The organism is Methylobacterium amylolyticum (assembly GCF_030700245.1).
Lineage (GTDB): Bacteria > Pseudomonadota > Alphaproteobacteria > Rhizobiales > Beijerinckiaceae > Methylobacterium.
Window position 1 is genome coordinate 1 of record NZ_JAUYZI010000015.1, and the last position, 109,182, is coordinate 109,182.

104 protein-coding genes and 1 tRNA gene (1 of these 105 only partly in view) are annotated in these 109,182 nt (G+C 72.4%); 55 read left to right on the top strand and 50 right to left on the bottom strand.

Annotation, left to right across the window (positions count from 1 at the left end):
- Nucleotides 1–50 precede the first annotated feature (50 nt).
- Nucleotides 51–1,094 (bottom strand): IS110 family RNA-guided transposase, encoded by a 1,044-nt coding sequence (locus tag Q8W71_RS12470; protein WP_305524651.1) that lies wholly within the window; start codon nucleotides 1,092–1,094, stop codon nucleotides 51–53.
- Nucleotides 1,095–1,635: 541 nt separating this feature from the next.
- On the opposite strand from Q8W71_RS12470, the gene Q8W71_RS12475 reads away from it, so the two are divergent.
- On the top strand, nucleotides 1,636–1,887 hold the full coding sequence (locus Q8W71_RS12475) for a hypothetical protein (RefSeq protein ID WP_305525698.1): 252 nt from the start codon (nucleotides 1,636–1,638) through the stop codon (nucleotides 1,885–1,887).
- 155 nt (nucleotides 1,888–2,042) lie between these two features.
- On the opposite strand, the gene Q8W71_RS12480 is transcribed toward Q8W71_RS12475, so the two are convergent.
- Both Q8W71_RS12480 and Q8W71_RS12485 read right to left on the bottom strand, forming a co-directional pair.
- Nucleotides 2,043–2,957, bottom strand: coding sequence for a manganese catalase family protein (locus tag Q8W71_RS12480; protein WP_305525699.1), 915 nt, complete (start codon nucleotides 2,955–2,957; stop codon nucleotides 2,043–2,045).
- 115 nt (nucleotides 2,958–3,072) lie between these two features.
- Nucleotides 3,073–4,503 (bottom strand): mannose-1-phosphate guanylyltransferase/mannose-6-phosphate isomerase, encoded by a 1,431-nt coding sequence (locus Q8W71_RS12485; protein WP_305525700.1) that lies wholly within the window; start codon nucleotides 4,501–4,503, stop codon nucleotides 3,073–3,075.
- 223 nt (nucleotides 4,504–4,726) lie between these two features.
- Here Q8W71_RS12485 and selA point away from each other — a divergent pair, with 223 nt between their 5' ends.
- From selA to Q8W71_RS12500, 3 genes are all read left to right on the top strand, one after another.
- Nucleotides 4,727–6,154, top strand: coding sequence for an L-seryl-tRNA(Sec) selenium transferase (gene selA, locus Q8W71_RS12490; RefSeq protein ID WP_305525701.1), 1,428 nt, complete (start codon nucleotides 4,727–4,729; stop codon nucleotides 6,152–6,154).
- A 175-nt stretch (nucleotides 6,155–6,329) separates the two neighbouring features.
- Nucleotides 6,330–6,800, top strand: coding sequence for a MarR family winged helix-turn-helix transcriptional regulator (locus Q8W71_RS12495; protein WP_305525702.1), 471 nt, complete (start codon nucleotides 6,330–6,332; stop codon nucleotides 6,798–6,800).
- Between the two features lie 282 nt (nucleotides 6,801–7,082).
- Nucleotides 7,083–8,975, top strand: a complete 1,893-nt coding sequence (locus tag Q8W71_RS12500; RefSeq protein ID WP_305525703.1) for an autotransporter domain-containing protein — start codon at nucleotides 7,083–7,085, stop codon at nucleotides 8,973–8,975.
- A gap of 45 nt (nucleotides 8,976–9,020) precedes the next feature.
- Here Q8W71_RS12500 and Q8W71_RS12505 read toward each other — a convergent pair whose 3' ends face one another.
- Together Q8W71_RS12505 and Q8W71_RS12510 are read right to left on the bottom strand one after the other, a co-directional pair.
- Nucleotides 9,021–10,394, bottom strand: a complete 1,374-nt coding sequence (locus Q8W71_RS12505; protein WP_305525704.1) for a pentapeptide repeat-containing protein — start codon at nucleotides 10,392–10,394, stop codon at nucleotides 9,021–9,023.
- 41 nt (nucleotides 10,395–10,435) lie between these two features.
- A complete protein-coding gene (locus Q8W71_RS12510; protein ID WP_305525705.1) occupies nucleotides 10,436–12,742 on the bottom strand; it encodes an FdhF/YdeP family oxidoreductase in 2,307 nt (768 codons plus the stop codon).
- Between the two features lie 220 nt (nucleotides 12,743–12,962).
- On the opposite strand from Q8W71_RS12510, the gene Q8W71_RS12515 reads away from it, so the two are divergent.
- Nucleotides 12,963–13,136 carry a metallothionein gene (locus Q8W71_RS12515; protein WP_305525706.1) on the top strand — a complete coding sequence of 58 codons (174 nt, stop codon included), beginning with the start codon at nucleotides 12,963–12,965 and terminating at the stop codon, nucleotides 13,134–13,136.
- A 10-nt stretch (nucleotides 13,137–13,146) separates the two neighbouring features.
- Here Q8W71_RS12515 and Q8W71_RS12520 read toward each other — a convergent pair whose 3' ends face one another.
- Nucleotides 13,147–14,619 (bottom strand): hypothetical protein, encoded by a 1,473-nt coding sequence (locus Q8W71_RS12520; protein WP_305525707.1) that lies wholly within the window; start codon nucleotides 14,617–14,619, stop codon nucleotides 13,147–13,149.
- A 176-nt stretch (nucleotides 14,620–14,795) separates the two neighbouring features.
- On the opposite strand from Q8W71_RS12520, the gene Q8W71_RS12525 reads away from it, so the two are divergent.
- Both Q8W71_RS12525 and Q8W71_RS12530 read left to right on the top strand, forming a co-directional pair.
- Complete coding sequence (locus Q8W71_RS12525; RefSeq protein WP_305525708.1) at nucleotides 14,796–15,854, top strand: glycosyltransferase family 2 protein; 1,059 nt, start codon at nucleotides 14,796–14,798, stop codon at nucleotides 15,852–15,854.
- A complete protein-coding gene (locus Q8W71_RS12530; protein ID WP_305525709.1) occupies nucleotides 15,787–16,515 on the top strand; it encodes a class I SAM-dependent methyltransferase in 729 nt (242 codons plus the stop codon). The genes Q8W71_RS12525 and Q8W71_RS12530 overlap by 68 nt, the downstream gene beginning before the upstream one ends.
- 3 nt (nucleotides 16,516–16,518) lie before the next feature.
- Here the strand turns inward: Q8W71_RS12530 and Q8W71_RS12535 are convergent, their stop codons facing one another.
- Nucleotides 16,519–16,806 carry an MTH1187 family thiamine-binding protein gene (locus tag Q8W71_RS12535; RefSeq protein WP_305525710.1) on the bottom strand — a complete coding sequence of 96 codons (288 nt, stop codon included), beginning with the start codon at nucleotides 16,804–16,806 and terminating at the stop codon, nucleotides 16,519–16,521.
- Nucleotides 16,807–16,911: 105 nt separating this feature from the next.
- Nucleotides 16,912–17,358: a DMT family transporter gene (locus Q8W71_RS12540; protein WP_305525711.1), complete on the bottom strand. Its 447-nt coding sequence runs from the start codon at nucleotides 17,356–17,358 to the stop codon at nucleotides 16,912–16,914.
- Nucleotides 17,359–17,475: 117 nt separating this feature from the next.
- Between Q8W71_RS12540 and Q8W71_RS12545 the strand changes: the two genes are divergently transcribed.
- Nucleotides 17,476–18,450, top strand: coding sequence for a LysR family transcriptional regulator (locus Q8W71_RS12545; protein ID WP_305525712.1), 975 nt, complete (start codon nucleotides 17,476–17,478; stop codon nucleotides 18,448–18,450).
- On the opposite strand, the gene Q8W71_RS12550 is transcribed toward Q8W71_RS12545, so the two are convergent.
- Nucleotides 18,410–18,667, bottom strand: a complete 258-nt coding sequence (locus tag Q8W71_RS12550; protein WP_370875402.1) for a hypothetical protein — start codon at nucleotides 18,665–18,667, stop codon at nucleotides 18,410–18,412. The genes Q8W71_RS12545 and Q8W71_RS12550 overlap by 41 nt on opposite strands.
- A 457-nt stretch (nucleotides 18,668–19,124) precedes the next feature.
- Between Q8W71_RS12550 and Q8W71_RS12555 the strand changes: the two genes are divergently transcribed.
- The gene (locus Q8W71_RS12555; protein WP_305525714.1) at nucleotides 19,125–19,361 is read left to right on the top strand and encodes a DUF6894 family protein; all 237 of its coding nucleotides are present in this window, start codon (nucleotides 19,125–19,127) and stop codon (nucleotides 19,359–19,361) included.
- A 117-nt stretch (nucleotides 19,362–19,478) separates the two neighbouring features.
- The gene (locus tag Q8W71_RS12560) at nucleotides 19,479–20,516 is read left to right on the top strand and encodes a hypothetical protein (RefSeq protein WP_305525715.1); all 1,038 of its coding nucleotides are present in this window, start codon (nucleotides 19,479–19,481) and stop codon (nucleotides 20,514–20,516) included.
- Between the two features lie 15 nt (nucleotides 20,517–20,531).
- On the opposite strand, the gene tgt is transcribed toward Q8W71_RS12560, so the two are convergent.
- Nucleotides 20,532–21,665, bottom strand: a complete 1,134-nt coding sequence (tgt, locus tag Q8W71_RS12565; RefSeq protein WP_305525716.1) for a tRNA guanosine(34) transglycosylase Tgt — start codon at nucleotides 21,663–21,665, stop codon at nucleotides 20,532–20,534.
- Nucleotides 21,662–22,771: a tRNA preQ1(34) S-adenosylmethionine ribosyltransferase-isomerase QueA gene (queA, locus tag Q8W71_RS12570; RefSeq protein ID WP_305525717.1), complete on the bottom strand. Its 1,110-nt coding sequence runs from the start codon at nucleotides 22,769–22,771 to the stop codon at nucleotides 21,662–21,664. Before queA ends, tgt begins: the two co-directional genes overlap by 4 nt.
- A 94-nt stretch (nucleotides 22,772–22,865) precedes the next feature.
- Here queA and Q8W71_RS12575 point away from each other — a divergent pair, with 94 nt between their 5' ends.
- From Q8W71_RS12575 to Q8W71_RS12585, 3 genes are all read left to right on the top strand, one after another.
- Nucleotides 22,866–23,114 carry a hypothetical protein gene (locus tag Q8W71_RS12575; RefSeq protein WP_305525718.1) on the top strand — a complete coding sequence of 83 codons (249 nt, stop codon included), beginning with the start codon at nucleotides 22,866–22,868 and terminating at the stop codon, nucleotides 23,112–23,114.
- Between the two features lie 5 nt (nucleotides 23,115–23,119).
- On the top strand, nucleotides 23,120–23,341 hold the full coding sequence (locus Q8W71_RS12580) for a hypothetical protein (protein ID WP_305525806.1): 222 nt from the start codon (nucleotides 23,120–23,122) through the stop codon (nucleotides 23,339–23,341).
- A gap of 117 nt (nucleotides 23,342–23,458) precedes the next feature.
- Nucleotides 23,459–24,346 carry a cation diffusion facilitator family transporter gene (locus tag Q8W71_RS12585; RefSeq protein ID WP_305525719.1) on the top strand — a complete coding sequence of 296 codons (888 nt, stop codon included), beginning with the start codon at nucleotides 23,459–23,461 and terminating at the stop codon, nucleotides 24,344–24,346.
- 17 nt (nucleotides 24,347–24,363) lie between these two features.
- Here the strand turns inward: Q8W71_RS12585 and Q8W71_RS12590 are convergent, their stop codons facing one another.
- From Q8W71_RS12590 to coxB, 10 genes are all read right to left on the bottom strand, one after another.
- A complete protein-coding gene (locus Q8W71_RS12590; RefSeq protein WP_305525720.1) occupies nucleotides 24,364–25,626 on the bottom strand; it encodes an SfnB family sulfur acquisition oxidoreductase in 1,263 nt (420 codons plus the stop codon).
- Nucleotides 25,627–25,727: 101 nt separating this feature from the next.
- Entirely contained in the window at nucleotides 25,728–26,849 is a 1,122-nt protein-coding gene (gene sfnG, locus Q8W71_RS12595) for a dimethylsulfone monooxygenase SfnG (RefSeq protein ID WP_305525721.1), read from the bottom strand.
- Between the two features lie 338 nt (nucleotides 26,850–27,187).
- Nucleotides 27,188–27,952, bottom strand: coding sequence for an SURF1 family protein (locus Q8W71_RS12600; RefSeq protein WP_305525722.1), 765 nt, complete (start codon nucleotides 27,950–27,952; stop codon nucleotides 27,188–27,190).
- Nucleotides 27,949–28,308: a DUF983 domain-containing protein gene (locus Q8W71_RS12605; RefSeq protein WP_305525723.1), complete on the bottom strand. Its 360-nt coding sequence runs from the start codon at nucleotides 28,306–28,308 to the stop codon at nucleotides 27,949–27,951. Before Q8W71_RS12605 ends, Q8W71_RS12600 begins: the two co-directional genes overlap by 4 nt.
- 219 nt (nucleotides 28,309–28,527) lie before the next feature.
- Nucleotides 28,528–29,385, bottom strand: a complete 858-nt coding sequence (locus tag Q8W71_RS12610) for a cytochrome c oxidase subunit 3 (protein ID WP_305525724.1) — start codon at nucleotides 29,383–29,385, stop codon at nucleotides 28,528–28,530.
- 110 nt (nucleotides 29,386–29,495) lie between these two features.
- Entirely contained in the window at nucleotides 29,496–30,107 is a 612-nt protein-coding gene (locus tag Q8W71_RS12615) for a cytochrome c oxidase assembly protein (RefSeq protein ID WP_305525725.1), read from the bottom strand.
- 9 nt (nucleotides 30,108–30,116) lie between these two features.
- Complete coding sequence (locus Q8W71_RS12620) at nucleotides 30,117–30,281, bottom strand: hypothetical protein (RefSeq protein ID WP_305525726.1); 165 nt, start codon at nucleotides 30,279–30,281, stop codon at nucleotides 30,117–30,119.
- Between the two features lie 6 nt (nucleotides 30,282–30,287).
- A complete protein-coding gene (locus Q8W71_RS12625) occupies nucleotides 30,288–31,232 on the bottom strand; it encodes a heme o synthase (RefSeq protein ID WP_305525727.1) in 945 nt (314 codons plus the stop codon).
- 161 nt (nucleotides 31,233–31,393) lie between these two features.
- Complete coding sequence (gene ctaD / locus Q8W71_RS12630; protein ID WP_305525728.1) at nucleotides 31,394–33,022, bottom strand: cytochrome c oxidase subunit I; 1,629 nt, start codon at nucleotides 33,020–33,022, stop codon at nucleotides 31,394–31,396.
- 52 nt (nucleotides 33,023–33,074) lie between these two features.
- Complete coding sequence (gene coxB, locus Q8W71_RS12635; RefSeq protein ID WP_305525729.1) at nucleotides 33,075–33,914, bottom strand: cytochrome c oxidase subunit II; 840 nt, start codon at nucleotides 33,912–33,914, stop codon at nucleotides 33,075–33,077.
- A 336-nt stretch (nucleotides 33,915–34,250) separates the two neighbouring features.
- On the opposite strand from coxB, the gene fdhD reads away from it, so the two are divergent.
- Nucleotides 34,251–35,042 (top strand): formate dehydrogenase accessory sulfurtransferase FdhD, encoded by a 792-nt coding sequence (fdhD, locus tag Q8W71_RS12640; protein ID WP_305525807.1) that lies wholly within the window; start codon nucleotides 34,251–34,253, stop codon nucleotides 35,040–35,042.
- Between the two features lie 128 nt (nucleotides 35,043–35,170).
- Here fdhD and Q8W71_RS12645 read toward each other — a convergent pair whose 3' ends face one another.
- Nucleotides 35,171–36,004, bottom strand: coding sequence for a hypothetical protein (locus tag Q8W71_RS12645; RefSeq protein WP_305525730.1), 834 nt, complete (start codon nucleotides 36,002–36,004; stop codon nucleotides 35,171–35,173).
- 517 nt (nucleotides 36,005–36,521) lie between these two features.
- Between Q8W71_RS12645 and gltB the strand changes: the two genes are divergently transcribed.
- The 4 genes from gltB to Q8W71_RS12665 all read left to right on the top strand — a co-directional run bounded on the left by gltB (nucleotide 36,522) and on the right by Q8W71_RS12665 (nucleotide 43,360).
- Nucleotides 36,522–41,216 (top strand): glutamate synthase large subunit, encoded by a 4,695-nt coding sequence (gene gltB / locus Q8W71_RS12650; RefSeq protein ID WP_305525731.1) that lies wholly within the window; start codon nucleotides 36,522–36,524, stop codon nucleotides 41,214–41,216.
- 7 nt (nucleotides 41,217–41,223) lie between these two features.
- Nucleotides 41,224–41,460 (top strand): AbrB/MazE/SpoVT family DNA-binding domain-containing protein, encoded by a 237-nt coding sequence (locus tag Q8W71_RS12655; protein ID WP_305525732.1) that lies wholly within the window; start codon nucleotides 41,224–41,226, stop codon nucleotides 41,458–41,460.
- Nucleotides 41,461–41,862: a type II toxin-antitoxin system VapC family toxin gene (locus Q8W71_RS12660; RefSeq protein ID WP_305525733.1), complete on the top strand. Its 402-nt coding sequence runs from the start codon at nucleotides 41,461–41,463 to the stop codon at nucleotides 41,860–41,862.
- Between the two features lie 67 nt (nucleotides 41,863–41,929).
- Nucleotides 41,930–43,360 (top strand): glutamate synthase subunit beta, encoded by a 1,431-nt coding sequence (locus tag Q8W71_RS12665; RefSeq protein WP_305525734.1) that lies wholly within the window; start codon nucleotides 41,930–41,932, stop codon nucleotides 43,358–43,360.
- 121 nt (nucleotides 43,361–43,481) lie between these two features.
- On the opposite strand, the gene Q8W71_RS12670 is transcribed toward Q8W71_RS12665, so the two are convergent.
- From Q8W71_RS12670 to galE, 3 genes are all read right to left on the bottom strand, one after another.
- The gene (locus Q8W71_RS12670) at nucleotides 43,482–44,918 is read right to left on the bottom strand and encodes an SGNH/GDSL hydrolase family protein (RefSeq protein ID WP_305525735.1); all 1,437 of its coding nucleotides are present in this window, start codon (nucleotides 44,916–44,918) and stop codon (nucleotides 43,482–43,484) included.
- Between the two features lie 90 nt (nucleotides 44,919–45,008).
- Complete coding sequence (locus Q8W71_RS12675) at nucleotides 45,009–46,238, bottom strand: lytic murein transglycosylase (RefSeq protein ID WP_370875401.1); 1,230 nt, start codon at nucleotides 46,236–46,238, stop codon at nucleotides 45,009–45,011.
- 4 nt (nucleotides 46,239–46,242) lie between these two features.
- Entirely contained in the window at nucleotides 46,243–47,235 is a 993-nt protein-coding gene (galE, locus tag Q8W71_RS12680; protein ID WP_305525736.1) for a UDP-glucose 4-epimerase GalE, read from the bottom strand.
- A 168-nt stretch (nucleotides 47,236–47,403) separates the two neighbouring features.
- On the opposite strand from galE, the gene Q8W71_RS12685 reads away from it, so the two are divergent.
- A complete protein-coding gene (locus Q8W71_RS12685; protein WP_305525737.1) occupies nucleotides 47,404–48,270 on the top strand; it encodes a UTP--glucose-1-phosphate uridylyltransferase in 867 nt (288 codons plus the stop codon).
- 249 nt (nucleotides 48,271–48,519) lie between these two features.
- Here the strand turns inward: Q8W71_RS12685 and Q8W71_RS12690 are convergent, their stop codons facing one another.
- Nucleotides 48,520–49,416, bottom strand: a complete 897-nt coding sequence (locus tag Q8W71_RS12690) for an N-formylglutamate amidohydrolase (RefSeq protein WP_305525738.1) — start codon at nucleotides 49,414–49,416, stop codon at nucleotides 48,520–48,522.
- A 206-nt stretch (nucleotides 49,417–49,622) separates the two neighbouring features.
- On the opposite strand from Q8W71_RS12690, the gene cpdR reads away from it, so the two are divergent.
- The 4 genes from cpdR to Q8W71_RS12710 all read left to right on the top strand — a co-directional run bounded on the left by cpdR (nucleotide 49,623) and on the right by Q8W71_RS12710 (nucleotide 51,746).
- Complete coding sequence (cpdR, locus tag Q8W71_RS12695) at nucleotides 49,623–49,979, top strand: cell cycle two-component system response regulator CpdR (RefSeq protein ID WP_003603128.1); 357 nt, start codon at nucleotides 49,623–49,625, stop codon at nucleotides 49,977–49,979.
- A gap of 76 nt (nucleotides 49,980–50,055) precedes the next feature.
- Nucleotides 50,056–50,337, top strand: coding sequence for a glutaredoxin 3 (gene grxC, locus Q8W71_RS12700; RefSeq protein ID WP_305525739.1), 282 nt, complete (start codon nucleotides 50,056–50,058; stop codon nucleotides 50,335–50,337).
- Nucleotides 50,330–51,178, top strand: a complete 849-nt coding sequence (locus Q8W71_RS12705; protein ID WP_305525740.1) for a carbon-nitrogen hydrolase family protein — start codon at nucleotides 50,330–50,332, stop codon at nucleotides 51,176–51,178. The genes grxC and Q8W71_RS12705 overlap by 8 nt, the downstream gene beginning before the upstream one ends.
- A 70-nt stretch (nucleotides 51,179–51,248) precedes the next feature.
- Nucleotides 51,249–51,746 carry a DUF1178 family protein gene (locus Q8W71_RS12710; RefSeq protein ID WP_305525741.1) on the top strand — a complete coding sequence of 166 codons (498 nt, stop codon included), beginning with the start codon at nucleotides 51,249–51,251 and terminating at the stop codon, nucleotides 51,744–51,746.
- An 18-nt stretch (nucleotides 51,747–51,764) separates the two neighbouring features.
- Here Q8W71_RS12710 and Q8W71_RS12715 read toward each other — a convergent pair whose 3' ends face one another.
- Together Q8W71_RS12715 and Q8W71_RS12720 are read right to left on the bottom strand one after the other, a co-directional pair.
- Nucleotides 51,765–52,253 (bottom strand): disulfide bond formation protein B, encoded by a 489-nt coding sequence (locus tag Q8W71_RS12715; protein WP_305525742.1) that lies wholly within the window; start codon nucleotides 52,251–52,253, stop codon nucleotides 51,765–51,767.
- 2 nt (nucleotides 52,254–52,255) lie between these two features.
- The gene (locus tag Q8W71_RS12720) at nucleotides 52,256–52,837 is read right to left on the bottom strand and encodes a YqaA family protein (protein ID WP_305525743.1); all 582 of its coding nucleotides are present in this window, start codon (nucleotides 52,835–52,837) and stop codon (nucleotides 52,256–52,258) included.
- A gap of 132 nt (nucleotides 52,838–52,969) precedes the next feature.
- Between Q8W71_RS12720 and Q8W71_RS12725 the strand changes: the two genes are divergently transcribed.
- Nucleotides 52,970–53,054 (top strand) — tRNA-Leu (locus Q8W71_RS12725).
- A gap of 52 nt (nucleotides 53,055–53,106) precedes the next feature.
- Here the strand turns inward: Q8W71_RS12725 and Q8W71_RS12730 are convergent.
- Nucleotides 53,107–54,261, bottom strand: a complete 1,155-nt coding sequence (locus Q8W71_RS12730) for an HD-GYP domain-containing protein (RefSeq protein ID WP_305525744.1) — start codon at nucleotides 54,259–54,261, stop codon at nucleotides 53,107–53,109.
- Between the two features lie 316 nt (nucleotides 54,262–54,577).
- The gene (locus Q8W71_RS12735) at nucleotides 54,578–56,068 is read right to left on the bottom strand and encodes an MDR family MFS transporter (RefSeq protein WP_305525745.1); all 1,491 of its coding nucleotides are present in this window, start codon (nucleotides 56,066–56,068) and stop codon (nucleotides 54,578–54,580) included.
- A 337-nt stretch (nucleotides 56,069–56,405) separates the two neighbouring features.
- Here Q8W71_RS12735 and Q8W71_RS12740 point away from each other — a divergent pair, with 337 nt between their 5' ends.
- The 3 genes from Q8W71_RS12740 to Q8W71_RS12750 all read left to right on the top strand — a co-directional run bounded on the left by Q8W71_RS12740 (nucleotide 56,406) and on the right by Q8W71_RS12750 (nucleotide 59,373).
- Nucleotides 56,406–56,804, top strand: a complete 399-nt coding sequence (locus Q8W71_RS12740) for an exopolysaccharide production protein YjbE (protein WP_305525746.1) — start codon at nucleotides 56,406–56,408, stop codon at nucleotides 56,802–56,804.
- Between the two features lie 332 nt (nucleotides 56,805–57,136).
- Nucleotides 57,137–57,937 (top strand): lytic murein transglycosylase, encoded by an 801-nt coding sequence (locus Q8W71_RS12745; RefSeq protein ID WP_305525747.1) that lies wholly within the window; start codon nucleotides 57,137–57,139, stop codon nucleotides 57,935–57,937.
- Nucleotides 57,938–58,260: 323 nt separating this feature from the next.
- Nucleotides 58,261–59,373, top strand: coding sequence for a tlde1 domain-containing protein (locus Q8W71_RS12750; protein ID WP_305525748.1), 1,113 nt, complete (start codon nucleotides 58,261–58,263; stop codon nucleotides 59,371–59,373).
- A 26-nt stretch (nucleotides 59,374–59,399) separates the two neighbouring features.
- Here Q8W71_RS12750 and Q8W71_RS12755 read toward each other — a convergent pair whose 3' ends face one another.
- The 3 genes from Q8W71_RS12755 to Q8W71_RS12765 all read right to left on the bottom strand — a co-directional run bounded on the left by Q8W71_RS12755 (nucleotide 59,400) and on the right by Q8W71_RS12765 (nucleotide 62,195).
- Complete coding sequence (locus tag Q8W71_RS12755) at nucleotides 59,400–60,134, bottom strand: DUF3750 domain-containing protein (protein WP_305525749.1); 735 nt, start codon at nucleotides 60,132–60,134, stop codon at nucleotides 59,400–59,402.
- 105 nt (nucleotides 60,135–60,239) lie between these two features.
- The gene (locus tag Q8W71_RS12760; protein WP_305525750.1) at nucleotides 60,240–60,554 is read right to left on the bottom strand and encodes a plasmid stabilization protein; all 315 of its coding nucleotides are present in this window, start codon (nucleotides 60,552–60,554) and stop codon (nucleotides 60,240–60,242) included.
- 18 nt (nucleotides 60,555–60,572) lie between these two features.
- Entirely contained in the window at nucleotides 60,573–62,195 is a 1,623-nt protein-coding gene (locus Q8W71_RS12765; protein ID WP_305525751.1) for a hybrid sensor histidine kinase/response regulator, read from the bottom strand.
- A gap of 254 nt (nucleotides 62,196–62,449) precedes the next feature.
- Between Q8W71_RS12765 and Q8W71_RS12770 the strand changes: the two genes are divergently transcribed.
- Nucleotides 62,450–62,719 carry a hypothetical protein gene (locus Q8W71_RS12770; protein ID WP_305525752.1) on the top strand — a complete coding sequence of 90 codons (270 nt, stop codon included), beginning with the start codon at nucleotides 62,450–62,452 and terminating at the stop codon, nucleotides 62,717–62,719.
- A gap of 3 nt (nucleotides 62,720–62,722) precedes the next feature.
- On the opposite strand, the gene Q8W71_RS12775 is transcribed toward Q8W71_RS12770, so the two are convergent.
- Entirely contained in the window at nucleotides 62,723–64,690 is a 1,968-nt protein-coding gene (locus Q8W71_RS12775) for an AI-2E family transporter (protein WP_305525753.1), read from the bottom strand.
- A 152-nt stretch (nucleotides 64,691–64,842) separates the two neighbouring features.
- On the bottom strand, nucleotides 64,843–65,223 hold the full coding sequence (locus Q8W71_RS12780) for a response regulator (protein ID WP_305525754.1): 381 nt from the start codon (nucleotides 65,221–65,223) through the stop codon (nucleotides 64,843–64,845).
- Nucleotides 65,224–65,385: 162 nt separating this feature from the next.
- On the opposite strand from Q8W71_RS12780, the gene speB reads away from it, so the two are divergent.
- On the top strand, nucleotides 65,386–66,378 hold the full coding sequence (gene speB, locus Q8W71_RS12785; protein ID WP_305525755.1) for an agmatinase: 993 nt from the start codon (nucleotides 65,386–65,388) through the stop codon (nucleotides 66,376–66,378).
- 10 nt (nucleotides 66,379–66,388) lie between these two features.
- Here the strand turns inward: speB and Q8W71_RS12790 are convergent, their stop codons facing one another.
- Nucleotides 66,389–67,306, bottom strand: a complete 918-nt coding sequence (locus Q8W71_RS12790) for a pyridoxamine 5'-phosphate oxidase family protein (protein WP_305525756.1) — start codon at nucleotides 67,304–67,306, stop codon at nucleotides 66,389–66,391.
- A gap of 7 nt (nucleotides 67,307–67,313) precedes the next feature.
- Nucleotides 67,314–67,940: a glutathione S-transferase family protein gene (locus tag Q8W71_RS12795; protein ID WP_305525757.1), complete on the bottom strand. Its 627-nt coding sequence runs from the start codon at nucleotides 67,938–67,940 to the stop codon at nucleotides 67,314–67,316.
- 99 nt (nucleotides 67,941–68,039) lie between these two features.
- Between Q8W71_RS12795 and Q8W71_RS12800 the strand changes: the two genes are divergently transcribed.
- From Q8W71_RS12800 to Q8W71_RS12815, 4 genes are all read left to right on the top strand, one after another.
- Nucleotides 68,040–68,957 (top strand): LysR substrate-binding domain-containing protein, encoded by a 918-nt coding sequence (locus Q8W71_RS12800; RefSeq protein ID WP_305525758.1) that lies wholly within the window; start codon nucleotides 68,040–68,042, stop codon nucleotides 68,955–68,957.
- 58 nt (nucleotides 68,958–69,015) lie between these two features.
- Nucleotides 69,016–69,924, top strand: a complete 909-nt coding sequence (locus Q8W71_RS12805; protein ID WP_305525759.1) for an amino acid ABC transporter substrate-binding protein — start codon at nucleotides 69,016–69,018, stop codon at nucleotides 69,922–69,924.
- Nucleotides 69,925–70,167: 243 nt separating this feature from the next.
- Nucleotides 70,168–72,132 carry an acyl CoA:acetate/3-ketoacid CoA transferase gene (locus tag Q8W71_RS12810; protein ID WP_305525760.1) on the top strand — a complete coding sequence of 655 codons (1,965 nt, stop codon included), beginning with the start codon at nucleotides 70,168–70,170 and terminating at the stop codon, nucleotides 72,130–72,132.
- 112 nt (nucleotides 72,133–72,244) lie between these two features.
- Entirely contained in the window at nucleotides 72,245–73,456 is a 1,212-nt protein-coding gene (locus tag Q8W71_RS12815; RefSeq protein WP_305525761.1) for an MFS transporter, read from the top strand.
- Here the strand turns inward: Q8W71_RS12815 and Q8W71_RS12820 are convergent.
- Nucleotides 73,428–74,666, bottom strand: a complete 1,239-nt coding sequence (locus Q8W71_RS12820; protein WP_305525762.1) for an NAD(P)/FAD-dependent oxidoreductase — start codon at nucleotides 74,664–74,666, stop codon at nucleotides 73,428–73,430. The genes Q8W71_RS12815 and Q8W71_RS12820 overlap by 29 nt on opposite strands.
- Nucleotides 74,663–75,622: a LysR family transcriptional regulator gene (locus Q8W71_RS12825; protein ID WP_305525763.1), complete on the bottom strand. Its 960-nt coding sequence runs from the start codon at nucleotides 75,620–75,622 to the stop codon at nucleotides 74,663–74,665. The genes Q8W71_RS12820 and Q8W71_RS12825 overlap by 4 nt, the downstream gene beginning before the upstream one ends.
- Before the next feature lie 202 nt (nucleotides 75,623–75,824).
- Between Q8W71_RS12825 and Q8W71_RS12830 the strand changes: the two genes are divergently transcribed.
- The 4 genes from Q8W71_RS12830 (at nucleotide 75,825) to Q8W71_RS12845 (ending at nucleotide 79,409) form a co-directional block, all read left to right on the top strand.
- Nucleotides 75,825–76,874, top strand: coding sequence for a class 1 fructose-bisphosphatase (locus Q8W71_RS12830; protein WP_305525764.1), 1,050 nt, complete (start codon nucleotides 75,825–75,827; stop codon nucleotides 76,872–76,874).
- 21 nt (nucleotides 76,875–76,895) lie between these two features.
- Entirely contained in the window at nucleotides 76,896–77,756 is an 861-nt protein-coding gene (locus tag Q8W71_RS12835; protein ID WP_305525765.1) for a phosphoribulokinase, read from the top strand.
- A 226-nt stretch (nucleotides 77,757–77,982) separates the two neighbouring features.
- Nucleotides 77,983–78,669, top strand: a complete 687-nt coding sequence (gene rpe, locus Q8W71_RS12840; RefSeq protein ID WP_305525809.1) for a ribulose-phosphate 3-epimerase — start codon at nucleotides 77,983–77,985, stop codon at nucleotides 78,667–78,669.
- Nucleotides 78,663–79,409: an HAD-IA family hydrolase gene (locus tag Q8W71_RS12845; protein WP_305525766.1), complete on the top strand. Its 747-nt coding sequence runs from the start codon at nucleotides 78,663–78,665 to the stop codon at nucleotides 79,407–79,409. The genes rpe and Q8W71_RS12845 overlap by 7 nt, the downstream gene beginning before the upstream one ends.
- A gap of 2 nt (nucleotides 79,410–79,411) precedes the next feature.
- Here Q8W71_RS12845 and Q8W71_RS12850 read toward each other — a convergent pair whose 3' ends face one another.
- A complete protein-coding gene (locus tag Q8W71_RS12850; RefSeq protein WP_305525767.1) occupies nucleotides 79,412–80,479 on the bottom strand; it encodes an SDR family oxidoreductase in 1,068 nt (355 codons plus the stop codon).
- 182 nt (nucleotides 80,480–80,661) lie between these two features.
- On the opposite strand from Q8W71_RS12850, the gene Q8W71_RS12855 reads away from it, so the two are divergent.
- The gene (locus Q8W71_RS12855) at nucleotides 80,662–81,408 is read left to right on the top strand and encodes a YebC/PmpR family DNA-binding transcriptional regulator (protein ID WP_305525768.1); all 747 of its coding nucleotides are present in this window, start codon (nucleotides 80,662–80,664) and stop codon (nucleotides 81,406–81,408) included.
- A gap of 18 nt (nucleotides 81,409–81,426) precedes the next feature.
- Here the strand turns inward: Q8W71_RS12855 and Q8W71_RS12860 are convergent, their stop codons facing one another.
- On the bottom strand, nucleotides 81,427–82,413 hold the full coding sequence (locus Q8W71_RS12860) for an alginate O-acetyltransferase AlgX-related protein (RefSeq protein WP_305525769.1): 987 nt from the start codon (nucleotides 82,411–82,413) through the stop codon (nucleotides 81,427–81,429).
- A gap of 327 nt (nucleotides 82,414–82,740) precedes the next feature.
- On the opposite strand from Q8W71_RS12860, the gene ada reads away from it, so the two are divergent.
- From ada to rpmF, 9 genes are all read left to right on the top strand, one after another.
- Nucleotides 82,741–83,856, top strand: coding sequence for a bifunctional DNA-binding transcriptional regulator/O6-methylguanine-DNA methyltransferase Ada (gene ada, locus Q8W71_RS12865; RefSeq protein ID WP_305525770.1), 1,116 nt, complete (start codon nucleotides 82,741–82,743; stop codon nucleotides 83,854–83,856).
- Between the two features lie 92 nt (nucleotides 83,857–83,948).
- Entirely contained in the window at nucleotides 83,949–84,695 is a 747-nt protein-coding gene (locus tag Q8W71_RS12870) for a FadR/GntR family transcriptional regulator (protein WP_305525771.1), read from the top strand.
- A gap of 55 nt (nucleotides 84,696–84,750) precedes the next feature.
- Complete coding sequence (locus Q8W71_RS12875; protein ID WP_305525772.1) at nucleotides 84,751–85,002, top strand: DUF4926 domain-containing protein; 252 nt, start codon at nucleotides 84,751–84,753, stop codon at nucleotides 85,000–85,002.
- On the top strand, nucleotides 84,999–85,340 hold the full coding sequence (locus tag Q8W71_RS12880; RefSeq protein ID WP_305525773.1) for a DUF6883 domain-containing protein: 342 nt from the start codon (nucleotides 84,999–85,001) through the stop codon (nucleotides 85,338–85,340). Before Q8W71_RS12875 ends, Q8W71_RS12880 begins: the two co-directional genes overlap by 4 nt.
- A gap of 144 nt (nucleotides 85,341–85,484) precedes the next feature.
- On the top strand, nucleotides 85,485–86,918 hold the full coding sequence (locus Q8W71_RS12885) for an FAD-binding oxidoreductase (protein ID WP_305525774.1): 1,434 nt from the start codon (nucleotides 85,485–85,487) through the stop codon (nucleotides 86,916–86,918).
- A gap of 26 nt (nucleotides 86,919–86,944) precedes the next feature.
- Nucleotides 86,945–88,276 carry an MFS transporter gene (locus Q8W71_RS12890; protein WP_305525775.1) on the top strand — a complete coding sequence of 444 codons (1,332 nt, stop codon included), beginning with the start codon at nucleotides 86,945–86,947 and terminating at the stop codon, nucleotides 88,274–88,276.
- 71 nt (nucleotides 88,277–88,347) lie between these two features.
- Complete coding sequence (locus tag Q8W71_RS12895) at nucleotides 88,348–89,478, top strand: iron-containing alcohol dehydrogenase (RefSeq protein WP_305525776.1); 1,131 nt, start codon at nucleotides 88,348–88,350, stop codon at nucleotides 89,476–89,478.
- Nucleotides 89,479–89,499: 21 nt separating this feature from the next.
- The gene (locus Q8W71_RS12900; RefSeq protein ID WP_305525777.1) at nucleotides 89,500–90,396 is read left to right on the top strand and encodes a dihydrodipicolinate synthase family protein; all 897 of its coding nucleotides are present in this window, start codon (nucleotides 89,500–89,502) and stop codon (nucleotides 90,394–90,396) included.
- A 160-nt stretch (nucleotides 90,397–90,556) separates the two neighbouring features.
- Nucleotides 90,557–90,745 (top strand): 50S ribosomal protein L32, encoded by a 189-nt coding sequence (gene rpmF, locus Q8W71_RS12905; protein ID WP_003601373.1) that lies wholly within the window; start codon nucleotides 90,557–90,559, stop codon nucleotides 90,743–90,745.
- Nucleotides 90,746–90,780: 35 nt separating this feature from the next.
- Here the strand turns inward: rpmF and Q8W71_RS12910 are convergent, their stop codons facing one another.
- Nucleotides 90,781–91,071, bottom strand: a complete 291-nt coding sequence (locus tag Q8W71_RS12910) for a hypothetical protein (protein ID WP_305525778.1) — start codon at nucleotides 91,069–91,071, stop codon at nucleotides 90,781–90,783.
- Between the two features lie 316 nt (nucleotides 91,072–91,387).
- Nucleotides 91,388–91,990 (bottom strand): polyhydroxyalkanoate synthesis repressor PhaR, encoded by a 603-nt coding sequence (gene phaR, locus Q8W71_RS12915; RefSeq protein WP_305525779.1) that lies wholly within the window; start codon nucleotides 91,988–91,990, stop codon nucleotides 91,388–91,390.
- Between the two features lie 324 nt (nucleotides 91,991–92,314).
- Between phaR and Q8W71_RS12920 the strand changes: the two genes are divergently transcribed.
- Together Q8W71_RS12920 and phbB are read left to right on the top strand one after the other, a co-directional pair.
- Nucleotides 92,315–93,499, top strand: a complete 1,185-nt coding sequence (locus tag Q8W71_RS12920; protein WP_305525780.1) for an acetyl-CoA C-acetyltransferase — start codon at nucleotides 92,315–92,317, stop codon at nucleotides 93,497–93,499.
- Between the two features lie 157 nt (nucleotides 93,500–93,656).
- The gene (gene phbB / locus Q8W71_RS12925; RefSeq protein ID WP_305525781.1) at nucleotides 93,657–94,382 is read left to right on the top strand and encodes an acetoacetyl-CoA reductase; all 726 of its coding nucleotides are present in this window, start codon (nucleotides 93,657–93,659) and stop codon (nucleotides 94,380–94,382) included.
- Between the two features lie 189 nt (nucleotides 94,383–94,571).
- Here the strand turns inward: phbB and Q8W71_RS12930 are convergent, their stop codons facing one another.
- The gene (locus Q8W71_RS12930; RefSeq protein WP_305525782.1) at nucleotides 94,572–95,801 is read right to left on the bottom strand and encodes a glycerophosphodiester phosphodiesterase family protein; all 1,230 of its coding nucleotides are present in this window, start codon (nucleotides 95,799–95,801) and stop codon (nucleotides 94,572–94,574) included.
- A gap of 379 nt (nucleotides 95,802–96,180) precedes the next feature.
- Between Q8W71_RS12930 and Q8W71_RS12935 the strand changes: the two genes are divergently transcribed.
- From Q8W71_RS12935 to Q8W71_RS12945, 3 genes are all read left to right on the top strand, one after another.
- Nucleotides 96,181–96,405, top strand: a complete 225-nt coding sequence (locus Q8W71_RS12935) for a hypothetical protein (RefSeq protein WP_305525783.1) — start codon at nucleotides 96,181–96,183, stop codon at nucleotides 96,403–96,405.
- A gap of 82 nt (nucleotides 96,406–96,487) precedes the next feature.
- The gene (locus Q8W71_RS12940) at nucleotides 96,488–97,945 is read left to right on the top strand and encodes a hypothetical protein (RefSeq protein ID WP_305525784.1); all 1,458 of its coding nucleotides are present in this window, start codon (nucleotides 96,488–96,490) and stop codon (nucleotides 97,943–97,945) included.
- Nucleotides 97,946–98,022: 77 nt separating this feature from the next.
- Complete coding sequence (locus Q8W71_RS12945; RefSeq protein WP_305525785.1) at nucleotides 98,023–99,030, top strand: phosphoribosylaminoimidazolesuccinocarboxamide synthase; 1,008 nt, start codon at nucleotides 98,023–98,025, stop codon at nucleotides 99,028–99,030.
- A 163-nt stretch (nucleotides 99,031–99,193) separates the two neighbouring features.
- On the opposite strand, the gene Q8W71_RS12950 is transcribed toward Q8W71_RS12945, so the two are convergent.
- From Q8W71_RS12950 to Q8W71_RS12965, 4 genes are all read right to left on the bottom strand, one after another.
- Entirely contained in the window at nucleotides 99,194–99,763 is a 570-nt protein-coding gene (locus Q8W71_RS12950) for an SMI1/KNR4 family protein (protein ID WP_305525786.1), read from the bottom strand.
- Nucleotides 99,764–99,940: 177 nt separating this feature from the next.
- Nucleotides 99,941–101,257 carry an MFS transporter gene (locus tag Q8W71_RS12955; RefSeq protein WP_305525787.1) on the bottom strand — a complete coding sequence of 439 codons (1,317 nt, stop codon included), beginning with the start codon at nucleotides 101,255–101,257 and terminating at the stop codon, nucleotides 99,941–99,943.
- Nucleotides 101,258–101,429: 172 nt separating this feature from the next.
- Nucleotides 101,430–102,374, bottom strand: a complete 945-nt coding sequence (locus tag Q8W71_RS12960) for an alpha/beta hydrolase (protein ID WP_305525788.1) — start codon at nucleotides 102,372–102,374, stop codon at nucleotides 101,430–101,432.
- Nucleotides 102,375–102,856: 482 nt separating this feature from the next.
- On the bottom strand, nucleotides 102,857–103,864 hold the full coding sequence (locus Q8W71_RS12965) for a chemotaxis protein CheB (protein ID WP_305525789.1): 1,008 nt from the start codon (nucleotides 103,862–103,864) through the stop codon (nucleotides 102,857–102,859).
- A 181-nt stretch (nucleotides 103,865–104,045) separates the two neighbouring features.
- Between Q8W71_RS12965 and Q8W71_RS12970 the strand changes: the two genes are divergently transcribed.
- The 3 genes from Q8W71_RS12970 to Q8W71_RS12980 are packed head-to-tail and all read left to right on the top strand — an operon-like array spanning nucleotide 104,046 to nucleotide 108,168.
- Complete coding sequence (locus Q8W71_RS12970; RefSeq protein ID WP_305525790.1) at nucleotides 104,046–104,792, top strand: Crp/Fnr family transcriptional regulator; 747 nt, start codon at nucleotides 104,046–104,048, stop codon at nucleotides 104,790–104,792.
- Nucleotides 104,792–105,184, top strand: coding sequence for a DUF6894 family protein (locus Q8W71_RS12975; RefSeq protein ID WP_305525791.1), 393 nt, complete (start codon nucleotides 104,792–104,794; stop codon nucleotides 105,182–105,184). Before Q8W71_RS12970 ends, Q8W71_RS12975 begins: the two co-directional genes overlap by 1 nt.
- On the top strand, nucleotides 105,181–108,168 hold the full coding sequence (locus Q8W71_RS12980) for a CheR family methyltransferase (RefSeq protein ID WP_305525792.1): 2,988 nt from the start codon (nucleotides 105,181–105,183) through the stop codon (nucleotides 108,166–108,168). The genes Q8W71_RS12975 and Q8W71_RS12980 overlap by 4 nt, the downstream gene beginning before the upstream one ends.
- 361 nt (nucleotides 108,169–108,529) lie before the next feature.
- On the opposite strand, the gene Q8W71_RS12985 is transcribed toward Q8W71_RS12980, so the two are convergent.
- Together Q8W71_RS12985 and Q8W71_RS12990 are read right to left on the bottom strand one after the other, a co-directional pair.
- The gene (locus Q8W71_RS12985; RefSeq protein WP_305525793.1) at nucleotides 108,530–108,817 is read right to left on the bottom strand and encodes a hypothetical protein; all 288 of its coding nucleotides are present in this window, start codon (nucleotides 108,815–108,817) and stop codon (nucleotides 108,530–108,532) included.
- Nucleotides 108,817–109,182, bottom strand: the 3' portion of a protein-coding gene (locus Q8W71_RS12990) for a hypothetical protein (protein WP_305525794.1). Its footprint extends 48 nt past the window's final position; the window shows 366 of its 414 coding nt (coding positions 49–414); its start codon lies off the right edge, out of view — the gene reads right to left on this strand; it ends in the stop codon at nucleotides 108,817–108,819. The genes Q8W71_RS12985 and Q8W71_RS12990 overlap by 1 nt, the downstream gene beginning before the upstream one ends.

Here is a 109,182-nt window from a genome sequence, read left to right on the forward strand (position 1 = left end):
CCCGCGCCGTCATCGCGAGCCGCAGGCGAAGCGATCTACCGTGTCTCGGGTCAAGCGGGTTTGAAGGGCTTTCCGGCTCGGATCATCGCGTTGAGGACGGTGACGAGCTTCCGCAGGACGGCGATGAGGGCGAGCTTGTGGGGTTTGCCGTCGGCGCGCAGGCGGTCGTAGACGGCCGTGAAGGTGGGGTTGTGGCGGCTTGCGGTCAGCGCTGCCATGAACAGCACGTCGCGCAGGGGCTTGCGGCCGCCGGCGATGGCGGCGGCGCGCAGGGCCGAGCCGCTGTGGCGGGTGATGGGGGCGACGCCCACGAGGGCGGCGACGGTGCGGCGGTTGAGGGTGCCGATCTCGGGCAGCCAGGCGAGGACGGCCTGACAGGCGCGCGGGCCGACGCCCTTGCACGAGCGCAGCAGGGCGGCCTTGCGGGCGAGGTCGGCGTCGGCGGCGATGGCGGCGTCGAGGGCTTGGGTCATCGCGGCGATCTGCGCCTCGATCACGGCGAGGCAGGCCGCGATCGAGGCGCGCACGGCCGGGCTCTCGGCGCGCTCGGCCCGGCAGCGCTCGGCGTGGCGCTGGTCCTTGAGCTGGGTGAGGCGGGCCATCAGCTCGGCCAGGGCGCGCTGGGCCGGGCTGGGCGGGGGCACGGCGGCCTCGTCTGCGGTGAAGGCGGCCAGCCCCGCCAGGACGGCGGCGTCGATCCGGTCGGTCTTGGCCAGCCGGCCCGTGGCGCGGGCGAACGCGCGGGCGCGGTTGGGGTGGAGGCGGCGGATCGGCAGACCGAGGCTCTGGGCGGCGGCCAGCAGCGGGCGCTCGTAGCCGCCGGTGGGCTCGTAGGCGAGGGCGGCGCAGGCGGCGGGCGCCCAGGGGCCGGCGAACGCCGCCGCCAGGGCCTCGGGGGTGTTGGCGGTGCGCAGGCTGCGGCCGGTGGTGTCGGCGAGATCGACCCAGGCCTTGGACACGTCGGCGCCGACGAAGCGGGCCGCAGGCGAGGGAGCGGGGGACGGAGCAGGCGGCGTGGGGAAGGGCGTGGGGAAGGGCGTGGCGGGGGACGTTCCGGCGCGGGACGTTGCGCTGGGCTGGACGGAGGCTACCATGGCGAGACCTTTCGCGAGAGAGGCGAGGTCCTCTGGCACCGGATCGTAGGCTCGGGCTGCTCCCGCTCTACCGTTCGTGCTCAAGACCGCGGAGGGACGGCCGGCGGATCCAGATTGCTTGCGACCTCGCGGTCCACCCAGGAGCGATCTCGCCGGCCGCCCTCCATCATCGGTCCGACCGGTCAACCGGCAAACCGATGGAGATGACGTACGACCCAGGGCAGCGCGCGGTTTGAGACGGTGGCGCCCCTGGGTTGCTTCGCTCCGCTCGCAAAGACGGCGAGAGTCGATCCCGAACTCTTCAGCCGGACGTCGTATGAGGCCTGAAAATACCAAACCTTTACACGGAGAGGGTCGGGAGTTCGTGTCCCTCAAGGCCCTCCGGGTATCACTCCGGCTGCTCCGATCGCCGCGGCGACGCGTCCGCTGATCATTCCCCACGCCACCGGAATCGGCGTAGGAGGAGCGCGGGCGCAGGCGCGTCGCGAGCCCGCCGCTGGCGATGATCCGGGTCGGCGGTCCGGCGGATATCGAGGACGCGATGGCGATGAAGACGAGCTACGTGGTGCAGCCGTTCGAGCTGCACCGGAAGCGGTTGCGGCCGGCCCGTCAGGAGGCGGCGCAGAGCGAGTCCGGCGCGCTCAAGAAGGCCGAGAATCTGGCCAAGCGCATGCCCGGGGCCGCAGCGCTGAAGGTCGTGGCCGACGATGAGACGGGCGAGCTGGAGGGCGTGACCATCCTGGGCCGATGGGGCGAGATCCCGGACGATTTCGCCGACAGCTTGCAGGGCTGAGCGCCCGCGGCCACGCCGGGACGATGAAGCGCCCGCCGCGGCGAGCCGGGCGGGCGGAAGGTCGTCGGTGAGGTCCGGCGGAACCGTCGCACGGTAGGGCGACGGACCGTCAACCGAACCCGGGATGCGCCGGATCGGGTGGTTCCGCCCGCAGACTACCGGCTCTTCTGGTAGAGCTTGCTGGCGATCTCGAAGATCTCCTGCGGTGCGTAGTCGGGCGCGAAGGCACCGTAATTGCCGTCGAGTTCGGGGATCTTGCCACCCTCGGGCGGCCCATCCACGATCTCTAGGTTGCCCGGCGGATCGCCCGGCAGCGCCACCTCGTCGTTCGACCACACGCCGGCCATCTCCGGGTAGTCCGGCGAGCCGAAGGTGTAGAGCCGCCGGTGCGAGCCCTCCTGGAGGTATTTCTGGCACTCGGGGATCTTGTCGAGGACGATGTTGGGTGTCGGCAGCATCTTCTCGATCTCGACGCCGGTGATCTTCTTGAGCGCCAGCGCGTAGGCGTGGGCGTGGACCGAGCCGCGCACGAGGAGGTAGCCGCAGACCTCGCGGCCGGTCGGGTCCTTCAGCGTCTCGTAGACGCGCAGCTTGTGGATGCGGGCGCCGCACTCCAGGTGGAAGTTGTGCAGCAGATCGATGACCAGGTTGCCCGTGGTCGTCACCATGTCGGCGTTCCACGACTGCGCGTTGGAGTTCACCGGCGTGGCGCCGCCGCCGTTCGACAGGAAGGCGCCGGCGAGCCGCACGTCCTGCATGTCGTGGAACGGCGCCTTCGACACGTCGACGTTCTCGGTGTCGTCGCCGGGTCCGTTGTTCAGCATCGCCACGCCGGTGGACACCAGCTCGACATGTCCGAGCTCTTCCATGAAGATGCTCGACACCAGGCTGTAGAATGGCCTCAACTTCGATTTGTTGCGGAAGTTGAAGCTCTGGAACATGTAGTTCCCGAGGGTCGACATCTCCCCGTACTTGCCGCCGAGCAGTTCCTGGAGGGCGGCGGCGGCGTTGGGGTCGGGCTTCTTCGGCTGGGGCAGTTCGGCCTGAAGGCGGTCGAGCCTCATGAACATGGCAGGCGTCTCCGTCTGCGCTGGATGCGCAACGGGCTATCCCGCCGGAGCGCGAGCATGTTCCCGGCCGCGCGTGCCGCGATTGTCGCAGCACGCGCGGCCGGCTCCGGGTCGCCTACCGCCCGTAGATGTCCTCGACGCGGATGATGTCGTCCTCGCCGGTATAGGAGCCGACCTGGACCTCGATCAGCTCCAGAGGGATCTTGCCGGGGTTGGTCAGGCGGTGCATCGAACCGATCGGCAGGTAGATCGCCTCGTTCTCGTGCACGAGCACCACGCGCTCGTCGACCGTCACCTCGGCGGTGCCGCGCACCACCACCCAGTGCTCGGCCCGGTGATAGTGCTTCTGCAGGGACAGGCGCCCGCCCGGCACCACCTGGATCCGCTTGACCTGGAAGCGCTCGCCGATGTCGATGCGCTGGTACCAGCCCCAGGGGCGGTACATCCGCAGGTGCGCATCCGCCTCCGGCTCGCCGCTCGCCCGCAGGCTGTTGACCAGTTCCTTGACCTGGCCGGAGCGCGCCTTGGAGGCGACCAGCACCGCGTCGGGGGTCGAGACCACCACCACGTCTTCAAGGCCGACCACCGCCGTCAGCCCCTCGCCGTGGCTGTGGACGAGGCTGTTCGAGGTCTCGATCAGGGCGACGCGCCCGCGCACGGCGTTGCCGGCGCCGTCGTGCTCCAGCGCCTGCCAGACCGCGTCCCAGGTGCCGACATCCGACCACGCGAACGACACCGGCAGCACGCCCGCCCGCTCGGTCCGCTCCATCACCGCGTAGTCGATCGAGATCTTGGGCGCCTGCGCGAAGGCCTCGGCGTCCAGGCGGATGAAGTCGAGGTCGCGCGCCGCCGCGTCGTGGGCGGCGCGGGCCGCGGCGAGCACATCCGGCGCGTAGGCTTCCAGTTCGCCGAGCATCACGTCCGCCCGGAACAGGAAGTAGCCCGAGTTCCACAGGGCGCCCTCGGCGATCAGCGACTCGGCCCCGGGCCGATCCGGCTTCTCGACGAAGCGCGCGACGCGGCAGGCGCCCGCGGCGTCGGGGATCGCCTCGCCGCGGCGGATGTAGCCGTAATCGGTGGCCGGCCGGGTCGGCTCGATGCCGAGCGTCATGGTGAACCCCGCCCGGGCGCCCGCGGCCGCGGCGGCGACCGCGCCCACGAACGCCTTGGCGTCCGGCACAACGTGGTCGGCGGCCATGATCAGCACCACCGCCTGCGGGTCGATCGCGGCGGCGTGCACGGCCGCCACCGCCACCGCGGCGGCGGAGTCGCGGCCCTGCGGCTCGAGCAGCAGGTCGGCGGCAACGCCCGTCTGCGCACACTGCTCGGCGACGATGAACCGGGCCTCCGCCGAGGCGATCACCGTCGGCTTGGCGAACACGGACGCGTCGGACACGCGGGCGAGGCTCGCCTGGAAGGTCGAGTGCGTTGCGTCGACGAGGCGGGCGAACTGCTTGGGCATGCTCTCGCGCGAGGCCGGCCACAGCCGCGTCCCGGTCCCCCCGCACAGGATGACGGGATGGATCGCGGTGGAGGCTTCGGACATGGGCGGCGTCTCCCGTATGGGGTGAGCGGCGGGATGGGCGGCAGGTCCGTCCGCGCGGCGGGCCGCGGGGGACCAGACGCCGGCCGCGCCGTCCCCGCAAGCCGGGGCGAGAACGGACCCCGCCGATTTCGTGCGTCGGGATTAACCGCGGACGGGCGCGGCGACAATGCCGCGGGCCGCGGCGGGCTGGCGCCGCGGCGGGTATCCTTTATCTCCTGATCGGATGACCCGTCCGGCCTGCGCTCCCGTCAGTCCACCGACCGCGTCCGATCCGCGCCGGATCCCGGCCGTGGAGCGCCTGCTCGCCCGTCCCGAGGCGGCCGCTCTCGCGGCGGCCCACGGGCGCACGGCGCTGACCGAGGCGGTCCGCGCGGTCCTCTCCGGCCTGCGCGCCGGCACGGCGCCGATCCCGGACGAGGCGGGCATCCTGCGGCAGGCCGCCGACCGGATCGCCGCCTGGCACCGGCCGTCGCTGCGCCCGGTGTTCAACCTCACCGGCACGGTGCTGCACACCAACCTCGGCCGGGCCCCGCTGCCGGAGGCGGCGGCCGACGCCGTCCGGGCGGTGATGCTGGGGGCGAGCAACCTGGAATTCGACCTCGCCACCGGCGCCCGCGGCGAGCGCGACGACCATGTCGAGGCGCTGATCTGCCGGCTGACCGGGGCGGAGGCGGCGGTGGTCGTCAACAACAACGCCGCGGCGGTGCTGCTGGTGCTGAACGCGCTCGCCATGCGCCGGGAGGTGGTGGTCTCGCGCGGCGAGCTCGTCGAGATCGGCGGCTCGTTCCGGGTGCCGGACGTGATGGCCCGGGCCGGCTGCCGACTGCGCGAGGTCGGCACCACCAACCGCACGCATCTCAAGGATTACGCGGAGGCGATCGGACCGCGCACCGGCCTCGTGATGAAGGTGCATCCGAGCAACTACGCCATCTCCGGTTTCACCGCCCAGCCCGATCCCGCCGCGCTGCACGGGCTCTGCCGCGAGCGCGCCGTGCCGCTCGCCGAGGACCTCGGCAGCGGCAGCCTGATCGACCTCGCCGCCTACGGCCTGCCGCCGGAGCCGACCGTGCGTGCCGCCCTCGACCGGGCCGACATCGTGACCTTCAGCGGCGACAAGCTGCTCGGCGCCGTCCAGTGCGGGATCGTCGCCGGCCGGAAGGACCTCGTGGCCCGGGTCCGCAAGAACCCGCTGAAGCGGGCGCTGCGGGTCGACAAGATGACCTACGCCGCGCTGGAGGCGTGCCTGCGGCTCTATCTCCACCCCGAGCGTCTGCGGGAGGCCCTGCCGACCCTGCGGCTGCTCACGCGCGAGCGGGCGGAGATCGCCGCGCAGGCGCGCCGCCTCGCCCCCGCCGTCGCGGCGCATCTGGCCGGCCGCGCCTCCGTCGCGGTCGCCGACTGCACCAGCCAGATCGGGTCGGGCGCGCTGCCCGTCGAGACCCTGCCGAGCGCCGCTCTGGTCCTGACGCCGGAGCCGGCGGGCGGCGGCCCGCGCGGCGCCGGCGGACGCTGCCGACGGCTGGCCGAGGCGCTGCGGGGCCTGCCGGTGCCGGTGATCGGCCGGATCAGCGACGATGCGGTGGTGCTCGACCTGCGCACGCTGGAGGACGAGGCCGGGTTGCTCGACAGCCTCGGCACCCTCGGAATCTGATCCGCGGACGCGCGCCGCTGCGACCCCGACGATGCCGCGTTGCGAGATTCCCGTGGTCAGCGCGGATCGGCCTCGATTCGCAGCATCTTACGCGTGACCCCGGCGTGCTATGCTAAGGGACTTCGACGGGGTGCGCGGCACCGCGGGGCGCACGGGACCGCAACGGGCAGACGACATGGTGCAGACGGCGAACACGGTCGAGGCGGAGCGGGTGTCGGAATCCCTGCGCCTCGACAACCAGCTTTGCTACGCGCTCTACGCCGCCGCGCACCGGATGACCAAATCCTACCGCCCCCTGCTGGAGCGGCTGGGGCTGACCTACCCGCAATACCTCGTGCTGCTGGTGCTGTGGGAGCAGGACGGGGTGACCGTCTCCGAGATCGGGCGACGCCTGCGCCTCGATTCCGGGACGCTGACGCCGGTGCTGAAGCGCCTGGAGAGCGCCGGCTTCCTGATCCGCACGCGCCGCCAGTCCGACGAGCGCGAGGTCGAGATCGCCCTGACACCCCGCGGCGCCGACCTGCGGGGCGAGGCGGCGGCGGTGCGCGAGAGCGTGATGTGCCAGCTCGAACTCAGCGAGCCCGAGATCCGCGCCATGCGCCGCGACCTCGGGCGGCTGATCGACCGTCTGAGCGCCGACGACTGATTTTCTTTGGACCGCGCCGTCGGGATCCCTCACGCGCGCGCCCTGCATCCCGCGCGGCGGTCGCGGCGCGGCAAGCCCCGGGGGGACGTGCAAGTCCAGCGTGCAGAGCGCCGATATAGCCTTCCGGTCGTTGCAGATCGGACGCTGGCGCGGCGGCCACAGTCGAGAACTTTCATCGCCCCGCGATAGAGCAGAGGAAGTCGCGCCGCCCGCCTCGCATTGACAAAGCTTGGCCGCTCCAAAGAAGTACGGAGCGTGGCCATGACCGGCCCGGGGGCTCGCATGATAACGAGATCGAAACGCCCGCGCTCCGGCGGGATCGCTCTCCTGTGCCTCACCGCGGCCGCCGCCGCGGCCTCGTCGGGAGCCGCGGCCCAGGGCGTGTCCAGCATGACCGTGTTCGGCGACAGCTACGCCGATACCGGCAACGTTGTCCGGCTCACCGGGCAGCCGTTGCCGTTCCCCTACGTCAACGGCCGGTTCTCGAACGGTGCGAACTTCATCGACGGGCTCCAGGCGATCTACGTCCTGCCGCCCGCGGCGGTCGCGAACTACGCGGTCGGCGGCGCCCAGACCGGCGCCACCAACGTCGATCCCGGACTGCCCGGCCTGTCCCAGGAGGTGGCGGCGTTCCAGGCGAGCGGACGGCGGTTCGGTCCGGGGGACCTCGTCGTCATCAACATCGGGGGCAACGACGGCATCCGTCCGACGATCGGCGGTCTGACGGCGGCGCAGGCCCCGCTGCTGGGGCAGAGCAGCGCGGTCAACGCCGTGGCCAACGTCGCGCAGCTCATCGGCGCCGGTGCCCGCACCATCGCCTTCAACGGCTTCACGGCCCTGAGCACCCTGCCGGCGGTCGCCGCCTCCGGGAACGGCGCGGCCGGAGACGTGTTCGCGCGGACCTACTTTAACGGGTTGCAGGCCGGGCTCGCGCCCTACGCCTATGCCGGAACGCGCATCTTCCTGCTCGACTCGGCCGTGCTCCAGCAGCGCATCGCCGCCAACCCGGGCCTGTACGGCTTCGTGAACGTGACGACCCCCTGCGCGCTGGTGCCGTCATGCATCGGCGCGCCGCGGGCGGTCCAGAACACCTACCTGTCCTACGATGGCGTCCACCTGACCGAGGGCGGCTACCTCTACCTCGCCCGCTACATCGCCAATGCGCTTGCGGCGCCGAACGGCATCGCGGCGCAGGCGGAACTCGGGCAGATCGGCACGACGAGCTTCGCGGCGTCCCTGCTGCAACGCCTCGACGCCATGCGGCACTTCGCGCCCGGCCCGTTGGGCGCACCCGCCGCGATCGGCGCCTCGGGCGTGGCCCCCCTCGGTGCGGCGGCGAGCCCGGTCATCGTCTGGTCCCAGGGCAGCTACGCCGGCGGACGCAGCGCCACGCGGGGTTACGCCACCGGCTACGAGTACGACAGCCCCGGCGGGACCCTCGGCATCGAGGCGACGCCGCAGCCCGGCATCCGGTTCGGCTTGGCCTTCAACTACGTCAACCCGCACGCCACGCTTAAAGGCGGCGCGGGCTACGTCGACGTCGACAGCTACCAGTTCGCGGCCTACGGCTCGTATACCGGGACCAACCTGTTCGCCGACGGTGCCCTGGTCTACGGCCGCCACGCCTACGCGATGGACCGGCCGGGCGTCGTCGATCGCATCACCGCCACCACGGGCGGCGACGCCGTCGTCCTGTCGGGCAAGGCGGGCTACCTGTTCGACGCGTGGAACGGCTGGCGCTTCGGCCCGATCGCGGGCCTCACCTACGCCACCACGCACGTCGCCGGCTACACCGAGCGCGGCGATGCCGTCCTCACGCAGGCCGTCCGGGACACCGGCTTCGACTCGCTCATCGGCCGCGCGGGCGCCCAGATCCGCTCCGCCCCCCTCGCCGTCGGCGGCGCCGCGGTCACCGGCTTCGTGAACCTGACGGCGGAGCGGCAGTTCTTCGACGGCGCCCGCACCCTCGTGACCTCGCTGACGACGACCCCGCTCCTGCCGATCCTGACGCCGCTCGGCCGGGCGAGCCGCGCCGCCTACGGGCAGTTCGAAGCCGGCCTCCGGGCCGATGTCTCGTCGCTGCTCACCGCCACCCTGACCGGCGGGACGACCTTCTCCCGGACCGGCGGGGACGCCTTCCTGGTCAGCGGGGGACTGACGCTGCGCTTCTGGTAGCGGAGCCGCCCGATCGGCCCCCCACCGTGCTCGGCACCGGCCGGGTCACCGCCGCAGGCGGTTTCCGAGCACGAAGCCGAACAGGCCCATCAGGATGATGCCGACCGCGCCCTGGATGCCGACGAGCAGGTTCGTCACCCGTCCCGTCGGCTTCAGGCCGATCTCGGGCGGGTTGGCGGTCATCATGTTGAGGGCGCTGTAGCTCAGGAGGTCCATCGGGTTGTGCGTCGGCCCGGCCTCCGCCCCCTCCAGGATGATCATGCCGCTGGTGAGCCCGTAGAGCACGGCGAACACTCCGATCAGCACGAAGAAGGCGCGGGCGATGCGCGACAGGCTCTCGCCGTAGTCGCACAGCCACTCGACGAAGCGGTCGGCGCACCAGCGGTAGCCGTGCCGCACCACGCCGCGCCCGTCGCGGGCGGCGAGCGCGGCCCGGGCCAGCGCGCCGGCGTGGAAGCGGCCCATCCGCCGGCCGCGCTTGTAGGCCCAGCTCGCCGCGTCGTGGCTGCCGATGCTCTTCCAGTTCTGTTCCAGGGCGAGGTAGCTCGCCTGCGCGGCCTCGAAGGCGCCGTCCACCTCCTCGCCGACCGCGCCGCCGAGCTGGTCGACCTGCATCCGCGTGCCGTTGAGCCACGCCCCCGAGAACCGGGCGTGCCGCAGCCGGCAGGTGGCGAGGTTGAGCCGCACGAGGTTGGCGTCCGACAGATCCGCGCCGGAGAAGTCCGCCCCGTCGAGCTTCGCCCCGGTGAAGGTGGCCCCGCGCAGCCGCGAGCCGGCCAGGCTGGCCTTCGCCAGGCTGGCGCCCTCGAAGTCGGCGTGGGTCAGGTTGGCGTCGGCGAGCCGCGCCTCGTCGAGACGGGCGCCGCGGAACACCGTGTCGTCGGCGTCCGCTCCGGTGAAGTTGGCGCCCCAGAGATCAGCGTTTCGGAAGCTCGCCCCGTCGAGCAGCGCCCGCGACAGGTCGGCGAAGCGCATCGCCGCGTCGGTGAAGCGGGCGTCCTCCAGCATCGCCTCGGACAGGCGCACCTGCCCGGCGACGACCCCGGTGAAGTCGGCGCCCGACAGGTCGGCCTCGGTGAGGTCGGCCTCCTCCAGGATCGCCCCGGCGAAGCGGGTGGAGCGGCCGTTGATGCCCGAAAGGCTCGCCCGGCGCAGGTTCGCGCCCGTGAGGTCCGCCTCCTCCAGCCGGGCGCGGGCGAGGTCCGCGCCGGCCAGCGCGAGGCCGCCGCTCTCGGTGTCCCGCCAGGGCGCGGAGTCTTGCGCCGTGCCGTGCGCCGCCAGGGCCTCGCGGCCGAGCGGCAGCCGCGCGAGGTCGGCCCCCGGCGCCCGCACGGGCACGCCCGCCGCGATCCCGTCGAGGAGATCGCGCAGGCGCAGGTCCGCGCCCGGGCGCCCGGTCTGAGGTGTCGCCTGATCCATCCCCGATCCATGCCGGAGCTGGGCGCTGCGCGCCAGCGGCATCAGGCGGCGGTCACCCGCACCGCGATCGCCTTGGCCGCCGGGGTCTTGGACTGGGCGTCGTAGTGCCAGAGCGGGATCAGCACGTTCATCTCCGGGTAGTAGCCGGCGCAGTTGCCCTCCGGGATGTCGTAGGCCACCACCCGCAGGCCCCCGAGCCGGCGCTCCACCCCGTCGTCGGTCTCCGCCGCCACCGCGACCTGCACGCCGTCGGCGAGCCCGAGCCGGGCGATGTCGGCCCGGTTCATGAACAGCACGTCGCGGGTGCCGCGCACGCCGCGGAAGCGGTCGTGGTAGCCGTAGACCGTGGTGTTGAACTGATCGTTCGAGCGCAGGGTGATCAGGTCGAGCACGTCCGCGCCGCGCGTCATGTCCGGGTCGGCCTCAAGGCCGCCGGGGACGGCGAAGTTCGCCCGGCCGGTCTCGGTCTCCCAGCGCCGCTCGCGGGCGGCCAGAGGTTTGGTGAGGCCGCCGGGCTCGAACATCCGGTCGTTCAGGCCGTGGAACACGTCCGGGTAGGTCGCCTCGATCGCCGCGCGCACCCGGCCGTAATCGGCCACCCAGCCGTCCCAGTCGACGCGCGGGTTCGGCGGTAGCGCCGCCTTGGCGATCCCGGCGACGATCCACGGCTCGGAGCGCACGTGCGGTCCGACCGGTTCGGCCACTCCGCGCGAGCCGTGGAAGCGGGCCGTGGAATCCTCCATCGACACGGCCTGCGGCCCGCCCGCCTGCTGGTCGATCTCCAGCCGGCCGAGGCACGGCAGGATGTAGGCGACCGCGCCGTTGACGAGGTGCGAGCGGTTCAGCTTGGTCGAGACCTGCACCGTCAGCCGCTGGCGCCGCCACGCCGGTTCCATCACCCCTGTATCCGGCACCGCCCGCAGGAAGTTGCCGCCGAGCCCGATGAAGGCGCGGACGCTGCCGTCGAGCACCCCCTCGCAGGTCTCCACGGTGTTGACGCCCTTCTCCCGCGGCGGCTCGAACCCATAGAGCTCCTTCAGCCGGTCGAGGGGCACGAGCTCGGGTTTCTCGGAGATGCCGACCGTGCGCTGGCCCTGGACGTTGGAATGGCCGCGCACCGGGCAGATGCCGGCGCCGCGCTTGCCGATGTTGCCGCGCAGGAGCAGCAGGTTGACCAGCATCCGCACCGTCTCGGTGCCCCTTCGGTGCTGGGTCAGGCCCATGCCGTAGATCCCGATCACCGCCCCGGCCCGGGCGTAGACCGCCGCCGCCCCCTCGATGGCGTTGCGGGAGAGACCCGAGCGGCGCTCCACCGCCGCCCAGTCCTGCCCGTCGCAGAAGCGCACGAAGTCGTCGAAGCCGTGGGTGTGCTCGGCGATGAAGGCGTGGTCGAGCACGCCCGCGCGCCCAAGCACCCGGGCGTCCCGGTCGGCGGCGATCAGCGCCTTGCACAGGCCGGTGATCGCCGCGAGGTCGCCGCCCGCCTTGACCTGATGGTACTGCGTCGAGATCCGCGTGGCGGATTGCGCCAGCATCTCCACCGGCGATTGCGGGTTGGTGAAGCGCTCCAGCCCGCGCTCGCGTAAGGGATTGAAGGTCAGGATCGGCACGCCCCGGCGCCGGGCCTCCTGGAGCGGGTGCAGCATCCGCGGCGCGTTCGAGCCGACGTTCTGGCCGAAGAACAGGATCAGGTCGGTGCTCTCGAAATCCTCCAGGAGCACCGTGCCGACCGGCGCGCCGATCGACTGCGGCAGCGCCACCGAGGTCGGCTCGTGGCACATGTTGGAGGAGTCGGGCAGGTTGTTGTTGCCGTAGAGACGCGCGAGCAGCCCGTACATGTAGCTGGTTTCCAGCGACGCCCGGCCTGAGGCGTAGAACACGACCGATTTCGGTTCGAGCCCGCGCAGCTCGCGGCCGATCTCCGCGAACGCCTCCTCCCAGGAGACCGGGCGGTAGCGGTCGGTGTCGGGATCGTAGCGCATCGGGTGGGTCAGGCGGCCCTGCTCCTCCAGGGCGTAGTCGCTCCAGCCCAGCAGCTCCGTGACGGTGTGCTGCGCGAAGAAGTCGGGCGTCGCCCGCCGCCGGGTCTGCTCCCAGGCGGTCGCCTTGGCGCCGTTCTCGCAGTACTCGAACGCCAGCGGCTTGGCCGGCTTCGCCCAGGCGCAGGACACGCACATGTAGCCGTCGGGCTTGTTCTGCTTCAGCAGCATCGCCGCGCCGGTGGCCGGCACGCCCTCGCGGGTCAGGATCTCGGCGAGCGAGCGGGCCGAACCCCAGCCGCCGGCCGGGCCGTCGTAGGGCTCGATCCGGACGTCGCGGGTCTGCGCCTCCACGGTCGGGTCGGTCACGTGCGCCTCCATTCCGGCGCGGGACGGAAGCCGCCGGTTCGAGACGGCAACGCGTCAGCGGTGCGAAACGATCGGTGGCGCGACGCCGCGGACGCCGAACCGCCGTGGCGGGCCGTCCAGGGCGTGGGAACGCAGTCTTGAAGGAGTCGCGGATTGCGGCGCTCCGGCACTCGGCGCTACTGTCCGGCCAGCGGATGTCCCGCGCAGCAAGGAGTTCGAGATGGCGAGCGTCGATGTCGAGATGGTGAAGTGCGCCTGCACGGACTGCGTCTGCGTCGTCCCGGTGGCGAAGGCGGTGACGCGCGAGGGCAAGGCCTATTGCTGCGACGAGTGCGCCAGCGGCCACGCCGACCACGCCGGCTGCGACCACGCCGGCTGCACCTGCCACGGCTGATCGGGCGGGCTCAGTTCTCCGCGCGGGGCCCGGTGACGGTGCGCCGCGCGAACACGCTGGCGACCGGATCGGCGTAGATCGCCGACCACGCCGCGGCGCCTCCGAGGTGGCGTGCCTCGGGCGAACCGGTCCGCACCAGCGCCCAGGTGACGCCGCGGGCGTCGAGGAGGGCGAGGAAGGGCTCATCCTCCGCCGCGTCGGCCGCCGCGTGCACCGCGCGGGTGAAGCCGCCGAGGAAGATCTGATCGCTGCGGCCGTCGATGAAGGTCCGCACGCCGCGGGCGATCAGGAAGCCGCCGAAATCGTAGGCGTTGTAGACTCGACCCGCGGTCACGCCCGCCGCCTCGGCCGCCCGAAGCGCGGCGTCCGGGGCGTTGCGCGGGTCCGGCACCGGGTGCTGCCGCAGGGCGAACAGGGCGACGAGGGCGGCGATGAGCACCGTCGCCGCGCGGGCGGACGCCGCGACCGCCGCGGCGGGGTCGGCCCGGAGCCCGGGCGCGAGCCTCAAGACCGGCGTCGCGGCGGCGATCGGCGCGACCAGGGCGAACAGTTCCAGGAAGCGCCCGTGCCGCAAGGTCATCGCGGCGAGCAGCGCGACGAGCGCGATGCGGAATACGTTCTCCCGTGGGCGGGCCGCGAGGACGGCGAGCGTCCCGCCCATCAGGATCATCGCCAGGACGCCGAGCGCGTCGGGATCGAGGGGCTGCCACTCGACGATGTAGGGCAGGGGCTCGCCGCTGCCGAACAGGGTCAGCGTCACCAGCATCGATCGCGGCCCGTAGGGGGTCGCGCAGGCCGCCGCGAGCGAGAGGGCGAGGAAGCCGAGCCAGCGCAGGGCGAGCCCGCGCCTTTGATGGGTCGCACCCCGCCACACCGCGTCGAGGGCGACGAGCCCGGCCAGCGCGAAACCGATCGTGAAGCCGGCGTGCAGGTTCGCCCAGAGCAGCATCACCAGGGCCAGACGCGGGCGCGGCGCCCGACCCGCCTCGGCGGCTTCGATCAGACCGCGCGCCCACAGGACGATCAGCGGCAGCGCCAGCACGTGCGGCCGGGCCAGCAGGTGCGGCGCGCAGAGCAGCACCGCGGTCAGCGTCAAGGCCAGCGCCACACTCGCGCGCAGCCGCCGGGCGAGGAAGCCGTGCAGCAGCGCGAAGGCCGCGGCGGCCGCCAGCGCGGCGAGCAAAGCCACCCCGGCCCAGCCGAAGAGTCCGTAGACGCCCGCGAGCAGCACCTGCGCCAGCCACTCCTTGGCGATCCACGGCGCGCCCGCGAAGGTGTGCGAGTAGGTGTCGGTCCAGGGCAGGGCGCGGGCGGCGGCGATGTCGCGGCCGATCGCGACGTGCCAGAGCGTGTCGGGGTCGCCGAGCAGCCTGTCGGGCACAAGCGCCAGCAGCGCGAAGATCCCGAGGAAGACCGCCCCGGTGGCGCTCGGCAGGGCCGGCACGCCCGCGCGGGCGAGGGGCGGGTTGTGCGACACGGCCACGTTCGGTCTCCCGCTCCCGCCCGGGCGGGCTCACGGCGAGGCTCTACCGGTGCACCGGTGCCGTGAAGATCGGCTTAAAGATCCGCTTCGCGGAGGGCCGGCAGGCCCGGGCATAAGCCCGTCTTTACCATCGCGCGCTATCCGGAGACGGTCGAAGCCGGCGAGCCGCAGGGGCCATGACGACCGACCGCGCCGCGCCCGTCCTGATCTCCCTCGTCGTCCCCGTGCTGAACGAGGAGGCGTCGATCGCCCCGTTCCTGGCCCGGGCCGAGCCGGCGCTGGCCGAAGCCTGCCGCCTGCTGGGGCCGGGGGCCCGCTCGGAGATCGTGTTCGTCGACGACGGCAGCACCGACGCGACCCCCGCCGTGCTGCTGGCCGCCCGGATGCGCGGGCGGGGGATCGAGATCGTCACGCTGTCGCGCAATTTCGGCAAGGAGGCGGCGCTCGCCGCCGGCCTGCGCCACGCGGCCGGCCGGGCGGTGATCCCGATCGACATCGATCTCCAGGACCCGCCGGAGATCATCCCCGAGATGGTCGCCCGCTGGATGGCGGGCGCGCAGGTCGTCAACGGCGTGCGCCGCAGCCGGGCGAGCGATGGGCTCGCCAAGAAGCTCACGGCGGGCGCGTTCTACCGTATCTACAACCGCCTCGCCGACCGGCCGATGCCCTCGGACGTGGGCGATTTCCGGCTGCTCGACCGGGCGGTGGTGGAGGTGGTCAACGGGCTCGCCGAGCGCGCACGGTTCTCGAAGGGCCTGATCTCCTGGCTCGGCTTCACCCAGGATTCCGTGCCGTTCGTGCGCGAGCCGCGCGGGCGGGGCACGACCAAGTGGCGCTGGTGGGGCCTGTGGAACCTCGCGCTCGACGGCATCACCGCCTCCAGCACCGCCCCCTTGCGGATCTGGACCTATCTCGGGCTCGCCATCGCCGGCCTCGCCTTCCTCTACGGCGCCCTCCTCGTCGGGCTGACGCTCGTCTCCGGCACGCCGACGCCGGGCTACCCCTCGCTGATGACCGCCGTGCTGTTCTTCGGCGGGCTCAACCTGCTGAGCCTCGGGGTCATGGGCGAGTATGTCGGCCGCATCGCCTCCGAGGTCCGCGGCCGGCCCCTCTACGTGGTGCGCGGCGCGACCACTGCGCTGCCACCATCCTCCACCGAGGCACACGATGGACCCGACGGCCTACGCCCGCATGGCCTCGAACGAGGCGACGCACTGGTGGTTCGCAGGGCGTAGGGCGATCCTCGGCACGCTGATCGGGCGGCTGCTCGCCGGCCGGCCCGCGCCGCGCATCCTCGAAGTGGGCTGCGGCAGCGGCGGCAATCTCGGGCTGCTCGCCCGGTTCGGCCGCCTGGACGCCGTCGAGCACGATGCGCAGGCCCGCGCGCTGGCCCGCGCCCGCTCCGGGCTCGACATCCGCCCGGCCACCCTGCCGGGGGACCTGCCGGTCACCGATTCGGCCTACGACCTCGTCGCGCTGCTGGACGTGCTGGAGCACGTGGAGCAGGACCGCGCGGCGCTCGAAGCCATCGGCCGCAAGCTCGGGCCGGACGGGCGGCTCCTCGTGACCGTGCCGGCGATGCCGTGGCTGTGGTCGGCCCACGACGTCGCCCATCACCATCACCGCCGCTACACGCGCGCGAGCCTCGCGGCGGCGCTCCGGGCGGCGGGGCTGGAGGTCGAGCGGATCGGCTACTTCAACGCCCTGCTGTTCCCGCTGGCGGTGGCCGGCCGCCTCGCCAAGCGGCTCACCGGCGACCGGCGAGCGGACGACGCGCTGCCGCCGCGGCCGGTGAACGCGCTGCTGCGCGCCGTGTTCGCGGCCGAGCGCCACCTGATCGGCCGCCTGCGCCTGCCGGCCGGCCTGTCGGTCTACGCGGTGGCGCGCCGCGCGTGAGCGTCAGGACACCGCCGCGAGCTTGTCGGCCATCGACTGGTCCTTGTCGCGGCGGCTGGAGAAGATCAGCGTGAAGAAGGTGCGCTCCACGCCCATCTCGGCCAGCCGCGCCTCGCAGCGCTCGGCGAGCGCGCAGATCTCGGACAACTCGCCCTCGATGTTGGTGCCGTTCGGGTGCATCGTGGCGGTGAGCCCGCTCGCCTCGATGATCCCCTTGATCGCCCGCACGTAGGGCGAGACCGAGGGGCCGACGCCCATCGGCACGATGCACAGGTCGGCGGAGACTTTCATGGCTCTGTTCCGGCTCGATGCCCGACCCGCGGCGCGGCTGCCGCCCCGGCGCGTGAAGACGTGACGGTCAGATAGGGCGATCGAGAGCGAAGGGGACGTGCCCGCCTACCGGCGGATCAGCACGACGCCCGCGATCAGCAGCGCGACCCCGGCGAGGCGGGGCAGGTCGACCGCCCGCTGCGCCAGCCCGAGCAGGCCGAAATGGTCGGCGGTGACCGACGCGATCATCTGCCCGGCGATCAGCAGGCCGACGAAGGTCGCCGCGCCGAGCTTCGGCACCAGCACGATGGCGAGGCCGATGTAGAGCGCGCCGAACAGACCGCCGCTCCACGCCCACCAAGGCACGCGCGCCATCACGCCCGCGGCGGGCACGGGGTCGCGCAGGGCCGCGACGAGCAGCGCCATGCACGCGAGGCCGACGGCGTAGCTCGCGAAGCCCGACCACGCCGTGGAGTTCAGAGCGGTGCGCAGGTTCGCGTTCAACACCTGCTGCACGACGATGCCGACGCCGGCCAGCGCCGCGAGCAGGGAGAAGATCAGGGTCTCGATCATCGGATTCGCCCCGCGCGGCGCCGGGGCAACACCGGCCGTCACCGCGCAGATCCTTGACAACCACCGTTCGCGCATGCCGTCAAATGCCGGTTCACCCCGTATCCATGCAGGCTAGGCATGATGGATCTCGCGCAGCTCGACCTGTTCCGGGCGGTGCTACGCCATGGCGGTATGACCCGGGCCGCGGCCGCGCTCGGCATCGGCCAGCCGCACGTGAGCCGGGCGATCGCGCGGCTGGAGGCCGAATTGGGCTTCCCGCTGTTCGTGCGCGGCCACGGCAGCGCCCTGCCCACGGCGGAGGGGGAGGCGTTCGCCCGGGAGGTCGCGCGCAGCTACGCCGGGCTCGATCAGTTGCGGCGGGCGGCCCAGGAGATACGCGACCTCGGCACCGGACCGCTGCGGGTGGCCTGCCAGCCTTCGCTGGCGGCGCGGCTGGTGCCGCGCGCCGTCCGGCTGCTGAGCGAGGCGCATCCCGGCGCGCGGGTCGCGATCCACGTGCCGAGCCCGGACACGATCTGGGCCTGGGTGGCATCGGGCCAGTGCGATCTCGGCCTCGCCCGGCCGCGATCCGGTCATGCCGGCGTCGCGAGCGTGCCGTTCCTGCGCGTGGACGCCGTCTGCGCGCTGCACCGCCGGCATCCGCTGGCCGTCAAGCGGGCGATCACGGTCCACGATCTCGCGGAGGAACCGCTGATCGCCGGTGCCCCCGGCGACTTCCAGGCCGCCGTCGAGGCGGCGTTCGCAAGCGCCGGCCTCGCGCCGCGCTTCCCGTTCACGGCGCAGTACACCGCGGCGCGCTGCGGCCTCGCGGCGGAGGGTCTCGGGGTCGCGATTGTCGATCCGGTCCCGGCGCGGGATCTCGCCCATCTCCCGGTGGTGCTACGGCCGCTCCGTCCTCGGCTCGCCATCGAGACCGTGCTGCTCCAGCCCGCTGGACGGCCGCCGGGGATCTTGGCCCAGCGCTTCGTGGACCTGCTGCTGGCCGAGCGGGATGCTCTGGCGGGTCCGGATACGGGGCCCGGCGAGGCCGAGGCGTCCCGAACCGGACCGGCTACTTCCGGGCCGCCATCAGGTCGTGGGTCAGGACCGTGAGCTTGCCGATCAGGCCGGTGATGTCGGCCCCCTTGCACGACCATTGCGTGCCGACCGCCTCGCCGTCCGCGGAGACGGAGACGACGGCCACGGAGCGCAACTTGCCCTCGCGCGCCAGGGCGAGCTGGTCCTGCAGCACCTCGATCACCGAGGCGACGTTCTCGTCCGCGACCGTCGGTGCGAGGCGGGGCGGAAACGCCACGATCGCCGCATCCATCGTCCGCTCGTTCTTGACCACGTCGTTACCTCGCACGCCTGTCCAGACCTGCCGACAGAGGTGGGACCGGTATTGGGGCGCAGTATGGCAGCTTATCCGTGCCCGACCGGGTTCCCGGCTCGTGTGGCGGCCGGGCAACACGCTTCCGGTGCGTCCCGGGATCGCCGGTTGTCGAGCGAGACCGGGCAGAGGCTTCGCTGCGCGATCGGAGCCCGCTGCCATCACGGAACTCGGCTTATCGAAGACGCAGCGCTTCGCCTCACAGTTGTATCGCCGCTTTCGCCATCATTCCGCACACCGTCCGCGCTCTATCTCCGACGGGCCGCCGGAAACGTTCAGACTGAATGCATCTCTGTATTGAGGGAGCGACGCGGCGTCGCCGTTGAACCAGCACCCCGGGCAGCGTATACGGTCCGAAAGACGATCTTCTCGCGCGATTTTTAACCTATGTGCTCCAATGCCCAGGTACTTTTTTCACGTCCACGATGGCCGCAGCGCGTTGGATTCCGACGGGACTGAGTTACCGGACCGGGAATCCGCGTGCGTCGAGGCGATCCGCCTGGCCGGATCCCTGCTCAGGGACGATGCGGCGCATCTCGCGCTCGGCGAAGCTTGGCGCCTGGAGGTTGCGGACGAGCGCGGGACCGGGCTCTACCGGGTGGACATCCAGGCCAGCGCCATCGATGGTCCGTGAACGGCGCGGCCGCCGGGCCGTCCAGTCCCGGCGGTGACCGTCCCCGGAAGCGATGCCACACCCGACCATCCTGGCGCCGGTCGCGCGCACCCGGCCCGCATTGCCGAGCGAGACGGCGTGAGGGTCGGATCCGGCCCGGACGCCGATGAATCCTGGCGCCGCTTCGCCCGCGATCTCCTGGCCGTAGCTGCGCTGACCGGCCTCGCCGTCCTCGCCCTCGTCACCGCCCTCGATCCCTACGGCCTGCGCGCCGCGACCGGCCGGCCTGCCGGGCCGATCGTCGACGCGAACCAGCGTCTCGCCTACCCGCAGATCGCCCGCGGCGGCCCGTTCGATGCGGCCGTGTTCGGCACCTCGACGGCGCGGCTCCTCGATCCCGCGATCCTCGACGCCGCCTTCGGCGACCGCTTCGCCAACCTCGCGGTCAACGCCGCGACCCCGGACGAGCAGGCGCGGCTCGCCGCCCTGTTCCTCGCCCGCCGGCCGGTCCGGGCCGTCCTGTTCGCCCTGGACGCGACGTGGTGCGCCGCCGACCCGCCCGCCCGCACCGCCAACGCCTTCCCCGACTGGCTCTACGAGCCGGGCACGCCCTGGGGCACGCTGCGCCAGTGGAGCCTGCGGACGGCGACGGCGGCCGCGCGGGCGGCGGCCTTGCACCTCGGCTTCGGCCACCCGCGCATCCGGGCCGACGGCTACGCGGTGTTCACCCCGCCCGAGGCGGCCTACGATCCCGCGCGCGCCCGGGCCCGTATCCGCGCCGGGGCATCCGATCCGGCGGCACCCGCGGACCCGCCGGAAGCGCCGATGCCCGCCCTCGGCCGGCTCGACGACCTCTTGAGGCAGGCGCCCCCCGGCGCCCTGCGGATGGTCGCGTTCATGCCGGTCCACGCGGCGGCGCAGGGCGCGTCCGGCACGCCGGCCGGGGCGCGCGAGGCGGCGTGCAAGGCCCAGGTCGCGGCCATCGCCGCGCGGCGGGGCGCCGTCGCCGTCGATTTCCGGCTTCCCTCTCCCGTCACCACCCGCGACGAGAATTACTGGGACGCCCTGCACTATAGGCTTCCGGTCGCCGCCCGGGTGGTCGCGGGCCTGCGGGCGGCGGTGGCGACCGGCGTCGACGATCCCGACGGGTTCTACCGGGTGCTCGCCCACCCGTGATCGGGGCGGCCTCTCTCAGGCCGCCGCCCGCTCGGCGCGCGCCCACCCCTCCCGCGTCCGCGCGCAGTACTCCGCGAACCGACCGTCTCGGATCGCCGCCCGGGCGCCGGCCACGAGGTCCTGATAATAGGCGAGGTTGTTCCACGTCAGCAGCATCATCCCCAGGATCTCGTTCGTCCGGACGAGGTGGTGGAGATAGGCGCGGGCGTAGTCGCGTGCGGCCGGGCAGGAGGAGGCCGCGTCGAGGGGCTCGGTGTCCTCGGCGTGGCGGGCGTTGCGCAGATTGACCCGGCCGTGTCGGGTGTAGGCGAGGCCGTGCCGGCCGGCGCGGGTCGGCATCACGCAGTCGAACATGTCGATGCCGCGGGCGACCGCGCCGAGGATGTCGTCCGGCGTGCCGACGCCCATCAGGTAGCGCGGCTTGTCCCGCGGCAGGTGCGGCTCCACCGTCTCGATCATCGCGAGCATCACCGCCTGGGGCTCGCCGACCGCGAGGCCGCCGACCGCGTAGCCCTTCAGGTCGAGGTTCACGAGTTCCCGGGCGCTCTCGACCCGCAGGTCCGGATCGGTGCCGCCCTGGACGATGCCGAACAGCGCGCGGCCGGGCTGCTCGCCGAAGGCCACCCGGCAGCGCTCGGCCCAGCGCAGGGACAGGTGCATCGCCTTCTCCACCGCCGCCCGTTCGGCCGGCAGCCGCACGCACTCGTCGAGCTGCATCTGGATGTCGGAGCCGAGCAGCCCCTGGATCTCGATGGACCGCTCGGGGCTCATGCGGTGGGCGGTGCCGTCCACGTGCGAGCGGAAGGTCACCCCGTCCTCGTCGATCTTCCGCAGCGCCGAGAGCGACATCACCTGGAAGCCGCCGGAATCGGTGAGGATCGGGCCGTCCCAGTTCATGAACCGGTGCAGGCCGCCGAGGCGAGCCATCCGTTCGGGCCCCGGCCGCAGCATCAGGTGGTAGGTGTTGCCGAGCACGATGTCGGCGCCGAGCTCGCGCACCTGCCCCGGATACATCGCCTTGACGGTCGCCGCCGTGCCGACCGGCATGAACGCCGGCGTGCGGATGGTTCCGCGCGGCGTCGCGATCTCGCCGGCGCGGGCGGTGCCGTCCTGCGCGTGCAGGCTGAAGCGGAACGGGTCGGGGCTCATGCGGGATCCGCCTGCGCGGCCGGGAAGAGCAGGCTCGCGTCGCCGTAGGAGTAGAACCGGTAGCCGGCGCGGATCGCGTGGGCGTAGGCCGCCCGCATCGTGTCGAGGCCGGCGAAGGCCGAGACCAGCATGAACAGGGTCGAGCGGGGCAGGTGGAAGTTCGTGACCAGCGCGTCGACGGCGCGGAAGCGGTAGCCCGGGGTGATGAAGATCTCGGTCGGGCCGGAGAAGGCGGCGAGCCGGCCGTCCGCGCCGGCCGCGCTCTCCAGCAGCCGCAGGGCGGTGGTGCCGACGGCGACGATCCGGCCGCCGGCCGCGCGCACCGCGTTGAGCGCCGCGGCCGTCCCCGCGTCGAGAAGGCCGATCTCGGCGTGCATCCGGTGGGCGTCGGTGTCCTCGGCCTTCACCGGCAGGAAGGTGCCGGCGCCGACATGGAGCGTGACGTGGTGGCGGGCGAGCCCGGCCGCGTCGATCGCGGCGAGCAGGTCGTCGGAGAAGTGCAGGCCGGCGGTGGGGGCGGCGACCGCGCCGGGCTCGCGCGCGTAGACGGTCTGGTAGTCGCCCGCATCCGCGGCGTCGGCGGCGCGCTTACCGGCGATGTAGGGGGGCAGCGGCAGGGTCCCGAGCGCGGCGACCCGCTCGTCGAGGACGGGCCCGGCGAGATCGAAGCGCAGGCTCACTTCGCCGGCCTCGCCCTTGTCCGCGACGGTCGCGTCGAGATGGCCGAGATCGCAGGCGACCCCGTCGCCCGGCTCGCCGAAGACCAAGCGATCGCCGGGGGCGAGGCGCTTGGCCGGCCGCGCGAAGGCGCGCCAGCGGTCGGGGGCCTCGCGCAGGTGCAGCAGCGCCTCGACGCGCACGCCCGGATCGTCCGGCGATGCGCCCGGGCGATGCCGGCGGCCGAACAGGCGGGCGGGGATCACCCGGGTGTCGTTGAAGACGAGGGCGTCGCCGGGGCGCAACAGGGTCGGCAAGTCGCGCACGGCCCGGTCCGCGAGCCCATCGTCGGGGCGCACCACCAGCATCCGTGCGGCGTCGCGCGGGCGGGCCGGGCGCAGGGCGATGCTGGCCTCCGGCAGGTCGAAATCGAACAGGTCCACGCGCATCCCGCGCTGCCTGCACCGAACGGGGGGCGGTTTCAACCGCGGAACCGGCCCCGGGCGCGGCCGTTCTCGCCGCAGCCGAGAAGGAACGCCTCCGATGCCGTGGTACGCCGTCCGCCCCCGCGATCCCGCCGACCCGCGCTGGCCGCTGCCGGGCACGGCCGAGATCGTGCTCAAGGCGGACGACGCGGATCAGGCGCGGGACAAGTTCGAGGCGGCCTATCCGAGCGCGCCGTTCGGCAGCCCGGCCGTCCCGGTCCCGGGCGCGGGGCCCGCGAGCTTCCAGGGCGACGCCGAGGCGCTGGTCGTGGCCGAGACCGGCGAGCCGCCGGCGGATCGGGCGTGAGCGCGATGGACCGACCGGCGCGGCGCCACGTCACCCTCGACGGGCAGCTCCTCGACTACTGGGGGCGGGAGGCCGCGCGCCTCGACGCGCTGGCGCAGGCCGCGCGCTTCGGCTGGCAGAAGCGGCGGTACGCGCGCAAGGCCGAGCAGGCCCGGGCGCAGGCCGAGCGCAGCCGGGCGCGCGAGGCCGCCCGCGGCGCCGCGCCTTCGGACGCGGCCGAGGCCTGATCGCCGCGGCGCCCGTATAGCCACGGCTCAGAAACATGCCGGTACGTTGAAGCTTTGCTGTGGCCTCAGGGGCCCTGCGTCCCGTAAGTCGGCGGCGTTCCCGGAACCGGCCGCGCCATGGACCGTACCCAGCAGACCGCCCTCCTCAGCGCCGGCGTCGGCCTCGCCGTCACCGCGCTGAAGTTCTACGCCGCCGTCGCGACCGGAAGCGTCGCCCTGTACTCGGACGCGCTGGAGAGCATCATCAACGTCGTGGCGGCGGTGGGCGCGTTCGCGGCCCTGCGCGTCGCCGCCCGGCCGGCCGACGAGGACCACCCCTACGGCCACCACAAGGCGGAGTTCCTCTCCGCGGTGATCGAGGGCGCGCTGATCATCGTCGCGGCCGTGCTGATCCTCCGCGAGGCGTGGTTCGGGCTGCTTCACCCGAAGCCCCTCGACGCCCCAGCCTTCGGGCTCGCGGTGAACGGGTTGGCGGGGGTGATCAACGCCGTCTGGGCCGTCGCGCTGATGCGCTGGGGCCGGGCGTGGCGCTCGCCGGCGCTGATCGCCGACGCGCGGCACATCTTCGCCGACGTGGTGACCTCGGTCGGCGTGCTGGCCGGCGTCGCGGCGGTGTGGACGACGGGCTACGCGGTGCTCGACCCGGCCATCGCCGCGCTGGTCGCGCTGCACATCCTGTGGTCGGGCGGGCGGATGGTGCGCGAATCGGTGGACGGGCTGATGGACCGCGCCGCCCCGTCGGAGATGGTCGGCCAGATCCGGTCGCTGATCTCCGCGCACGGGGAGGGCGCCCTGGAGGCCCACGACGTGCGCACCCGCTCGGCCGGCCAGGCGACCTTCATCGACTTCCACCTCGTCGTGCCGGGGGCGATGACGGTCGCGGATTCGCACGCGATCTGCGACCGGTTGGAGAACGCCCTGGAGGAGAAGATCCCGGGCGCGGTCGTCACCATCCACGTCGAGCCCGACGAGAAGGCCAAGGCGTGCGGGCTGCCCGTGCTGTAGGCGTCCGCTCCGCGGGCTCAGCTCCAGGCGTGGAACGGCGGTGCGACGCCATTCAGCGCGTGGTTGCCGACGATCGCGTATTTCCAGCGCACGGGATCGTGCAGGGTGTGGACCCGGGCATTGCGCCAGTGCCGGTCGAGGTTCTCGGCGGCCAGCGTGGCGCGGGTGCCCGACAGTTCGAACAGCTTGTTCGCGGCGGCGAGCGCCGCCTCGGTCGTCAGCACCTTCGCCTCGGCGACCGCGAGCTGGGCGGCGGCGACGCTCTCCGGGCCCGGATCCGCGATCGCCGCGTCGAGGGCGAGTCCGGCCCGGTCGAGCAGCGCCTCGGCCGCGTGCTGGCGGATGGTCAGGTCGCCGATCGCCTGGACCGTGTAGGGATCGTCCGAGGCGCGCTCCAGGCCGCTGTCGATCCAGGGCCGGGCCTTCTCGCGCACGAACGCGATCGTGTCGTCGAGCGCCGCGCGGCCGATGCCGGCATCGATCGCCGCCTGGATGATCTGGAACACGGCGCCGTCCGAGCGCGGCCCCTCGTACCCCTTCCAGGCGGGCACGAGGTGGGACTTCTCCACGCGCACGTCCTCGATCAGCACCGTGCCGCTGGCCGTGCCCCGCTGCCCGAAGCTCGACCAGTCGTCGATCACGCTCAGGCCCGGCGCGTCCCGCTCGGCGATGGCGTACCAAGCGCGCCCCTCCGCATCGAGAGCGACGATCGGCACGAGGTGGGCGAGCAGGGCCCCGGTCGCGTAGAACTTCCGGCCGCGCACGATCACGTGGTCGCCGTGATCGGTGAACCGCGTCTCGAACTCGGCGGCGCGCTTGGTGCCCCGCTCCGAGAAGGCGTTGCCGAAGCGCGTCCCGCCCAGCACCGCGCCGAACAGCAGCGCCTTCTGGGCCTCGTCCGAAACCGTGCGGATCGCCGCCACGATGCCGAGATGGTTCTGGGCGATCTGCCCAATCGAGGGGTCGGCGGCCGAGACGATCGCGATCACCCGCGCCAGCGTCCGGTAGGAGACCTCCGGGCCGCCATGGGCCCGCGGCACGTTGATCGACCACAGCCCGCTCTGGGAGAAGGCGTCGATCTCTTCCAGCGGCCGGGTCCCGTCGCGGTCGCGCGCGGCGGCACCCGGGGCGAACGCCGCCGCGAGGCGCTCGGCGACCCGGATCGCCTCGGCATCGTCCCGGATGACGTGGGCGGGTGAACCGGGGCGGGGCGGCCCCGGGACGCCGCGCGGCTGCGGCGCGGCCGCATCGAGCGTGCTGCGGTCGATGGCGATGTTCATGGGAGGGCTCCGAGTGCGGGCACGCGTCTCCCGCCGCCTCCTGCGGAAAGGGCCTGAGGCGGCGGGCCGGAATCGCGGGTGGGGTGTGGCTTTGCGCGCCCTCAGGCCGCTGCGGCGGCCGGCTCCGCGACGCGGGCGGCTTCGAGCGCCCGCACGCGCGGGATGATCTCGCGGCCGAAATAGGCGACCTCCTCCTGGAAGTGCAGGAAGGCCAGCAGCGCGAGGTCGGCCCCCGCGTCCTTCAGCGCCAGGATGCGCTCGGCGATCTGGTCCGGCGTGCCGATCAGGTTCGAGCGGAAGCCGTCGTTGTACTGGACCAGATCCTCGAAGCTCGATTGGGCCCAGTTGCCCTCGCCCTCGGGGCTCGCCTTGCCGGCGTTCTTGACCTCGTGGCCGAAGGCCCGCACCGCCTCCGGGTCGGCGCTGTCGATGATCTCCTGGAGGACGGCCCGCGCCTCAGCCTCCGTATCGCGGGCGATGACGAAGGCGTTGACGCCGATCCGCGGGGTGTTTCCGGTCTCGGCCGCCTTGGCGCGGATGTCCTCGACCTGGGCGCGGATGGCGTCGGGCGTGTTGCCGTTGGTGAAGTACCAGTCGGAGACCCGGGCGGCCATGTCGCGGGCGGCCCGCGACGAGCCGCCCTGGAAGATCTCGGGCAGGGGCTCGGGCGGCTTCGGCTTCAGGGTGTAGTTCGTGTAGCGGTAGAAGTCGCCGCGGAAGGTGAAGGCGTCCTGCGTCCAGATCCCGCGCAAGGACCGGATGAACTCCTCGGAGCGGCGGTAGCGCTCGTCGTGGTCGAGCCACGGCTCGCCGATCGCCCGGAATTCCCCGGAGAACCAGCCCGAGACGATGTTCACGGCGATCCGCCCGTCGGTTAGCCGGGCGATGGTCGCGATCTGCTTGGCGGCGAGGGTCGGGTTCCAGGGGCCGGGCAGCAGTGCCGCTATCACCTTCAGCCGCGTCGTCGCCGCGAGCAGGGCGTGGCTGAAGGCCACCGACTCGTGCTGGTACTCGGCGCCGTAGCCGGCGGTGAAGCGGATCTGGGTCAGGGCGTAGTCGAACCCGGCTTCCTCGGCGATCTGTGCCAGTTTCCGGTTGTAGTCCGCGTCCCAGCTCGTGCGCTGCGGGATGGTGCTGATGACGAGGCCGCCCGAGACGTTGGGGACCCAGTAGGCGAAGCGGATCGGCTCGGGCGGCGCTGGGGCGTGGGGTCGGGCGGTCATGGCGCGGCGGCTCTCCTCATGGCGTCTTCCCGCGTCGACTGTGCAGGATACACAGTGTTCGCGCGGCCTGTTCTCGCTCACGGCGACGACGGCCTGTTCAAGACTGAAGTATTTTCGAGGATTGTGCTGCCGTCAAAGGAACAGGTGTTCTTTTTATGATCGATCCGCGGAACGGTGCACCGTGGCGCCGGGGGATGTCGGCGAGTTTCTCCTCTCCTCGCCTGCGCACGGCCTGACCGCCCCGTTCCGCCGGGTCGGCGCGGGATCGTTCGAGGGTGAACTTCGGATCGCGGCGATGCCGGATGTCCCGCCCGGACGGGGCGGCGCCTCCGGACGCGTCAGCCGGAGGACGGCTGATCCGCCGGCTCGTGCAGCCGCCGCCACGCGAACACGCCGAAGACTCCGACGAGGCAGGCGGCGATGCCGAACCACGTGAAGGCGTATTGCAGGTGGTTGTTCGGCAGGTCGACGCGGAGCTGGCCGCCGCGGGGCCACGTGGTCTGGCCGGGCACGGCGTCGGCCTCGATCAGATAGGGGGCGACCGCGCCGAGACCGCGGGCGGCGGCGATGCCGGCGACGTCCCGGTTGAACCACTCGCCGCGCTTCGGGTCCGGCTCCGGCACGAACATCCCCCGCGGCTCGCTCGCCCGCAGGATGCCGGTCACGGTCGTCTCGCCGTCGATCAGCCCGTCGCGGCGCTGACCTTGATCCTTCAGCTCGGTCGGCACGAAGCCGCGGTTGACGAGGACGATCCCGCCGTCGTCGCGCACGAGCGGGGTGATCACGTAGTAGCCCTGGAGCGCCCGGCCGGGCGTCTCGCCCGGGGCGAGGCCGTGCACCAGCGTCTCCTGATCGTCGCGGAAATGACCGGTGACGCGCACGTGCCGGAACTCGTCGCGGGCCGGATCCCAGGACTCGGCGGACGGCGGCGCGACCGGCGCGGCCCTGGACTGCGCGACGATCCGGCCGATCAGCGCCTCCTTCCAGGTCTTGCGCTCCACCTGCCACGCGCCGAGCGCGAGGAGGATCGCCAGCGCGACCAGGGCGGCGAGCCCCGGTGCCACGAGCCTCCGCCAGGCGCCGGGACGGATCGCGCCGCTCACTTCTGGAAGCGCCCCTGCTCCGCCTTGTTGGCGTATTGCAGCGCGACCATCATGCCCTTGAGCGGGCGCACCATCAGCAGGCTCAGCCCGACCGAGAGGGTTATCGCCACCAGCGCGTGAACCCAGATCGGCGGCTCGTAGGCGATCTCCAGCCACAGGGCGAGGCCGACCACGATGGTGCCGACGATCGACATGACGAAGAAGGCCGGGCCGTCCGCCGAGTCGAAGCTCGAATAGTCCAGGCCGCACGCCGCGCAGGACGGCCGCAGGGCGAGGAAGCCCTGGAACAGGTGGCCCTCGCCGCAGCGCGGGCAGCGGCCGCGCAGGCCGGTGGGGATCGGCGGTGGGTTCTGCATGCCTGGGGACTCCTGACGCGGCGCCGGGGCGCTGGAGCCGTTCCCGATCGCGACGCGATCGGGAACGGCCCTCGGCCTTTGCTTCGACGCGCTCTCTTGCGCCCGAGCCGGCATCCACCTCGGTGGAGAGCGCTACCGCCCGGATATGGCATCGCGGCCGGCCCCGCGCACGAAAAAGGGCGGCCGGAGCCGCCCCATCTCGTGATGCCCGGCCTGCGCTCAGTGCGCGGCGTGGCCGATGCCCGAACCCCAGACGTAGATCGCGGCGAACAGGAACAGCCACACCACGTCGACGAAGTGCCAGTACCAGGCGGCGAACTCGAAGCCGAGATGCTGCTGCTGCGTGAACTGGCCCGCATAGGCGCGGAACAGGCAGACGGCCAGGAAGATCGTGCCGATGATGACGTGCGCGCCGTGGAAGCCGGTCGCCATGAAGAAGGTCGCGGAGTAGATGCTGCCCGAGAAGCCGAAATGCGCGTGGCCGTACTCGTAGACCTGGCAGGCGGTGAACAGCACGCCGAGGATGATCGTCAGCCACAGGCCGTACTTCAGGCCCTTGCGGTCGCCCTCCAGCAGCGCGTGGTGCGCCCAGGTGATGGTGGTCCCGGAGGTCAGCAGGATCAGGGTGTTGAGCAGCGGCAAGTGCCAGGGGTCGAACGCCTCGATGCCCTTGGGCGGCCAGACGCCGCCGGTGAACTCGACCCGGGAGATCTGGATCGGATCGGCGGTGTAGAGCGCCGCCTCGAAATAGGCCCAGAACCACGCGACGAAGAACATCACCTCGGAGGCGATGAACATCATCATGCCGTAGCGGTGGTGGAGCTGGACCACGCGGGTGTGGTCGCCGCTGTTGGCCTCGTGCGCGACGTCCTTCCACCAGGAATACATGGTGTAGAGCACGCCGATGGTGCCGGCACCGAAGATGTAGGGGCCGGGCGACAGGGTGCCGATCTGGAGGCTCTTCATCCAGAACACGGCCCCGAAGGCCATCAGGAAGCCGGAGAAGGCGCCGATGAGCGGCCACGGACTCGGGTTGAGGATGTGAAAGTCGTGATTCTTGGCGTGCGCCTCGGCCATCGTCCCGTCGCTCCTCACCCTTGGGCAGACGCCGCTTCCCGGCCCGTCGCCCAACCCAAGACCATCCGCACCTTTAGTCGGCGCGAACCGTTATTGTCACGCTCCCGCGATCAGAAATCGCGCTTGCTCCCCGCCGCCCCGGTCGTCGCGACCGAAGCCGTCACCGGCTGGCCGTTCTTCGAGGCGAAGTAGGTGTAGGACAGCGTCATCTCGGAGAGATGCGCGGTGTTCGAGTCCGACCGCAGCGCCGGATCGACGTAGAACACCACCGGCACGTCCAGCGTCTCGCCGGGCTGGAGCGTCTGCTCGTTGAAGCAGAAGCACGCGATCTTCACGAAGTAGCCGCCCATCAGCCCGGGCTGGACGTTAAAGGTGGCCACGCCGGTGGTCGGCTTCGTGCCGGTGTTGGTCACCCGGAAGAACACCGTCTTGGTCTCGCCGAGATCCGCCTCGATGCTCGGCATCTCGGCGGAGAATTTCCAGGGCAGGCCCGGCGCGACGTTGGTGTCGAAATGGACCAGCATGCCCGCGCCGGTCCGGTCGGCCGAGGCCGCGAGCGCCGGCCCCTGGCGCGGCGTCCCGTCGTAGCCGGTGGCCTTGCAGAAGGCGTCGTAGAGCGGCACCGACGCGAAGGCGAGGCCGATCATCCCGACGGCGAGGCCGGCGCAGGCGACCGCCGTGCGCGCCGCGGCGCGGTCGGGGCGGGGGGCGGGTGCGGTCATCGCGTCACCTCAGAGCGGCCGGTTGAGGACCTGCGGCCCGAGCTTGGCGATCGTCAGCACGAAGAACAGCAGCACCATCGCGCCCAGCGCCAGGGCGATCGCCACGGAGCGCTTGCGGCGGCGGGCCTCCTCCTCGGGGGTGAGCGGGCGGTACTCGACCTTCGGATCCAGCATGGCGCGTCAGGCCAGCACCGGGCGGAACAGGCCGAGGCTCTGCTCGGCGAGCAGCGCCGAGAACAGCGCGAACAGGTAGAGGATCGAGTAGCCGAACATGCCGAGCGCGGCGCGCTTCTCGGCCTCGCCCTCGCGATTGTTGAGCACGCGGACGCTGAAGGCGATCATGCCGAGGCCGCCGAGGAGCGCGATCACCGCGTAGACGATGCCGCCGAAGCCGAGGGCCACCGGCACGAGACCCAGCGGCGCGAGCGCGATCGAGTACCAGAGGATCTGGCGGCGGGTGGAGGCGGGGCCGGCGACGTTCGGCATCATCGGGATGCCGGCGCGGGCGTACTCGCCGGCCTTGATCAGCGCGAGCGCCCAGAAATGCGGCGGGGTCCAGATGAAGATGATCGCGAACAGGACGAGCGACTCGATGCCGACCGAGCCCGTGACCACCGCCTGGCCGATCACCGGGGGGAGGGCGCCGGCGGCGCCGCCGATGACGATGTTCTGCGCGGTCGCCCGCTTCAGCCACATCGAGTAGATCACCGCGTAGAACACGATCGTGAAGGCGAGAAGCCCGGCGGCCAGCCAGTTGGCGGCGAGCCCCAGCACCAGCACCGAGGCGCAGGACAGGAACAGGCCGAAGCCCAGCGCCTCGCCGGGGGTGATGCGCCCGGCCGGGATCGGCCGGGTGGCGGTGCGGCTCATCACGGCGTCGACGTCGGCGTCCCACCACATGTTGAGGCAGCCCGACGCCCCGGCGCCGACCGCGATGGCGAACAGCGAGATCGCGCCGATCGCCGGCTGCACGTGCCCGTGTGAGACCGCCATCCCCACCAGCGCGGTGAAGATGACGAGCACCATCACCCGCGGCTTGAGCAGGGCGAAGTAGTCGGGCACGTCGCCGCCGACCGCGGCGGGGCCGAGGGTGCCGGGGCTGATAGTGTTCGTGGCGCTCGTCATCGCGTCCGCTGCTGCTCGTGGCAGGAGCCCGGCCGAACGCGTGGCGGCCGGGTCGTCGAGGGCTTTCCCGGCCTGGGCCGGTTGATGGTCGCCCTTGCCGGGAGGCCGCCGCGCGGCCCCCTGGGAAGGGCGAGGGCCGCGAGTCGCGGCCCTCGCGGCGATCAGTGCGCGCCCGGCTCGTCGACGATGCGGGGCAGCGTCTCGAACTGGTGGAAGGGCGGCGGCGAGGACAGGGTCCATTCCAGGGTGGTGGCACCCTCGCCCCACGGGTTGTCCGCGGCCCGCTCCTTCGAGCGGAAGGCCAGGATCACGCCGATCACGAACACGAACATCCCGAGGCCGAAGATGTGGCCGCCGTAGGTCGACACCTTGTGCCAGCCGGCGAACGCCTCCGGGTAGTCGGCGTAGCGACGCGGCATGCCAGCGAGCCCGAGGAAGTGCATCGGGAAGAACAGGACGTTCGCGCCGATGAAGGCCAGCCAGAAGTGCAGCTTGCCGGCCCACTCGGGGATGATGTGGCCGGTCATCTTCGGGAACCAGTAGTACACGCCCGCGAAGATGATGAACACGGCGCCGAGCGAGAGCACGTAGTGGAAGTGCGCGACGACGTAGTAGGTGTCGTGCAGGTACTTGTCGACGGCCGAGTTCGCCAGCACCACGCCGGTCACGCCGCCGACGGTGAACAGGAAGATGAAGCCGACCGCCCAGTGCATGGCGGCGGTGAAGCGGATCGAGCCGCCCCACATCGTGGCGATCCAGGAGAAGATCTTCACGCCGGTGGGGACCGCGATCACCATCGTGGCGAACACGAAGTAGGACTGCGTCTGGAGCGAGAGGCCGACCGTGTACATGTGGTGGGCCCACACCACGAAGCCGACCACGCCGATCGCCACCATGGCGTAGGCCATCGCGAGGTAGCCGAACACCGGCTTGCGCGAGAAGGTGGCGATGATGTGCGAGACGATGCCGAAGGCCGGCAGGATCATGATGTAGACTTCGGGGTGACCGAAGAACCAGAACAGGTGCTGGTACAGGATCGGGTCGCCGCCGCCGGCCGGGTCGAAGAAGGTGGTGCCGAAGTTGCGGTCGGTGAGCAGCATGGTGATCGCGCCCGCGAGCACCGGCAGCGACAGCAGCAGCAGGAAGGCGGTGACCAGCTCGGCCCAGGCGAACAGCGGCATCTTGTGCAGCGTCATGCCCGGGGCGCGCATGTTCAGGATCGTGGTGATGAAGTTGATCGCCCCGAGGATCGAGCCGGCGCCGGACAGGTGCAGGGCGAAGATCGCGAAGTCGACGGCCGGGCCGGGATGGCCGGCGGTGGAGAGCGGCGGGTAGACGGTCCAGCCGGTGCCGGCGCCGGCCGCGCCCGGGGCGCCCTCGACGAACAGCGAGCAGAGCAGGCTCATGAAGCCCGCCACCGTCAGCCAGAACGAGATGTTGTTCATGCGCGGGAACGCCATGTCGGGCGCGCCGATCATGAGGGGCACGAACCAGTTGCCGAAGCCGCCGATCAGCGCCGGCATCACCATGAAGAACACCATGATGAGGCCGTGCCCGGTCACGAACACGTTGTAGGTCTGCGGGTTCGAGAAATATTGCAGGCCGGGCTGCTCCATCTCCATCCGGATGCCGAAGGAGAGGAACGCGCCGATCATGCCGGCGCAGAACGCGAAGAGCAGGTAGAGGGTGCCGATGTCCTTGTGGTTCGTGGAGAGGAACCAGCGGGCGAAGAAGGACGGCTTGTGATCGTGGGCCTCATGGGCCTCGGCATGGGCTGTGGCTGTGGCCATCGGTGACGTGCCTTGTGCGTGTGCGTGTGCCGTGCGGGTTGACGGGCGCGCCTCAGCGCGCCTCGGCGAAGCTCTGCCCGTTGTCGATGCGGGCGTACTTGGTCTTGGCCTCCTTCAGCCAGTCGGCGTAGGCCTGCTCGCTGACCACGCGCACGACGATCGGCATGTAGGCGTGGCGCTGGCCGCACAGCTCGGAGCACTGGCCGTGGAAGGTGCCCTCCTTCTCGGCCTTGAACCACATCTGGTTCAGGCGACCGGGCACCGCGTCGATCTTGAAGCCGAAGGCCGGCATCGCCCAGGAATGCAGCACGTCGGCGGCGGTGACCTGGATCTTCACGATCTTGCCGACCGGCACGACCATCTCGTTGTCGGTCTGGAGCAGCCGGGGCTGCTTGTCCTCGTCGAGGTTGGCGTCGAAGGTGAAGCCGCCGCCCTGCTCGGTCTGCGGGTACTCGTAGGTCCAGTACCACGCGTGACCGATGATCTTCACGATCATGTCGGCCTTCGGATCCGAGAGCTGCGTGCGCAGCAGGCGGAACGAGGGGATCGCCACGGCCACCAGGATCAGCACCGGCACGATCGTCCAGGCGATCTCGATCGCGGTATTGTGCGTGGTGCGCGAAGGGGTCGGGTTCCGCTTCTCGCTGAAGCGGAAGATGCACCACAGGATCAGGCCCAGCACGAACACCGAGATGGCCAGGGAGATCCAGTGCAGGCCGATCTCGAAATTGAGGATGTCGCGGGCATTCTCCGTGACCGGGATCTGCCGGGTCATCTCCCACGGCACCGGCTGGCCGAAACCGGCGGCCAGAGCCTGGGACGCCGGAGCGAGCAGGGCGCCGAGCGCGGCGAGGCTCCAGGGTGATCGTAGGATCGTCCGCACCGTCCGCATTGCCCTCACTGCCGCTCCCCGTACATCGCCGATGCAGGTCGATCGTCCCGTCTTGACTGCGCGCGGGCGTTCACCGACCTGACGGATACCCCCGACTGTCATGCGGACGGGCTTCCGATCGCGGCTTCAGACCACAAGGACGATCGTGGTGCAACCATACAAGCGTCGCAGGGCGTACCTTCCCGCTCGCGTCCGGGCGGTAATGTCGCACCTCGTCACAGACATCCAGAGTTGGTGTCTGCCCACGTCGGCAACCCCGGATATCATCCCCGGGAGCGGCGACGCGTGGTGACGGGGGCTGCCGACGGCGTCCCGCCGCGTTCGGTCCAGGCGCCGATGCAGGTGGTGGCCTACGCCGAGCCGACCCCACGACCCGGAACCCGGGCGCTGGCCGTCGAGGCGCCGGTCAACCTCGTCTACGGCAGCGTGCCGCACGCGGTGATGATGGCCACGCCGGGCGACCTCGAGGACTTCGCCTACGGCTTCAGCCTGACCGAGGGCATCGTCGAGACCGCCGACGAGATCCGCGCCGTCCGGGTCGAGGCGGCCCCGGAGGGCCTCCGGCTCCTGGTGGACCTTGCGCCCGGCCGCCTGCGCGAGCACCTCGCCCGCAAGCGCGCCATCAGCGGCCGTACCGGCTGCGGCATCTGCGGCATCGAGGACCTGGCCGATTTGCCGCGCGCGGCGCTGCGGGAGGCCCCGGCCACGCGCGTTCCGGTGGGGGCGATCGCCCGGGCCCTGGCGGACCTCGACGCAGCGCAGGCTCTCGGCGCCGAGACCCGGGCCGTCCATGCCGCCGCCTGGGCGCGCCGCGACGGCACGCTGGCCGCGGTGCGCGAGGATGTCGGCCGCCACAACGCCCTCGACAAGCTGATCGGCGCGCTGATGCGCGCCGGCGCGGATCCCGCCGACGGCTTCCTGATCATCACCAGCCGGTGCTCGTTCGAGATGGTCGAGAAGGCCGCGCGCCTCGGGGCGGCGATGGTGGTGGCGATCTCCGCACCGACCTCACTCGCGCTGGAGCGGGCGCGCGCGCACGGGCTCACCCTCTGCGCCATCGCGCGCGCGGACACGCTGACGGTGTTCTGCGGGGGGGAGCGCCTGGATCCGGCGCCGTCGGCCGGATGACGGGAAGCGGGCCCGACCTTATTTATACCGCGACGCGGCCGCACCGGATGCCGATCGGAGCCCGATGATCCGCGCCCGCGTCGACGGCTGAAACGGCCCCGGGACGGCGCGCCCGAGCGCGCCGGCCGCTACTGCGCCGGTCCGGCGTCCTTGTCGGAAGTGCCCGGAACGACCGTGGCGCCGCCGATCACCCGGACGGGGCGCCGGCCCTCGGCGGGCGGATCCGTCCACGTCTTGGCGGGCGCCGCGGCGGGGGCGGCCTGGGCGACCGGCTTCGAATCCGAGAGCTTCCCCTCGGCCTTCGCGTCGCCGGGCGCAGCGGCGGCCGGGGCCTCGGGCTTCGGCGCGGGCCGGGCAGCCTCCAGCTTCGGCGCCGGGGCCTCAGGGGCGGTGCGCAGGGCCGGCTTGGCCTCGGGTGGCCGGACGGGACCGGTCCGGGCGACCTTGCGGGCCGGCTCCGGGCGCGCGCCCGCGTCCGGGTTGACGCCGTAGGGGTTGGCCTCCGGGGGCCGGACGGCCTCGGCGCCGGGCCGGCGCAGCGGCCGCTGGGGCGCAGCGGCCTCGGGCTCGGCCGCCCGGCGCGGCGTGAAATCCTCCTCCGTCCAGCCGTAACCCGGCGCGGAGCGGCCCGGGGGCCGTTCCAGCCGCGCGTAGGTCTCGGGGCGTCCGAGCGGCTGGCGGGCGACGATCGCGCCGGCCGCCGGATCGACGAACAGGCGGACCGGCAGGCCGTTCGGGGCGACCGCCTCGACCACGTAGGTGCGGCCGTCGAAGCGCGGCCGGGACAGGCCGGTGAAGCCGCGCTCGGCGAGGCGCCACGCCACGACCCGGGGCGGGAGGATGTCGTCCTCGAAGGCGAACTGCGCGTGGGCGGCGCCGGAGGCCAGGATCAGTCCGCCGGAGAGGATGGCGGCGCCGAGGGCGCGCACCGTCCGCGTCCGCAGGGATCTGCTCTCGTTCATGCTGATGCGTTCCCGTCTGGGAGACCCGGTCGGGTGCCGGTCCGGCATGGTCCCGGCCGGTCGTGCCGGTCCTCGAACCATGCCGGTGAGGTCGTTGCCCCGCATGCCGCTTGTGCTCGGCGGCCACGGGTAGAGCGTCCGATTCGGGCGAGATTGCGGAGTTCCGGTCGCGACACCGCATCGTCCCGCGCAACCGCCCCGGCGCGCCCGCGCCCTGTCGGCACGCGCAACCTCCTGCGCCTCTTGCTGAAACGATTCCGATCTGCCAACGTCCGCCATTAGGACAGCACAACTGTCCCAATCTGCCGCGCCCGCGCGCCTCGCGCACGGGCGAACAACTCGGCAGGGAAGTTTGAGTCGGGACGCGCGCAGTCCGTCGGGCTGCGCCTCGGAGCCGGTGGACGGCGGCCCGGAATCTGCGGCATCTGATCATCTCCCCGGGCACCCTCGGCGTCCGGGCATGAAACGTGCTCGCAGGCCTGAGGCGGCGGACGGGGCGAGGAAGGACGAAGGAAGCATGTCAGCACGCGGACACGCCGACCAGCCGATCGCCCCCCGCGGCGGCGCGAAGCCGCTGATCGTGCGCGACCCGGCCCTTCCCGTCGCCCAGGGCGCCTACGATCCGGCGCGCGAGCGCGACGCCTGCGGCGTCGGCTTCGTCGCCGACATGCACGACCGGCGCACCCACGCCATCGTCGCGCAGGGCCTGCAGATCCTGGAGAACCTCGACCACCGCGGGGCGGTCGGCGCCGACCCGAAGATGGGCGACGGTTGCGGCATCCTCACGCAGATCCCGCACGCCTTCTTCGCCGAGGAGTGCTCGCGCCTCGGCTTCGAGCTGCCGCCCGCCGGCCAGTACGCCGTCGCGCAACTGTTCCTGCCCAAGGCCGAGGAGCCGCGGGCGATGGTCGAGGGGATCGTCGAATCCGCGCTCGCGGCCGAGGGGCTGCCGCTGCTCGGCTGGCGCGACGTGCCGGTCGATCCCTCCGACCTCGGCAAGGCGGTGCTGGAGACCGAGCCGCACCACCGGCAGGCCTTCATCGGCCGCCCGGCCTCGGTGACCGACCAGGACGCCTTCGAGCGCCGCGTCTTCGTCGCCCGCAAGGTGATCTCGAACAAGGTCTACGGCCTCGACGACCCGCGCGTGAAGGCGTTCTACCCCGTGTCGGTGTCGACCCGGACGATCGTCTACAAGGGCATGGTGCTGGTCAACCAGCTCGGGAACTACTTCCTCGACCTGAAGGACGACCGCTTCGTCTCGGCCCTGGCGCTGGTCCACCAGCGCTTCGCCACCAACACCTTCCCGACCTGGCGCCTGTCGCACCCCTACCGGATGGTCGCGCACAACGGCGAGATCAACACGCTGCGCGGCAACGTGAACTGGATGGCGGCGCGGCAGGCGAGCGTCGATTCCGAGCTGTTCGGCAACGACATCTCGAAGCTCTGGCCGATCTCCTACGAGGGCCAGTCCGACACCGCCTGCTTCGACAACGCCCTCGAATTCCTCGTGCAGGGCGGCTACCCGCTCGCCCACGCGATGATGATGCTGATCCCCGAGGCCTGGGCGGGCAACCCGCTGATGGGCGAGGAGCGGCGCGCCTTCTACGAGTACCACGCCGCGCTGATGGAGCCGTGGGACGGCCCGGCGGCCGTGGCCTTCACCGACGGCCGCCAGATCGGCGCGACGCTCGACCGCAACGGCCTGCGGCCGGCCCGCTACGTCGTCACCGACGACGGGCTCGTGCTGCTCGCCTCCGAGATGGGCACGTTGCCGATCCCGGACGAGAAGATCGTCCAGTCCTGGCGCCTCCAGCCCGGCCGCATGCTCCTGATCGACCTCCAGAAGGGCCGGATCGTCTCCGACGAGGAGATCAAGGGCGAGCTGGCCGCCGCGCACCCCTACGCGGAGTGGGTGCAGCGGACCCAGATCGTGCTGGAGGAGCTGAAGCCCGTGGTGCCGCGCGAGAGCCGGAGCGACGTGAGCCTGCTCGATCGCCAGCAGGCGTTCGGCTACACCCAGGAAGACCTCAAGCTCCTGATGGCGCCGATGGCCGTGACCGGCCAGGAGGCGGTCGGCTCGATGGGCACCGACACGCCGCTCTCGGCGCTCTCCGAGAAGTCGAAGCTGCTCTACACCTACTTCAAGCAGAACTTCGCGCAGGTGACCAACCCGCCGATCGACCCGATCCGCGAGGAGGCCGTGATGAGCCTCGTCTCGTTCATCGGGCCCCGGCCGAACCTGCTCGACATGGAGGGCGCGTCGCGGCGCAAGCGCCTCGAAGTGCGCCAGCCGATCCTGACGAACGGGGATCTCGAGAAGATCCGGTCGATCGGCCACTTCGAGGACCGGTTCGACACCAAGACCCTCGACATGACCTACCCGGCCGAGAACGGCGCGGCGGCCATGGAAGGGGCGCTCGACCGGCTCTGCGACCGCGCCGAGGCGGCGGTGCGCGGCGGCTACAACATCATCGTGCTGACCGACCGCGCGGTCGGGCCGGACCGGATCCCGATCCCGGCGCTGCTCGCCACCGCGGCCGTGCACAACTACCTGATCCGCAAGGGCCTGCGCACCTCGGTCGGCCTCGTGGTCGAGTCGGGCGAGCCGCGCGAGGTGCACCACTTCGCGTGTCTCGCCGGCTACGGCGCCGAGGCGATCAACCCCTACCTCGCCTTCGAGACGCTGCTCGCGATGAAGGGCGAGTTCCCGCCGGACCTCACCGACGACGAGATCGTCTACCGCTACATCAAGGCGATCGATAAGGGCCTGCTCAAGGTCATGTCCAAGATGGGCATCTCGACCTACCAGTCCTATTGCGGCGCTCAGATCTTCGACGCGGTGGGCCTCAACTCGGCCTTCGTCGACCGCGACTTCTTCGGCACGGCGACGACGATCGAGGGCGTCGGCATGCCCGAGGTCGCCGAGGAGACGGCGCGCCGCCACCGCGACGCGTTCGGCGACGCCCCGGTCTACCGCAACGCCCTCGACGTCGGCGGCGAGTACGCCTACCGGCTGCGCGGCGAGGCCCACACCTGGACGCCGGACACGGTGGCCACGCTCCAGCACGCGGTGCGCCTCAACGTGCCCGAGCGCTACCGGGAATACGCCCGGCTGGTGAACGACCAGGAGCAGCAGCTCAAGACCCTGCGCGGCCTGTTCCGCATCCGCTCCGCCTCCGAGCTCGGCCGCGCGCCGATCGACCTCGACGCGGTCGAACCGGCCTCCGAGATCGTCAAGCGGTTCGCCACCGGGGCGATGTCCTACGGCTCGATCTCGAAGGAGGCGCACGAGACGCTCGCGATCGCGCTCAACTCGTTCGGAGGGCGTTCGAACTCCGGGGAGGGCGGCGAGGAGGTGGAGCGCTTCAAGCCGCTGCCCGACGGCCGCTCGCGCCGCTCGGCGATCAAGCAGGTCGCCTCCGGCCGGTTCGGCGTGACCACCGAGTACCTCGTCAACTCGGACATGATGCAGATCAAGGTGGCGCAGGGGGCCAAGCCCGGCGAGGGCGGTCAGCTCCCCGGCCACAAGGTCGACGCCAAGATCGCCAAGGTCCGCTACGCGACGCCGGGCGTCGGCCTGATCTCGCCGCCGCCGCACCACGACATCTACTCGATCGAGGATCTGGCGCAGCTCATCTTCGACCTGAAGAACGTCAACCCGTCGGCCGAGGTCTCGGTCAAGCTCGTCTCCGAGGTCGGCGTCGGCACCGTCGCGGCCGGCGTCGCCAAGGCGCGCGCCGACCACATCACCATCTCCGGCTACGACGGCGGCACCGGCGCGGCGCCGCTGACCTCGCTGAAGCACGCGGGCGGTCCCTGGGAGACGGGGCTCGCCGAGACGCAGCAGACGCTGGTGCTCAACGCCTTACGCGGCCGCGTCGCGCTCCAGGCCGACGGCGGCATCCGCACCGGCCGCGACGTGATGATCGCCGCCCTGCTCGGCGCCGACCAGATGGGCTTCTCCACCGCCCCACTGATCGCGGCCGGCTGCATCATGATGCGCAAGTGCCACCTCAACACCTGCCCGGTGGGCGTGGCGACGCAGGACCCCGTGCTGCGCAAGCGCTTCAAGGGCACGCCCGAGCACGTGGTGAACTACTTCTTCTTCGTGGCCGAGGAGGTGCGGGAGATCCTGGCCGCGCTGGGCTTCACCAAGCTGGAGGAGGTGGTCGGCCGCTCCGACATCCTCGACAAGGTCGAGGCCATCGACCACTGGAAGGCGCGCGGCCTCGACTTCACCAAGCTGTTCCACCGGCCGAACGTCGGCCCGGAGACGGCGATCCGGCACGTCGAGACCCAGCATCACCCGATCGAGCACGTCCTCGACCGGCGGCTGATCGAGGGCGCGCGCCGCGCCATCGAGACCGGCGAGCCGGTGGTGCTGACCGACACCATCCGCAACTCGGACCGGGCGGCCGGCGCGATGCTGTCCGGCATGGTCGCCAAGGCGCACGGCCACGACGGCCTGCCGGACGACACGATCGTCGTAAAGCTCGCCGGCACCGCCGGGCAGAGCTTCGGCGCCTGGGTGGCGGCGGGGGTGACGCTCGAACTCTCGGGCCACGGCAACGACTACGTCGGCAAGGGCCTGTCGGGCGGCAAGCTGATCATCCGGCCGAGCGACGCCCTGAAGGCCCCGCAGGACCGAACCATCATGGTCGGCAACACGGTGCTGTACGGGGCCATCGCCGGCGAGTGCTACATCCGCGGCTCCGCGGGCGAGCGCTTCGCCGTGCGCAACTCCGGCGCGATCGCGGTGGTCGAGGGCATGGGCGACCACGGTTGCGAGTACATGACCGGCGGCGTCGTGGTGTCGATCGGCGAGACCGGTCGCAACTTCGCGGCCGGCATGTCGGGCGGCCTCGCCTACGTCCTCGACGCGGACGGGTCGTTCTCCAAGCGCTGCAACCTGTCGATGGTCGATCTGGAGCCCGTCGAGGAGGAGGACGACCTGATGCGGCGCTTCCACCAGGACGGCGACCTGGAGACCAAGGGCCGGGTCGACATCCTCGCCGACATGTCCGGCCACGACGAGGAGCGGCTGTCGCAGCTCATCACCAACCATCTCAAGTACACGGGCAGCCCCCGCGCCAAGGCGATCCTCGACGATTGGGCGAGCTACCGCACCAAGTTCGTCAAGGTGATGCCGGTGGAGTACCGCCGGGCACTGCGCGAGATGGAGATGGCGCGGATGCCGGTGGCGGCGGAGTAGGTGGGCGATGGCGGAGCGGCAGGCACGCGTGCGCTTGATCCGAACGGAAGGCGGACAGAGGCTCGATATCCCGCCCGGCTTCATGCTGGGCGGGGACGAGGCTCTGTTGCGCGCCGAGGACGGGCGCCTCGTCGTCGAGCCGATCCGGAGCGCCTCGCTCCTCTCCGTCCTCGAAGGACTGGAAACGCTCGACGAGGATTGGCCCACCATCGACGACCCGCGGCCGGACGATGTCCGACTGTGAATGCGCTACCTGCTCGACACCAATATCCTCTCGGCGCTGGTGCGCTCGCCGAAGGGTAGAATATCCGAGCGTATCGGCCACGTCGGAGAGGTGAACGTCTACACCAGCGTCGTCGCGGCGGCGGAACTCCGCTTCGGGGCGGCACGCAAGGGCTCGGAACGGTTGTCGCGGCAGGTGGAAGCGGTTCTGGCGGCGATCCCGGTCGCGGCTTGGCAGCCGCCCTTCGATCGGGTCTACGCCGATCTGCGGCTGGGGCTCGAGCTGGCCGGGACACCGATCGGCGCGAACGACCTGCTGATCGGGAGCCATGCGCTCGCGGACGGAAGCATCCTGGTCACGGACAACACGAGGGAGTTCGAGCGGATCACCGGGCTGACGATCGAGAACTGGCTTCGAGCCTGACACGCGTCACGCGGCGATGCGACACGCACTTCTGGACAGAGATATAGCGGCGCGATTGGACTGACCGATGGGCAAGATCACGGGTTTCCTCGAATTCGACCGGCAAGAGCAGAAGTATCAGCTCGCCGCCGATCGGGTCCGGCATTTCCGCGAATTCACCCTGCCGCTCGACGAGCACGACCTGACCAAGCAGGCGGCCCGCTGCATGGATTGCGGCATCCCGTTCTGCCACGGTCCGACTGGCTGCCCGGTCCACAACCAGATCCCGGACTGGAACGACCTCGTCTTCCAGTCGGACTGGGAGGAGGCATCGCGCAACCTGCACTCCACGAACAACTTCCCCGAATTCACCGGCCGCGTCTGCCCCGCGCCCTGCGAGGAGGCGTGCACGCTCAACCTCGAGAACCAGCCGGTCGCGATCAAGACGATCGAGCAGGCGATCGCCGATCGGGCCTGGAACATGGGCTGGATCAAGCCGGAACCGGCGCAGGCCCGCACCGGCAAGCGGGTGGCCGTCGTCGGATCCGGCCCGGCCGGCATGGCGGCGGCCCAGCAGCTCGCCCGCGTCGGCCACGACGTGCACGTGTTCGAGCGCGAGCCGAAGGCGGGCGGCCTGCTCCGCTACGGCATCCCCGACTTCAAGATGGAGAAGCGCCACATCGACCGCCGCGTGCGCCAGATGGAGGCCGAGGGCGTCGTCTTCCACTACAACCAGAACATCGGGGTGACGAAGTCGGTCGAGGAACTGAAGGCCGAGTTCGACGCGGTGATCTTCTGCGGCGGCGCCGAGGACCCGCGCAACCCGCAGCTTCCGGGACAGGACATGGAGGGCGTGCACTACGCCATGCCCTACCTCGTGCAGTCGAACCGCCGGGTCGGCCACGAGCCGATGCGCGGCAACGGCGAGGCGCCGATCCTGGCCGCCGGCAAGGACGTGGTGGTGATCGGCGGCGGCGACACCGCCTCCGACTGCGTCGGCACCGCCTTCCGCCAGGGCGCCCTGTCCGTCACCCAGCTCGACATCCGGCCCCGCCCGCCCGAGCGCGAGGACAAGCTGTCGGTGTGGCCGTACTGGCCGACCAAGATGCGGACCTCGTCGAGCCAGGCAGAGGGCGCCGAGCGCGAGTTTCAGGCGGCCACGCTGCGGCTCGAAGGCAAGAAGGGGCAGGTCACCGGCGTGGTCTGCGCCCGCGTCGATGCCAAGCGCCAGCCGATCCCCGGCACCGAGTTCGTCCTGCCGGCCGACCTCGTGTTCATGGCGATCGGCTTCGCCGGCTCGATGCAGAAGGGCCTCGTCGAGCAGTCCGGCGTCACCGTCACCAAGCGCGGCAACGTCGAGGCGAACGAGGCGGATTACCGCACCTCCGATCCCAAGATCTGGGCGGCCGGCGACATGCGCCGCGGCCAGTCGCTGGTGGTCTGGGCGATCCGCGAGGGCCGCCAAGCCGCCCGCGCCATCGACGAGGCGCTGACCGGCGCGAGCGTGCTCCCGCTCTGAGTCTCCGTCGACTCTCTCGCGGGTCCGGACCAAGTTTCCGGGCCCATAATGCGCGCATCCCCGCGCGCCGTGGTCCGTCCCGAGGCGTCCTGAGGCTCGGCCGCGAAATCCGGGAAAAAAATCAGCCTGGCGGCCAGCGGAAGTCGTCGGCCCGGCCCGGTTGCGGCAGGGGAGCGTTGCCGCGCTGGAGGGTGCGCTCGACGGTCCCGTAGGCGTCGCCCTCGCGCGGGCGGCCGGTCAGCAGCGCGCCGCCGGGCGAGGTCTCGGCGCGGCCGAGCGGCATAACCGGACCGGCCGCGGGCTTGACCGGCAGGGCGGGCACGCCCGGCGGCTCGGGCAGGCTCGGCAGCATGGCGGTGATCTGGCGGTCGATCGTCGCCGTATCGGTCGCCGCGGGCGCCGCCCCGTCGAGGCTCGGCGCGGTTCCCGCGGGCGCGGTCGGGGCGGTCGCCGTGGCGGGCTGCTCGGTCACGGCCGGGGCCGCGATCCCCATCAGGCGCTTCAGCTCGATGTCGGCGAAATGCGCGAGCTTGCGGTTGCCGGCCTTGGTGAAGTGCACCCCGTCGGTCGTGCGGAGCTTGGCGATCTGGCCCTCCGGATCCGGGCCCGAGGCGGCGTAGCGGTCGCGGTCGTCGACGAAGCCCGGCCAGATGTCGACGTAGGTGGCGCCGGCCTTCGTCACGGCCTCGCGGGCGATGTCGTTGATCGCCGCCAGATCGCGGCTGAGCGCCTCGCTCTGCATCGGCGGAAGGCCGACCCAGATCAGCGGGACCTTCCGGTCGGCGAACACCTTGACCAGCGCCTCGACCCGGCCGCGGTACAATTCGCGCCAGCGGTCGGTCAGGGGGTCGAAGGTCTGGTCTCCCTCGCGGATCGGCTGACGATCGTTGGCGCCGACCATGACGAGGGCGAAGCGGGTCTTCGGGTTGGCCTGGAGGTAGTCCTCGGCGGCCTTGGGCCAGTCGACCACGTCCTTGCGCACGAGGCCGCTGTCGCCCTTGGCGCGGTCGGCCACGTCCACGTCGGCGTTGTCCTCGAAGACGTCGTCGAGGCCGCGGGCGAGGTGGTCGGCGAGCGAATCGCCGAACACCGCGATCCGCACGTTCGGCTCGGTCTTGGCGATGGCGGGCTTCGGCGTCTCGGGCGCACGGGCCGGCCGCACCCGGCGCTTCGCCGCCGGGCGCTGGGCATCCGCGGTGCCGGTGTTGACCCGCGGCCGCGGCGGGCGGGCGCGGTAGGTCCGCTCAGGCTGCGGCGCCGCCTGTTGCGGCCGGTCCTCCCAGGGCCAGTAGAACTGGCGCGGCGCCTCCTGGGGCTGCGGCGCGTAGCGGGGCGCGCGCCCGTAGCCGCCGTCGTCCCGGTAATAGGCGTCCCGCGAGCGGCGCCGGGGCGGAGGCTGGTAGTAGGCGCCGTTGCCGGCATCGCCGTAGCTGTCACCCCACTGGGCGTGCGCCGGCGCGGCCTGGAAGAGCGGCGGGACGACGAGGCACGCGAGCAGGCCGAGCACGACCCGCAGGGCCCGCGTGCCTCGATCGGTCCCGGCAGGTCCGGTCAGCATCCCACCATCCTCTGCGGCCGGGCTCCCTGGGGCGCGCCGCCGGTCGCATCGTACCGGATGCGGGCGCGTTCGTCTAAACGGGCGCGCGGGTCACGGCCGGGCGCCGCCGCGTCCCTGGAGCCGGGCCAGCAGCGCCGGCGTGGCGTAGCCGTCGGCAGGCAACCCTTCGCGGATCTGGTAGCGGCGCACCGCCTCGCGCAGCTTCGGCCCGGCCCGGCCGTCGGCCTCGCCCTGATACAGGCCCTCGGCCGCGAGGCCGGTCTGGAGCCCGCGCAGGCCGGCGCCGTCGAGGCGGGTGGCGGCGGTCGGCCAGGGCGCCGTCAGCGCCGGGCCGCCGCCGATCCGGTCGGCGAGATGGCCGACGGCCAGCGCGTAGGCATCGGACGTGTTGTAGGCCCGGATCACCTCGAAATTGTCGGTGATCAGGAAGGCGGGCCCGCCGAGGCCGCCGGGCAGGAACAGGCTGGCCCTGCCCGCGCCCGGCAGCGCCCCCCCGTCGGCGCGGCGCACGCCGCGGGCGGCGAAGTCGGAGAGGTCGCCCGCGTAGCGGGTCAGGTCGAACCCCTCCGGAAGCGTCACGGCGTAGCCCCAGGACAGGGCCGGGTTCCAGCCGCGATCCTTCAGGTAGCCTGCGATGGAGGCCAGGGCGTCCGCGTCGTCCGTCCAGATGTCCCGGCGCCCGTCCCCGTCGAAGTCGACGGCGTGGGCGAGGTAGGTCGAGGGCAGGAACTGCACCTGCCCCATCGCGCCGGCCCAACTGCCGCTCATGCGCTCCGGCGCGATGTCGCCGCGTTCGAGGATCTGCAGCGCGGCCAGAAGCTCGTCGCGGAACAGGGTGCCGCGATGGCCGGCCTGCGCGAGGGTGGCGAGCGCCCGGATCGTCGGGACGGTGCCGGCGCTGGCCCCGAAATCGGATTCGACCCCCCAGAAGGCCAGCACCACCGGTCCGGGGATTCCGGTCCGGGCCTCGATGGCGCGGAGCGTGTCGGCCAGCGCCGCGCCGCGGGCGCGCCCCCGGGCGATGCGGCCGGGTGAGACCGCGCCGACGAGGTACTCCCAGACCGGCCGCCCGAACTCGCCCTGCTTGCGGATCCGCGCCAGCACGGCCGGATCCGGCCCGCGCACGGCGCCCAGGGCGGCCTCGAAGGTCTTCCGGGACACGCCGCGCGCGGCGGCGTCGGGGCGCAGGGCCTCCACGAAGGCCCGGAAGGCCGGGGCGTCCGCGGCCGGCGTCGCGGGCGCGGCGCCCGCGATCACCGGCACGAGGCTCGCGGACGCGCAGGCGAGGAGGGCGGCCGCGAGCGCGGGGAGCCGGATCATCGCGTCAGATCCGGTTGCGTCTGGCGAGCGCGTCCTCCCAGGCGAGCGCCTGCGAGACGATCGCGTCGAGGTCGTCGTGGACCGGGCGCCAGCCGAGCGTCGCCCGGATCCGCTCGGCGCCGGCCACGATCCGCGCCGGATCGCCGGCCCGCCGCGGGCACAGCCGCACCGGGAAGTCGCGCCCGGAGACCCGGCGCACCACCTCCGCCACCTCCAGCACCGAGTAGCCCCGCCCGTAGCCGCAGTTCAGGGTCAGGCTTTCCCCGCCGCCGCGCAGATGCGCCAGCGCCAGACGGTGCGCCTCGGCGAGGTCGCTGACCTGTATGTAGTCGCGCAGGCAGGAACCGTCCGGCGTCGGGTAGTCCGTGCCGTACACGTCCAGGCCGCCCCGCCGCCCGAGCGCCGCCTGGGTGGCGACCTTGATCAGGTGGGTGGCGTCGGGCGTCGATTGGCCGGCGCGCCCGCCCGGGTCGGCCCCAGCGACGTTGAAGTAGCGCAGGATGACGTAGCCGAAGCCGTGGGCGGCGGCGGCGTCGGCGATCATCCACTCGCTCATCAGCTTGGAGCGGCCGTAGGGGTTGATCGGCCGCGGCTCCAGCGTCTCCGGCACCGGCACGGTCGCCGGCTCGCCGTAGACGGCGGCGGTCGAGGAGAAGATCACGTGGCGCACCCCCGCCTCGACCGCCGCGGCGACCAGGGCGCGGGTCTTCACGGTGTTGGCGAGGTAGTAGCCCAGCGGGTCCGCCACGGAGTCCGGCACCACGATCCGGGCGGCAAAGTGGGCCAGCGCGTCGATCCCGTGCGCGCGGATCGTCGCGGCCACCAGCTCCTGGTCGGCGACGTCGCCCACCACCAGACGGACCCCCTCGGGCACCGCCCAGTCGTAGCCGGTCGACAGGTCGTCCAGGACCACGACCTCGTCGTGCCCGGCGTCGAGGAGCGCCAGCACCATGTGGCTGCCGATGTACCCCGCCCCACCCGTCACCAGTACAGCCATCCGACAGCCCTCCCGCGGACCCTGGGGTATGCGCCGCAGACGATATATTTACGGCGGCGTGCCTCAAGCTGGCGCGCTCCGGGCCTTGCGACCCGCGGCGCCAGCCTGTTGTCATCGCCCGATACGCCGACCGTACCGCTCCCGTCACCTCCCCGGGGTTCCCGCTCGATGAAACCGATCCGCAAGGCCGTCCTGCCCGTCGCCGGCTTGGGCACCCGCTTCCTGCCCGCCACCAAGGCCGTGCCGAAGGAGATGCTGACCGTGGTCGACCGCCCGGTGGTGCAGCACGTGGTCGACGAGGCGCGCGAGGCCGGCATCGAGCACTTCATCTTCGTCACCGGCCGCGGCAAGGCGGTGATCGAGGACCATTTCGACATCGCCTACGAACTCGACCGCACCCTCCAGGAGCGGGGCAAGCAGGCGGCGTTCGAAGCGTTGCAGCGCGACCTGCCCAAGGCCGGCCAGACCAGCTTCACCCGCCAGCAGGCGCCGCTCGGCCTCGGCCACGCGGTGTGGTGCGCCCGCGAGATCGTCGGCGACGAGCCCTTCGCCGTGCTCCTGCCCGACATGCTGAGCCGCGGCTGCATGGGCCAGATGCTCGCCGCCTACGAGCGCCACGGCGGCAACGTGATCGCCGTCGAGGAAGTCGCCCCCGAGGAGACGCACCAGTACGGCATCGTCAGCGTCGGCGAGACCTTCGGCCAGACCTTCGAGATCACCGGCATGGTCGAGAAGCCGAAGCCCGGCACCGCGCCGTCGAACTTCATCATCTCCGGCCGCTACATCCTCCAGCCCGAGATCTTCCCGATCCTCGAGCACGGCAAGAAGGGCGCCGGCGGCGAGATCCAGCTCACCGACGCGATGATCGACCTGATGGCCGAGCAGTCGTTCTTCGGCATGCGCTACGAGGGACGGACCTACGACACCGGCTCGAAGATCGGCTTCCTCACCGCCAACCTCGCCTACGCCCTGGAGCGGGACGATCTCGCCGGGCCGCTGAAGGCCGAGATCAAGCGGCTGCTCGCGGAGCGTTGAGCGCGCCCGACGCGGCGGAGCCATGCACGCCACGCGGGCGGCGCAAGCAGATCCAGGCTTGCGTTTTGTGCGCCGCACTTTACTTTGTGCATTGCGAGATCGCGATGGCGTCGCGGTCCCGCAGCCCTTCTTGGGCGTTTCCTCCCTAGACTTCGGGCCGCTCCTTCGGGAGTGGCCTTTTTTCTTGGCCGATCTTCTCGGCTCGTGGACCGGCCAGCGCGATCGGCCCAGCCGGCTGCACGGCGGCCCCTATTCGGCGGCCATGCGCCTCGGCGTCAGGTCCGCCGTCGCGGCGACCGCGGAGACGACGGCCCGCAGCGCTTCCGCCAACGCCGAGAAGCCGGCGCTCATCGCGAGGCTCGCCTCGTTCATGTAGAGCGCGCGGTTGATCTCGATCTGAAGGGCGTGGCGGCCGAGGTTCGGCTCGCCGTAATGCTCGGTGATGAAGCCGCCCGCGTAGGGTTTGTTGCGCACCACCCGGAAGCCGCGGCCGCGCAACTGCGCCTCGAACGCCTCGATCAGGCCCGGCGCGCAGGCGGTGCCGTAGCGGTCGCCGAGCACCATGTCGGCCTTGGCCTCGTCGCGGCCGAGGCTCGACGACGGCATCGAGTGGCAGTCGATCAGGAGGCAGTGGCCGTGCATCTTCGCCGTGCGCTGGATCAGCCCGCGCAGCGTCCGGTGATAGGGCTTGTACAGCCCGTCGATCCGCGCGGTGGCCTCCGCGACCGGGAGCCGGCCGGCGTAGATCTCCTGCCCGTCGGCCACCACCCGGGGCACCGTGCCCAACCCCCCGGCCACCCGCATCGAGCGCGTGTTGGCGAACGGCGGCAGGCGCCCCTCGAACATCCGCGGGTCGAGCTCGTAGGGTTCGCGGTTCACGTCGAGGAAGGCGCGGGGGAAGTTCGCCCGTAGCAGCGGCGCGCCGAGCCCGACCGTGAAGCCGAACAGCCGGTCGACGTGGGCGTCTTCCGAGCGGCGCAGGGTCAGGGCATCGAGGCGGGAGGCGGCCAGGAAGGCCGGCCGGTAGACCGACCCGGAATGGCCGGTGTTGAAGACGAACGGGATGGTGTGGGCGACCGGCTCGTCCACCGCGAAGGCCGGTGCGAAGCCGAAGGCGTCGGTCTGTTCCGTCTCGGGCGTAGTCATCGTCGGCGGGGCATCCCGGCGCTCGGAAGGACACGGCGTGCGTGCACTGTGGGGCCCCTGCCTGCCCCTGTCCACTGCGTCGCGGCAGCCGCTCTGCCGCCTAGATCGCGACCCGCGACCGGCCGACCCGCAAATCCTAACACCTTGTTTACCACCGCGTCCCTTTATGGGATCTACGCATCGATTCGAGGGCCCGGAACCGTCCGATGAAAATCCTCCTGGCGGAAGACGACAACGACATGCGCCGCTTCCTGGCCAAGGCGCTCCAGAACGCGGGCTACGACGTCCTCTCCTTCGACAACGGCCTGTCGGCCTACAACCGCCTGCGCGAGGAGCCGTTCGAACTCCTGCTGACCGACATCGTGATGCCGGAGATGGACGGGATCGAGCTGGCCCGCCGCGCCACGGAACTCGACCCGGACATCAAGGTGATGTTCATCACCGGCTTCGCCGCGGTGGCGCTCAACCCGGACTCCAAGGCGCCGAAGGACGCCAAGGTCCTGTCGAAGCCGTTCCACCTGCGCGACCTCGTCAACGAGGTCGAGAAGCTGCTGGCCGCCTGAGGGCGTGTCCCGCCGGACATAGGCAATCCCGCGCGCCCGCCCCTATATGACGGGGACGTCACGGGCGGAACGGCGCATGCGAGCGGTTACGATCTACACCACGGCCTGGTGCCCCTACTGCTCGGCGGCCAAGGGCCTGCTGGCCAAGAAGGGGATCGCGTTCCAGGAGATCGACGTCGAGCGGGTGCAGGGCGCCCGCCAGACGATGATCGAGCGCGCGGGCGGGCGGACCAGCGTGCCGCAGATCTTCGTGGCCGACACCCATGTCGGCGGCTGCGACGACCTCTACGCCCTCGACCGGTCCGGCAAGCTGGATCCGCTGCTGGCGGATCGCGCCGAGGAGGGGGCCGATGCCTGAGCGCTTCGTCGCCGCCTGCGTGCAGATGCGCTCCGGCCGCGACCCCGCGGCCAACCGCGACGCGGCGGTGGCGGGGGTGCGCGAGGCCGCGGCCGCGGGGGCTCGCTTCGTCCAGACCCCGGAGATGACCTCCCTGGTCGAGCGCAGCCGCGAGCGGCTGTTCGAGGTCGTGACCGACGAGGATCGCGACATCACGCTCGCCGCCCTGCGCCAGACGGCGCGCGAGACCGGGGCGATGGTCCAGATCGGGTCGATCGCCGTGCGCGCCGGCGACAAGATCGCCAACCGCGCCTACCTGATCGGCGCGGACGGCGCGATCGTCGCCGCCTACGACAAGATGCACCTGTTCGACGTGGATCTGCCGAGCGGCGAGCGCTGGCGGGAATCGGCGACCTACACCGGCGGCGCCTGCGCGGTGCTCGCCGCCACGCCGCTCGGCCGGATCGGGCTGACCATCTGCTACGACATCCGCTTTCCGGCCCTCTACCGGGCGCTCGCGGAATCCGGGGCCGAGATCCTGACGGCGCCCGCCTGCTTCACCCGGCAGACGGGCGAGGCCCACTGGCACGTGCTCCAGCGGGCCCGGGCGATCGAGACCGGCGCCTTCGTGATCTCGGCGGCCCAGGGCGGAAGGCACGCCGACGGCCGCGAGACCTACGGCCACTCGCTGATCGTCGATCCCTGGGGCCGGGTGCTCGCCGATGCCGGCGGGGCGGAACCCGGGGTGATCCTCGCCGAGATCGACCTCGCCACCGTGGCCGATGCCCGGGCGCGCATCCCCGCCCTCCAGCACGGCCGCCCCATCACCGTCGAGCGCGTCGGCGCGCCGCCCTCGTCCTGACGCGCTCCCCGGTGCCGGGCCCGACCCGGCACGGCGCAGAGCGCTCCCATCGTCGCCCAGCAGCAGCAGAATGATCCGGTACAGTCTCGTCTGCGAAGCCGGCCACGGCTTCGAGAGTTGGTTCCCGTCCTCCGAGTCCTACGATGCGCAGGCGGCGCGCGGCCTCGTCACGTGCCCGGTCTGCGACACCGCCCGGGTCGAGAAGGCGCTGATGGCTCCCGCGATCGCCCGCACCGACCGCGCTCCGGCCCGAGTCCCGACCCAAGTTCCAGCCCATCCCCCGGCCGAGCCGGCCGAGACCCCCGCACCCGTCGAGGCGCCGTCCGTGCCGATGATCGCCGAGCCCGAGCGGCGGCTGCGCGCGATGCTGCGGGCGCTCCGCGAGCACGTGGTCGCCCATTCGGAGCATGTCGGCGCCCGCTTCCCCGAGGAGGCGCGCAAGATCCACTACGGCGAGAGCGAGGAGCGCTCGATCTACGGGCAGGCGAGCCCGGAGGAGGCCCGTGCGCTGGTCGAGGAGGGCATCGACGTGGCCGCGCTGCCGCTCATGCCCGACGACCGCAACTGAGTTCCATCGCGCCGAAGGCTACGGCCGTGCCGCGGCCGTCCCGGCGAGCGAGGCCAGGGCGAAGGCGATCAGCGCGTTCCAGCCGGCGAGCGAGAGGCCGAGGACCCGCAGGGCCGCGGTGGAGCAGTCGACGACCCGCGTGCTTTGGAGGGCGTTGAGGAAATCGACCACCCCCTGCGGGTTCGCCCCCGTGCCGCCGCCGCAATCGCTCGGCCCCGGCCAGAAGCCCCATTCCGCCCCGGCGTGGTAGACGCTCAAGCCCGCGCCGTAGAGGAGGCCCAGAGCCGCGAGCCCGAGCGCGAGGCGCGCCAGACGCTCGGGGGCGAACAGCGCGATCAGCGCGAGCGGCACCGCGGCGTAGTAGGGCAGCCGCTCGGTGAGGCACAGCTTGCACGGGGCGAAGCCGTACCCGTGCTGGAGCACGAGGGCCACGCCCACCGTCAGGGCGGCGGCGATGGCGAGCCAGAGGGCGGTGGTCTTGATCCGGAGCAGCGCGGCCGTGTTCATCGCTACAGCACCACCTTGAAGAGCACGAAACCGAGGACGATCACCGCCACGGAGATGGCGGCGACCGCGTTGAGATGCCGGTCGAGCACGCCGCGGATCTGGACGCCGTAGCGCCCGAGCAGCGCCGCCAGCAGGAAGAAGCGCGCGCCGCGCGTCACCAGCGACAGGACCGTGAACCAGAACAGGCTGTAATGGGCGAAGCCCGAGGTGATGGTGACGAGCTTGTAGGGGATCGGCGTCAGCCCCTTCAGCAGGATCACCCAGTGCCCGTACTCCGCGTAGGAGGCCTCGAACGCGGCCGCGGAGTTCTGAAGCCCGTAGAGGCGGATCAGCCACTGCCCGAGCGAGTCGAACAGCAGCGCGCCGATCGCGTAGCCGGCGAGGCCGCCCGCGACCGAGGCCAGCGTCGCGACCGTCGCGTACAGCCACACGCGGTCGGGCCGGCTCACGGCCATCGGGACCATCATGGCGTCCGGCGGGACCGGAAAGAACGAACTCTCGGCGAACGCCACCGCGCCCAACGCGTAGGGCGCCGACGGCCGGTCGCTCAGCGCGAGGATCCAGGCGTAGAGCCTGCGGAGCATCGGGGCGGTCCGGAGCTTTCAGGGAAGGGGCCGCCCTTTGAGCACAGGGGAACCGGCAAGGCCAGACCGAACCGGCGGGCGGTCGAAAAGCCCCTGGCCTCCCGGCGCGGCCTGTGCGAAGAGCCCGGGCACGCGGGTATGGCGGAACTGGTAGACGCGGGCGACTCAAAATCGCCAGCCGCAAGGCGTGGGGGTTCGATTCCCTCTACCCGCACCATCATCCGCTGCTCCGGTCCGCACTCCCGGGTTGCCGACGGCACCGCGGCGGCTCACGCTCCGGAATAGAAGCCCGAGCCTTCGGGGCGGCCCGAACCCGGCTCGCCTTGGAGCGCGCTGATCTCCCGCAGCAGCGCCGGCACCCGCGTCCACGGCTCCCGCGAGGGCAGCCGGGCCGCGGAGCCCGCGCCCCCGTACACGGCCGCGATCTCCGCCCGGCAGCGGGTGAAGGCCGCCACGCAGGCCGGATCGAAGTGGCGCCCGCTCTCCGCCTCGATGGCGGCGAACGCGTCCTCGAACGCCAGGGCCGCCTTGTAGGGGCGCCGGGTGGTGAGCGCGTCGAACACGTCCGCCACCGCCACGATCCGGGCCGCGAGCGGGATGTCGCGTCCGGCGAGACCGCTCGGATAGCCGCCGCCGTCCCAGTGCTCGTGATGGGCGCCCGCGATCTCCGCCGCGAGCTGGATCAACTCCGACTCACTCTCGCCCAGGATGCGCTGCCCGATCGTGGCGTGTGTCTTCACGAGGGCGAACTCCTCCGCGTCGAGCTTGCCGGGCTTGAGCAGGATCCCGTCCGGCACCGCGACCTTGCCGACGTCGTGGAGGGGCGCGGCGAGGTAGAGGCGGCGGCACGCGTCGGGCGCGAGCCCCAGCGCCTCGGCGATCAGTCGGCTGTAGGACGCGACGCGCCACGTGTGATCGCCGGTGTCGTTGTCGCGATACTCGACCGCCAGCGAGAGGCGGAAGATGATCTCTTCCTCCCGCTCGTGCAGGTGGCGCAGGGCCGCCTCCATCGCACCGTCGAGCCGCGCCGCCTGCTCGGACAGGCGCCGGACCGCACCCGCCAAGCGGACGAAGTTGCGCAGGCGGGTGTGCAGTTCCAGTCCCCGCGTGCGCTTGTCGAGGAAGTCGGTCGCCCCGACCTCCAGGGCGGCCATGCGGGTCGCGTCGCACACGTCGCTGGTGATCATGATGACCGGCACCTGCGCGTAGTGCGCGATCGTGCGCAGCGCCCGGATGAAGGCGATGCCGGTCATGTCGGGCATGTGGAAGTCGACCAGCACGAGGTCGAAGGCCCGCATCTGCGCTTCGAGCAGGGCGGCCGCTGGATCGGCATGGTCGGCCACGGCGACGCCCGGCTCGCCTTCGAGAAGCCTGCGCATGCGCAGCCGCATGGTCGAACTGTCGTCGACGAGGAGAGCGTCCATGGAAGCGATCCCCGTCATGCCGCCGTCGCCCGGCCGAGCGCGTGCTTCATGCCCGCCGAGCGCGGGCGCCGCGGCATCACGGACGATCGGCGCGCGCAGCGCGCCGACGGCCACGGATGAATCGCGTAAGCGGGTGCGCCGGACGGCATGACAACTCGGTGCGGACGGGAAGGTGTCTCACACCAAAGCTGTATTCGGATGTTCTGTATCTTCGGTTAAGTGAAAGTTCAACCCAAGGAGGATCTAATTAATTTGCTCCTCTGTGAGTTGTATCAACTTCCCTTGTGGGACGCGCGGGCCGCGCGCGGGCCCGGCCTCACTCGGTGACGGTCGCGTGACGGGCGACCCCGCGCTCGCCCAGCGGACGCTCCTCCACCAGAGCGAGGAAGATCAGCGCGAGGACGAGGCCGGCGCAGGCGGCCCAGAACACCCAGCGGAAGGTCAGGGCGAGCCGCGCGACGTCGGCGCCGCGGATCAGGCTCTCGATGTCGTGACCGGAATTCACGTCGCTGGCGAGGCCGCCGAGCACGATGGTCCCGAAGGCCGCGACGATCAGGGCGCCCCCGAGCGAGCGGAAGAAGTTCATCGAGGCCGTGGCGATGCCGAGTTCGTGCGGCTGCACCGCGTTCTGGATCGAGATGGTCGAGAGCGGCAGGATCGTCCCGAGGCCGGTCGAGAGGAGGGCGAGCAGCACTTCGAGCAGCCACAGCGGCAGCGCCCGCCCCATGAGCGCGATCGTCGCGCAGCACAGGATGCTCACGGTCATCAGCGCCAGCGGCAGGCGCTTGTAGTGGCGGAAGTACAGCATCGAGCGGCCCGACAGGGTCGCCCCGGTCACGGTGCCGGCCATCAGCGGCACGAGCGCCACCCCCGACTCGCTGGCGGAGAGGCCAATCACCCCTTCGAGGTAGATCGGCACGTAGATGGTCAGGCCGATGAAGGTGCCCATCGCGAAGCAGGCGGCGAGCGTCGCGGTGCACACCACCGGGTCCCGCAGGACCGCTGCCGGGATCAGCGGCTCGGGCGCGGTGGCGAGCCGGGCCGCGAAGCCGGCGCCGAGCCCGAGCGCGGCGGCCAGCAAACCGAGGATGGGGGCCGAGTCCCAGGCGTAGCGCACGCCGCCCCAGCTCAGGGCGAGCAGCAGGCTCGTCGAGGCCAGCACCATCAGGGCCGCGCCGGGATAGTCGAGCCGGTGCCGGCGCTCGTGGCGCGGCAGGCGCTTCAAGTTGGCGTTCGTGAGCGCGAAGGCGAGAAACCCGATCGGCAGGTTGATCCAGAAGATCAGCGACCAGTGCAGATGCTGGGCGAAGAATCCGCCGAGCAGCGGCCCCGCCACGGAAGCCGTCACGAACACGCTGGCGATCACTACCTGGTAGCGCGCCCGCTCCTTGGGCGACATGATATCGGCGAGGATGGTCTGCGACAGGGCGATCAGGCCGCCGCCGCCGATCCCCTGGAGGCCCCGGGCGAGCGCGAGCCCCACCATCGTCGGCGCGAGCGCGCAGGCCAGCGATCCGAGGCTGAAGGTCGCGATCGCGATCAGCAGCATGATCCGGCGGCCGTGGATGTCGCTGAGCTTGCCGTAGAGCGGCGTCACGGCAGTGGACGCCAGCAGGTAGGCGGTGACGATCCAGGGCAGGTTGGTCGCGTCGCCGAGATCGTGGCCGATGGTCGGCATCGCGGTCGCGACGATCGTCTGGTCGAGGGCGGCCAGAAGCATCGCGGTCATCAGGCCGGCAAGGATCGCGCGGATCTCCGCGGGCTCGAGGCGCCCCTGTGCCGATGCGGGCGACTGCGGCGGGTTCATGCGCGACTCTCGGTCCCCGGATCCGGTGCAGCGGGCTGCCCGTTCGCCGCGGCCCGTCGCGCTCTCGCGCGGCGGCCGCGCGGAAGCACCCGTCCACGGATCCGCCATCGCCCGGATCCCCACGCCGCGCAACCGAGCTTGACCGTCGGTGATGCGGCCGAGCGTTGTCCTGTGCGGGGGGCTGGCCCCGACCCGGCGGCGGCCTCCGCTCTCCGCGCACGCACGGCGGCCGGCCCGGTCGTTCCGCGCGAACTCGGGCGCGAGGCCGGTGCCCCCGCGGAACATTCCGGAGGAGCCGGCGCTTTGGCAGTCGCGTTAACCAGAAGAGGTAAACCCGATGACACGTGCACGCGTTGGTGCCGCCGCCGCGCTCCTGCTGCTCACGGCCGGGACGGCCTTCGCCGCCCCCTGCAACACCGGGGCGACGAAGCCGAAGGCTCCGGACCAGCAGGCCGCCAATCCCAAGAGCTCCGACGTCGACGCGTCGAGCAAGAATCTGGCCGGTGGCCAGCAGCCGGCCTCGCCCGGCACCGTGGGCGCCATGAACAATGTCGGCGCCGCGCAGACCGCCGCCCGCCAAGCCCCGACCGAAGCCGGATCGCGGGCGAACGAAACCGATCCGGCCGCGAAGAACCTCGCCGGCGGCCAGCAGCCGGCCTCGCCCGGCACCGTGGGCGCGATGAACAACGCCGCGGCGGCCCGGCAGACGACGGGCTCGACCGGCGACGGTTGCTGAGCGCGCGGCAGGCCCGGCCGTAACCGCCGGGTCGCTGCGCCGTCCATCACGCCGCGGATGCGGGGCAGGCGACGATCCGCTCCGCGTCCCGGCGCGCCGCCATTCCAGGAATCCGCCGCAGCGACGGGCAGGTCCCTCGGCGCTACACCGCGCGAAAATCCGAAGTTGTCCGACCGCCCGCCTCGCCATCACGACGTGCGCCGGTCGCCGCGATGTGCTTTATGCCTGGATTAAAGCCAAGCTGCCGCGGCGGCCCGACGGATCATCGACCGGTGATGCGGTTCCGGAGACCGACTGAGACGGGCCGCGCGGCGCGCCAGAGGAGTCTTCGCGTGATCGGGAACAAGCGTCGCATCAGTCTCGCCGCTGGAGCGCTCGCCGCGCTCGCCTGCGCAGCCGTCGGGCGGGCCGAGGCGGCCCAGTGCGGCAACACTGCCGCCGGCTTCGACGCGTGGAAGCGCGAGTTCGCCGACGAGGCGCGCGGGCGGGCCAGCGCCGCCAGCCTCGCGGCGCTGATGAACACCACCTACTCCACCGCGACCATCTCCGCCGACCGCGGCCAGAAGAGCTTCCGCCTCAGCCTCGACCAGTTCCTGGCCAAGCGCGGCGGGCCGGCCATCGTCTCGCGCGGGCGGGCGCTCAAGCGCTCGCAGGCGGCGCTGTTCGACCAGATCGAGCAGCGCTACGGCGTGCCGCCGGGGCCGCTCCTGGCCATCTGGGGCATGGAGACGGGCTTCGGCGCGGTGAAGGGCAACGTCAACACCCTCTCGGCCGTCGCGACCCTGGCCTACGATTGCCGCCGCTCGGCCTTCTTCACCGACCAGCTCTACGCCGCACTCACCCTGATCGACCGGGGCGTGCTCAATTCCGGGACCCGCGGCGCCGCGCACGGGGAGATCGGCCACACCCAGTTCCTGCCGAAGAACGTGCTGACCTACGGGACCGGCGGCGACCTCAACAACGTCAACGCCGCCCTGACGTCGACCGCCAACTTCCTCAAGGCGCACGGCTGGCGGGCAGGCGCGGGCTACCAGCCCGGCGAGCCCAACTTCGTCGCGATCCAGGGCTGGAACGCCGCCCCCGTGTACCAGCGCGCGATCGCGCTCCTGGGCAAGCAGATCGACGGGGACTAGAGCGCTCGCCGCCGAAGTGGTTGCCGGTTCGGCGAAAGACAGCGCGTCGAGAACGAGGGCTTGGAACTGTTTCCGATCGCAGCGCGATCGGCAGCCGTTCTCGCGCCGCCCCCGCGGGCACGCGGACCGCAATGCGGCGGAACCGGGGAGAACGCCCGGTCCGCCCGAAATCCGTCGCGAACGATCCCAGCTTGACCACGTCGGCGCCGCATTAACGCCCGGCGCCGCGCGCTGTCTGCCGCGGCGCGGAGTCCGCCGCGACGCGTCCGATCCGTCGGGCGTGTCCGGGCCTCCGCTTCCAGACGCGGAGCACGAGCGCCCGGATGATCGAACCCGCACCGTCGAACGCGCCCGCGAGCGGGGCGGCGCACGCGCCCGCAGCGTCGCGCGCCCGCGGTTTCCTCGGCCCCGCGACCGTCCTCGCGGCGGCCGTGGCCCTCGCCGCCCTCGGCAGCGCCCTGCCGCCCCGGGATCCGCCTTTGGCGGCCCGCCCCGAGACCGCGCAGGTCGAAGCAGTCATTCCCGCCACGGCCGAAGTCGCCGACGCCGTGGCGGCGCCCGTGCTCGATCCCTGGCCGGGCACCCTCGGCGGACCGCTCTCCCGCTGGGCCTGGGCCGGGCCCGCGACCTCCGCCGACGCGGCCTCGGAGCTGGGCGCGCCCGAGGCGTCCGATCCCGCCACGCCCGCGGCCGAGGGCCCGCCGGTCGCCGAGCCGCCCCGCGCCGTCATGACCGTGCCGCTGCCGATGCCGCGGCCGCCCGAGCTGCGCCAGCCGGTGGATCCCGTCCGCCGGGCCGAGCGTCCCGGCCGCCGGCAGGCTGCCCTGCCGCCTCCGCCGCCGCCCGCGGAGGACGATCGCTCGTTCCTGGAGAAGCTGTTCGGGATCGAGCGGGGACCGGCCCTGGCCTACACCGCCCTGGAGAGCCGGCCGGCCATCGTCGCGCCGCGGCCGCGCCTGAGCCCGCCGCTGGCCCCGCCGTCGGCGGCCGCCGAAGGGGGCGTCGCCGTCTACAACATCGCCGCGCGGACGGTGACGCTGCCCGGCGGCGAGCGCCTGGAGGCACATTCCGGCCTCGGCGAGATGATGGACGATCCCCGCAACGTACACGTCCGGATGCGCGGCGCCACCCCGCCCGGCACCTACACCCTCACCGAGCGCGAGCAACCGTTCCACGGGGTGCGGGCGATCCGCCTCACCCCGGTCGGCGGCCCGGAGGCGATCTACGGGCGCGTCGGGCTCCTGGCCCACACCTACATGCTCGGGCCGAGCGGCGCCTCGAACGGCTGCATCTCGTTCCGGGACTACGACCGCTTCCTGCAGGCCTTCCTCCGCGGCGAGATCCAGCGCGTCGTCGTCGTGACCGGGACCAGCGATCCGCTGCCCGTTGTCGCCCAGCAGGGCTCCGCGGTGCGGATGGCCCGGGCGGGCGAGTAGACCGGGTCCCGGCGGGCCGCCCGCCGTCAGATCCCGACCCGCCCGATCGCCGGCAGCTTGAGGCCGGGCCGGCGCAGGTCGAGCCCGGCGACGCCGCCGAGGATGTTGATCTCGATGCCCTCGACCCAGGCCAGCGTCACGCCGAGGTAGCCGCCGAGGTTGATCCGCAGGCCGGTCCCCGACGGGGTCCGGCCGATCCAGCGGCCGTCGTAGGGGAAATCCTTGCCGATCGCCGTGGCGGGCAGGCTCGCCCGGATCTCGGGCACCGCGGCCATCACCGCGGCCACGAAGGTGTTCGAGTTCGGCCCCGGCCACACCACGTAGTCGCCGGGCTTGGCGTAGCGGTACTCCGCCACCGCCCGGCGGATGCGCGGCAGCATCGCCTCGGCCTCGGCACCGTCCGCGGCGAAGACGGTCTCCGGCGCGTTGCCGAACCACCGTCCGTCCGGCACGAATCGGTCCACCCAGATCGGCTCGCCCCAGGCGGTGTAGTCGAACCGGCGGTAGGTGCGCTCGCCGGCGCCCTTGATGACGATCCAGCTATGGGTCGCCACGATCCCGCGCCAGCTCACCGTCCGCGCGGAGAAGATCCGCACCACGGCGCCGGGATAGGTCTCGGCCCGGGGGAGGAGGCCGGCGCTGGACCGGTCGGCGAGACGCCAGTCGCCGCGCTCGCGCAGCGCGTAGAGCGCCGCCGAGACGGCGACGGGCGCGACGAACAGCACGGCGAGGGCGACGAGCGCGATCCGGAGCAGCGACACGGGGCTTCACGGGGAGATGCGGGGCGGAGAACCCGATATGGCCCCGCTCCCCTCGCAACGACAGGCGCTGCCCTGTGCGCCCGCGCACCCCGGGATCCCGAAACGTCAGGCCCGCGCCTCGGCCCGGGCCTTGCGCGTCGCCGCCGCCTTCTTCGCGGAGGCCGAGCGCTGCTCCGCCGTGCGTCCGGCCGACGCCTTGCCCCCGGCCGCCCCGCCCTTGTGCGCCGCCGGATGGGCCGTGGCCTTGCCGCGGCCGGAGCCGCCGGGCGCCTTGCCGCCGCCGTCGTCCTTGTTGACCGTGGCCCAGGCGCGGGCCTCGGCCTCCCGCTCCGGCACGCCGCGCGCCTCGTAGGATTCGGCGATGTGTTCGGCCTTGCGCTTCTGCTTGCCGGTGTACTTCGACTTGTCACCCTGGGGCACGGCGCTCTCCTCGCGGGCTCAGCTCACCCCGGTCGGACCGTCGAGGATCGCGCGGACGCGGCGGATCAGCTCGGTGCGCCGGTAGGGCTTGTTCAAAAGGTCGAACTCCGAACCGCCGATGTCGGTTCGCTCCAGGCTCGCTTCCGCGTAGCCGGTGGCGAGCAGCACCTTCAGCCGCGGCTGCCGGCGGCGGGCCTCGCGGGCGAGCATCACCCCGTTCATGCCGCCGGGCATGATCAGGTCGGTGAACAGCATGTCGATGCGCTCGCTCGAATCGAGGATCTCCAGGGCCTCGCGGGCATTGCCGGCCATCAAAGTCGTGTAGCCGAAGTCGCGCAGGATGATCCGGGCGAGTTCCGCCACGTCCTGGCGGTCGTCCACGATCAGGATCGTCTCGGTCCCCGGCCGGTCCACCGCCCGCAGGGCGACCTTGGACGGCGCGGCGGTCTCGCCCTCGGTGGCGGGGAACGACAGGCTCACGGTGGTGCCCCGGCCCAGGGCCGACTCGATCTGCGCCGCCCCGCCCGACTGCTTGGCGAAGCCGTAGACCATCGACAGGCCGAGCCCGGTGCCCTTGCCCTCCTCCTTGGTGGTGAAGAACGGGTCCATCACCCGGGCCAGCACGGCGGCCGGGATGCCGGTGCCGCTGTCGCGGATCGCCACGGTGACGTAGCGGCCGTCGCGCAGGGGCCCGACATCGTCGCCGGCCGCCGCGGCGACCGTGCGGTTCTCCGTGGTGATCCGCACGGTGCCGCCGTCGGGCATCGCGTCGCGGGCATTGATCAGGACGTTGAGGATCGCGACCTCGGCCTGGGTCGGATCGACCCGGCAGTTCCACAGGTCGGCGGCGAGATTGAGTTCGACGCGCACCGGCTCGCCCAGGGCGCGGGCGACCATGTCGCCCATCCCCTCGATCAGCATGTTGAGGTTGACCGCGCGGCCGTCGAGCCGCTGCTTGCGGGCGAACGCCAGGAGCTGCTGGGTCAGCGTCGTCGCACGCTCGGCGGCCTGCCGGATGTTCTCGGTGGCCCGCCCCAGCCGGGCGCGGTCGGCCTCGGGCTTGGCGAGGCCGGCGGCGAGGATGTCGACGTAGCCGACGATGACCTGGAGCAGGTTGTTGAAGTCGTGGGCGATGCCGCCGGTGAGCTGTCCCAGCGCCTCCATCTTCTGGGCCTGCCCCAGCGCGTCCTCGGCGTCGCGGCGCCGCGACACGTCGAGCTGCGAGCCGAAATAGTACACGAGGTCGCCCGCCGCGTTGTAGACGGGGGATACGAACAGCGCGTTCCAGAAGGTCGAGCCGTTCTTGCGGTAGTTCAGGATCTCGGTGGCGAACTCGCGCCGCTCGGCGATCGCGCTGCGGACCTGCGCGACGGTCTCGGGATCGGTCTCCGGCCCCTGAAGGAAGCGGCAGTTGCGGCCGACCAGCTCCTCGGGGCCGTAGCCGGTCATCGCCAGGAAGGCGCGGTTGGCGAAGATGATCGGGTTGTCGGGCTGGCGCGGATCGGTGACGATCATCGGCATCCGCGTCGTCTCGACGGCCGCGAAGAAGATGTCGCTGTGCGGGTCGCCGACATCGGCCGCCTGTCCCGTGTCGACGCGAGCCGCGGCGCCGACGGGCGGTGTCTCGGGCGTGTCGGGCATGCGGCGCGGGCTTCGTCTCTCAAAACGGTCTCGAAGGCGGTCCGGGCGGGTGCGGAGGCCGGACGGGAGTCTAGGGGCGCGGCGCGCAAAGTCGACCGCGCCGGCACGACCTTTCGCGCCGCGTCCGCGCAGCCGGCGCCACAGGATGTTGCCGGCGAGCATCTTCCCGCACAGATTGTACAAAGGCCATCTTGAACTCCCGCGCGGCGACCGACAGTCTTCGCGGCTATTCGCGCGGCGGAGGCCAACGGACGATGTCGAAGGCAGCGGCCCTGCCGGCGGAGCTGACCGCACCGGGCATCGACGTCGTGTTCATCGCGCCCGACGACACCACCGGCGGCCGGGGCGGGGCCCATCAGCGGACCGTGTCGTTCGCGCCCGGAGAGCCCATCCCGCGGGTCGGGGAGTGCGTGATCATCGCGCTCGGCGGCCCGGCCGCGCGCTGGCAGGTCGAGGATGTGGCCCACGTCTTCGAGGATCGCGGCCACGGCATCGCGATCAAGCTCGCGCCGCCGCCCGCCTGAGGCTCAGGCCGCCTCGGGCTGCGCCGGAGCCGGCAAGGCCTTCGGCGCGGCGGCCCCGGAGGGCGCCGCGGGCTCGCGGCACGCCTCCAGCACGGAGGCCAGCGCCCCGTTCAGCGAGGTCACGAGGTAGTCCGCGGAGGTGGCGCGCCGCAGGCGGTCGAGGGTCGCGGGGTCGCGCTCGCGCCAGAAGCCGACGAGGATCCGCACCCCCGGGAGCGCGGCCCGGGCCTGCCGCACGGTGAAGCGGATGAGCGACAGGCTCACCGGCTCGAGATACGAGAAGCAGATCAGCGCGAGACCGCCGGGATCGTCCGGGCGGGCGCCGGCCCGGATCTCGGCCATCGACAGGGTCTGCGCGGCGAGCCCGTGCCGGTCGAGGATCTGGCTCAGCATCAGCGTCGCCGCCTCGTCGAACGGGCCGCGGCTCGACACGCACAGGACCGGCGTCGCACCCCGCCATGCGGGCGCGAGATCCGCCTTCGACAGCACCACCGTCGCGACCTGCCGATCCGGGCCCACCGCCGCCAGGGCCGCGGCGGTCTCGGTATCGGCACTCCGGCCTTTTCCACCGCGCGGCCGCCGCCGCACGGGCGTGCTGCCCAGGCGCGCGACCACGGTTCGGATCGCCCCCCCGACCGCGTCCTGGCGGGTCCGGTCGAGGGTGCCGCGCGACAGGTCTTCCTGGGCGAGCAGCAGGCCGGCCAGCACCACCTCGTCGTAGTAGGTGACCAGCGCCCGCTCCTTCAGGAACTGCCGACCCTGGTCGATCGCCTCGGCCGGGTCGTTGGCCAGCATGCGCTGGTAGAAGATCTCCGGAGGCGCGAGCGCCGGCTGGTCGCCGAGCAGCACGTCGAGGTACCACAGCCGCTCGACGTGCCGCCCGAGCACCACGAGGCAGACCGTGAGCGGCGTCGCCAGAACGAGGCCGATCGGTCCCCACAGGAACGTCCAGATCGTCGCCGCCAGGATCACCGCGATCGGCGACAGGCCGGTGGAGTGGCCGTAGAGCAGCGGCTCGATCACGTGCCCGCAGATCGGCTCGACGACCACGAACAGGATCACGGTGGCGATCACCATGCCCCAGCCGGGATCGACGGCGGCGGCGAGGATCACCGGCAGGAGCGCGCTGATTGCGGCGCCGATATAGGGCACGAAGCGCAGGATCGCGGCGAGCACCCCGAACAGGGTCGGGCTCGGCACGCCGATCAGCCACAGGCCGATCCCGATCACGAGGCCGAAGGCGATGTTGAGCGCGAGCTGCGCCAGGAAGAACCGGCTGAGCCGGCTCGCCGCGTCGTCGATCGCCGCGGTGGTGCGGCGCAGGTCGCCCGAGCCCGCCAGCCGGATCGCGCGGTTCCGCAGATCTTCCCGCTGGAGGAGGATGAACACCGTGAAGATCAGGATCAGGCCGGTGGTGGCGAGCGGGTGCAGGACCGGCCCCGCGAAGGTCTGGAGCGTGTCGAGGACGCTGGCGCGGGCCGGCCGCAGCTCGACGGTGAGCGGGTGGGTCGCGGAGCCGGGCTGGCCGTGCAGTTCCGCCGCCGCCGGCGGCTGGATGGCGGCGCCGAGATCCTGCACCATCTCGATCACCCGCGACAGGGTGCCCGCGCCCGCGGTCGCGCCGCGCAGGGCCTGGATCTTGTCGCGCATCGTGAGGGTGTAGCGCGGCAGGTCGGCGGCGAGCTGCGAGGCCTCGCTGGCGATGAGGCTGCCGATCCCGAACAGGGCGCCGAACACGATCACCACCACGAGCAGCACCGCGGGCGCCCGCGGCACCCGCAACCGCCGCAGGGCCCGCACCGCGGGCACGAGGACGAAGCTCAGGAGGATCGCCAGCGTCACCGGCACCAGGATCTCGCGCCCGAGATACAGCGCGGCCATCACCCCGACGACGAGGAGGAACGAGGCCAGCGCCACCAGGATCGGCAGGCCCTGCCGCAGGCGCTGGGCGGTGACGGGATCCTCACTCAACGGGGTACGCTCCGCGCTGTCGCTCGGGCCGCCGGTCCGGCGCCCGCGTCCGTCCCCCGACACGCGGGGATCCGGGACGATCGATGGTGGTCCACACCCGCACACGTCGTATGCCCCCACCGCGGGCGGTGGGGTGGTACGGGATCCGGACCTCAGCCCGCCTGGGCCGTCTCCCCGAGCGCCGCGCCGATCTGGCTGAGCAGCTTCGAGAAATCGACGGGCTTGGGGTGGTAGTCGTCGCAGCCGGCCTGGATCGCCTTGTCGCGGTCGCCCGACATGGCGTGGGCGGTCAGCGCGATGATCGGGATGGCGCGGGTGTCGGCGCCCGCCTTCAGGGCCCGGGCGGCCGACCAGCCGTCGAGGACCGGCAGGTTCATGTCGAGCAGGATCACGTCGGGCTGGCCGGAGCGGGCCTGCTGCACGCCGGCCTCGCCGTCGTGGGCGAGGATGACCTCGTAGCCGCGCCGCTTCAGCCGCCGGGACAGGAAATCCCAGATCTCCTCGTGGTCCTCGACCAGCAGTATCTTCGCCATCCCTCGACCTCTCACGCGCCGCCGTGCCGCCTGTCGCGGCGCGGCGGTGCACAATTCCCCCCACCCAACGCCCCGGCAGCGATTCCGGTCCCGCCGTCCACACCACTTGATCGGAGCGCGCGGCCCCCGGATGATGGCGGGAGAGCGGAGTGGGGAGGGCGCGTGCCGCACACGGTGCCGGACGAGGACGCCGCGCGCCGCGCAAGGTTCCGGCCGGCGAGCGGACTGGAGAGCCCGCGCTTCTCGGGCGCCGCGACCTTCATGCGGTTGCAGGCGGCCGATCCGGCGGCGGGCGGCATAGAGATCGGGCTGTTCGGCATCCCGTTCGACGGGGCGACCACCGGGCGGCCCGGAGCGCGGCTCGGGCCCCGGGCCGTGCGCGACGCCTCGACCGGGACGCGGCAGGTCAACGCCGCGACGGGCGTGGCGCCCTACGACTTCGCGGCCTGCGCCGATCTCGGCGACGTGCCGGTCAACCCGATCGACGCCGCCGAGACCTGCCGCCGGATCGAGGCGTTCTCACGCGGGCTGGTGGAGCGCGGCGTCGTCCCCCTCGCGGTCGGCGGCGACCACCTCGTCAGCTACCCGCTGCTGCGCGCCGTCGGGCGGAGCGGGCCGGTCGGCCTCATCCATATCGACGCCCATAGCGACACCGACGACGGCCAGTACGGCGGCACGCGGCTGACCCACGGCACGCCGTTCCGCCGGGCGGTGGAGGACGGCGTCCTCGACCCTCGGCGCTGCGTCCAGATCGGGTTGCGCGGCAGCGTCGACGCCCTCGACGAGCTGGACTGGGCGCGCGCGCAGGGCATCCGGATCGTCCCGATGGACGAGGCCGTCGCCCGCGGCCTGCCGGAGGTCGTCGCCGAGGCGCGGGCGGTCGTCGGCGGAGCACCCGCCTATCTCAGCTTCGACATCGACGCCCTCGACCCGGCCTTCGCCCCCGGCACCGGCACGCCGGAGATCGGCGGCTTCTCCTCGCGCGAGGCCCTTCACCTGCTGCGCGGCCTGCGCGGCCTCGACCTCGTCGGCGGCGACCTCGTCGAGGTCGCCCCGTCGCTGGACCCCACGGGGGCGACGGCCATGGCCGGCGGCCAGCTCCTGTTCGAGATCCTCTGCCTCCTGGCCGAGGCGGCGGACGCGCGGCGGAGGTGACGCGGGCCGCTCAGCCCGCCGGGGCCCAGGTGCCGGTCCGCGCGAGTTGGGGCGCCGGCTCCGGCGCGCTCCAGCGGAACGGGAGCGCCGCCCGCCGCCGCCACCCCCGCTCGGCGACGAAGCGCCAAGCGCGCTGCGCCCCGGCGAGGCCGGCCGCCCCGGCGCCGCTCCAGTCGATCTCCGCCGTCCCCTGGAGGATCAGCAGGTCGCCGGTGGCGAAATCCGGGATCAGGAGGCCGGCGCGGGGCTCGCCCAGCAGGTTGCCGAGGGTGTTGAAGTACCGGTTGCCGGCGAAATCCGGCACGGTCAGCGCGTCGCCCGCCACCCGGACGAAGCCGGGCCGCCCGCCCCGGTGCGAGATGTCGGTCCCGCCCCCGGCGAGGCCCGCCCGCGACCGACTCGCCACGAACAGGGTGTCGGCGGCGGCGATAAGCGCCCGGGCCTCCCTGTCGAGGCCGCCCAGCGCCTCGGTCGGGCCGCGCGTCCGGTCCGCCGGCACGGCGTCCCGCCGCTGGATGTATTGCGGGCAGTTGCCGAAGCTCTGCGCGACGGCGACGGTGAATCCGCCCGCGTCCCGGGCGGCGATCCGGCCGTTGGCGCGGTTGCGCCGCCGGGTCGACAGGTCGATGCCGAGCAGGCCGATCTCGGCGCCGGCCGCCAGATGGGGCGCCGCCAGGTCGCCGGAATCGGGCGTCGCGTCGACGCGCAGATGCGTCGCGTCGGGCGCGGTCACGAAGCCGGGCTCGCCCGCGAGCAGGGTGGCCAGGGGCGCGCCGGCCGCGTCCGGCACGCCGACGAGGAGGTAGGGAAGGCCGGCGAAGAACGCCCGGTGCTGGTCCGGCATGGCGGGGCGCAGGGCCGGCAGGTCCCCGAGAACGCGGCCGGCCAGCGCCTGCGCCGCGACCTCGTCGGCGTGGAAGCCCGACATCGCCGCCTCACGCCGCGTCGGGGATGGGGGAGGCGGGCATCGCCAGAAAGCCCGGCAGCGCCTCGACCCGGCCGATCCAGGCCTGCACCGCCGGGTACGGGGCGAGGGAGACGCCGCCTTCGGGGGCGTGAGCGACGTACGAGTAGCACGCGATGTCGGCGAGCGTCGGGTGCGCGGCGGCCAGGAACGCCGTGGACGCGAGATGCGCGTCCATGAACGCGAGCACCCGCGCCGCCGCGGCGTGGACGCTCTCCCGATCGGCCTTCGCGCCGAACACGACCATCAGCCGGGCGAGCGCCGGACCGTGGCGCACCTCGCCCGCCGCCACCGACAGCCAGCGCTGCACCCGGGCGGCGGCCAGCGGCTCGCGCGGCATCCAGTCCGCGTCGGGGGCGTAGCGGGCGGCGAGGTAGACGAGGATGGCGTTGCTGTCGGGGATCACCGCCGCGCCGTCGGTCAGCACCGGGATCTGGCCGAGGGGGTTGAGCCGGCGGAAGTCCGGCGCGGCGCGGGCCTCGGCGCTCCCGACCTCGACGAAGCGGTAGGGCAGCCCGAGGAGCGACAGGAACAGCTCGGCCCGGTGCGAGTGCCCCGAGAGGCGCAGGCCGTAGAGGGTGATGTCGGGTGCGGTCATGGGCGGATCTCCGTGTCCGCCCGCACCATCGCCCTTGCGTCGCCGCGGGGGAATACGCCATCGTCGCGCTTCAGAATTTCAAGCGGTGGAAGAAACGCGATGGACCGGCTGGAGGAGCTGGCCTTCTTCGTGGCGATCGTCGACGCCGGCAGCCTGTCGGGCGGGGCGCGGCGGCTGCGCCGGTCGGCTGCGGCGGCGACGCGGGCGCTGGCCTCGCTGGAGGCGCGGGCGGGCAGCCGGCTGATCGAGCGGAGCACCCGCCGCCTCGCCCCGACACCGGCCGGGCTGGAGCTGGCCGAGCGTGCCCGGGACCTGCTCGCGGGCTACGCGGCCGCGCTGACGGGCGCGTCGGAGGGGGCGGTGCGCGGCCCGGTGCGGGTGACGGCCCCGGTGCTGTTCGGGCGCCGCCACGTGGCGCCGGTGGTCGCCGCCTTCCTGGCCGCCCATCCCGAGGCCCAGATCGAGCTGCTGCTCGCCGACCGCAACCTCGACCTCGTGGAGGAGGGGATCGACGTCGCCCTGCGCATCGGCCGCCTCGCCGAGTCCCGCCTCGTCGCCCAGCGGGTCGGGCAGGTGCGCCTCGTGACCGTGGCGAGCCCGGCCTACCTCGCCGCGCGCGGCGTCCCCGCCGCCCCGGCCGATCTCGCCCGCCACGACACGATCGTCGGGCCGATCCGCGCCGAGGGCCGGGAGTGGCGCTTCGGCGCCGCGCGGGTGCGGCTCGCGCCGCGGCTCACCGTCAACGAGGTCGAGGCGGCGCTGGTCGCGGCGCGGGCCGGGGCCGGCATCGCCCGGGTGCTGAGCTATCAGGTGGCCGACGATCTCGCCGCGGGCCGGCTGGTGCGCCTGCTCGCCGCCCACGAGCCGCCGCCGGTGCCGGTGCAGCTCGTCACCCCGGGCGCCGCCCTGCGACCGGCCCGGGTCGCCGCCTTCCTCGACCACGCCGCCGCGGCCCTGCGAAAACTTCCGGCGATCCACACCGATGGGCCGCCGGATGTCCGGCCGGACTCTTGCTGAGGGCGTGCGCCCGGGCTCTCATCCCGATCCCGACGCCGCCCACCGGAGGTTCCGACCCGTGCGCCTGCTCCCCACCGTGTTCGCCGCCCTTCTCGCCGCCGCGTCAGCCCACGCGGCGGAGCCGACCGGCACCCTCAAGAAGATCGCCGACACCAACCGCATCGTGCTGGGCGTGCGCGACGCCTCGCCCCCGTTCAGCTACCTCGACGGCACCCAGAAGGTCGTGGGCTTCGCGGTCGACATCTGCCGGGTGATCGCCGACGCGGTGAAGCGCGAGCTGAACAAGCCGGGGCTGGAGGTGGCGATGGAGTTCGTGAACTCGTCCTCGCGCATCCCCCTGATGACCAACAACACCATCGACCTCGAATGCGGCACGACGACCAACAACGCCGAGCGGCAGAAGCAGGTCGCCTTCGCCAACACCCACTTCCTCACCGCGACCCGCTACGTGACGCGCAAGGATGCGGGGGTGAAGCGCCTTGAGGACCTGCGCGGCAAGGCGGTGGCGTCGGTGGCCGGCTCGACCAACATCCTGATGCTGATCAAGGCCAACACCGAGCGCAAGCTCGACATGACCGTGCTCGCCGCCAAGGACGTGGTGGAGGGCTTCCTGCTCGTCGAGACCGGCCGGGCCGCGGCCTTCGTGATGGACGACGTGCAGCTCGCCGTCCTCGTCGCCCAGTCCAAGGATCCCGCCGCCTACACGATCAGCACCGAGACCCTGTCGAACCCGGAGCCCTACGGGATCATGCTGCGCAGGAACGACCCGGCGTTCAAGGCGCTGGTCGAGCGCACCACCGCCGACCTCTACCGCAGCCCGGAGATCATGACCCTGTACGACCGCTGGTTCCTGAAGCCGGTGCCGCCGCGGGGCCTGAACTACAACGTCCCGCTCTCCCCCGACCTGCGCTGGGCCTACGCCAACCCGACCGACAGCCCGGATCCGGCGGTCTATGCGGGTCACTGACGCGCCCGTCTCGGGCCCGCGCCGCGCCCCGCCGCGGGCCACGGAAGCGTTTTCAAACGCAGCCCAAATATTGTTCGTTTGCCGGGTCCCCGCGCGGTCCCTACCATTCCCCTGCCTCGCCGGGCGCAATCGGGGCCGGGCGGGGCGGTCCGCGCCGCGTCGGGGGCCGCCGGAACGGCCCCGCGCCGCAGGTCCCGAGGCGCGAATCCGCCGGAACAGGCGGACGGCCGGAGGAGATGCAGCGTGCGGCAGAACAAGATCGTCACCGCCGACGAGGCGGTCGCGCTCATCCGGCCCGACGACGTGGTCACCACCACGGGCTTCGTCCAGAGCTGCATCCCGGAGGCGCTCCACGCCGCCCTGGAGCGGCGGTTCGTCGAGACCGGCAAGCCCGGGAACCTGACCCTGATCATGACCGCCGGGGCGGGCGACAGCAAAGGGCTGGGCACCGGCCGCTTCCACCACGAGGGGATGCTCGGCCGCGTCATCGCCGCCAATTTCGGCCGGATGCCGAAGGTCGCCAAGGCGGCCCAGGAGAACCGGATCCGGGGCTACAACCTGCCCCAGGGGGTGATCTCCCAGCTCTACCGCGCCTGCGCCGCGGGCCAGCCCGGCCTGTTCACCAAGGTCGGGCTGCACACCTACGTCGATCCGCGCCACGGCGGGGGGCGGGTCAACACCCTGACCCAGGACGAGATCGTCAAGGTGGTCGAGGTCGACGGCGAGGAGTGGCTGTTCTACCGGGCCACGAAGATCGACGTGGCGCTGATCCGCGGCACCTGCGCCGACCCGGCGGGCAACCTGTGCATGTCGAAGGAGGCGCTGACGCTGGACAACCTCGCCCAGGCCACCGCCGCCCGCAACAACGGCGGCATCGTCATCGCCCAGGTCGAGCGGGTGGTGGAGCAGGGCTCGATCAAGCCCAAGGACGTGCGGGTGCCGGGCATCCTGGTCGACTGCGTCGTGGTGGCCGAACCCGAGCACCACCGGATGAACTACGGGGTGCAGCACGACCCCGCCCTCGCCGGCGAGGTCCGCATCCCCGTGGGCGGCCTGCGCAAGATGCCGCTCGACGCGCGCAAGGTCATCGCCCGGCGCGCCGCCTTCGAATTGCCGCCGAACGGCGTGGTCAACCTCGGCGTCGGGGCGCCGGAGGGCATCTCGGCGGTCGCCAACGAGGAGGGCGCCACCCCCTACATCACCCTGACGACGGAGGCGGGCGCGGTCGGCGGCGTGCTGGCCTCGGGGTCGAGCTTCGGCGCGGCGACCAACGCCGACTGCATCATCGACCAGAACCAGATGTTCGACTTCTACGACGGCGGCGGCCTCGACATGACCTGTCTCGGCATGGCCGAGTGCGACGAGGCCGGCAATGTCAACACCAGCCGGTTCGGCGGCCGCCTCAACGGCTGCGGCGGCTTCATCAACATCTCGCAGAACGCCCGCAAGGTCGTGTTCGCCGGCACGTTCACCAGCGGCGGTCTGGAGACGCGGATCGAGGACGGCAAACTCCGCATCCTCAAGGAGGGCCGCGCGCGCAAGTTCATGGCGGGGGTGGAGCAGAACACCTTCAGCGGCCCCTACGCCAAGGAGCGCCGCCAGCCGGTGCTCTACGTGACCGAGCGCTGCGTCTTCAACCTGACGCAGGCCGGCATGGAGCTGATCGAGGTGGCGCCCGGCATCGATATCGGCCGCGACATCCTCGCCCACATGGACTTCATGCCGGTGATCGAGAACCCGATCCTCATGGACCGGCGGATCTTCGCCGACCAGCCGATGGAGCTCCTGGCCGACATCCTCAACCTCAACCTCCACGAGCGGGTGAGCTACGACAAGGAGCGCAACCTGCTGTTCGTGAACCTGGAGGGCTGGCAGGTCCGCTCGAAGGGCGACATCGACGCCCTGCGGCAGGTGCTGGAGACCGCCTGCCTCAAGGCCGGTCAGCGCGTGAACTCGATCGTCAACCACGACGGGTTCCGCATCGGCGAGAACCTGTACGACGACTACGCCGAGATGATCGAGTACATGAGCGCGTACCACTACCTGACGAGCACCCGGTACGCGACCAGCGCCTTCCTGCGCCTGAAGATGCAGGAGGCGCTGAACCGGCGCGGGCTGGCCCCGCACATCTTCGAGCGCCGCTCCGAGGCGCACGCCTTCCTCGACGCCGCGATCCGGAGCGCCGAGACGCGCGCGGCGGCCGAGTGACGGGGCCCGGCGACAACCGGGCGGCCTCGTGACCGTTGGGGGGTTCGCGCGGGACGTGTGACGTGCGATGCGCCGGGAGCGCATCCCGCCCGTCCGCCCCCTGAATCGCCCGATGCCCGCAGTCAAACCCGCGCCGGACCCCGCGATCCGCCGGCTGATCGTCGTGCTCGCCTGCGCCGGCTTCGGCAGCACCGTCGCCCTGCGCTCGGCCGAGCCGCTGGTCGGCGTGCTCGCCCGCGATCTCGCCAGCGACACCCACACCGTGGCGCTGCTCTCGACCGCCTTCGCGCTGCCCTACGCGCTGATCCAGCCGGTGCTGGGGCCCGTGGGCGACGCGCTGGGCAAGGAGCGGGTGATCGGCGCCTGCCTCGCGGTGCTGTGCGCGGCGCTGCTCCTGTGCGGCCTCGCCCCGAGCGTCGGGGCGCTGTTCGGATTGCGGATGCTGGCCGGCGCCGCGGCCGGCGGCGTCATCCCGCTCGCCCTGGCGCTGCTCGGCGACCGGGTGCCGATGGCGGACCGTCAGGTGGCGATCGGCCGGTTCCTCGTGGCGGTGATCCTCGGCCAGCTCTCGGGCTCGACCTTCGCCGGGCTGATCGAGGGCGTCATCGGCTGGCGCGGGGTCTTCGCCGCCACCGGCGCGGTGGCCGGCCTCGCCTGCGCGGCGACGCTGGTCGGCTTCGACCGGACCGGCCGCGCCCCCGCCCGCCGTCCCGCCTTCGGACAGGCTGTCACGCGCTACCGCGCCATCCTCGACAATCCCCGGGCGCGGGTGCTGTTCGCGGCCGTGTTCGTCGAGGGCATCTGCGTGTTCGGCGTCTTCCCGCACCTCGCACCGCTGATCGAGGCCCGCGGCGAGGGCGGCGCCCGGGAGGCGGGGCTGGTCATCGCCGGCTTCGCGATCGGCGGCATCGCCTATTCCGGCCTCGTCGCCCTGCTGGTGCGGTTCCTCGGCTGGCCGCGGATGCTCGTGGTCGGCGGCACGCTGTGCGCGGCGGCCCTCCTCGTCGTCGGCCTCGCCGGCTCGTGGCAGGCGGATTGCGCCGCGCTGACCCTGATGGGGCTCGGCTTCTACATGCTGCACAACACCTACCAGACGCAGGTGACCGAGGTGGCGCCCGGCGCCCGCGCCTCCGCGGTGGCGCTGCACGCTTTCTCGTTCTTCTGCGGTCAGGCGCTCGGCGTGGTGGTGATCGGCCAGGCGCTGCTGGCGCTGGGGCAGTTCGGCGCGCTCGCGGCCTGCGCGGCGACGGTGCTCGCGCTCGGCATCGCCACCAGCCTGCTCCTCAACCGGCCGGTCAGCCCCGCCGCATCGCCAGCCCCTTGAGGTCGAAGCCCGGATCACCCGCCTGCTCGGGGGTGAGCGGCGGGCCGGACGCGAGCAGCCGCCGGGCGATCATGTGGTCGCCGGCCCGGTCGACCGACTCGACCGCGCTCAGCCGCCCGTCGCGGAACCGGAACACCGAGAAGGCGCTGCCATCGCCCCGCACCACCCGCGCGTCCTCGGGGGCGGAGAGCCCGGCGATCTGGAGCTTGTGCGGGCCCTGGTCGCTCCAGAACCACGGCAGTGCCCCGTAGGCGGCGGGCCGGCCGTTGAGCCGGGCGGCGAGGCAGCGGCCCTGGTCGATGGCGTTCTGCACCGACTCGATCCGCACGTGCCCGTCGGGCGACAGGCCGCGGGCGAACGGGCTCGGGAAGCGGGCGCAGTCGCCGATCGCCGAGATCGCCGGGTCCGCGGTGGCGAGGAGGGCATCGACCCGGATCCCGTCGCCCACGGTCAGGCCGGCCGCCTCGGCCAGCTCCTGGTTTGGCAGCACGCCGATGCCGACGAGGACGAGATCCGCGGGGATCTCCCGGCCGTCCGCGAGGCCGAGGCCGACCGCGCGCCCGTCGCGGCCGAGGATCTCGGCGACGCCGGCCGCGAACAGGAAGCGCACCCCCATCCCTTCCTGCGCGGCGCGGAAGAAGGCGGCGGTCTCCGGCGAGACGGCCCGGGCCATCGGCCGGTCGGCGGCCTCCACCACCGTCACCGCCACGCCGCGGGCGGCAGCCACCGCCGCGAATTCGAGGCCGATGAAGCCCGCCCCGACCACCGCGACCGCGCGCGCATCGGTCAGCGCGGCCTTGAGCGCGTCGGCGTCGGCGAGCCCGCGGAGCTGGCGCACGCCCGCGAGGTCGGCGCCGGGCACCGGCAGCGGCCGGTTGCGGGATCCGGTCGCGAGCGCGAGGTGATCGTAGGGCAGCGCCGTGCCGTCGCCGAGGTACAGGCGCCGCGCGTCCCGGTCGATCCCGACCGCGCGGATCTCCGGCCGGTGGGCGATGCCGTGCTCGGCGAAGAACGCGGGCGGGCGCAGGGCGAGGCCCTCCGCATCGGTCTTGCCGGCGAGGTAGGCCTTGGACAGCGGCGGGCGCTGGTAGGGCAGGGCGCCTTCGTCGCCGACCAGGGTCACTGGCCCGGGAAAGCCGCCCTCGCGCAGGGAGGCGGCGAGCTGGAACCCCGCCTGGCCGGCGCCGACGACGACGACGCCCGCGCTCACCGCTCGATCCTCGCGATCCGGGAGCCGGCGGCCGACCGGGCGATGTCGACGCCCGGCAGCACCCGCGCGCCCTCGCTCATCAGGTAGGTCCACACGGCGGAGGCCGCCGGCCCGAGCACCTTGTCGGCCCGGCGCACCGCGTACCAGTCGCGCCGGATCGGCAGGCCCTCCACGTCGAGGAGGGCGAGGCGGCCGTTCTCGATCTCCGCGGCGACCGCGTGGACCGAGAGCAGGGCGATGCCGAGACCGGCCATCACCCCCTGCTTGATCGTCTCGTTCGAGCCGGTGTCGATGTCGAGCGGGGCCCGCTTCACCAGCACGCCGCTCATGAACTCCTCGAACACGGTGCGGGTGCCCGAGCCCTCCTCGCGCATGAAGAACGGCTCGTCGGTGAGTTCCGAGCGGTCGATCCCGCGCCGGCCGGCGAGGCGGTGGTCGGGGGCGGCCACCAGCACCAGCGGGTGCGGCCCGAAGGTCTCGGCCTCGATCGGGAAGTCGCGGGGCGGGCGGCCCATCAGCGCGAAGTCGATCTCGTAGCTGCGCAGCGCCTCGACCGTCTGGCCGCGGTTGCGCACCGACAGGCTGATCTCGACGCCGGGATGCTTCTTCACGAAGCCGGCGATCACGTGGGGCGCGAAGTACTTGGCGGTGGAGACGACGCCGAGCGCCACGCGCCCGCCCCCGATGCCGCGCAGGGAGCGCAGCCGGTCGGTGCAGGTCTCGAGGATCGTGTTGATGCTGTCGATCGCCCAAAGCATCTCGCGGCCCGCGTCGGTGGGCTTGAGGCCCCCCGGCGTGCGGTCGAACAGCAGCAGGCCCGCCTCCTCCTCCAACTGCCGGATGCGGGCGTAGAGGGCGGCGGAGGTGACGTTCAGTTCCTGCGCGGCGCGGGTCATGGTGCCGAGCCGGGCCACCGCCGCCACAGCCTGGAGCTGCTTGAGGGAGAGGTTGCGCATGGGCCGCTTCTCGTTTCTTTCCGGCTCTGCCGCAAGAAGAGCCAGATGCATCGCGGATCGGTCAAGCGCGCCGCGGCCGGGCTTTCGTGCGAGGCTCGGCTCAGGCTTCCTGTCGATCCGGGCCCGCGGGCGGCTATGCGGAGGGCGCGGGCGCCGCTACAGACCCGGCACGGATACGCAATCCAGAAGGAAGGACGGGACGATGGCGACGGTAGCGGTCGGAACCCCCCTCGACGTCTATCTCTCCGAGGCGGTGGCGGCGCGGCCGGCGCTGAAGGACGCCGCGGCCACGATCGCGGCCATCGCCGCGGCGGCGGTGGACATCAGCGAGGTGATCGGCCGCGGCGCGCTCGGCGGCGACCTCGCGGCCACCGGCGAGACCAACAGCGACGGCGACGTCCAGAAGGCGCTGGACGTGATCGCCCACGAGCGGGTCACCGAGGCCCTGCGCGGCGCCCCCGTCGCCTTCGTCGCCTCGGAGGAGGCCGACGCGGTGATGGTGCTCGACGCCGGAGCGCCGCTGGCCGTGGCGATCGACCCGCTCGACGGCTCGTCGAACATCGGCGTCAACATGGCGGTCGGCACCGTGTTCGGCATCCGCCCGGCGGTGCCCGGCGACGACCACGCCGCGAGCTTCCGCACCCCCGGCAAGGATCAGGTCGCGGCGGGCTTCGTCAGCTACGGCCCGGCCACCGCCCTGATCGTGACCCTGGGGGAGGGGACCCAGAGCTTTGTCCTCGACCGGGCGGCGGGCGCCTTCCGCCTGACGAACGCGGCGATGCGCGTGCCGGAAACGGCCAAGGAATACGCGATCAACGCCTCGAACGTCCGGCACTGGGACGGCCCGATCAAGGCCTATGTCGAGGACTGCCTGCGCGGCACGGAGGGGCCGCGCGACAAGGACTTCAACATGCGCTGGCTCGGCTCGATGGTGGCCGACATCCAGCGGGTGCTCACCCGCGGCGGCGTGTTCCTCTACCCCGGCGACAGCCGCAAGGGCTACAGCCGCGGCCGCCTGCGCCTGCTCTACGAGGCCGCCCCCATCGCCCTGCTGATCGAGCAGGCCGGCGGCGCGGCGACCGACGGCGAGGCTCGCATCCTCGACGTGGTCGCCGCCGGCGCCCACGACCGGTCGCCGCTGGTGTGCGGCTCCCGGGAGGAGGTGGCCTGCGTCGCCGCCTATCACGGCGGCGGCAAGCCCGATGCCGGCCGCTCGCCGCTGTTCGGCCAGCGCGGCCTGATGCGCTCCTAGGGCGCCTCACCGGTCGCGAGCATGTCGGTTCGGCATCCCATCATCTCGGTGACCGGCTCCTCGGGGGCCGGCACCACCTCGGTGCGCAACACCTTCGAGCAGATCTTCCGGCGCGAGAGCGTGTCGGCGGTTTACATCGAGGGCGACGGCTTCCACGCCTTCGACCGGGACACGATGCGGGCGATGATGGCCCGCGAGCCGACGCTGTCGCACTTCGCGCCCCACGCCAACCTGCTGCCGGAGCTGGAGGCGGTGTTCCGCAGCTACGGCGAGGCGGGCGCCGGCCGCACCCGGCACTACGCCCACGATGCCCACGACGCGCGGCTCTACGGCACGGCGGAGGGGACGTTCTCGGCCTGGGAGGACTTCCCCGCGGGCTCGGACCTGCTGTTCTACGAGGGCCTGCACGGCTGCGTCGTGAACGAGCAGGTCGACATCGCCCGCTACCCCGACCTCAAGATCGGCGTCGTGCCGGTGATCAACCTCGAATGGATCCAGAAGCTGCACCGGGACCGCTCATTCCGCGGCTACTCCACGGAAGCCGTCACCGACGTGATCCTGCGGCGGATGCCCGACTACGTGCAGACCATCTGCCCGCAATTCTCGTGGACCGACATCAACTTCCAGCGCGTGCCGACGGTGGACACCTCGAACCCGTTCATCGCCCGCTGGATTCCCACCGCCGACGAATCGCTGGTGGTGATCCGCTTCAAGGACCCGAAGGGGATCGACTTCTCCTACCTCGTCTCGATGATCCACGACTCGTTCATGAGCCGGGCCAACTCCATCGTCATCCCGGGCGGCAAGCTCGATCTGGCGATGCAGCTCATCCTGACGCCGATCATCATGCAGCTCGTCGAGCGGCGGCGGCGGCTCGCCTAATGGATCGCCACCCGCCCACTTGAAAGGACGGATGTCCCCACCCACCCCCTCATCCTGAGGTGCCCGCGTCAGCGGGCCTCGAAGGAGCCCTCCAGGGATCGCGCGGCCGGCTGGAGGGCTCCTTCGAGGCCTCCGCTGCGCTCCGGCACCTCAGGATGAGGAGTTTGGTGGGATCACCGATTCCTTCGCAACCTCCAGAGCCGATCCGGCTTCGAAAGCTTCCATGATGCTTCCACCCGTCATCGCCCCCTCGATCCTCTCCGCCGACTTCTCGAAGCTCGCGGAGGAGACCCGCGCCGTCGACGCCGCCGGGGCCGACTGGATCCATCTCGACGTGATGGACGGGCATTTCGTGCCCAACATCACCTTCGGCCCGCCGGTGGTGAAGGCCCTGCGTCCCCACACCCAGAAGTTCTTCGACGTGCACCTGATGATCGCCCCGGCCGATCCCTACCTCGCCGCCTTCGCCGAGGCCGGGGCGGACGGCATCACCGTCCACGCCGAGGCCGGGCCCCACATCCACCGCTCCCTCCAGACGATCCGCGATCTCGGCAAGCGCGCTGGCGTCGCGGTCAATCCCGGCACGCCCGCGGCGGCGGTCGAGCCCCTCTTGGAGATCGCCGACCTCGTGCTGGTGATGACCGTCAATCCGGGCTTCGGCGGCCAGAGCTTCCTGAAGAGCGCCCTGGAGACGGTGGCGCGGGTGCGGGCGATGATCGCCGGGCGCGACATCCGCCTGGAGGTCGACGGCGGCATCGACGCGGAGACGGTCGCGCTCGCGAGCCGCGCCGGGGCCGACGCCTTCGTGGCCGGCAACGCGGTGTTCGCGGGCGGTCCCGCCGCGTATGCCGAGCGCATCGCCGCGATCCGCGCGGGCGCGGAGGGCGCCTCCGGCCGCAGCCTCGCGTGCTGAGGGCGCTGATCTTCGACGTCGACGGGACGCTCGCCGAGACCGAGGACCTGCACCGGCGCGCCTTCAACCGGGCCTTCGCGGCTCTCGGCCTGCCCTGGACCTGGGACGAGGCGCTCTACGCCGACCTCCTGAGCGTCATGGGCGGCAAGGAGCGGCTCGCCCACTACATCGACACCCGCCACGCGGGCGAGGCCGAGGCGCTGCACGCCCGCGCGGGCGAGATCCACGCCCTCAAGACCGAGGCCTACGGCGACCTCGTCGTCGCCGACGCGCTGCCCCTGCGGCCGGGCATCAAGCGGCTGATCGCCGAGGCGCGGGCGGCGGGGGTGCTGGTCGCGGTGGCGACCACCACGAGCCCGCCGAACGTCGAGCGGCTGGTCGCCGTCAACTATCCCGCCGGGGAACGGCCGTTCGACGTGATCGCCGCCGGCGACGAGGCGACGCGCAAGAAGCCCGCCGCCGACGTGTTCGAGCTGGCGCTCGATCGGCTCGGGGTGGGGCCGGACGAGGCGGTGGCGATCGAGGACTCGGCCGCGGGGATCAGTGCCGCCCGCGCCGCCGAGCTGCCGGTGCTCGCCACCCGCAGCCGCTACACGCCGGGCCACAGCCTCGACGGCGCCTTCTCCGCGGTGTCCGACCTCGGCGAGCCGGGCGCCCCGCACCGCCACCTCGCCGGGCTGACGTGGCCCGGCGGCGTCGTGAGCCTCGACGCCCTCAGGCGCTGGCACGCGGGGGCGTGAGCCTACCGGCGGAGGCGACGCCGCTCCGCGCGCCCTTCCGACCGCCCTTCCGACCGCCCCTCGGCCCGGCCCTGCGCCTCGGTGGCGAACAGCATCGTGCCCGCGACGACCCCGAGCGCCGCGGCGATGCCGAACTTCAGCCAGCGCGGATCGGCCGCGGCCACCGACGGCCGGGCCCGGCGGTCGAAGCGGCCGTGGGCACCGGGATCGGTGTCCACAGGCTCGTAGAGGTTGTCGGGGCGGTTCTTCTGGGCCTGCACGTCCGTCATCTCCCCTCGGTAGCCGTGGCGGGCGAGGTAGCCGTCGATCCATCCCGGGACCAGCATCGTGCCGAGGATCGCCTTCCAGGCGGGGGCGCCGATCCACAGCTCGCGCGGAGCGTCGAGCGCCGCCCGGTAGACATGGCGGGCGATCGCCTCCGGCTGGTAGATCGGCGGCACCGGCTCCAGCTTGCGCGGCAGCCGCGAGCGCGCCCAGTCGAATTGCGGGGTGTTGACCGCGGGAAGCTGCACCATCGTCAGCCGCACCCGGCTGCGGTCGTGCAGCAGCTCGCTGCGCAGGGAATCGACGAAGCCGCGCACCGCGGCCTTGGCGGCGCAGTAGCTCGCCTGGAGCGGGATCGAGCGGTAGGCCAGCGCCGAGCCGATATGCACGATCGTGCCCCGGTCGGCCGGCACCATGTGCCGCAGGGCGGCCAGCGTGCCGTGGACCTGGCCGAGATAGGTCACCTCGGTCGCCCGCCGGAATTCCTCCGGGCTCGTCTCCTGCACGGGGGCGTAGATCGTCACCATGGCGTTGTTGACCCACACGTCGATCCCGCCGAACCGATCCGCGAGCTCGTCCGCCGCCTGGGCCACGGCGTCGGCGTCGGCCACGTCGGCGCAGAAGGCCATCGGCCGCCCGCCGGCCCGCTCCACGTCGCGGATCGTCCCCGCGAGACCGGCCTCGCCGCGGGCGATCAGGCCGACGTTCCAGCCGTGGCGGGCGAATTCGTGCGCGATCGCCCGTCCGACGCCGGCGCTGGCGCCCGCCACCATCACGGTTCTCGTTCTCGAAACGCGGCCCGACATCTCAGCTCCGGCGGTTGAATGGCCCGCTCCCAACGCCCGTCACGGCCGATCTTTCCCGCTCTGACGAAGCCGTGCGCGCGTTGCCTCATCGGCGGGGCGCAGTCTATGAAAACGCCAGTCCCATTCCCGCGGTGTCCGAGGCTTGGCGCCCTCCCTCGCCGCGATGCCAGAAGTCGCAACAAATGGCCGGTCATTCGCAGTTCAAGAACATCATGCACCGCAAGGGCCGGGTGGACGCGGTCCGCTCGAAGGTGTTCGGCAAGCTCGCCCGCGAGATCACGGTGGCGGCCAAGCTCGGCACGCCCGACCCGGCGATGAACCCGCGCCTGCGCGCGGCGGTGATCGCGGCCCGGGCCGAGAACATGCCCAAGGACAACATCGAGCGCGCCATCAAGAAGGCGGCCGGCGGCGAGGGCGACAACTACGAGGACATCCGCTACGAGGGCTACGGCCCCGGCGGCGCCGCGCTGATCGTCGAGGCGCAGACCGACAACCGCAACCGCACGGCCTCGGACGTGCGCTCGGCCTTCACCAAGTCCGGCGGCACCCTGGCCGAGACCGGCGCGGTCGCCTTCATGTTCGACCGGGTCGGCGTCATCGCCTTCCCGGCCAAGGTCGCCGACGCCGACGCGATGCTGGAGGCGGCGATCGAGGCCGGCGCCGACGACGTGCGCTCCGACGAGGGCGGCCACGAGGTCTTCTGCGCCCAGGAGGCGTACGGCGAGGTCGCCAAGGCGCTGGAGGCCCGCTTCGGCGAGCCGTCGCGCACCGGCCTGATCTGGAAGGCGCGAGATACCATCGACGTGGACGACGAGACCGGCGAGAAGCTGGTGCGCCTCATCGAGGTGATCGAGGACCAGGACGACGTGCAGAACGTCTACGTCAACTTCGCCCTGTCCGACGCGCTGGTCGCCAAGCTGGAGGCGTGAGCGGCCGCGGCGCGCGTCTCACCCCGGCGCGAGTTCCGCGCCGTACCGAGACTGCACGTAGGCTTCGAGATCGAAGCGGTCGTCGGGCACCTGCGCCATGAAGCGCTCGGCCACCTCCGTCAGGACCAAGTCCGGCCGCACCCGCTCGATATACGACCAGTCGAGCGACGTGCTCCAGACGAAGTGCAGCTCCCGGAAGGTCTCGGCGAGCTGGATCGTCAGCATGTACGGCATGACGTGCGAGAACGAATCGCCGAACAGCACCACCCGGCGGGGGTCGGTCGCCCGCGCGTTCTCGTAGACGACGTTGGCGCCGACGTGGAGGGTGTGGAGCAGGCCGGCCCGCTCCCGTGCCGCCACGATCGGGCTGGCGTAGCTCCGCACCGCGTCCCGCTGCACGAGGTAGGTGGTCGACGGCGCCCGGCGGGGCGGGTCGAAGGCGCCGCCGAGATCGCCGTCGTGATCGTTGGCGTAGTGCGGGCGCTCGGGCAGGTCCGCGACCGGCCGTGCCCCGCAGGCGGCGCAGAGCGCGCCGTAGGCGAGGTGGCAGCCGGCGAAGGTCCAGTGGGTGTCGGTGCGGCAGTAGAGCTCGGCCGCGTCGCGGGCGGCGCGCATCGGTCCGACGAGGTCGACGCAGGTCTCCCGCCACAGCCGGCGCCGCTGCCGGTCCGCCCAGAGGGCGCGGGGACCCCGCAGCAGCGGGTGGCCGAGACGCGGCTCGCTGTGCACCAGCCGGTAGGCGGGCGAGGCGTCGGGCGCGATGCGGATCCCGTCGAGGTGGTTGTCGTAGATCACCAGCTTGTCCGGGGCGACGACGTGCCGGTAGGGGATGCCCATGGCGCGCAGGCGCCGCGCACGGGTGAGGATCAGGCTGCGCCACGCCCAGACCAGCTCGGTCGTCTCCTCGGGCCGCTCGTACTGGCCGAGCACGTCGTTCGTGCCGGTCTTCAGGAACAGCCAGCCGTCCTTGCCGACATGGACGTGGTCGGGGATGCCGGAGGTCATGGCGTGCTCGCGAGGCTGGGGATCCGATGCTGCGGGCCGTCCGTAGCGGATGGCGGCGGGCCGGATCCAGCGCCGCGCGTCTACCGCGTCCTGAACCCCGCGGGACGAATTCGGGAGCAAGGCGCGGGATGCGGGCGCTTCAGGGGCGGGGCAGGGTCGACATCAGACGGGCGCTCCGCCCGGTCACGCCTTCACGCGAGATCCGCCATGTCCCCTTCTGAGATGCCCCTTTCCGAAATGCCCCTTTCCGAGATGCCCCTTTCTGAGATGTCCGTTTCCACCACCTCCCTTTCCAGCGTCGGAAGCCGGCCGCATGATCGGGCAGTCATGTCGCCCGCTTCCCCCCACGACCCCGTCACCGCCGAGCGGTGGGCGGCGCTCGCCGCCCGCGACGCGCGCGCCGACGGCCGGTTCGTCTACGCGGTGCGCACCACCGGCGTGTACTGCCGCCCGAGCTGCCCCTCGCGCGCCGCCAAGCCCGAGAACGTCAGCTTCCACGCCGGGCCCGCCGAGGCCGAGGCCGCGGGCTTCCGGCCCTGCCGCCGCTGCCGCCCGGACGAGCCGGGCTTGGCCGAGCGGCGGGCGGAGGCGGTCGCCCGCGCCTGCCGGCTGATCGACGCGGCCGAGACCCTGCCGGGCCTCGACGCCCTGGCCAAGGCCGCGGGGCTAAGCGCCTTCCACTTCCACCGGGTCTTCCGCGCCGTCACGGGGGTGACGCCCCGCGCCTACGCGGCGGCGCGCCGGGCCGCGCGGGTTGCGGACGGGCTCTCCGGCGCCGGGTCGGTGACCGAGGCGGTCTACGAGGCCGGTTACGGGGCGGCGAGCCGCTTCTACGCCGAGGCCCCGGCGCGGCTCGGCATGGCCCCGGCCGCCTATCGCCGGGGCGGGGCGGGCGCCCGGATCCGCTTCGGCGTCGGCGCCTGCGCGCTGGGCGCGATCCTCGTGGCGGCCACGCAGACCGGGATCTGCGCGATCCTGCTCGGAGACGACCCCGACGCCCTGACCCGCGACCTCCAGGACCGCTTCCCGAAGGCCGAGCTGACCGGCGGCGATCCCGCCTTCGAGGGGTGGATGGCCCGGGTGATCGGCCTCGTCGAGGCGCCGGGGCACGGCCACGACCTGCCGCTCGACATCGGCGGCACCGCGTTCCAGCAAAGGGTCTGGGCGGCGCTGCGCAAGATCCCCGTGGGCTCGACGGCGAGCTACGCCGATATCGCCCGGGCGATCGGCGAGCCCGGCGCTTCCCGCGCCGTCGCGCTCGCCTGCGGCGCCAACGCGCTCGCCGTGGCGATTCCCTGCCACCGGGTGGTGCGCTCGGACGGCGCCCTATCGGGCTACCGCTGGGGCGTGGCGCGCAAGCGCGACCTGCTCGCGCGCGAGCGGGCGACCCTCGGTGGGGCGGACACCGCACCCGCGGCGCGCGGGCTGTTCGACAACTTGTAGCCAAGTTGCCGAGACAAGCCCGGCGCGTGACAAGTTGTTGACACGTTGACCGGGAGGCCGCTTCCTCCGCGCCGAACGCGTGGAGTCGCCCGATGCCCTCAGCCCTGCCCGCCCGCCCGGAGGAGGCGCCGCCCGCGCCGGTCAGGCCGGCTGGGCGCGCGGACGGCATCTACCGGGCGATCCTCTCCGGCATCGGCGACGGCACCTACGCCGCCAATGCCCGGCTGCCGAGCGAGAACGACCTCGCCACCCGGTTCGGCGTGTCGCGGCCGGTGGTGCGCGCCGCCCTCGACCGCCTGCGGCAGGAGGGCGCCATCGTCTCCCGGCAGGGCGCGGGCAGCTTCGTCAAGCCGCGGGAGGCGGCGCCGGCCCTCGGCTTCGCGCCGGTGGAGAGCATCGCCGACATCCAGCGCTGCTACGAGTTCCGCCTGACGATCGAGCCGGAAGCCGCCTTCCACGCGGCCGCCCGTCGCGACGCCGCGGCGCTGGAGCGGATCGCCGCCGCCCTCGAACTCCTGAACACCGCCACCCGGCAGGAGCAGCACCGCGACGACGCCGACTTCGCCTTCCACCACGCGATCGCCGAGGCCGCCAACAACCACTACTACGCGGCCTCGATGCGGGCCCTGCAATCGCACATCGCGGTGGGCATGAAGATCCACGGGCTGGCCCTGCTCGGGCCGAATTCCGGCCTGCGCGGCGTGCTGGAGGAGCACCGGGGCATCTTCCTCGCCATCCGCGACGGCGATCCGGAGGCGGCGCGGGCGCGGATGGCGGCGCACGTCCGCTCCTCCCGGGACAGGTTGTTCGAGGGGCGGTTGCTCGATCTGTCGCTGTAGGGGCGTTGATATCCCGCGCCTTGCGCCGGAAGCGGCGAGGCGACAAGGTACGGTGATGTCCGTCGAGGTGGTATATCGTCTCAGGAAGGACGGGCCCGGAGGCGCATTCCGGGAACTGGACGACGTGCGCGTGCTCGCGGATGTGGTGACCGACGACGGCGACACGATCCCGGCCGGCACCGAGGGGACCGTCGTCGGCGTCTGGGGATTGGGCGAGGCCTACGAGGTCGAATTTCCGGAGCCGATGGGGGCGCTTGCGACGATCCCGGCCGCGCAGGTCGAGCGAGTCGGGCGCTCGGTGCCTTGATCGGTCGGGACCGGGAACCGCCGTTCGAGGTTCCCGAGGACAAGATCGTCCAGTACCTGTTGAACCTCGATCATCCGAAGGGGGGACCGAAAGCCCGGTACTTCCTCGCGTTCGGATTCAACGCGTCGCAGCCGCTGCAATTGGCCGAGGCCCTGCTCGCGCAACGCGAGGCGCATGGCCTGACGACCCGCCTGACCGAGGTTGCGGGTCGCAAGCGCCTCGTCTGTGAAGGTCCCGTCGTCGCGCCTGACGGGCGAAGACCTCACATACGAACGGTCTGGCAGCTTTACGAAGGCGTCGCCTGGCGCCTCATCACGGCGGTCCCACTCGGGCGATAGCACCTCGGAGCTGCGCGGGCGCCTCGGCGTTCCGCACGCGAACGCGTCGCGTCACCGCTTGACCCGCGCCCCGAATCGGCTGTATCCCGCCTAACAACTTTACAACAAGTAGGCGGTGCTCGACCCGCCTTGGGAGATCCAGGGATGAGCGACGCCGCCTTCGCCGAGCGCCTCGCGGCCATCGTCGGCGCCCGCCACGTGATCGGGCCGGACGGCGACCTCGCCCCCTACGTCACCGACTGGCGCGAGCGCTACCACGGCCACGCGGTCGCCGCGGTGAAGCCGGGCTCCACGAAGGAGGTCTCGGCCGTGGTCCGGCTCGCGGCCGAGCACGGCGTCACGGTGGTGCCCCAGGGCGGCAACACCGGCCTGTGCGGGGGCGCGGCGCCGATGCAGCCCGGCCGCAACCTCGTCGTCCGCCTCGACCGGATGCGGGCGATCCGCGCGGTGAGCCCGCTCGCCAACACGGTCACCGTCGAGGCCGGCTGCGTGCTCGCCGAGATCCAGGCCGCGGCCGAGGCCGCCGACCGCTACTTCCCCCTCAGCCTCGGCGCCGAGGGGAGCTGCCAGATCGGCGGCAACATCGGCACCAACGCGGGCGGCACCGCGGTGCTGCGCTACGGCCCCGTCCGCGAGTTGGTTCTCGGCCTGGAGGCGGTGCTGCCGGACGGGCGCGTGTTCAACGGCCTGCGCGCCCTGCGCAAGGACAACACCGGCTACGACCTCAAGCAGCTCTTCATCGGCTCCGAGGGGACGCTGGGCATCGTCACCGCCGCGGTGCTGAAGATCTTCTCCAAGCCCCGCGTCTCGGCGACCGCCCTGGTGATGCTCGACGGCGTCCAGCAGGCGCTCGACGTGATGGCGCTGCTGCGCGGCCATGTCGGCGACCGGCTCGGCTCGCTGGAGATCATGTCCCGCGGCCAGATCGAGGCGATCCGGGCGACGGTGCCCGACACCGCGGTGCCCTTCGCCCTCGACGCGCCCTGGTACCTGATCATCGAGCTGACCGACACGCTGGCGGGCACCGACCTGACGACGCCGCTCGAAGGCGCGCTCGGCGAGGCGCTGGAGCGGGGGCTGATCACCGACGCGCTTCTCGCCTCCAGCGAGGCGCAGGCCAAGGCGATCTGGCGGGTCCGCCACAGCGTCTCGGAGGGCAACAAGCGCTCCGGCATGGTGGTCTCGCACGACAGCGCCGTACCCCTCGACCGGCAGGCGGCGTTCGCCGAGAACGTCGAGCGCCGGATCGTCGAGGCGGTGCCGCACGCCCGCGTGGTGATGCACGGCCATATCGGCGACGGCAACATCCACGTCATCGCCCTGATCGACCGCGCCCGCGTGACCGACCCCGCCGAGGCCGAGCGGGTGGCCGGCGCCATCAACGGCATCGTCGACGACGAGACCCGCCTGCAGGGCGGCGCGATCAGCGCCGAGCACGGCATCGGGCTCACCAATCGCGGCCGGCTCGCCCGGGTCACCGACCCGCTGGAACTCGACCTGATGCGCGCGATCAAGGGCGTCCTCGACCCGCGCGGCGGGATGAACCCCGGCAAGATTTTTTCCGACTCCGACGCCTGAACCAAAAACAAGGGGAGCGTGACGCCATGATGGACGCGTCGTCCGTGAAGCTGCCGAGCCAGCGCTGGCTCATCGTGCTGATGTGCTTCCTCGCGGTCGCCATCAACTACATCGACCGGGCCAATCTCGGCGTCGCCGTGCCGATGATCCGCCAGGAATACGGGATCGACCCGGCGCTGATGGGCCTGATCCTGTCGGCGTTCTTCTGGAGCTACGTGCTGATGCAGCTCCCGGGCGGCTGGCTGATCGACCGGTTCGGCTCGCGGCTGACCTACACGGTGGCGACGCTGATCATGTCGGTGGCCACGCTCGCCACCGCCTTCGCGGGCGGAGTCACTTCCCTGATCGCCTGCCGGCTGGTGCTCGGGATCGGCGAGGCGTTCTGCTATCCCGTCAACGCCAAGGTCACCTCCCTGTGGTTCCGCCGCTCGGAGCGCGGGCTCGCCACCGGCATCTGGGCCTCGGGCTCCCGCGTCGGCTCGGCGATGACCCTGCCGCTGGTCGCATTCCTCATCGCCAATTTCGGCTGGCGCGAGGCCTTCCTCGTCACCGGCGTCATCGGCCTCGTCTGGATGGTGGTCTGGTACGTCGTCTACCGCGACCCGAAGCGGCACCCGGCGGTGACGCCCGAGCAGCTCGCCGTCCTCGAAGCGGACTATGCGGTGAAGGCCGGTGCGAAGAAGATCCGCTACGCGGAGCTGTTCAAGTACCGCACGATCTGGGGCATGATGATCGGCTTCTTCTGCCTCAACTTCGTGATCTACTTCTACACCACGTGGTTCCCGTCGTATCTCACCGAGTCGCGCGGCTTCTCGCTCGCCAAGCTCGGGACGCTCGGCCTGCTTCCCGGCCTCGTCGCGATCCCGGCGGGCTGGCTCGGCGGCTACCTGTCCGACCGGCTCTACAAGGGCGGCTGGAGCCTCACCGCCGCGCGCAAGACCTGCCTCGTCGGCGGCCTGCTGTCCTCCTCGGTGGTGGCCTTCGCGCCGCTGGTGCCCGGCGACGCGGCGGCGCTGGCGCTGCTGTCGATCTCCTACTCGGGTCTCGCGTTCGCCGGCGCCAACATCTGGACGCTGCCCGGCGACGTCGCCCCGACGCCGGCCCACGTCGCCTCGATCTCCGGCATCCAGAACTTCGCCTCGAACCTCGCCGGCATCGCGCTCACCACGTTCACGGGGGTGATGGTGTCGATCACCAAAGGCTCGTTCGTGGTGCCGCTGGCGGTGGCCGGCACGCTCAGCATCGTCGGCGCCTGCGCGTACCTGTTCATCGTCGGCGAGATCGCGCCGCTGAGGAGCGCGGACGACGAGGCCGAGGCGCTGGCGGCCGGCGCCGGGGCGGCGCCCGCCAAGGCGTGAGGCCGAGTGCCGGGCGATGCGGCCGGCCCGGCGCTCCCCGCAAACCAGAACGACGGCGCCGGAGTCCGAGCGTGACCGATCTCAGCACCCCCATCGACCTGATCCGCCCGGCGGAGGTCGCCTTCGGCGCCGGCACCCTGCCGCGGGTGGCCCGCTTCGCGGCCGAGCGCGGCTACAGTCGCCCCCTGGTGGTGGCGGACGCCTTCAACGCCGCCCAGGTCGACCGGCTCGGCTTGGCCGGCGCGGTGACCGTGTTCGGCGACGTGAAGCCCGAGCCCGACATCCCGAACCTCGACGCCGCCCTCGCGCTCGCCGCGGAGGCCCAGCCCGATCTGGTGATCGGCTTCGGCGGCGGCAGTGCCATGGATCTCGCCAAGCTCGTGGCGGTGCTGCCGGGCAGCGGCCAGACCCTGCGCGACGTGGTCGGCCCGGAGAGGGTGGCGGGGCGCCGGGTCGGCCTCGTCCAGGTCCCGACCACCGCCGGCACCGGCAGCGAGGCGGGCACCCGGGCGCTGGTCACCGACCCGGAGGCGCAGGCGAAGCTCGCGGTGCAGAGCCGGCACATGCTGGCCGACCTCGCGGTGATCGATCCCGACCTGACGATGACGGTGCCGCCGGCCGTGACCGCCGCCACCGGCGTCGACGCCATGGCCCACTGCGTCGAGGCCTACACCAGCCGCAGGAGCCACCCGGCGATCGACCTCTACGCGCTGGAGGGGGCGCGGCTCGTCGGCCGCTACCTGCCCCGCGCGGTGGCCGACGGCGCCGATCGCGAGGCCCGGGCGGGGCTGGCGCTCGCCTCCCTCTACGGCGGCCTCTGCCTCGGGCCCGTCAACACCACCGCCGGCCACGCGGTCGCCTACCCGCTCGGCACCCGCCACCACGTCGCCCACGGGCTCGCCTGCGCCGCGATCTTCCCGCACACGCTGGCCTTCAATGCCGCCGCGGTGCCGGAGAAGACCGCCCGCGTGCTGGAGGCGCTCGGTGCCCCGGCGGTCTCCGGCGCGGACGCCGTGCTGGAGCACGCCTACCGGTTCTGCGCCGATCTCGGCGTCGAGATGCGCCTGTCGCGCATCGGCGTGCCGGAGGACGATCTGGACAGGATGGCGGAGGAGGCGCACGCCATCCGCCGCCTGCTCGACAACAACCCGCGCGAGATGTCGCGCGCCGACATCGCCGCGCTCTACCGGGCGGCCTACTGAGACGACGCCGGAGGATACGCCATGGCCAACACCGACCTGCACCCGCGCGGCGTCTACTGCGCCGCGATGACCCCGCTGACGGAGGATTACGCGCCGGACCACGCCGCCTTCGTCGCCCACGCGAAGGGGCTGCTCGACCAGGGCAGCGACGGCATCGCGCTGCTCGGCACCACCGGCGAGGCGAACTCCTTCTCCACCGCCCAGCGCAAGGCCCTGCTCGAAGCCGCGGTCGAGGGCGGGATCGCGCCCGCGCGCCTGATGCCCGGCACCGGCGTGCCGGCGCTGATGGAGACGGTCGATCTCACCCGCCACGCCGTCGCCCTCGGCGTCCCCGCCGTGGTGATGCTGCCGCCGTTCTACTACAAGACCGCCAGCGACGAGGGGCTGTTCGCGGCCTATTCCGAGGTGATCGAGCGCGTCGGCGACGACCGCCTGAAGGTGGTGCTCTACCACATCCCGCACATCTCGGGCGTGGCCATCTCCCACGGTCTGATCGAGCGGCTGCGGGCGCGCTACCCGGACACGGTGACCGGCATCAAGGATTCGGCCGGCGACTTCGCCAACATGGAGGCGATCATCGCCCGCTTCCCGGGCTTCGCGGTGCTCACCGGCGCCGATCCGCTGATGCTGCCACTGCTTAAGATCGGCGGGGCCGGCTGCATCACCGCCACCTCGAACCTCGTGGCGGCCGATCTCGCCACGGTCTATCGCGGCTACGACGACCCGGCCCAGGCCGAGGCGGTCGAGGCGGCTCAGGCCCGTGTCACGGCGGCGCGCGAGCGCGTGGTCGGCCCGGCGCAGATGGCCACGATCAAGGCGCTGCTGGCGCAGGCGACCGGCAACGCCGGCTGGAACCGCCTCTGCCCGCCGCTGCTGCCGCTCTCCGCGGACGAGCGAGCCCGCCTGCTCGACGCCTGAACACGCCTCGGGGCGCGTCCCGGCGCGCACTAGCCAGCACCGGCCCCCGCCGCTATAAGCGCGCCCTCAATCCGTATCCTGCGGTGCGCGCGGCGCTCCTCCGATCGAGGAGCCGCCCGCCGCCGCTTTGTCCGCGACCCGCAACCCGAAGGATCCTGCCATGGCCGTTCCGAAGCGAAAGACCTCCCCCTCCCGCCGCGGCATGCGCCGCTCGGCCGACGCCCTCAAGGCGCCGACCTACGTCGAGGACAAGGATTCGGGCGAGCTGCGCCGTCCGCACCACATCGACCTGAAGACCGGCATGTACCGCGGCCGTCAGGTGCTCAAGGTGAAGTCCGCCGAGGCCTGATTCGTCTCACGGGAACGACCGGAACGGCGCGGGGCTCAGGCGAGCCGCCGCGCCGTTTCCGTGTAGAGATCCGCGGCGCGGCGCGTGCGCTCCAGGCGCGAGGGGCGCAGGGTCGGGTCCGAGGCTGCCAGGAGCTGCGCGACGAAGCCGGCTTCGGCCCGCCGGTCCGGGCCGCGGGGCGCCTCGCGGCGCCCGCCCTCGACGACAGTGAGGGCCCGGGAGGCCGCCGCGGGCTCATCCCCGGACCGATCCGCCGCCGGGCGCGCGGCCCGCACGGGGGACACCTGTGCCGGTCCGATACGGCCGTGTGTGCCGATCTGCGCCATCCTCGCATCCTCCGCACGCTGACGCGTGGACGGTGCAAAGGTGGGGCCGCCGTTAACGGTTCGTCAACCTTTTCCGGGACCGGCACGGTACACGACGCGGCGAGCCGAGGGGCGTTTCCGACCCTGTCCCTCATCCTGAGGTGCCCGCGCGAGCGGGCCTCGAAGGAGGGCTCCAGGGATCGCGCGGCTGGCTGGAGGGCTCTTTCGAGGCCTCCGCTTCGCTCCGGCGCCTCAGGGTGAGGGGGTTGGTGGGATCGGCCGACGCAAACGCCGAACTGCCGTGTCCCGTGCGGGACCGGCAGTCCCGGGGCGCATCCTATTTCTTGGCGAGCGCTTCGAGACGCTCCTGCATCTCGACCATCTGGCGCTTCAGGTCGTCGAGTTCGCTGCCGGTGTAGGGCGCCTGAGCGGCGGCGGCGGGGGCCGCGGCCGCCTGGGCCCCGGCGGCATTCGCGCCGCCGAAGCCCGTGAACATCTTCATCGCGTCGCCGAAGAAGTTCATGTTGGTGCGCACCTGCTGCTCGATGGCGTTCTGGAACGCCGCCGGGCCGAAGCTGTGCGCGAATTTTTCCCGCAGGCCGTCCTGGTCGCGGGCGAAGTTGGCCATCGAGAATTCGAGGAAGCTCGGCACCATCGTGCGCATGCTGTCGCCGTAGAAGCGGATGAGCTGGCGCAGGAACGCCACCGGCAGCAGGTTCTCGGCCCCCGCCTTGTTCTCCTGCTCGAAGATGATCTGCGTGAGCACCGAGCGGGTGATGTCGTCGCTGGTTCGCGCGTCGTAGACGACGAAATCCTCGCCGTTCTGGACCATCGTGGCGAGGTCTTCCAGCGTGACGTAGGTCGAGGTGCCGGTGTGATAGAGCCGCCGGTTGGCGTACTTCTTGATGACGGTCTGGGAGACCTTGACGTTGTCCGTCATCGAAGCCGGCCTTTCTGAACGCGCGAACCGTCGGAACCTGAGCGGGTCCGGCATTCCGAGACCCGGGGGCGCCGCCTTCGCGCCCGCACACAAATTCTAAACCCTTCCACGGGCGCAGAAAACAGCAAACTGCCGCCATCCAGCGCAGAATAATGCATAAGCCCCCGGCATCCCCGTGTTTTCACTCCGCGCCAAGCGTCACGCCAGCCGCCGCTTGGGCGGAATCGGCTCCTTGACTTCGCCCATGCCGAGCCCTTCATCCCGGGAACGGTATCAGAGCGCGCCCGGCCAATGGTGCGCCGGCCGCGAGAGGAGAACGTTCAGATGGCAGGCAGCGAGGACATCGTCATCGTCGGGGCCGCGCGCACCCCCGTGGGCTCGTTCGCGGGCGCCTTCGCCGCGGTGCCCGCCCACGACCTCGGCGCCACCGCGATCAAGGCGGCGCTGGAGCGGGCCAAGGTCTCGCCCGACGACGTGGACGAGGTGATCTTCGGCCAAGTGCTCACCGCCGGCGCCGGCCAGAACCCGGCCCGTCAGGCGGCGATCAAGGCCGGCATCCCCGAGAAGGCCACCGCCTGGGGCCTCAACCAGGTCTGCGGCTCGGGGCTCCGCACCGTCGCGGTCGGCATGCAGCAGATCCAGAACGGCGACGCCAAGGTGATCGTGGCCGGCGGCCAGGAATCGATGTCGCTGTCGCCGCACTGCCAGTACCTGCGCGGCGGCCAGAAGATGGGCGACATCAAGCTCATCGACACGATGATCAAGGACGGGCTCTGGGACGCCTTCAACGGCTACCACATGGGCACCACCGCCGAGAACGTCGCCCAGGCCTTCCAGCTCACCCGCGAGCAGCAGGACCAGTTCGCCACCCGCTCGCAGAACAAGGCCGAGGCCGCCCGCAAGGAGGGCCGGTTCAAGGAGGAGATCTGCGCGGTGACCGTGCCCGGCCGCAAGGGCGACACGGTGGTCGACACCGACGAGTACATCCGCGACGGCGCCACCGTCGAGGCGATGGGCAAGCTCAAGCCCGCCTTCTCGAAGGAGGGCACGGTGACGGCCGCCAACGCGTCGGGCCTCAACGACGGCGCCGCGGCGATCGTGCTGATGTCGGCCTCCGAGGCCGAGCGCCGCGGCCTCACCCCGCTCGCCAAGATCAAGTCCTGGGCGACCGCGGGCGTCGATCCGAAGATCATGGGCACCGGCCCGATCCCGGCCTCGCGCAAGGCCCTGGAGAAGGCCGGCTGGAAGCCGTCCGACCTCGACCTCGTCGAGGCCAACGAGGCCTTCGCCGCCCAGGCGCTCGCCGTGAACAAGGACATGGGCTGGGACGACGCCAAGGTGAACGTCAACGGCGGCGCCATCGCCATCGGCCACCCGATCGGTGCGTCCGGCGCCCGGGTCCTCGTCACCCTGCTGCACGAGATGAAGCGCCGCGACGCCAAGAAGGGCCTCGCCACGCTGTGCATCGGCGGCGGCATGGGCGTCGCCATGTGCCTCGAGCGGCCCTGAGGTCGGCGCGGCCGGAACGATCCGGGCGTGATCGCCACGCCCGGCAGATCGGACAAGAAGCGCAGACCACCGGTGGAGCGGGCGCGCGGCGCGCGTCCCGCCTCCCCGGATCGGTTCTCAGAACGACCGTAGACGGTCATCATCGGGAGGAAACGACATGGCGCGTGTGGCACTGGTCACGGGTGGGTCCCGCGGTATCGGCGAAGCGATCTCGAAGGCGTTGAAAGAGGCCGGCTACACGGTGGCGGCGAGTTACGCGGGCAACGACGCGGCCGCGGCCAAGTTCACCGAGGAGACCGGGATCAAGACCTACAAGTGGGACGTCAGCGACTACGACGCCTGCGCGGCGGGCATCCAGAAGGTCGAGAGCGAGGTCGGCCCGATCGATATCCTGGTGAACAATGCCGGCATCACCAAGGACGGCATGTTCCACAAGATGACCAAGGAACAGTGGTACGCGGTCATCAACACCAACCTGAACTCGCTGTTCAACATGACGCGGCCGGTGTGGGAAGGCATGCGCGCACGCAAGTTCGGCCGCGTGATCTGCATCTCGTCGATCAACGGCCAGAAGGGCCAGATGGGCCAGGTGAACTACTCGTCGGCGAAGGCCGGCGACCTCGGCTTCGTCAAGGCGCTGGCGCAGGAGGGCGCGCGCGCCGGCATCACGGTGAACGCGATCTGCCCCGGCTACATCGCGACCGAGATGGTGAAGGCGATCGACCCGGCGGTGGTCGAGAAGTCGATCCTGCCGCACATCCCGGTCGGGCGCCTCGGCGAGCCGGAGGAGATCGCGCGCGGCGTGGTATTCCTGGCGAGCGAGGAGGCCGGCTTCATCACGGGCTCGACGCTGACCATCAACGGCGGACAATTCGTGGTCTGAGGGTGCGTCCCCCGAGGAGCCGCGGCTCTTCGGCGTTTTCGTCCGGGGCCCGGAGGCGCGCGCCGCCTCCGGGCCCCGTCGCGTCTCATCTCAGGATGGGTTCGCGACCGGTGCCGCACTGGGTCGCGTCGCTCCGCTCGCGATGACGGCGCGGGCGCGGCCAGCCGAGCGAGTCAGCCGGGAACGATCTCAGTCCGCCCCCACGCAGTTCGCGTAGAAGGTCGCGGTGGCCGGCCAGTCGGAGAACACCCCGAGCACGCCGACCTCCCGGTGCAGCACGTCGAGCAGCCGCAGCGCGTCGCCGTCGCCGGTCACGACCGGCTTGATCGACTGGTAGTAGTAGCCGCCCCCGCCCTTCAGCGGGCCCGAGCGCTCCAGCGACCACGCGATCAACTGGAGCCCGGCCTTCTTCGCCTCGCGGGCGTAGGTCGAGGGCTCGATCGTGCCGTCCGGGCCGGGGCGGACCAGCATCCACAGGGGCGGCGCCAGGATCCGCACCCCCATCCCCGCGAGTTCGGCCATGCCGGGCTTCCACGTCTCCGGCTTCTCGGGGTCGAACCGGCCCGCCTCGCGCTCGTCCCGGTCGTCGAGGAACACCGCCTGCCGGCCGAACTCCGGGTCCTTCGCGAGCCAGTACTGCACGTCCCGGAGCTGGAAGCTCTGCGGAAACACGTCGGCGGCGGGGATGCCGGCGGCCTTGTAGTCGTCGATCAGCGCCTGCGCGTACTGATCCTGCGTGTAGCTGCCCTCGAATGGCATCGGCACCTGCGGGACCTTCAGCTCCGGGGTGAACTTGCGGCCGAGCGACTTCACCAGCGCGATGTACTCGCGGTGGGACATCAGCGTCCCGGTGGTCGCGTAGAGGTCGGTGCGCCAGCGCGGCGTCGCGTTCATGTAGGCCGCGAGCGTCGTGGCGTCGGGGTCGGCGGCGTCCATCTTGCCGTTGAGCGTCTTGAACTCGGCGAGCGTCAGGTCGCTGGTGCAGCACTTGGCCGAGGCCTTGCGGCCGGTGGCGGGATCGGCCGGCTCGAAGCCCTTGGTGCACTTCGCGGCCAAGTCCGGGCGGGCGAGGATGTCGGTGGTGGTGTGCAGGTCGCACTGGCTGTGGCGGCAGACGAGCTGCCGGTCGCGGGTGAAGGCCACGTCGCACTCGATGATCCCGGCCCCCATCCGGTAGGCCGCCATCACCCCCTCGCGGGTGTGCTCGGGAAATTGCAGCGGCGCGCCGCGGTGCGAGATCGAGAAGCGGCGCGGGCTGTAGCTCCGGTCGACCCCGCAGGCGGAGAGCCGGTCCTTCAGCGGCCCGGGCTTCAAGCTGTCCACGAGGTAGAACGGCCGCGGCCCGAGCTGCGCCTGCTCCGCCGCCGAGCCGGCGGAGGCGGCCAGCACGAGGGCCAGCGTCGCGACGAGGGTGCGCATGGGTCTGTCTCCGGCGATGCCGAGCGGCTACGCGCCCGCCGTGACGGCCGCATGAATCCCGGGGTCCCGCGCGCGGCGATGCCCCCGCACGGTAGCGCGCCCCCGTCACCGCGCCAGGGCCCCGGACCCGCGCATCGCCGGATCCGGCGACGGGCCGGGCCCGATCGTCACCCGCGCCGCGGACCTCGGGGGCGGATCCTCCGCTCGTGCGGAAGCGCACAGATCCGTGCCTCCCGACGACAGTACATCATCACCCGAAAGCCGCAGCCGGCCAAGCACATCCGCCGGGCTCGAAGTCGTCGCCCCCGACGATCCCCCGACGCGACCGTATCGGCCGAGCGGCTGTCCGAAGGACATCGTTCGCGCGCAGGAGTTCATCATGAAGACCCGCCTCTTCGCCGCCGCCGTGATCGTCGCCGCCGCGAGCCCGGCGCTCGCCGCGGGCATCGATTCGCGCCGCAGCCCGTACCCGCCCTCCGCCTATCCGGGCTACGCCGGAGCCTCCGTCGGCGCGATGTCCGCGCCGCGCGTCCGGCCGGCGCAGGCCTACCGCTACTCGGGCCAGCGCGCCGGCGGTCCGGCGGGCGCCCTCCCGCGCCGCTGACCACGCACGCTGAGCGCGGGGCTGACCGGCTCCGCGCCACGCCCTATACCGGCCCCCTCGGTTCGGGGCGGCGGAGCAGGACGTGGGACGGAACCTTCGGCGGGCCGCGCTGGCCGCGCTCCTCGCGGCGCCGCTGCCCGCCGCCGCGCAGTGGCAGGGCCCCGACGCCGCCCCCCTGTTCGTCAACGACGGCCAGCCCGCCAGCAAGCACAATTACAACTACGCGCCGAGCCTGATCGCCGAGGGCGACGTCGTCCACATCTGGTGGTGCGGCCGCGGGCCCGAGCCCACCGACACCGACGTGGTCTTCCACCGCACGCAGGATCGGCGGACCGGCGCCTTCGGCCCGGCCCGCGTCGTGCTGCGCTCGACGCCGGACACCTGGGACAAGACCTACGTGTGCGACCCCGGCGTGGTGAAGGGCCGGTTCACCAACCCCGCCGACGGCCACTCCTACACCCACGCGTTGTACTATTCCGGGGCAGACAACCTCCCGGGCCATCAGAACGCCGTCGGGCTCGCCTTCTCGAACGACGGCGTGACCTGGGTGAAGTACCCCGAGCCGGTCATCCGCCCGCAGAACACCGATCCGGGCAAGCGGGAGACCTACGGCGCCGGGCAGCCGGGCCTGTTCAACGCCGACGGCAAGGCGGGCCTGTTCGTGTTCACCACCGACACGACGACGCCCGAGCGGCCGGGGTTCGGCGAGATCTTCGTCCGCCACACCGCGGACGGCGTGCATTTCGACCCGCCGGTGCGGATGCCGAACGTCGCGAGCGACGGCGCGCTGCTCTTCCCCAACACCGACTTCGCCTACGATTTCCGCGCCGGGCAGGTCTACACCATGGCCGGGCTGCCCGGGCGCGGCTGCACCCCGCCGACCCACTGCAAGGACCCGGGCAAGAACCCGGACCGCGAGACCTACCGGATGGGCCTGTTCGCGATGCCGGTCGGCGCCCTGCTCGCCGGCACCGGCCGCTGGACGCCGCTCGGCCAGCTCAACACCGACGTGACCGGCTTCTACCTCAACCACAGCCCCGGCCTGCTGCGCGACGGGCACGGCAACCTCACCTTCGACCTGCCGCGGGTCACCGTCTACTTCGCGGGCGGCGATCCCTATCCCGGCACGTGGAACATCGCCGCCGCGGTCCAGACCCAGGCGAGCCCGACGCTGCCCCTGCGCCGGGCGCTGCGGCCCCGCGACGGCCAGCACTGGGTCAGCGCCGGCTACATCGCCCCGGACTTCGCCCCCGAGTCGGTGCTCGGCGCGGTGTGGCGGCTGCGGGAGCCCGGCACGGCGCCGCTCTATTCCTGCCAGGTCGGCACCGGCCCGCACTTCCTGTCGCGGGATCCGGCCTGCGAGGGCCAGATCGTGCTGGGCGAGACCGGGTACGTCTCCGAGGCGCCCCGCCCCGGCACCCGGCCGATCTACCGCTGCCTCGCCCCCGCCTCGGGCTCGCACTTCGTCTCGACCGACCCGGCCTGCGAGGGCCAGCGATCGGAGGGGCCGCTCGGCCACGTCCTGGCCGGAGCGCCGTGAGCGCCGCGGCCGGGGCTGGAACTCCGGCGGCCTTGCGCGCACAAGGCGGCCCGCAGACCCCCGAAGGATCGAGCCGGATGGACACGCACGCCCTCGACCCCCATGCCCTCGACCCCCATGCCCTCGCCCCGCACGCCCATCAGGTCCTGCGCGAGGCCACCCTGCCGGACCTGCCGAACCACTACCGGGGCAAGGTGCGGGACAATTACGATCTGCCGGACGGGCGGCGGATCCTGATCACCAGCGACCGGATCAGCGCCTTCGACCGGGCGCTCGCGGCGATCCCGTTCAAGGGGCAGGTGCTGACGCAGACGGCCCGGTTCTGGTTCGAGCGCACCGCCGACCTCTGCCCGAACCACGTGCTCGCCTATCCCGACCCCAACGTCGTGGTCGGCCGCCGGCTCGACATCCTGCCGGTGGAGATCGTGGTGCGCGGCTACCTCGCGGGCACCACCTCGACCTCGATCCTGACCCGCTACCGGGCCGGCGAGCGGACGATGTACGGCCACACCCTGCCCGAGGGCCTGCGCCCCAACGCGCCGCTCGCGCGGGCGATCATCACGCCCACCACCAAGGCCACGGACGGCGGCCACGACGAGCCGCTCACCGAGGCCGAGATCCTGGAGCGCGGCCTGCTCGGTCCGGAGCAGTGGCGCACCGTGTCCAAGGCGGCGCTCGCCCTGTTCGCCCGCGGCCAGGAGATCGCCGCGGCGCGCGGCCTGATCCTGGCCGACACCAAGTACGAGTTCGGGCTCGACGGCGACGGCCGGATCGTGCTCGCCGACGAGATCCACACCCCCGACAGCAGCCGCTACTGGTTCGCGGAGAGCTATCCGCAACGGTTCGCGGCGGGCGAGGCGCCGGAGAGCTTCGACAAGGATGTCGTGCGCAACTGGGTCGTGGCCCGCTGCGATCCCTACCGCGACGCCATCCCCGAGATCCCCGCCGACGTGGTGCTCCGGACCGCCGCCGTCTACATCCGCGCCTACGAGACCATCACCGGCGCGGCCTTCGCCCTGCCGGACCCGGCCGAGGTGCCGCTGGAGCGCGTCCGCCGCAACCTCGCGGCCTATCTGGCGGGGTGAGGGGGCACGCGTGCCCGGTGACCCGCCGGGGGAACGGAAAACGCTCGACCACGCGAGGAACTGGGCTCGACGCCTCACCGTCGGTCCGGATCCCCGGGGCATCGTCTCGAAAGCGGGCGTCTGAAGGAGGAAACCCTGCCACGCCACCGTCGCCGTTCCACCGTCACGCCGCGCCTTCGATCATCCCGTCCCTGATGCGGCACTCGCCGCTCCGCAGCCGTTCCGCCAAGTGGCGCAGCAGCGCCTCCATGCCGGGCGCCAGGAGGGGTCGGTACGTCTCGTCGTGGTAGTAGGTGACGAGTTGTCCAAGCGTGCCCGCCTCGGCCGGGTCGAGATCGACGCACACATGGTCGCCCCCACCATTCTCCATGATCGGAAGCCACCCGCGCGACCACCAGACGGCGCGGATCCCGGGCGGCACGTCGATCGGGGCATGATCCTCGTCGTGGACGTTGACGCCGTCGGGGAACTCGTCGTTCAGGAACTCCGCATTGTCCACCACGTCCTGAAGCGGCACGAGCTGGAAGGAGCCCCAGAAGCCGGTGCGGTAGGGCGGCTGCCCGTCGGCCGACCGGTAGAGCCGCCGGATGGCGGGCGGGAAGGTCACGCCGAGGCGTTGCTCCGCCTCGTCGATCTGACGGTCGGACGCCGGCGGGTTGAAGGCGGGTGCGTTTTTGCCGTCATGGGCCTCGATCCAGGCGGCAATGGTACGGAAATCCTCGTCCAGCGTCATGGCAGGTGTTCCGGCAAAGTGTTCGGTCACCGTTCGCGGACCCTGGCCCAACGTCCACAACGAGCCGAAAGACGTGAAGTCCGCTCCTGTCGCTCGAAGGAGAATGGCTGCCTGTCCGGTTTCCACCCGATCCGGCCGTTCGCACGCTCAAGCTAGCTGGCTTCGACGCCGCTCCCGTCACACACGCTCGACCCGCTTCACCCGCAGCGCGGCGCAGAGCAGGGCGGCGATGATCGGCCCCGCCGCCAGCGTCAGCAGGGCCGGGGTGAAGCTCTGGGCGGTGTCCCGGATCCAGCCCACGAGGTAGGGCCCGACGAAGCCGCCGATCTGCGCGAAGCCGTTGATGGCGGCGAGCCCGCCGGCCGCCGCCGCACCGGTCAGGAACTGGGTCGGCAGCGACCAGAACACGCCGAGCACCGACCAGACGCCGAAGGCCGCCGCGCTGAGCAGCAGCAGGCCGGTCAGCGGCGTCGGCGCCAGCGCGCTCGCGGCCAGGAACACCCCGCCGAGGAAGGCCGCGCCGGCCGTGTGCCACTTGCGCTCGCCGGTGCGGTCGGAGCTGCGCGCGACCACGACGAGGCCGATGGCCGCGAACACGAACGGGATCGCGGTGACGAGGCCGGTCTGGAAATCGGTCAGGCCGCCGATCGCGCGCACGATCTGCGGCAGCCACAGCACCACGCCGTACACCGCCATGGCGTTGAACATGTAGATCAGCGTCAGCAGCCACACGCGCCCGTCGCGGAACATCGTCCGGATGTCGTGCGCGCCGACCGCCTCCACCTGCCGGTTCTCCCGGTCGAGTTCGGCGATCAGCCACGCGCGCTCCTCCCCGTCGAGCCAGCGGCCGTCCTGAGGCCGGTCCACGAGGTAGAAGAACGTCACCACCCCGAGGATCACGGCCGGGAGCCCTTCGAGGATGAACAGCCACTGCCACGCCACGAGGCCGAACCAGGTCGGGTTGCTCGCCAGGATCCAGCCCGAGATCGGCGCGCCGATCACGGTGGACAGCACGGTCGCGGTCATGAAGCCGGCCGTGGCCTTGGCGCGGTCGCGGGCCGGGAACCAGTAGGTCAGGTAGAGCAGGATGCCCGGGACGAAGCCCGCCTCGGCGAGCCCGAGCAGGAAGCGCAGGATGTAGAAGCTGATCTCGCCTTGGACGAAGGCCATGCCGCAGGAGATCAGGCCCCAGGTGACCATGATCCGGGCGATCCAGATCCGCGGCCCGACCCGGTGCATGATCATGTTGCTCGGGATCTCGAAGGCGATGTAGCCGAGGAAGAAGATCCCCGCGCCGAACCCGTAGGCGGTGGCCGACAGGCCGAGATCCTTGTTCATGTGGATCGCGGCGAAGCCGACGTTCACCCGGTCGAGATAGTTGATGATGAACAGGACGAAGACGTAGAATACGATCCGCCAGCGCAGCTTGCCGAGCACCCGCCTGCGGATCGCGTCGGTGTCCGCGATCGTGCGGTCGGCAGTCCCTGAGAGCATCGGCGTCGTCCCCGTCGCAAACTTTTTTGGTTGTACGCGACTGTGTTTTCCAATCGAGACGGGCATCTCGACCGCATCGGCGCAGTGTTTCGCGTCGCGCGCCAGGCTACTGCACCGCTGTCGCCGGGGATAGCCGCGGACGGCCGGATCCGCCGTCGGCGCGGCGCGCGCGTCACAGCCGCCGACGCAGCCACGCGCCGATCCGCTCGAACGCCGCGTCGGCGGCGCGGATCGCCCCCGAGATCTCGATGAAGCCGTGGATCATGCCGGGCACGTCGTGCCGCTCCACGGCCACGCCTGCGGCGGCGAGGCGGTCGGCGTAGCGGTGGCCCTCGTCGTGCAGCACGTCGCGGTCGCCGACCACGAGCAGGGCCGGGGCGAGGCAAGCGGCGTCGGGGACGCGGATCGGCGAGGCGCGCCAGTCGTCCGGGATCGGCCGGTACAGCCGGGCGAAGTGCTCGACCAGCGCCCAGGTCAGCGGCAGCACCCCGGCGTTGCGCGCCCGGGACGGGTAGCCCGGCGCGTCGAGGCGGTTGTCGGTGCTCGGGTAGATCAGCACCTGCCCCCGCAGCGCGAGGCCGGCGTCGCGGGCGGCGATCGCCGCCACGGCGGCGAGGTTGCCGCCGGCGCTGTCGCCCGCGACCGCGAGCCGGTCCGGGTCGATCCCGAACGCGGCGGCGCGCTCGGCGACCTCGCCGAGCGCGGCCACGGCGTCCTCGACCGCGGCGGGGAACGGGTGCTCGGGGGCGAGGCGGTAGTCGACGGCGACCACGACGCAGCCCGCGGCCGCCGCGATCCGGCGGCAGACCTTGTCGTGCGAGGCGAGGTCGCCGACCGTCCAGCCGCCGCCGTGGCAGAAGAGCGTCGCCGGGGCCGGCCCGGGCGCCAGCCCGTGCGGGCGGTAGACGCGCAGCGGCACCGGTCCCGCCGGACCGTGTGCGGCCGCCGCCTCGACCGAGGCCATCGGGAGGCTGTCGCCGCCGAAGTAGCGGCTCTGGCGCCGGTACATCTCCCGGGCGACCGGGAGCGGCAGGGTGTCGAAGGGCGGCGCGCCGCGCTCGCGCATCCGCCGCACGAAGGCGTCGGCGTCCGGGTCGAGATGCGGGGCGTCGTCCATCGTCCCGGGGGTAGAGCGCTCCGCGCCGCGGGGGAAGCCGGTCCGGCGAATGCGCGCGCATCGACGCGGGATGTCGGAGCCGTCCCGAACCGCGACGCACGGACCACGTCAGGATCGAGCCCGGCTCCGGACGGCCCGCACGCAATCGGCGAGGCTCGGCATGGTCCGGGGCGCCGTGCAGGGGTCGGGCACGGGGGTCGGGCCGGTCTTCCGCACCGCGGTTCCGGCCGCACCCGCCCCGGAATCGTGCGCGGGCATGATCCAGGTGAATGCACGGCGCGCGGGTCTCTGCGAGTGTCCGGCCGCCGTGACGAGGTCTTCGTCCCGGCAACGCCCTCGCCGGCTCTTGTGCCCCCCGATCGGCCGGCGGGGGCACGCCGCCTTGGCCGTCCGCGGCACCGGCGACCTGACGCCCCTTGCGGGCCACTCGCCGCCAGTCCCGCGGGCGCGCCCGCCGGGGCGGACCCTGCGCTTCCGGGATCCTACGCGTCGAGGTCCGCGGCGTCGTATCCGAGGGAGCGCAGCACCACCGCGCGAAGGGCCTCGGCGTAGCCGCGGTACTCCTGCGCGCGGGCCTCGTACATCTCGGCCACGGCGCGGCGCCCGTTCGACCGGCCGTCCTCGGCCATGCGCGACACCAGCTCGGCCCGCTCCTCGATGATCCGCAGCGCCACGCGCAGGGCCTCGTCCACCCGGTCCTCCTGCTCGCCGCCGAGCACGTCGGCGGAGAAGGCGTGGCCGACCTGGCACCGGAACCGCAGGGGGTGCCCCCCGCGCAGCTTCGACAGCACGCCGCCGCAGCTCGGGCAGGTCAGCGCCGCCGGCTCGGCGATGGTCAGGAGGCTCGGGGAGTCGATCCGCTCGCCCGCGGCGATGTCCACCTCCAGCCGCACGTCCAGGGGGATCGGGACGGTCGGACCGGCCGGCTGGCGCACGAGATCGCACAGCACGTCGCCGAGGGCGGCGCCCGGCACGACGAGGTCGGGCAGCACTGCCTCGATCGCCCGGCGGGGCATCTCGTCGACCAGCGCGTCGACCGGATCCTGGACCAGGGTGAGACCGCCGCAGCGCTTGATCGCCTCGAGTCCGGCGGAGCCGTCGCTCAGGAAGCCGCTCAGCACGAGGCCCACCACCCGCGGCCCGTAGGCCGCCGCGGCGGAGCGGAACAGCGGGTCGATCGCCGGCCGCGAGAGGTTCTCGCGAGGGCCGCGCCCCAGGCGGATCCGGCCCTCGGTGAGGAGGAGGTGGCGATCGGGCGTCGCGATGACCACGCGCCCCGGCTCGATCGGCATGCCGTCGACGGCCTCGCTCACGGGCAGCCGGCCGGCGGCGCTCGCGACGGTTGCGAGGATGCCGGTGCTGCGGGCCGGCACGTGCAGCACCACGAAGACCGCCGCGGGGAGGTCGGCCGGAAAGGCGGAGAGAATCGCCTTGAGCGGCGCCGTCGCCCCGCTCGACCCGCCGATCACGAGGATGTCGCGGTTGTTCATCGGGTCCTCCGGACGCGCGTTGCGGCTCGGCCGATCCGCTTCCCGGAGCGGATCCCGTGCGTCACGGTCCCGACCGGTGCAAGATCCGGCGGAAGCTGATCCAGATCAGTGCCGGGATCCCGCCGACGCACGTAAGATTCGGCCGCTCAAGACCGACGGCCTCTCACCCCGAAGAAGTGCCTTGACCGCAAGCCTGATCCGCAAACTGGAAAATTTTACGCGTCTCTCGACGGCGGACAAGCTGGCGCTGGGCGAGGCGGTGGTCGCGACGCGGAACCTCGACCCGGGCGAGAGCGCCTGCCACGAGGGCGATCCGGTCCGCGCGCTCCATCTCGTCGAGGACGGCTGGGCCTGCGACTACCGGCAGCTCGAGAACGGCGGCCGCCAGATCGTGGCGTTCCGCCTGCCGGGCGACCTGTGCGGGACGTCCGCCTCCGTCCTGGCGGCGGCCGACTGCACCCGCGTCGCGCTGACCCGGCTGACGGTCCACGAACTGTCGCCGGCCCGGATCGAGGAGATCGCCGCCGCCCGGCCGCGCCTGCGGCGGGCGCTGCGCTGGGACGAGCAGGTCGGGGCGTCCATCCTGCGGGAATGGCTCGTCAGCCTCGGCCGGCGCGACGGCCTGGAGCGCCTCGCCCATCTCCTGTGCGAGCTGTACCACCGCCAGCGCGCGGTCGGGCTCGCCGAGGGCGGCGCCTGCCCGATGCCGGTCACGCAGGAGATACTGGCCGCGGCCCTCGGCCAGACCTCGGTGCACATCAACCGCACGCTCCAGACGCTCCGGGCCTGCGGACTCGTGACCCTGCGCAACCGCCGCCTGACCGTTCCCGACCTCGCCGCGGTCGAGGTTGTCGCCGGCTTCTCCCCGGCGTACCTCCATCTGGGACGCGCGGGCGCCCACCTCGACGCGCTGCCGAGCGAGATCTGATGCCGCTCTACCACTTCCACCTGCGCACGGAATCCGGTCTCGACCGCGACGAGGACGGGCTGACCTTCGACGATCTCGACGCCGCCTACCTGGAGGCCTACGCGACGATCCCGGCGCTCGCCGAGGAGATGCTGCGGACGGGGCGCGACCCGCTGGCCTGCACCTTCGTGATCTCCGACGCCGCCGACCGGCCGGCGCTCGAAGTGCCGTTCCGCGAGCGGGTGCGGGACGGCGCCCGGCCGCGGAAGTCCCCCGCGCAGCGCGCCTCCTGCCAGACCGAGCGCGCGGTCCATCTGCGGGACGCCCTGCGCGAGCAGCACGCGGAACTCCGCGCCAACCTCGAACGCATGCGCGACCTCGTCGCCGATGCCGCCCGGGCCTGCCGGCGATGAGCCCGGCGGAACCCCGCGAGGGCGGCACCGTCTTCGTCGCGATCAGCGCGTCCGGCGCCAGCACGCGGTCGCTCGAAGAGCTGCTGGCGCACCTGCCGCGGCTGGAGGCGGCGGCGGTGGTGATCATCCTCCAGCGCCGGGAAGCCCTCGACGCGGAACGCCTGCACGCGGCCCTGCGCGCGGCCGGCGGCGCGCTCACCCCGGTCGCCGACGGCGCGCCGATCGAGGCGGGCCGGGTCTACCTGCCCGACGCCAACCTCACCGTGAGCGTCGAGGGCGGGCGGTTCCGGACCCGTCCCGCCGAGGGCACCGCCGGGCACCGCGGCACGATCGACAGCCTGCTCGTCTCGCTGGCCCGCGACCAGGAGGGCCGGGTGCTCGCGGTGGCGCTGGCGGGCACCGACGGCGAGGGCACCCTCGGCTTCAAGGCGGTCAAGGAGGCCGACGGCCTCGCGCTCGCGGAGGAGACGGACGAGGTCCGCGCCGACGAACTCGGGGCGAGCGACATCCCGGCGGCCCTGGCGGACGCGATCCTGCCGGTCGACGGGCTGGTGGGGCGGATCGTGTCCTGCGTGAGCCATCTCGCCGACCGGCCCGAGGCCGGCGGGACCGAGCCCGGCCACCCCGAGAACGCGGCGGGGCTCGCGGCGATCGCCACCACCCTGCGCAACCGCACCGGGCACGATTTCCACGGCTACAAGGCCGGCACGTTCCTGCGCCGCGTCCAGCGCCGCATGCAGGTGGTCGAGGCTGCCGACATCGACGCCTACATCGACATCCTGCGCACCAAGCCCGACGAGGTGCAGCAGCTCTTCAACGACCTCCTGATCGGCGTCACCCGCTTCTTCCGCGACGCCGGGGAGTTCGACCGGCTGGAGCGCGAGATCATCCCGCGGCTGTTCGCGGGCAAGGGCCGCGACGACCAAGTCCGGATCTGGGTGATCGGCTGCTCGACGGGGGAGGAGGCCTACTCGCTCGGCATCCTGCTGCGCGAGCACATGTCGGGGCTCGACGAGGTGCCCCAGGTCCAGATCTTCGCCACCGACCTCGACGGCCGGGCGCTCGCCTCGGCCCGGGTGGGGCGCTACGCCGACAGCATCGGCCGCGACCTGACGCCCGAGCGCCTCGCCCGCTGGTTCGTGCGCGAGGGCAACACCTACTGCGTCGTCAAGGAGCTGCGGGAGCTGTGCATCTTCTCGCAGCACAGCATCGTCCGGGACGCGCCGTTCTCCCGGCTCGACCTCGTCTCCTGCCGCAACCTGCTGATCTACCTCGACCAGGAACTCCAGTCGCGCATCATCCCGCTGTTCCACTTCGCCCTGCGGCCCGGCGGGGCGCTGTTCCTCGGCAATTCCGAGAACGTCTCGCGCCACGCGCACCTGTTCGCGCCGGTCGAGCCGCACTCGCGCATCTTCCGGCGCCTGGAGACCGGCTCGCGCGTCCTGCCGGACTTCCCGTTCACGGCGGGCGTGGCCCTGACGGCGTCCCCGCCGAGCCTGCCCGAGCGGGCGCGGCTGTCCGAGACCGCCCTGACCCGCCGCGCCGAGACCTTCGCGGAGCGCTACGCCCCGGCCTACGTCATCACCGACGAGGCCTACAACGTCCTGCACTTCTCCGGCCGCACCGGGCGCTACATCGACCCGGCCGGCGGGGCGGCGAGCCTCAACCTGCTCCAGCTCGTCCACCGCGACCTGCGCCTCGACCTGCGCATGGCGCTGGCCCGGGCCGGCGACGAGGACCGCGCGGTGCAGCTCGACGGTGTGCGCGTCGGGCAGAACGGCGGGCAGTTGCTGATCGACGTCATCGTGGAGCCGGTCCGGGACGGCGTCGGCGTGCCGCGCAACTTCTTCGTGCTGTTCAAGGACGGGGCGGCGCTCGCCGCGGGCGAGGCGGCGGGGACCGATACCGGGCAGGTCGCCCACACCCGGCGGCTGGAGACCGAGCTGCGCACGACGCAGGAGCGCTTGCAGGCGACCAACGAGGAGCTGGAGAGCACCAACGAGGAGTTGAAGGCGTCGAACGAGGAGTATCAGGCTCTCAACGAGGAGCTCCAGAGCATGAACGAGGAGTTGCAGACCTCGAAGGAGGAGCTGCAATCCGTCAACGAGGAGCTGACCACCCTCAACGGCGAGCTCGGCCACCGGGTGCGGGAGCTCAGCCGGGCCAACAGCGACCTCAAGAACCTGATGGAGAGCACGCAGATCGCGACGCTCTTCCTCGACAACGAGTTGCGGGTGGCGAACTTCACCCCGGCGGCGGTCGGGCTGTTCCACCTCGTCGAGCCGGATGTCGGCCGGCCGATCGGCCACATCAAGGCGCGCGTCGCCTACGACGAGTTGCAGGACGACGTGCGGCGCGTGCTGCGGACGCTCGCCACCGTCGACCGCGAGATCGGCGATCCGGAGACCGGCGCCCGCTTCATGGTCCGGGTGCTGCCCTACCGCAGCACCGACAACTACATCGCCGGCGCCGTCGTGACCTTCGTCGACGTCACGGAATTGCGGCGGGGCGAGGCGCGCCTGCGCGACCGGGAGGCGCGCTACCGCGCGCTGGAGGCCGCCGCGGCGACGGTGTTCCGCATGAGCCCCGACTGGGGCGAGATGCGCCAGCTCGAAGGCCGCGGCTTCCTCGCGGACCTGCGCAGCCCGAGCGCGGACTGGATGACGGCCTACATCCCGCCCGAGGACCACCCGCGCGTGGAGGCGGCGATCCGCAGGGCCGTGCAGGGCAGGAGCGTGTTCGAACTGGAGCACCGGATCCGGCGCGCCGACGGGAGCGTCGGCTGGACCCTGTCCCGGGCGGTGCCGCTGCTCGACGAGCACGGCGAGATCCGCGAGTGGATCGGCGCCGCCAGCGACATCACCGTCCGCAAGGCGGACGGGCGGGCCGACGGACCGGCCCCGGGCGGCACTCCGGGAGCGGACCGGGCGGGGGAGCAAGGCTCCGTCAAAGGCAACGGCCGGGGCGGTCGCGGACGGCACTAGAGCCGTTCCCGATCGCGTTGCACAGAGTACACGACGTTCCGGGGTGCAGCCCCGCGGATCCCATCAGACCCCCTCATCCTGAGGCGCCCCTTGCCGTGGCAAGGGGCCTCGAAGGAGCCCTCCAGAGGGCGCCGCGATCCCTGGAGCCCTCCTTCGAGGCCGCTCCGCGGCACCTCAGGATGAGGAACAGGGTTGGATGCGCCGCCCGGCACGCACTGTCGTGTACCGTGCGCGTTGCAATCGTGCTCGACTCTAAGTCCTTGTTTCGACGCGCTCTCTTTCGCCGAACCGGCATCCACCTCGGCGGAGAGCGCTCTAGCCGGGTCGGGCCCCGTCCCCGGCGGACCGCGCACCCACGGCCCTACCCGCGCCGGTCCACCGCTCCGTGCCGGTCAGCCTCCCCGCGGGCCCGATTCGCCTCGTTCCGCACGGTGTCGAGGATGCGCTGCCGGGTCCTCGGGTTCTCCAAGGTCGCGAAGGCGGTCACCAGCGCGTCGATCTCCGCCGCCGAGGCGGACGCGGTGGTCGGATCGGCCGCCTCGTAGAGCGAGGCCACCGGCACGCCGAGGGTGGCCGCGATGCGCCGGAGTGCCGTCGCCGCATCCCGGGCAGCCGCGTCGAGCCGGTCGCGGGCGTCGTCGGCGGGCATCAGTGCAGCACCGCGCCGGCCGCCCGCGGGCCGAGCCCACCCGCGAGATGCCGTCCGATCGTCCGCAGCGCCTGCGCGAGCGCGGCGGACCGCGCGTCGTCTCCCGCGGCGCTGGCGTTCCGGTACGCGGCGATCAGGTCGTCGGCCATCTCGACGAGGTCGTCGCGCGTCAGGCCCGTGGCGTCGAGCGCCTGCGCGAGGGTGCGGGCGGGCGCCGCGCCACGGCCGTGAGCGGGCACCGAGGCGTCGAGCAGCGCCCGCAGGTCCGCGCAGGTCTGCTGCGCCTGACGCAGCAGCCGCGTGACGGCCTCGAACTCCGCTGCCGCCGATCGGTACAGGGCCTGCGCCCGATGCCGGGCCTCGCT

What these genes read in the sequence shown, in the direction of transcription:
- Q8W71_RS12470 (WP_305524651.1), bottom strand. Translation starts at nt 1,094, where the DNA reads ATGGTAGCCTCCGTCCAGCCCAGCGCAACGTCCCGCGCCGGAACGTCC.
- Q8W71_RS12475 (WP_305525698.1), top strand. Translation starts at nt 1,636, where the DNA reads ATGGCGATGAAGACGAGCTACGTGGTGCAGCCGTTCGAGCTGCACCGG.
- Q8W71_RS12480 (WP_305525699.1), bottom strand. Translation starts at nt 2,957, where the DNA reads ATGTTCATGAGGCTCGACCGCCTTCAGGCCGAACTGCCCCAGCCGAAG.
- Q8W71_RS12485 (WP_305525700.1), bottom strand. Translation starts at nt 4,503, where the DNA reads ATGTCCGAAGCCTCCACCGCGATCCATCCCGTCATCCTGTGCGGGGGG.
- selA (WP_305525701.1), top strand. Translation starts at nt 4,727, where the DNA reads ATGACCCGTCCGGCCTGCGCTCCCGTCAGTCCACCGACCGCGTCCGAT.
- Q8W71_RS12495 (WP_305525702.1), top strand. Translation starts at nt 6,330, where the DNA reads ATGGTGCAGACGGCGAACACGGTCGAGGCGGAGCGGGTGTCGGAATCC.
- Q8W71_RS12500 (WP_305525703.1), top strand. Translation starts at nt 7,083, where the DNA reads ATGATAACGAGATCGAAACGCCCGCGCTCCGGCGGGATCGCTCTCCTG.
- Q8W71_RS12505 (WP_305525704.1), bottom strand. Translation starts at nt 10,394, where the DNA reads ATGGATCAGGCGACACCTCAGACCGGGCGCCCGGGCGCGGACCTGCGC.
- Q8W71_RS12515 (WP_305525706.1), top strand. Translation starts at nt 12,963, where the DNA reads ATGGCGAGCGTCGATGTCGAGATGGTGAAGTGCGCCTGCACGGACTGC.
- Q8W71_RS12525 (WP_305525708.1), top strand. Translation starts at nt 14,796, where the DNA reads ATGACGACCGACCGCGCCGCGCCCGTCCTGATCTCCCTCGTCGTCCCC.
- Q8W71_RS12530 (WP_305525709.1), top strand. Translation starts at nt 15,787, where the DNA reads ATGGACCCGACGGCCTACGCCCGCATGGCCTCGAACGAGGCGACGCAC.
- Q8W71_RS12535 (WP_305525710.1), bottom strand. Translation starts at nt 16,806, where the DNA reads ATGAAAGTCTCCGCCGACCTGTGCATCGTGCCGATGGGCGTCGGCCCC.
- Q8W71_RS12540 (WP_305525711.1), bottom strand. Translation starts at nt 17,358, where the DNA reads ATGATCGAGACCCTGATCTTCTCCCTGCTCGCGGCGCTGGCCGGCGTC.
- Q8W71_RS12545 (WP_305525712.1), top strand. Translation starts at nt 17,476, where the DNA reads ATGATGGATCTCGCGCAGCTCGACCTGTTCCGGGCGGTGCTACGCCAT.
- Q8W71_RS12550 (WP_370875402.1), bottom strand. Translation starts at nt 18,667, where the DNA reads ATGGATGCGGCGATCGTGGCGTTTCCGCCCCGCCTCGCACCGACGGTC.
- Q8W71_RS12555 (WP_305525714.1), top strand. Translation starts at nt 19,125, where the DNA reads ATGCCCAGGTACTTTTTTCACGTCCACGATGGCCGCAGCGCGTTGGAT.
- tgt (WP_305525716.1), bottom strand. Translation starts at nt 21,665, where the DNA reads ATGAGCCCCGACCCGTTCCGCTTCAGCCTGCACGCGCAGGACGGCACC.
- queA (WP_305525717.1), bottom strand. Translation starts at nt 22,771, where the DNA reads ATGCGCGTGGACCTGTTCGATTTCGACCTGCCGGAGGCCAGCATCGCC.
- Q8W71_RS12575 (WP_305525718.1), top strand. Translation starts at nt 22,866, where the DNA reads ATGCCGTGGTACGCCGTCCGCCCCCGCGATCCCGCCGACCCGCGCTGG.
- Q8W71_RS12580 (WP_305525806.1), top strand. Translation starts at nt 23,120, where the DNA reads ATGGACCGACCGGCGCGGCGCCACGTCACCCTCGACGGGCAGCTCCTC.
- Q8W71_RS12585 (WP_305525719.1), top strand. Translation starts at nt 23,459, where the DNA reads ATGGACCGTACCCAGCAGACCGCCCTCCTCAGCGCCGGCGTCGGCCTC.
- Q8W71_RS12590 (WP_305525720.1), bottom strand. Translation starts at nt 25,626, where the DNA reads ATGAACATCGCCATCGACCGCAGCACGCTCGATGCGGCCGCGCCGCAG.
- sfnG (WP_305525721.1), bottom strand. Translation starts at nt 26,849, where the DNA reads ATGACCGCCCGACCCCACGCCCCAGCGCCGCCCGAGCCGATCCGCTTC.
- Q8W71_RS12605 (WP_305525723.1), bottom strand. Translation starts at nt 28,308, where the DNA reads ATGCAGAACCCACCGCCGATCCCCACCGGCCTGCGCGGCCGCTGCCCG.
- Q8W71_RS12610 (WP_305525724.1), bottom strand. Translation starts at nt 29,385, where the DNA reads ATGGCCGAGGCGCACGCCAAGAATCACGACTTTCACATCCTCAACCCG.
- Q8W71_RS12615 (WP_305525725.1), bottom strand. Translation starts at nt 30,107, where the DNA reads ATGACCGCACCCGCCCCCCGCCCCGACCGCGCCGCGGCGCGCACGGCG.
- Q8W71_RS12620 (WP_305525726.1), bottom strand. Translation starts at nt 30,281, where the DNA reads ATGCTGGATCCGAAGGTCGAGTACCGCCCGCTCACCCCCGAGGAGGAG.
- Q8W71_RS12625 (WP_305525727.1), bottom strand. Translation starts at nt 31,232, where the DNA reads ATGACGAGCGCCACGAACACTATCAGCCCCGGCACCCTCGGCCCCGCC.
- ctaD (WP_305525728.1), bottom strand. Translation starts at nt 33,022, where the DNA reads ATGGCCACAGCCACAGCCCATGCCGAGGCCCATGAGGCCCACGATCAC.
- coxB (WP_305525729.1), bottom strand. Translation starts at nt 33,914, where the DNA reads ATGCGGACGGTGCGGACGATCCTACGATCACCCTGGAGCCTCGCCGCG.
- fdhD (WP_305525807.1), top strand. Translation starts at nt 34,251, where the DNA reads ATGCAGGTGGTGGCCTACGCCGAGCCGACCCCACGACCCGGAACCCGG.
- Q8W71_RS12645 (WP_305525730.1), bottom strand. Translation starts at nt 36,004, where the DNA reads ATGAACGAGAGCAGATCCCTGCGGACGCGGACGGTGCGCGCCCTCGGC.
- gltB (WP_305525731.1), top strand. Translation starts at nt 36,522, where the DNA reads ATGTCAGCACGCGGACACGCCGACCAGCCGATCGCCCCCCGCGGCGGC.
- Q8W71_RS12655 (WP_305525732.1), top strand. Translation starts at nt 41,224, where the DNA reads ATGGCGGAGCGGCAGGCACGCGTGCGCTTGATCCGAACGGAAGGCGGA.
- Q8W71_RS12660 (WP_305525733.1), top strand. Translation starts at nt 41,461, where the DNA reads ATGCGCTACCTGCTCGACACCAATATCCTCTCGGCGCTGGTGCGCTCG.
- Q8W71_RS12665 (WP_305525734.1), top strand. Translation starts at nt 41,930, where the DNA reads ATGGGCAAGATCACGGGTTTCCTCGAATTCGACCGGCAAGAGCAGAAG.
- Q8W71_RS12670 (WP_305525735.1), bottom strand. Translation starts at nt 44,918, where the DNA reads ATGCTGACCGGACCTGCCGGGACCGATCGAGGCACGCGGGCCCTGCGG.
- Q8W71_RS12675 (WP_370875401.1), bottom strand. Translation starts at nt 46,238, where the DNA reads ATGATCCGGCTCCCCGCGCTCGCGGCCGCCCTCCTCGCCTGCGCGTCC.
- galE (WP_305525736.1), bottom strand. Translation starts at nt 47,235, where the DNA reads ATGGCTGTACTGGTGACGGGTGGGGCGGGGTACATCGGCAGCCACATG.
- Q8W71_RS12685 (WP_305525737.1), top strand. Translation starts at nt 47,404, where the DNA reads ATGAAACCGATCCGCAAGGCCGTCCTGCCCGTCGCCGGCTTGGGCACC.
- Q8W71_RS12690 (WP_305525738.1), bottom strand. Translation starts at nt 49,416, where the DNA reads ATGACTACGCCCGAGACGGAACAGACCGACGCCTTCGGCTTCGCACCG.
- cpdR (WP_003603128.1), top strand. Translation starts at nt 49,623, where the DNA reads ATGAAAATCCTCCTGGCGGAAGACGACAACGACATGCGCCGCTTCCTG.
- grxC (WP_305525739.1), top strand. Translation starts at nt 50,056, where the DNA reads ATGCGAGCGGTTACGATCTACACCACGGCCTGGTGCCCCTACTGCTCG.
- Q8W71_RS12705 (WP_305525740.1), top strand. Translation starts at nt 50,330, where the DNA reads ATGCCTGAGCGCTTCGTCGCCGCCTGCGTGCAGATGCGCTCCGGCCGC.
- Q8W71_RS12710 (WP_305525741.1), top strand. Translation starts at nt 51,249, where the DNA reads ATGATCCGGTACAGTCTCGTCTGCGAAGCCGGCCACGGCTTCGAGAGT.
- Q8W71_RS12715 (WP_305525742.1), bottom strand. Translation starts at nt 52,253, where the DNA reads ATGAACACGGCCGCGCTGCTCCGGATCAAGACCACCGCCCTCTGGCTC.
- Q8W71_RS12720 (WP_305525743.1), bottom strand. Translation starts at nt 52,837, where the DNA reads ATGCTCCGCAGGCTCTACGCCTGGATCCTCGCGCTGAGCGACCGGCCG.
- Q8W71_RS12730 (WP_305525744.1), bottom strand. Translation starts at nt 54,261, where the DNA reads ATGGACGCTCTCCTCGTCGACGACAGTTCGACCATGCGGCTGCGCATG.
- Q8W71_RS12735 (WP_305525745.1), bottom strand. Translation starts at nt 56,068, where the DNA reads ATGAACCCGCCGCAGTCGCCCGCATCGGCACAGGGGCGCCTCGAGCCC.
- Q8W71_RS12740 (WP_305525746.1), top strand. Translation starts at nt 56,406, where the DNA reads ATGACACGTGCACGCGTTGGTGCCGCCGCCGCGCTCCTGCTGCTCACG.
- Q8W71_RS12750 (WP_305525748.1), top strand. Translation starts at nt 58,261, where the DNA reads ATGATCGAACCCGCACCGTCGAACGCGCCCGCGAGCGGGGCGGCGCAC.
- Q8W71_RS12765 (WP_305525751.1), bottom strand. Translation starts at nt 62,195, where the DNA reads ATGCCCGACACGCCCGAGACACCGCCCGTCGGCGCCGCGGCTCGCGTC.
- Q8W71_RS12770 (WP_305525752.1), top strand. Translation starts at nt 62,450, where the DNA reads ATGTCGAAGGCAGCGGCCCTGCCGGCGGAGCTGACCGCACCGGGCATC.
- Q8W71_RS12780 (WP_305525754.1), bottom strand. Translation starts at nt 65,223, where the DNA reads ATGGCGAAGATACTGCTGGTCGAGGACCACGAGGAGATCTGGGATTTC.
- Q8W71_RS12790 (WP_305525756.1), bottom strand. Translation starts at nt 67,306, where the DNA reads ATGTCGGGCTTCCACGCCGACGAGGTCGCGGCGCAGGCGCTGGCCGGC.
- Q8W71_RS12795 (WP_305525757.1), bottom strand. Translation starts at nt 67,940, where the DNA reads ATGACCGCACCCGACATCACCCTCTACGGCCTGCGCCTCTCGGGGCAC.
- Q8W71_RS12800 (WP_305525758.1), top strand. Translation starts at nt 68,040, where the DNA reads ATGGACCGGCTGGAGGAGCTGGCCTTCTTCGTGGCGATCGTCGACGCC.
- Q8W71_RS12815 (WP_305525761.1), top strand. Translation starts at nt 72,245, where the DNA reads ATGCCCGCAGTCAAACCCGCGCCGGACCCCGCGATCCGCCGGCTGATC.
- Q8W71_RS12825 (WP_305525763.1), bottom strand. Translation starts at nt 75,622, where the DNA reads ATGCGCAACCTCTCCCTCAAGCAGCTCCAGGCTGTGGCGGCGGTGGCC.
- Q8W71_RS12830 (WP_305525764.1), top strand. Translation starts at nt 75,825, where the DNA reads ATGGCGACGGTAGCGGTCGGAACCCCCCTCGACGTCTATCTCTCCGAG.
- Q8W71_RS12835 (WP_305525765.1), top strand. Translation starts at nt 76,896, where the DNA reads ATGTCGGTTCGGCATCCCATCATCTCGGTGACCGGCTCCTCGGGGGCC.
- rpe (WP_305525809.1), top strand. Translation starts at nt 77,983, where the DNA reads ATGCTTCCACCCGTCATCGCCCCCTCGATCCTCTCCGCCGACTTCTCG.
- Q8W71_RS12850 (WP_305525767.1), bottom strand. Translation starts at nt 80,479, where the DNA reads ATGTCGGGCCGCGTTTCGAGAACGAGAACCGTGATGGTGGCGGGCGCC.
- Q8W71_RS12855 (WP_305525768.1), top strand. Translation starts at nt 80,662, where the DNA reads ATGGCCGGTCATTCGCAGTTCAAGAACATCATGCACCGCAAGGGCCGG.
- Q8W71_RS12860 (WP_305525769.1), bottom strand. Translation starts at nt 82,413, where the DNA reads ATGACCTCCGGCATCCCCGACCACGTCCATGTCGGCAAGGACGGCTGG.
- ada (WP_305525770.1), top strand. Translation starts at nt 82,741, where the DNA reads ATGTCGCCCGCTTCCCCCCACGACCCCGTCACCGCCGAGCGGTGGGCG.
- Q8W71_RS12870 (WP_305525771.1), top strand. Translation starts at nt 83,949, where the DNA reads ATGCCCTCAGCCCTGCCCGCCCGCCCGGAGGAGGCGCCGCCCGCGCCG.
- Q8W71_RS12875 (WP_305525772.1), top strand. Translation starts at nt 84,751, where the DNA reads ATGTCCGTCGAGGTGGTATATCGTCTCAGGAAGGACGGGCCCGGAGGC.
- Q8W71_RS12885 (WP_305525774.1), top strand. Translation starts at nt 85,485, where the DNA reads ATGAGCGACGCCGCCTTCGCCGAGCGCCTCGCGGCCATCGTCGGCGCC.
- Q8W71_RS12890 (WP_305525775.1), top strand. Translation starts at nt 86,945, where the DNA reads ATGATGGACGCGTCGTCCGTGAAGCTGCCGAGCCAGCGCTGGCTCATC.
- Q8W71_RS12900 (WP_305525777.1), top strand. Translation starts at nt 89,500, where the DNA reads ATGGCCAACACCGACCTGCACCCGCGCGGCGTCTACTGCGCCGCGATG.
- rpmF (WP_003601373.1), top strand. Translation starts at nt 90,557, where the DNA reads ATGGCCGTTCCGAAGCGAAAGACCTCCCCCTCCCGCCGCGGCATGCGC.
- Q8W71_RS12910 (WP_305525778.1), bottom strand. Translation starts at nt 91,071, where the DNA reads ATGGCGCAGATCGGCACACACGGCCGTATCGGACCGGCACAGGTGTCC.
- phaR (WP_305525779.1), bottom strand. Translation starts at nt 91,990, where the DNA reads ATGACGGACAACGTCAAGGTCTCCCAGACCGTCATCAAGAAGTACGCC.
- Q8W71_RS12920 (WP_305525780.1), top strand. Translation starts at nt 92,315, where the DNA reads ATGGCAGGCAGCGAGGACATCGTCATCGTCGGGGCCGCGCGCACCCCC.
- phbB (WP_305525781.1), top strand. Translation starts at nt 93,657, where the DNA reads ATGGCGCGTGTGGCACTGGTCACGGGTGGGTCCCGCGGTATCGGCGAA.
- Q8W71_RS12930 (WP_305525782.1), bottom strand. Translation starts at nt 95,801, where the DNA reads ATGCGCACCCTCGTCGCGACGCTGGCCCTCGTGCTGGCCGCCTCCGCC.
- Q8W71_RS12935 (WP_305525783.1), top strand. Translation starts at nt 96,181, where the DNA reads ATGAAGACCCGCCTCTTCGCCGCCGCCGTGATCGTCGCCGCCGCGAGC.
- Q8W71_RS12945 (WP_305525785.1), top strand. Translation starts at nt 98,023, where the DNA reads ATGGACACGCACGCCCTCGACCCCCATGCCCTCGACCCCCATGCCCTC.
- Q8W71_RS12950 (WP_305525786.1), bottom strand. Translation starts at nt 99,763, where the DNA reads ATGACGCTGGACGAGGATTTCCGTACCATTGCCGCCTGGATCGAGGCC.
- Q8W71_RS12955 (WP_305525787.1), bottom strand. Translation starts at nt 101,257, where the DNA reads ATGCTCTCAGGGACTGCCGACCGCACGATCGCGGACACCGACGCGATC.
- Q8W71_RS12960 (WP_305525788.1), bottom strand. Translation starts at nt 102,374, where the DNA reads ATGGACGACGCCCCGCATCTCGACCCGGACGCCGACGCCTTCGTGCGG.
- Q8W71_RS12965 (WP_305525789.1), bottom strand. Translation starts at nt 103,864, where the DNA reads ATGAACAACCGCGACATCCTCGTGATCGGCGGGTCGAGCGGGGCGACG.
- Q8W71_RS12975 (WP_305525791.1), top strand. Translation starts at nt 104,792, where the DNA reads ATGCCGCTCTACCACTTCCACCTGCGCACGGAATCCGGTCTCGACCGC.
- Q8W71_RS12980 (WP_305525792.1), top strand. Translation starts at nt 105,181, where the DNA reads ATGAGCCCGGCGGAACCCCGCGAGGGCGGCACCGTCTTCGTCGCGATC.
- Q8W71_RS12985 (WP_305525793.1), bottom strand. Translation starts at nt 108,817, where the DNA reads ATGCCCGCCGACGACGCCCGCGACCGGCTCGACGCGGCTGCCCGGGAT.